Origin of the sequence: Streptomyces lincolnensis, assembly GCF_021173675.1 — a bacterium.
Classification (GTDB): domain Bacteria; phylum Actinomycetota; class Actinomycetes; order Streptomycetales; family Streptomycetaceae; genus Streptomyces; species Streptomyces lincolnensis_B.
In genome coordinates this window covers 171812-282833 of record NZ_JAIHON010000011.1, presented here as the reverse complement: position 1 = coordinate 282833, position 111022 = coordinate 171812, and the positions used below count along the sequence as shown (strand labels likewise).

The following is a 111022-nucleotide window of genomic DNA, read 5'->3' as shown; positions in this document are numbered from 1 at the left end:
CCTCCAGATGCCGCATCGAGCGCGCCGCGACCTTGATGACGAAACAGTCGTCGCCGGTGACGTGATGGGCCTCCAGGATCTCGGGCGTGACCGCGACCAGGTCGTGGAACGGCTTGTAGTTGCCGTTCGGGTAGCGCAGGCGCACGAACGCCAGGATCGTCAGCCCCAGCGCCTCCGGGTCCAGCACCGCCGCGTAGCCCTGGATGACGCCCGCCTCCTCCAGCCGGCGCACCCGTTCGGTGACCGCGCTCGCGGACATGGACACGGCCCGGGCCAGCTCGGCGAAACTGGCCCGGCCCTCTCGCTGGAGGACGTCGAGGATGCGCCAGTCGGTGGCGTCCGGGGAATACGCGGTCATGTACGAGGAATAGCAGGGAAATCCCCGGCCGATCAAGGCGAACGCCGGGGATCGACGGTTCCCCGTGGGGATCACTCACCGTAGCTTTATGGCCATGACCACTGCTTTCACCGTGAACCCCGTTCTGGGCACCTCGCCCGCCGCCCCGGCCGAGGCCGCCGCCTACTTCCGCGCGAGCCTCGCCTTCCACGCCGACGTCTCCGATGTGGCCGCCGCGCTCGCGGCCGACGGCGACCCCGGTTTCGTCGTCCTCGACTCCCGCTCCACCGCCTCCTGGGACCAGGGGCACATCCCGGGTGCGATCCATCTGCCGACCGCCCTCATCCCCGAGCAGGCCGAGCGACTGCTCGACAGGTCCGTGCCGGTCGTCACGTACTGCTGGGGCCCCGGCTGCAACGGCGCCACCCGCGCGGCCCTCGCCCTGGCCGAACTGGGCTACCAGGTCAAGGAGATGCTCGGCGGGTTCGAGTACTGGGCGCGCGAGGGCTTCGCGTTCGAGACCTGGGAGGGCGGGGAACGCCGCGCCGCCGATCCGTTGACCGCGCCCGCGGACGCCGAGGACTGCGGTTGCTGAGACCGGCCCCGGGAAGGCTTTGCAAGCGTGTAGGTTCTGCCGCATGGTGCGATACGCGGAACCGGGCACGGTGGAGTGGGTGGAGTCGGGCGGCGGTCCGCTCATAGCCGTACCGGAGACGGTCCTGCCGTTCTGGGCGGGGGCCGACGGGGACGAGACCGCCTCCGACTACGACCGGGCCTGCGAGGTCGACGGAGGCGTCGGCCTCCTCCCGGTCGGGGACTCCGCGGCCCTCGTCCTCGGCGACGAACCCGCCTCCACCTCCTACCTGCCCGACCACCACACTTTCGTCCGGTGGGGCGCCGCGGACTCCGAGGACGAGCTGCTGGCCGGCGTGGAGCAGGCCCTCGCCACCGCGGTCTGGGAGGCCGAGGTGCACTGGACGGTCCCCGGCCCCGTCGTGCTCTTCGACGCCGCCTGGCCGGGCAACGACTGCGTACGCACCGACCACTTGAAGGTCGCCCTCGACCCCGGCCGCTACGCGGTGCGCGCCGCCCAGGTGCAGCCGGGGCCCGAGACGTGGGTGGGGCTCGTACAACTGCGACGGCTGTGACCCGGTCGGCGGGGGACGCCCGACGCCGCGCGGACGGGTAGCCGAAGGCGAACTCCGAGCCGGGCGAAGGAAAGCTCCGGGCGACGGCAGACGCCGCGCCGGCGGGTAGCCGACGGCAGACGCGGGGCACTCCGGGCGGGCGAAGGGAACCTTCGGGGACGGCGGACTGCACGTGGGCGGGCGCCTGCGGATGGCGTGCGGGCGGGCAGTCGAGGGTGGACACCGGGCAGCCGAGGGATGCACTGGGGACGACAGAGTCCGCGCGGACGGGTAGCCGAAGGCGAACTCCGGGCTGGGGAAGGAAAGCTCCGGGGACGGCGGACTGCACGTGGGCGGGCGCCTGCGGATGGCGTGCGGGCGGGCAGTCGAGGGTGGACACCGGGCAGCCGAGGGATGCACTGGGGACGACAGAGTCCGCGCGGACGGGTAGCCGAAGGCGAACTCCGGGCTGGGGAAGGAAAGCTCCGGGGACGGCGGACTGCACGTGGGCGGGCGCCTGCGGATGGCGTGCGGGCGGGCAGCCGAAGGCGGAGACCGGGCAGCCGAGGGAATGCACTGGGGACGACAGACTCCGCGCGGGCCCGCGACGACAGACGGCACGCGGGCGGGTGAGTCCAGGCCGACTCCTCGTGCGCGGGCGCGGCGGGTCCGGAAAAGCGGGTGCGTCACCGTCCGGTCGGCGCCCATCATGATCGGCATGCCCCGACTTCCCCACCCCACCCCCGACGAACTGCGCCGCGACCCGCTGCCCCTGCGCGGCCGTACCGCCCTGGTCACCGGGGCCAGCAGGCGCGGCGGCATCGGCCATGCCGTGGCCCGGCGTCTGGCCGCCTACGGAGCGAGCGTCTATCTGCACCACCATGTGCCGCACGACGCCGACCAGCCCTGGGGCGCCGACCGCCCCGAGGACGTCGTCGCCTCCGTGCGCGAGGCGCTCGGCGACCCGGCCGCCGAGGTGCTCGCCGGGCCCGGTGACCTGTCCGACCCGGCCGCGCCCGCCGACCTGATCGCCACCGCCGCCTCGGCGCTCGGCGGACGGCTCGACATCCTCGTCGCCAACCACGCCCAGAGCGGCCACGACGGCTCCCTCGACGAGATCGACGCGGCGATGCTCGACACCCACTGGGCCGTCGACACCCGCTCGGTGATCCTGCTGGTCCAGGCGTACGCCAGACTGCGCGCCGCGCTGCCGCCGGGCACCCCGGGCGGACGCGTGATGATGATGACCTCCGGCCAGGACATCGCGGGCGGCATGCCGGGGGAGCTCGCCTATGCCCTCCAGAAGGGCGCCCTCGCCTCCGTCACCCGCTCCCTGGCGACCGCCCTGGCCGAGCACGCCGTCACGGTGAACACCGTCAACCCCGGCCCGGTGGACACGGACTACATGACCGGCGACGACTACGACACCATCGCCGCGATGTTCCCCGCCGGCCGCTGGGGCATGCCCGACGACCCGGCCCGCCTCCTCGCCTGGCTGGCGACGGACGAGGCGGCCTGGATCACCGGGCAGGTCATCGACTCGGAGGGCGGTTTCCGGCGCTAGCCCGCCCTACAACTGCGCCAACTCGTCCACCAGATCGTCCAGCCCCAGCGACCCCTGCGACAGGGCCGCCATGTGCCAGGCCTTCGGGTCGAAGGCGTCGCCGTGCCGGGCGCGGGCCTTCGCGCGGCCCAGCAGCCAGGCCCGTTCGCCGAGCTTGTAGCCGATGGCCTGGCCAGGCATGGACAGATAGCGGGTCAGCTCGCTCTCCACGAAGTCCGCGGGCCGGCTGCTGTGCGAGCCGAAGAACTCCTGCGCCAGCGCGGGCGTCCAGCGCTCGCCGGGGTGGAAGGGCGAGTCGTCGGGGATGCCCAGCTCCAGGTGCATGCCGATGTCGATGATGACGCGCACCGCACGCATCATCTGCGCGTCCAGGTAGCCGAGCCGGCGCTCCGGATCCGTCAGGAAGCCCAGCTCGTCCATCAGCCGCTCCGCGTAAAGGGCCCAGCCCTCGGCGTTGGCGCTCACCATGCCGATGCTCGCCTGGTAGCGGGAGAGGTTCCCGGCCACGTGCTTCCACTGCGCCAGCTGGAGGTGGTGGCCGGGCACACCCTCGTGGTACCAGGTCGACACCAGGTCGTAGACCGGGAAGCGGGTTCCGCCCATGGTCGGCAGCCAGGTGCGGCCCGGGCGGGAGAAGTCGTCGGACGGCGGGGTGTAGTAGGGGGCCGCCGCGCCGCCCGGAGGGGCGATGCACGACTCCACCCGGCGCACCCGCTCGGCCAGGTCGAAGTGGGTGCCGTCCAGGGCGTCCATCGCCTCGTCCATCAGGCCCTGGAGCCAGTCGCGGACCTCGTCGACCCCCTCGATGTGCGTGCCGTGCTCGTCCAGGTGCGCCAGCGCCACCCACGGCGTGGCCGCGCCCGGCAGGATCTTCTCGGCCTCCGCCCGCATCTCGCCGAGCAGGCGGTGGTACTCCGACCAGCCGTACGCGTACGCCTCGTCCAGGTCGAGGTCCGTGCCGTTGAAGTAGCGCACCCAGCGCGCGTACCGTTCCCGGCCGGCCACGTCCGGGGCGCCCTCGATCGCCGGCGCGTACACATCGCGCATCCAGTCGCGCAGGCGGGCGACGGACTCGGTGGCCGAGCGGGCCGCCGCGTCGAGCTCGGAGCGCAGGGACTCGGGTCCGGCGGCCGCGTAGACCTCGAACCAGCCGCGTCCCGCACCGGCGTCCGCCCAGTCGCCGAGCTGCTCGACGAACGTGGCGGTGGCGCGTGGACCGCCGTACAGCTTCCGTTCCAGGCCGAGCGCCAGGCACTCGCGGTAGCCCTCCAGCGCGGCCGGAACCGCGCGCAGCCGCTCGGCGATCGCCGTCCAGTCCTCCTCCGTCTGCGCCGGCGTGACCGTGAACACCTGGCGCACCGAGTGCGCGACGGAGCTGAGGTTGCTGACGGCACGCAGGCTCTCGTCCGCCTCCTGCACGGCGAGCTGGGCGGTGAGCCGCTCCCGCAGCAGCCGGGCGCAGCGGCGCTCGATGTCACTGTCGGCGCCGGGCCGCCGCTCGGCCTCGTCGAGCTTCGCGAGCGTCGACCGCTGAAGGTTCATCAGCGCCTCCTCACCCGCCGGCGAGGTGTCGGGCAGCCTGCTCGAACTCTCCTTCACACCGAGGAACGTCCCGGTGATCGGGTCCAGGGCGACGAGTTCCTCGACATAGGCGTCGGCGACTTCGCGGGGCAGCGGGCTCTTGATCTCAGACATGCGGCCATCCTCGTACGAGGGAGGCCGCCGCGTCAGCCTGGTTTACCGGGTGTTGTGTCATGCCGGCCACTGGGGCGCCCCAAAGGGGCGCGGGGCTGTGTCGATGTGCGGCTCCGCCGCGTGGGCGCGACCAGCCACAACGGCCCCGCAGCCGCCATACAGCCCGCAACCCCTACGGCGCGTCGACCCGCCCCAGTTCTCCCGCACCCGAAAGCCGCTCCTCAACCCCCAGTCGTGCGGTGATGACGAGCGTCCCCTCCTCGACCTGATAGTCGAGCGGCAACCCCAGCCCTCGCATCGCCGCGACCATCCCCGTGTTGGAGGACTGCGTCACCGCGTACACGCTCACGCACCCGGCCTCGACGGCCATCCCCACCAGCCGTTCCAGCAGCTCACGCCCGATCCCGCGCCGCTGCCACGCGTCCTCGACGAGCAGCGCCACCTCCGTCTCGTCACCGTCCCACAGCAGATGACCGAGACCGACGACGCGCCCCGAGGCGGTCCGCACGGCGAGCGTGCGGCCGAAGCGCGGGCTGAGCAGGTGGTTGAGATAGCGATCGGCGTCACCGACCGGCCCGTGGTATCGCAGGCTCAGCGTCCGCGGCGAGCAGCGCTCGTGCATCGCCTTCGCGGCCGCCAGATCGCCCGTGTCGGCCCGGCTCACGGTGATGTCGCTGCCCTCCGGCAGCGTCAGCACGTCCTGGCCGCGCGGGACCCGCGGCCCGAGCCGCGCGTCCAGCTCCACCAGGGCACGCGCCCGCGCGAACTCGGTCGGGGTGAACGGCAGATGGGGCCGCTCCACGGTGATCACTCCGCCTTCCGGCGCGCGCAGGCGCATCACGGTGTCCTCCAGAACGCCTTCCACCGGCACGGTCGCCGGACCACGGCCGCGGCCCGCCATCGGAGCCGCGGGCAGCGACCGTATGGTGCACCGGCCGAGCAACTGCCGCAGCGCCAGAGGGAGTTCCGCCGCGTCCAGGGCGGTGCGGGTGGCCAGACCCAGGACCCGGGTGGGCGCGTCCACCAGATCGTGGGCGTCCCCCCGCTCGATCCAGGTGTCGGTGCCGCCGGCCAGGGCGACGGCACCGGTGATCTCGTCGGCCGGGGCCTCGGCGGGGGCCCGCAGCAGGAACTCGTCCACGGTGCCCTCGGCCAGCGGATGCGTCTGGAGGCTGAGGATGTCGACGCGGTGCCCGGCGAGGGCCGCGCACAGGGCGGCCAGCGATCCCGGCTCGTCCTTCACCGTGGTCCGCATCCGCCACAGCGTGCTCTCCCCGGGCCCGGCCTGCGGCTCCGTCGGCAGTGGCCGGGCGCCGGTATCGCCCGTCGGCGGGGCGTGACCGTGGCGGCGTGTCCACCAACTGTGGAACGCCGCCACGCAGCGGGAGGGCAGGTGCGTCACACGCGTCACGGCAGTCATGTCTCGAGTCATGCAGTCACTGTGAAGGAAGGGTGTTGCGTGATCACGAACGCATTGTGACCGACCGGTAAAGTGTGCGGTTGCGCCCCTTTTGTTGCTTTTTCTACGATCTCCGGATCGATCTCGGAATCGATCTCGGTGCCGCTGCCGGCGCCGGTGTCACTGACCCACCCGGCCCGGCTGGAGCACCTGCGTGAACAGCACGGTGCCGTCCTGCTCGCGCAGCCGTACCGTCAGTTCCCCGCTGTCGCCGTCGATGTCGACCTCGCCGAAGAACTGGTAGCCCTCGGCCGGTGAGACGTTCGCCACGGTCGGCGCCTTGACGAAGACCCGGTCCGGGCCGAAGGTGCCGTCCAGTGTGTTGGCCGGGAAGGCGCCCGCGTTGAGCGGCCCCGAGACGAACTCCCAGAACGGCGCGAAGTCCTTGAAGGCGGCCCGCGAGGGGTCGTAGTGCTGGGCCGAGGTGTAGTGCACGTCGGCCGTCAGCCACACCGTGCCGGTGATCCGGCGGTGCTTGACGAATCGCAGCAGCTCGGCGATCTGCAGCTCACGGCCGAGCGGCGCCCCGGGGTCGCCCTGCGCCACCGCCTCGATGTTCGGCTTGCCGTCGCCGGTGTCCGGTACGACCAGGCCGAGCGGCATGTCGGAGGCGATCACTTTCCACACCGCGCGGGAGCGGGACAGCTCGCGCTTGAGCCACTCCAGCTGCTCGCGGCCCAGGATGCCGACCGGGTCGGTGCTCTGGTCGTCCGGGGAGTTGGCGTTGCGGTAGGTGCGCATGTCCAGGACGAACACGTCCAGGAGCGGGCCGTGGTGCTGCACCCGGTAGACCCGGCCGTCCGGGCGGCGCAGCGTGGAGATCGGGAAGTACTCCGAGAACGCCTGCCGGGCGCGGGCGGCCAGCACGTCGACGCGCTTCTCGGTGTACCGGGTGTCGCCGAGGATCTCGCCCGGGTACCAGTTGTTGGTGACCTCGTGGTCGTCCCACTGGATGATGTTCGGGACCCGGGCGTTGAAGGCGCGCAGATTCTCGTCCAGCAGGTTGTAGCGGAAGTTGCCGCGGAACTCCGCGAGCGTCTCGGCGACCTTGGCCTTCTCCTCGGTGGTGATGTTCCGCCAGGTCCGCCCGTCCGGCAGCGTCACGGATCCTGTGAGCGGGCCGTCGGCGTAGATGTTGTCGCCGCTGCACAGGAAGAAGTCCGGGTCGAGCTTGGCCATCGCGTCGTAGATCCGGTAGCCGCCGAGCTCCGGGTTGATGCCCCAGCCCTGTCCGGCCAGATCGCCCGACCAGACGAACCGCACACCGTCGCGCCGCTTGTTCGAGACCGTGCGGAAGGTGCCGGTGACGGGTTCGCCGGTGCGGCGCGGGTCGTCCGGGTCGGCGAGCAGCACGCGGTAGTGGATCTGCTCGCCCGACGGCAGTCCGCAGACCTGGGTGGTGCCGGTGAAGTCCGTGCCGGCGCCGAGCAGCGGGCCGTGCCATCTGCGCGGATTGCGGAACGACTCGGTGGCCGACGTCTCGACGATCATCCGGGCCGGGCGGTCGGACCGCACCCACACCAGGCCCGAGTTCGTGGTCACGTCTCCCGTCTGGACACCCCAGCCCGCCTCGGGACGCCCGGACCGGGCGAAGGCCGGCGCCGCGCCGGCCGCGGTGGCCGCGGTGGGCAGGGTGAGGGCCGCCGAGGCGGCCAGGGAGCCGCGCAGAACGCTGCGGCGACCGGGGAGCGGACGGTGGGACATGGATGCGCCTCCAGGGACGGGATCCGGCCAGTGTGCAGTGCCACACCTACTGGTACGGCGCAGCGCACACGCAAACCACAAGTGAACAACTGACCGCGACGGCGGGGGAACCCGTGTGCGAATCCCCGGGGTGTGGGGAGTGCGGGCGCCCCGATCAGCCCGTGACCGCCTCGGCCATCATCCGTACGCCTTCCCGGATCCGGCCGGGTGACAGGTGGGCGTAACCGAGCACCAGGCGTACGTCCCCCTTGTCGTCCTGGGCGTCCTTGTGGTCGTGGGCGGGCGGCCGGGCGGTCTCGCCACCGGCGCCCGGGTGTCGGCAGTCCGCGAGCGGGCGTACGGCGACCCCGGCCGCGGCCACGTCCGTGAGGAACCGCTCCTCGGGGCCGTAGCGCTCCGGCAGCGTGGCGATGACGTGCAGGCCGGCGGCGATCCCGGAGACCTCCGCGCCGGGGAAGTGGTCCTCCAGGGCGCCGACGAGCGCGTCCCGCCGTTCCCGGTAGGCGCGTTGGCAGCGGCGCAGCTGGCGGTCGTAGTCGCCGCGTTCCACGAACCGGGCGAACAGCGCCTGGTCGAGGGCCGGGTGACCGAGATCGAGGGTCCGCTTGCGGGCCGCCACCTCCTCGACCAGCGACTCCGGTACGAGCAGCCAGCCCAGCCGGAGCCCGGGGGCGAGGGACTTGCTGACCGAGCCGGTGTAGGCCACGTGCTCCGGGTCGAGCCCCTGGAGCGCGCCCACGGGAGCGCGGTCGTAACGGAAGTCCCCGTCGTAGTCGTCCTCCAGGACCAGGCCGTCCACGGAGCGTGCCCAGTCGAGGAGTTCGGCGCGGCGTCGCGCGGAGTAGGCGACGCCGGTGGGGTACTGGTGGGCCGGGGTCGTCACGACGGCCCGCACGCCCGAGCTCCGTAGCGGACCGACGGCGAGTCCCTCGTCGTCCAGGGGCAGCGGCACCGTGGTGACACCGGCCGCGGCGTAGAGCTCGGAGTGCTGCGGGCTGCCCGGGTCCTCGACGCCGACGGACCGCACCCCGCGCGCGTGCAGCACGAAACCGAGCAGCGCGGTCGCCTGGGTCACCCCGGAGACGACCACGATCCGCTCCGGGTCCGCGACCACGCCCCGGCGCCGCGCCAGCAGTTCGGCCAGCGCGGTGCGCAGCCGGGGCAGCCCCCGCGGATCCGGATAACCGAGCTCCTGGTGGGGCAGGTCCGCCAGCACCTCCCGCTGCGCCGCGGCCCACGCGGCCCGCGGGAACAGCGACAGGTCGGGCGTGCCCGGCACGAAGCTCGCCCGGGTGCCGGGAGTCCGCGGCGCGAGGTCACGCGCGCGGGGCCGCGCCGCCCGTACGGCCTCGCTCACCCAGGTCCCCGCCCCGCGACCGCTGCGCAGGTACCCCTCCGCCGTCAACTGCTCGTACGCCTCCGTCACCAGGCCCCGCGACACCCCGAGATCCGCCGCCAGATCCCGGCTCGACGGCATCCGCGTGCCCACCGCCAACCGCCCCGACCGCACCGCCTCCCGCAGAGCCGCCTGCAACGACCGCCCCCGCGCCCGCGCCGGCGCCGACACGGCCGGAAGCAGCAACTCCCAGGCGGCGACGGCGGGATCGGCGGGCGGGAGGTGGGGGTGGTCCGGGGGTGAGGGGGCCATGGGAGGGGACATTAGCGGGGGCTGTGGCGGGGGGCCGCGGAATTCGGGGGGGGGCGACGGGCCGGGGTGGTCGCGGTGGTGGGGGCGGCGGGTGCGGGTCAGCGGGGCCGGGGTTTGTCGCGCGCGGCGGGGCCGGAAGTCGTCGCCCCCGCGGAACCGGTGATGCGCCGTCCGCGACGGGCTCGGGCGTCGCAGGTCGCGTCGCGTCGCGGGGCTGGCGGGAGCCGTGTGCGACCGGGCCGACGGTTGTTGGGTTGGCGGGCTGGGCGCTTGGCTGCCGGGTGGTAGTGATGTGCCGTGCGCGGCGGAGCCGGGGCTGCCGGGCTTGCGGGGCTGGCGGGAGCCGTGTGCGGCCGGCGTAGGGGCTGTTCCCTGTGTCGGCGGGAGTTGCCGTGCGTGGCTGGGCCGAGGGCTGTTTGGTTGGCGGGCCGAGGGCGTGCCGCGCCGGGTGGTGGGGCGATGTGCGGTGTGGGGCGGGTTCAGGGTCTCTCAGCTCGTGTCCCGGGGTCCGACGGTAGTCGTGTGCGCCGGGGCGGCGGCTGTGCCCTGTGCTGGCGGGAGTTGCCGTGCGTGGTCGGGTCGAGGGCTGTTTGGTTGGCGGGCCGAGGGCGTGCCGTGCCGCGAGACGGGGTGGTCCGCCGTGTGGGGCGGGTTCAGGGCCGCTCAGCTGGGGCGGGAGCCGTGTGCGTCGGGGCAACGGCTGCGCCCGTGCCGCCGGGGGTTGCCATGTGCGGTCGGGTCGAGGGTTGTTGGGTTGGCGGGCGGGGCGCTCGCCGTGCCGCGCGGCCGGGGCTGCCCGGCTTGCGGGACTGGCGGGAGCCGTGCGCGGCCGCGTCGGTCGCTGCCGTACCCCGTACCCCGTACCCCGTGGCGCCGGGCGGCTGCCCAACCGCAGCCGGGCCAGAGGGTGTTGGCCCCGCAGAGCCGGGGCTTGCCGCGCCGGCCAGGACCCCGTGATGTGTCGTGTGCGGCGACCACAGGGGCCCGGCTCGTGGGACCCCTGGCTGCCCTGCCGGCAGAGTCAGCGGCTGCCGTCGAGGAGGACTCGGGCCACGAGGGCGGGGTCGTCGTTCATCGGGACGTGGCCGCAGCCGGGGAGGCGGACCAGGCGGGCCCGGGGGATGACGTGCTTGGCGCGGATGCCCTGGCGTTTGACCAGGAGCATGTCGCGGGTGCCCCAGGCCACGGTGACGGGGATCTCGGGGATGTCGTCGGTGAACTGGACGGAGGTGCCGGCCCGGAGGGTGTCGGTGAAGCCGGTGGCGTGGGCGAGGGCGAGGGTCTCGGCGACGACCGCCTCGGGCGAACGGCGACCGGGACGGGCGTAGATGGTGCTCGTCAGGGCCGCGCGCCCGGCCGCCGAGCGCGACAACCGCTCGACCAGGGGCAGAGGCATGCGTTCGGCGACGCGCCGCATCGCCAGGAGTACCCCGAAGGCGTAGCGGCGTTCGGACGGGGACCAGAACCCGGCCGGGGACAGGGCGGTGACGGACCGTACGAGCTTCTCGCGGCCGAGGTCCAGGGCGAGCAGGCCGCCGAGCGAGTTGCCCGCCACGTGCGGCCGGTCGAGGTCGAGGGCCTCGCAGAGGGCGCCGAACACCGATGTGGTCGTGGCCAGGTCGTAGTCGAGGCCGGAGGGCAGAGCGGGGGAGACGCCGAAGCCGGGCAGGTCCACGGCGATCACGTCCCGCTCGGCGGCGAGGATGTCCACCACCGGGTCCCAGGCCTGCCGGTGGTGTCCGATGCCGTGCAGCAGGAGCAGCGGTTCGCCACTGCCCTTGCGGGTGTAGGCGACGGTGACCGACTGGGCGCCGCGCGCGGAGGGCACGGTGACGGTGACGGTGGCGGACATGAGGGAACTCCTCGACGGGGCCTGGCAGACGGACACGGTGTAGACAGCTTGTCAGCAATTACTACCGACGGGTAGCCCCCGTGCCACCCTGGAACTGTGGCGCCCGACCCGTGAGTCCACCCGACCCGCGTCCACCCGACCCGCGTCCGCCCGACCCGTGCGTCCGGCCGCCCCCAGGGGGCCCAGGTGGTCAGGAAACCGCCTCGCCGTAATCGCCTGGACACGACGGCGTACGTCGGTTGGGATGGGGCCGTGACCGCCGACACCGTGACCGACGTCTTCCAAGAACACCGACCCGTCCTCCTGGGCGTCGCCTACCGCATGCTCGGGCGGGTCGCCGACGCCGAGGACGTGGTCCAGGAGGCCTGGCTGCGCTGGTCGGCCGCCGACCGGAGCGAGGTGCGCGAATCGCGCGCCTACCTGGTGCGTGTCACCACCCGCCTCGCCATCGACCGGCTGCGCCAGGTCAAGGCGCGCGGCGAGACGTACGTCGGCCCCTGGCTGCCCGAGCCGTACGTCACCGACTTCGGGGACGCCGTGCCCGACACCGCCGAGCGGGCGGTCCTCGCCGACACCGTCTCCCTCGCCGTCCTCGTCGTCCTGGAATCCCTGTCGCCCCTGGAGCGCGCGGTGTTCGTCCTCAGGGAGGCCTTCGGCTACCCCTACGCCGACATCGCCGCGATGCTGGACCGCGCCGAGCCGGCCGTGCGCCAGCTCGCCGGACGGGCGCGCCGGCACGTGGAGGAACGCCGGCCGCGCTACGAGGTCGACCCCGCCCAGCGCCGCGACCTCACCGAACGCTTCCTGGCCGCCGCCGGGGACGGCGACCTGGAGGGACTGATGTCCCTGCTGGCCCCGGACGTCCGGCTGGTCGGCGACAGCGGCGGCAAGTCCAAGGCGCCGGTGCGGGTCCTGGAGACCGCCGACAAGGTGGGCCGCTTCGTCCTCGGCGTCGCCCACAAGGGTGCTGTCCCGGACCTGTCCTTCCGCTTCCTGGAACTCAACGGCGGGCCCGCCCTGCTGATCCTCTCGGGGGACAAGCCCGACTCCGTCCTCCAGCTCGATGTCGCCGACGGGCTCATCCACTCCGTCTACATCGTCCGCAACCCCGACAAGCTGGGATCCCTGCCCGTCTGACCCGCTCCGCCGCCGCACGGACAGCCGCTTCGCGAACGCTCCGTGAACGCTGCGCGTATCCAAATTCGTGAACGTTCACGGGGAACGAGGATTGGTATTGACCAAGGGTGGGGGCCGCCCTATGGTCACAGAGAAGTGAAACAACCTTTAATAAACAAGGGCGCTAAAACGCCGCCGGACCACGGCGATTGCGGAGGACAGGGTGGGGACCACGCAGCTGGAATCGGTGCCGGAACCGAAGTACTGGCATCTCAAGACCGTGCTCAGTGAAGCACTGGACTCCGAGTTCTCCGTGGGGGAGATCCTGCCCAACGAGCGCGACCTCGCCGCCCGCTTCGGCGTCGCCCGCGCCACGCTCCGGCAGGCACTGGAACAGCTCGAACTGGAAGGCAGGCTCCAGCGCCGCCGCGGAGTCGGTACGACCGTCGCCCCGCCTCGCGTGGGCGTGGCCGTCGGCACGGAACAGCACGACTGGCCCGGCGCCGCCGGTGACACGTGGCAGCCCGTCGACGCCACGCTGGAGGTGCCGCCCGCCGCGGTGGCCGCCGCCCTGGAGACCGGCGCCGAGCAGCCCGTGCACATCCTGCGGCGCTCCCGCACGAGCCACGGCCAGCCGGTCGCCGCCGAACTGCTCTACGTCGCCGCGGACTCGGTGCCCGATCTCTCCGCCATAGACGCGCCGTCCGGTGCGGCACGCGCGCGTGCCGTACTGCGCGAGCTGCGGCGCCTGGAGCTGGAGCGCCGGGAGAACGCCGTCGAACTCGGCTCCGCCCGCGCCGACGACGCCAAGGAGCTCGACCGCCTGCCGGGCGCCCCCGTCCTCGTCGTCACCACCCGGTACGTCACCGGCGGCCGCGTCGCCGCGATCTCCGTGGCCACGTACCGCGCCGACACCTGCCGGCTGACCTTCGGCGACTCCGGCGGCGTGGAGATCCACCAGGGACCGGAGCGCAGGGCGTCCTGACAGCCGTACTCGCGCTCACGCGAGCAGCGCCCCGGACACGCGTCCGGGGCGCTGCTCGTGCGGAGGGCCCCTCTCGGCGGAGCCGACCGGCCCGACACCCCGTCAGCGGCGGGCCGTCACCGTGCCCTCGACGGCGAACAGCTGCTCCTCGACGTGGTCCAGGGCCAGCCGGAGGGCGCCGGTGGCCACGGCGGCCTCGCCCAGCAGGGACAGCGTGACGTTCGGCGGGCGCAGGCAGTAGCGGGCCAACTCGCGGCGCAGCGGCTCCAGTACGCCGTCCAGGCCGACCGCCCAGCCGCCCACGACCACCAGCTCCGGGTCGAGGGCCAGCACCAGGGCCGCCACGTCGTGCACCAGCCGCTGGAGGAAGCGGTCGACGGCCGCGCGGGCCCGCTGGTCGCCCTCACGGGCCTGGGCGAAGACCTCGGCGACGGCCTGCTCGTCGAGCGGGTGCAGTGGCTCGTCCGTGGTGGACAGCAGCGTCTCCGGGGTCGCCTCGCGGCCCAGCAGGTGCAGCGCCCCGATCTCGCCGGCCGCCCCGCCGTATCCCCGGTGCAGCCGCCCGCCGATCAGGGAACCGGCGCCCGGGCTCAGCCCCGCCAGCACGAACACCACGTCGTCGGACTCGGTGGCGGCACCCTTCCAGTGCTCGGCGACCGCCGCGGCGTTGGCGTCGTTCTCGACCAGGACCGGGCACTTGAAGGAGCGGCCCAGCCGTTCGCCGAGCCGCAGCCCCGTCCACTCCGGCAGCGCCGCGCACAGCCGTACGGTGCCGTCCGCCTCGACGATCCCCGGCGAGGCGACCCCCACGGCCCGCAAGGAGTCCCGCGCGACCCCGGCCCGGCGCAGCAGTTCCGCCACCGCGGTGCGCAGCCGCTCCAGCCGTTCGTCCGCCGACGCGGACTCGGCCACGTCCTTGGCGACCGCGCCGAGCACCCGCCCGTCCAGGTCGGACAGCAGCGCGGCGACCCGGTGCGAGCCGATGTCCAGACCCAGCAGATGCCCGGCCTCGGCCCGGAACCGGAACCGCCGCGCGGGCCGACCCTGCCGTCGTACGACACTCTCGTCGGCCGCCTTCTCGACGACGTACCCCGCCTCGATGAGGCCCTCGACCACGCCCTCGACGGTGGGCCGGGACAGACCGGTCACCCGGGTGATCTCGGTCAGCGTCGCGTTGTCCGTGGCGCGCAGCGCGTGCAGCACCACCGCGGAGTTGATCCTTCGCAGCAGCGAGGGATCCCCGCCGGTCAGCCGCCCCACCGTCCGTCCTCCCAGCTCGTGCGCGTGTTGGGCGGATCGTACTCGGCGCGGCGACCCCCGGCGAGTGCGGAGACTCCACCCGGCGAGGCCGCCGCGCGCTCAGCCGGGCGCCACGAACCCCGACTCGTACGCCGTGATCACCGCCTGGGTCCGGTCCCGCGCCCCCAGCTTCGTCAGCACCGCGCTGACGTGCGACTTGACCGTCTCGGCGCCGACGACGAGCTGGGCGGCGATCTCGGCGTTCGACAGCCCGCGGGTCATCAGCCGCAGCACCTCGGCCTCGCGCTCGGTCAGGCGGGCCCGCTCCAGCAGGGCGCGGGCCGCGCGGTTGCCGCCGTTCTCGCCGTGCTCGGCCGCCAGCTGCCGTACCGAGGCGGGGAACAGCAGCGACTCGCCCTCGGCGACCAACCGCACCGCGTGCACGATCTCGGCGGGCCGGGCCCGCTTCAGCAGGAACCCGTCGGCACCGGCGCGCAGCGCCTCGTAGACGTACTCGTCGTTCTCGAACGTCGTCACCACGAGGATCTTCGGCGGATCGGCGACCGTGCGCAGCACCGCGCGCGTGGCCTCGATGCCGTCGAGGAGGGGCATCCGTACGTCCATCGCCACTACGTCGGGCCGCAGCCGCCGCACCAGTGGGATCACCGCCGCCCCGTCGGCCGCCTCCCCGACGACCTCGATGTCGGGCTGCGCCTCCAGCACGGCCCGCAGACCGGTGCGGACCAGGGGCTCGTCGTCTACGAGGAGAACGGTGACCGGCATCCGGCCAGCGTAGATCAGCGCAACGGCAGCTCGACATGGACCTGCCAGTCACCGTCGTCGGGGCCGGTGCGCGCCCGTCCCCCGAGCAGGGCCGCCCGCTCGCGTATCCCGCGCAGACCGCTGCCCCGCCCGGGGCCGGGTATCGCGGCGGTGAGCGGATTGCGCACCTCCAGGTCGAGGGCGCCGTCGGTGACCGCGACGCGGACCCGGACCGGGACGGCCCCCGCGTGCCGCAGCACGTTCGTCAGCGACTCCTGGAGGATCCGGTATCCCTCGCGGGAGACCGGGCCGGGCACGGTGTCGAGCGGCCCCGCCATCTCGACGTCCACCTTCGCGCCGGAGACCCGGGCGGACTCCAGCAGCCGGTCGGCGTCGGCCAGCGTGGGCCGGCCGCTCACCGGCCGCTCGGACTCCCGCAGCACGCCCAGCACCCGTTCCAGGTCCTCCAGCGCGGTCCGGCCGGTCTCCTCGATGGCCTCCAGCGCCCGGTCGGTGAACGCCGGGTCCCCGGCCGCCCGCGCCGCGCCCGCCTGCACCACCGCGACGGTCAGCGCGTGGCCGATCGAGTCGTGCAGTTCACGCGCGATACGGGTGCGTTCAAGAAGCTGCTCGGTGCGTTCCTCAAGGGCCGCCAACCGCTCGGCCGGGGAGGGACCGAGGAGGCGGTGGGCGAGCGCGGTGCTCAACGCGCCCATCCCGACCACCAGTCCGTAGAACGCGAGGAGCGGCAACGGCATCAGGAGGCCATACGCCCAGTGCGGCGAGGCGTCCCGCAGGACCGGAACGTCGTCGGAGGCCGGGCCGGAGACGAGCTGCGCCAGCGCGACGGCCAGGTACGGCAGCCAGATGGTGGCGAAGGCCGTGATCCCGCTCAGCAGCATGCGGGCCTCCAGCCACAGCACGGTCCGCAGCCGGTCCCGCCAGGTCGCCGACGGCGCCACCGAGAACCCCGGCTCCTGCTCGGCCGGTGTCAGCAGCAGCCGCGCCTGCACCCCCTCGCCCCGCCGCACGGAGGCGATCATTCCGACCGGAACCAGCAGCAGCGCGGGCACCCACGGCATCGACGGCTGGACCCACAGCCACACGCTGACGACCAGCATCGGCACCCACAGGTGCAGAAAGCGCGTGTACGTCGTCCCCCGCAGCAGCGGGCGCAGGAAGCGGGCCATTGCGACATCGTGACACCCGCCACTGACAGTCGGCCTCCCCCGAGCGGGGGAGACGATCTCCACCTCCGGGGGAGGCCACGGCACCGCCCCGGCCGCCAGGCTGCTGCCATGACCAGCATCGAAGTCCGAGCACTGACCAAGGAGTACGGCTCCCACCGTGCCGTGGACGACCTCACCTTCCGCGTCCTCCCCGGCCGGGTCACCGGTTTCCTCGGCCCCAACGGCGCCGGGAAGTCGACCACGATGCGCCTCGTCCTGGGCCTGGACCGGCCCACCTCGGGCACCGCCACGATCGGCGGGAGCGCCTACGCGGCCCTGGACGAACCCCTGCGCCACGTCGGCGCGTTGCTCGACGCGCAGGCCGCGCACGGTTCCCGTACCGCCCGGGACCACCTGCGCGCCCTGGCCGCGAGCAACCGGATCCCGGTCCGCCGGGTCGACGAGGTGCTGGAGGAGTCCGGCCTGACGTCGGTCGCGAGCCGCCGGGTGCGGACGTACTCACTGGGCATGCGCCAGCGCCTGGGCATCGCCGCGGCCCTGCTGGGCGATCCGGCCGTGGTCCTGCTGGACGAGCCCTCCAACGGCCTCGACCCCGAAGGCATCGTCTGGATCCGCGCGGTGCTGCGCCGGCTCGCGAAGGAGGGCCGCACGGTCCTGGTCTCCAGCCACCTGATGAACGAGACCGCGTCCTTCGCCGACCACCTCGTGGTCCTGGGCCGCGGCCGGCTGCTCGCCGACACCCCGCTGCGGGAGTTCATCCACGCGCGCGTGCGGCCCGGGGTGCGGATCCGGACGACGGACCCGGCGGCGCTCCACCGCGCCCTCTCGGAGCACGGTCACGAGGCGGTCGCCCACGAGGACGGTCACTGGACCGTGCCGGACGCGCGCGTGGAGGACATCGGGCGCCTCGCCTCCGCCGCCGGCGTGCCGATCCTCGAACTCGCCGCCGAGGAAGCGACCTTGGAGCAGGCCTACTTCGATCTCACGGCGACCGAGACCGAGTTCGCCGCCCACCACCAGGAGGCCTGACCATGGCGTTCGTTCCCGTACTGCACTCCGAGCTGATCAAGATCCGCACCCTGCGGTCACTGGTCACGACACTGGGCGCGATGGTGGTCGTGACGGCGGCCTTCTCCGCCCTGGCATCGCTCGACGCGGGCGAGGAGGGGTTCGACCCGCTGTTCGCCGCGTTCTTCGGCTTCAACTTCGGCCAGTTGGCGGCGATCGCGTTCGGCACGGTGGCCGTCTCCTCCGAGCTGCGGGACGGCTCCCTGCGGGGCGCGCTGACCGCCGTACCGGACCGGGGGCGGTGGTTCGCGGCCAAGGCGGTGGCGATCGCCGGGCCGTGCCTGGCCGCCGGGCTGCTCACGGGCGTGGTGAGCCTCTTCGTGGGCAGAGCGGTCCTGGGAGCCGACGCGCGGACGCTGAGCTGGACCGAGGGGGCGCGCGGGGTGGTCGGCTGCGGTGTCTACTTCACGCTCATGGCGCTGCTCGCGGCCGGGATCACCGCGCTGCTGCGCAGCGGTGTCGCCACCCTGAGCATCCTGATCCCGTTCCTGCTCATCGTCTCCTTCGTGGTGGGCGACCTGTCGAGCGGCGTCGCCGACCTCCTCCCGGACCGGGCGGGCCAGATCGTCTTCCACGAGACGTGGGACGGCTTCCTCGGGCCCTGGACCGGGCTCGCGGTGACCGCGCTCTGGGCGGCGGCCGCGCTGGGCGCGGGGGCGTGGCGGGTCCGCGGCAGGGACGCCTGACCCGCCTGACCTCGACGGGTGCCTGACGGCCCGCCAATTGTCAGTGGCGGCCGCTTTACTGGATCACATGGACAGCGTGAAGCATCTCGCCAGGATCGACTCGCTGTGCTCCGGAGACCTCGCCGCGGAGCACGGCGGGCCGGACGTGGTGCTGGCGGGACCCGGCTACTGCGTCGTGAGATTAGCGACGAGCCACGAGACCCGGACCGGCGACAGGGCGTACCGCGCGGAGGCGGTGCAGGACCTCCACGCGCTCAAGGAGCACTTCACCCTTCTCCTGGACGACCGTTGGGGCCGACAACAGGTGCCGTGGGGGATGGGCACGCTCGTGGTGCGCGTCGAGCGCGGCGAGGTCATACCCGAGCCGTGGGCGTCGATGACCGCCCTGGTGGACGAGCTGAGCCTCTGGCAGCCGCACGACACCGACCGCTGGGTGGCCCTCGGCGTGGCCGACCGGGACCCGGGCGACGAGATCCACCTCCTCGCCCTGGTCACCGAGACGGACCCGCCCTGAGACAGGGGCCGTGTCACGGACTGCCGGGCCGGTGCGAGCCCCGGACTACGACGCCTCCGCCGCCACCCGCAGCCGCGCGAACTCCTCCGCCATGGTCTGCGCCGTCCAGTGCGCGTTGAGCCCGCTCGGATTGGGCAGCACCCACACCCGCGTCTCCCCGATCATCCGCTCCTGCGGCCCCACCCGGGCCTTGCGGTCGTCGAAGGCGGCCCGGTACGCCGTCACCCCGACCACGGCCAGCCACCGCGGACGCAGCCGCGCCACCTTCAGGGCGAGCAGCCGTCCGCCCTCCCGGTACTCCTCCGCGCTCAGTTCGTCGGCCCGCGCGGTCGCCCGCGCCACGACGTTGGTGATGCCGAGCCCGTAGGACGGCAACTCCCCCTGCTCCGCCGGTTTCAGCAGCCGTGGCGTGAACCCGGACAGGTGCAGTACCGGCCAGAAGCGGTTGCCGGGGCGGGCGAAGTGATGGCCCGTCGCGGCCGTCATCAGACCGGGGTTGATGCCGCAGAACAGCACACGGAGACCGTCCGCGACGACGTCCGGCACCAGACGGTCGCGGGCGGCCTCCAACTCCTCGGGGGTGAAGCGGGTCAGAGGATCGCTCCGGGGGTGTAGCCCGCGGCCTCGGGATGCTGTTTCACGATCTCCTCGATCCGGCCGACGACCACGCCCACCTGGTCGGCGGCGGCGCCCGTGAAGGACAGCTTGTCGGCCATCAGCGCGTCCAGCTGGGCACGGTCGAGCGGGAGGCGCTCGTCGGCGGCCAGCTTGTCGAGCAGTTCGTTGCGCTCGGCACCCTGCTCGCGCATCGCCAGCGCGGAGGCGACCGCGTTCTCCTTGATCGCCTCGTGGGCGACCTCACGGCCGACACCCGCCCGCACCGCGCCCATGAGGACCTTGGTGGTGGCCAGGAACGGCAGGTAGCGGTCCAGCTCCCGGGCGACGACGGCGGGGAAGGCGCCGAACTCGTCGAGCACGGTCAGGAAGGTCTCCAGCAGACCGTCCAGCGCGAAGAACGCGTCCGGCAGCGCGACCCGGCGCACCACCGAGCAGGACACGTCGCCCTCGTTCCACTGGTCACCGGCCAGCTCGCCCGTCATGGACGCGTACCCGCGCAGGATGACCATCAGGCCGTTCACGCGCTCGCACGACCGCGTGTTCATCTTGTGCGGCATCGCGGAGGAGCCGACCTGGCCGGGCTTGAAGCCCTCGGTGACCAGCTCGTGGCCCGCCATCAGCCGGATCGTCTTCGCCAGCGACGAGGGCGCCGCGGCCAGCTGCACCAACGCGGTGACGACCTCGTAGTCCAGGGAGCGCGGGTAGACCTGGCCGACGCTCGTGAAGGCCTGCGAGAAGCCCAGGTGCCGGGCGATGCGCTGCTCCAGGTCCGCCAGCTTCGCAGCGTCCCCGCCGAGCAGGTCCAGCATGTCCTGGGCCGTGCCGACCGGGCCCTTGATGCCGCGCAGCGGGTAGCGGCCGAGGAGTTCCTCGACCCGGCCGTGGGCCACCAGCAGCTCGTCGGCCGCCGTGGCGAACCGCTTGCCCAGGGTGGTCGCCTGCGCCGCCACGTTGTGCGAGCGGCCGGCCATGACCAGCTCGCCGTACTCCCCGGCCAGCTTGCCCAGACGCGCCAGCACGGCCACCGTACGGTCGCGCATCAGCTGCAGCGAGAGCCGGATCTGCAGCTGCTCGACGTTCTCGGTGAGGTCCCGGGAGGTCATGCCCTTGTGCACGTGCTCGTGCCCGGCGAGGTCGTTGAACTCCTCGATCCGCGCCTTCACGTCGTGCCGCGTGACCTTCTCGCGCTCGGCGATGGAGGCCAGGTCGACGGTGTCGAGGACACGCTCGTAGTCGGCGATCGCCGCGTCCGGCACCTCGATCCCGAGGTCCTTCTGGGCTCGCAGCACGGCGAGCCAGAGCCGGCGCTCCAGCTTCACCTTCTGCTCGGGCGACCAGAGCGTGGCGAGCTCGGCGGAGGCGTAGCGTCCGGCGAGGACGTTGGGGATGCGGGGCTTGGCGGGAGCGGAAGTCACGTGGACGGAGTTTACCTGTCGGCCGGAGAGGTGCCGCTTACGGTCGCCGGCATCGACCGGCGCAGGTCAGAGCTGGCATGGCCGCCGTCTCACATCGCGGATGCGCCGCCGCTCTGTCGGGTCGCTCCGTTGCGGAACAGTGCGCTTTGGATGTGAGTGTCTTGTGGTGTGCCGGACGGCCACCGTGTCCCCGGCGACCGATCGTGGTGCGATGGGGGTGTCACGGTGATCCCGTGAGCGGGACACCACGGAAAGCGATGACGGGGGATTCATATGCGCAACAGGAGCACGGTGGGTGCGGTGCTGGCCACCGCCGCGATCGCCGCCACCGCGTTGGGCACGGCCGCGCCGTCCGCCGGCGCGGCCGCCGGGTGCTGGCAGAGCGGTGGCCGCTGGTGGTGCAACAACGTGTCGGGGGCGCCCGTCTACGGAACGATGGGAGCGAGCACTCAGTACCCCGACCCGAGCAGGATCGTCGGCTACATGTACTCCAATCCCAGTTGGTTCTTCTGCAAGATGGACGGTCAGAACTGGGTGGGCGGGCCGCACCCGACCCGCTGGGAGTTCACGGTCGCGGACAACGGCGAGTACGGCTGGATGAAGGACACGGCGATCTCCAGCGAGACGAACCCCCTGCCCAACTGCTGAGCAGCGCGCCGGGCGCGGCGGTGGCCGCACAGTGTGCCGGGCACGACGGCCACCGGCGCTCCGGCCCCCTCCTGCGCCCACCCGGGCAACGAAGCGCTACTCGCCCGCAGACCCCTCGTACGGCAGCAGCTCGGGACGCTTCGGCCAGGTCCAGGGCGAGGTCGGCCAGCACCTCGACGGCCTCGCGTCTATGTCTCACGCGTCGCACGAACCCACGGGGGCGGAGAGCTCCATCGGGGGACGGCACGTCATAGGACCGATCGAGCGCCCGTTACTGAAGATCGGCGGCGCTCTCATGGGCCGCGATCGGCCGAAGGCCACGTCCGATATCGGCGCTCGCCCGAAACTCCCCTGCCGTGCTGGCAGAGGGGCCTCGACTGCACCCCACGAACACAGAGTCCCCGGCAGTAAAAGCTGCTTAGAGGGACGGCTCCGACGCTCTGTCGATGCGGACGCCGGCTCGGCGTCTGGGCTCGGGCACGGCGACGCTGTATCGGCACTTCGACAACCGGGCGCCCCTGGTCGCTCATGTAGTGGACCGCATGTTCGGCGTCGTGGAGCTGACAGGCGATGAGGGCCCGGCATCGGAACGCGGCGCGCCCGATGGTCGAGCAGATTCCGTTGGGGCCGAACGCCATGGCGCTGCGGGAGCGCTGTGTCGCGGTGTTGCTCGACAGTGGTTTGCCGCCGTGGGTCGCCGCGTACGCGTACGCGACTCTGTCCCGCTACGTCCTCGGGTCGTCCTGCCCGCCGTACAGGCCACCGGGCACGGCGGCGCAGGACGACCCGACGACACCCAGACGCCTCCGACGCCGTCCTCGACCTGTTGCACTTCGGCTGGGCAGGCAGCACGGACGTCGGAGAGCCGCACTACGGACTGGACGTGCCGGCCGAGCACCGGGCACACGGATACCCATAATGGCTACACTGTTGCCGATAAGGCGATCGTGTCAAGTGCAGGTCCGTGGAAGCCGCGGCTCCGCGGCCTGCGATTCGGGCACGCGCTGCGGGGAAGAAGACTCGCCCGGCAGTCTGAACCGACTGTGCCGGGTATGTCGCCGTTCTCCGGCCGGGCGGTCACCGATTCCGATGGCCCTCAGCTGCCCCGGGAGTGAGGGGATGAGGTCGCGGGTCCGCCCGACGGCTTCGTTCTGCGCAGTTGCGCCCGCGGGGCGGGCCGTTGTCCGTGCAGGGCCGACGATTCGTGCCCGCCGCGGCTTGCCTGACGCTCTTGATGCTGCATCAGACGTCTACGTCCCTTGCGGAGAGCCCGGTCCGCAGTGCCTCGATCACGTCGCCACGGACCTCGGTGTCGCAGGGGTCAGTCGGCCGCTGGCGGTGTCTTCGGTGCGCGCAGTAGGGCGCCGATCGCTGCGGCGAGCACGACGACGCTCACGGCGATCAGGGAGGCGGACAAGCCGTCCATGAAGGCGCTCTTGACGCCCTCGGCGAGGCCGGCCCCCCGGGCGCCGAGCTGGTCGGCGACGTGGAGGCCGGCGGCCGCCGAGTGGCGTACGGACTCGGCCGCGTCGGCGGGGAGCCGGTCGACCGTGCCGGGCAGGGAGGAGCGGTAATGGCTTCCGTAGATCGAGCCCATGAGGGCGATGCCGATCGCCGAACCGACCTCGCGGGTGGTGTCGTTCATGGCGGAGGCGACGCCCTGCTGCCCCCGGCCGAGGGAGCCGGTGATGGCCGCCGTGCCGACGGCGCCGCTCAGGCCGATGCCGACGCCCGCCAGGACCAGGCCGCCGAGGAAGGGCAGGTACCCGGAGTCGACCCCGAGGAAGGAGATGGCGTACAGACCGACGGCGAGCAGGAGCAGGCCGACGGCCATGACCGCCTTCATGCCGACCCGGTGGACCAGGCGCGGGGTGACCAGCGATGTCGGCAGCACCGCCAGCGCGACCGGGACAAGGGCGACGGCGGCCTTCAACGGGCTGTAGCCCAGGATGAGTTGCAGGTACTGCAGGCCGACGAAGAAGAACCCGAAGACGGCCATGAACTGCACCAGGACGGTGATGGCGCCGGCCCGGAAGCCCCGGATGCCGAACAGGGCGGGGTCGAGCAGCGGGTGCTCGCTGCGCAGGCCGAGGTAGGCGTAGGCGGCGAAGGAGACGGCCGTGACGACGAAGGCGCCGATCACCATGGGCTCCGTCCAGCCCTGCTCGTTGCCCTCGATGATCGCGAAGACCAGGGTACCGATGGCCACGGCGGTGGTGATCGCTCCGGCCACGTCCGGGCGGTGCGGGTGGGCGTCCTTGGTGTTGGGGGCCAGCAGGGCGGCGGCGAGCGCGGCGACCAGGGCGACGGCGGCACTGGCGATGAAGATCGAGCGCCAGGAGAACTGTTCCAGCAGGGCGCCGGCGGCGAGCATGCCGATGATCGCCCCGGCGGCCGCGAAGCCCGACCAGGTGGCCACGCCCTTGGCGCGCTGCTCGATCGGGAAGGCCGCGGTGATCGTCGACAGCGTTCCCGGCATGATCATCGCGGCGCCCAGGCCCATGACGGCACGCCAGGCGATCAGTGTGCTCGTGGAGTCCGCGAACGAGGCGGCCAGGGACGCGGCGCCGAAGACGACGGTGCCGACGATGAGCACGTTGCGACGGCCGAGGCGATCACCGATCGCGCCGAGCGGCAGCACCAAGGCGGCCAGGGCGACGGTGTAGGCGTCGGCGATCCAGGTCAGAGCCCCGTTGGAGGCCGACAGATCGACGGCCAGGTCGGGCAGGGCCAGGTTGAGGGCGGACACGGACGCGACGACCAGGACGAGTGACAGGCACATCGCGAACAGGACACCGCGGGTTCCGGCACGGCCGGTGGCGACGGGTTCCGCGGTGTCCTGAAGGGGGGTGGGGGTCATGGGGGCCTCGGTGAGTTCTGGGTTGGCAGACGAGCCGACCAGGGGAATGTTGATGAGGTTATCAAGTCTGACCTGATCATGCACCAGCTGGGCCGGGCCGAGGGTGTGTGCGGCCTGCGGACGCTGGACCCGGTCGTCGAGGATGCGCAGCGCCTGATCGTTTGCACCATCCTCGGCTGTCGGTTGCCGACCAGCCGTGGTCCGGCGTGTCCTCCGTGGGCCAGGGCCTGTAGGTCGACCCGCAGACCCCTCAGTTCACCGCGCCCGGTTGGCGCTACCTCGACCGTTCCACGGGGCGCATCGGCGGCAGTGCCTCCAACGGCAGCTACGTGACGTTGCCGACATCACGCCGCCCGGGGGCGCCTGCTCCCTCACCGTCAACCCGGGTACGTCTCTACACGACAGGGCAAGGGCACCGCAGTCGGCCCGTCCTCAACGTCATCACCAACGACAAGGCGGACGCCGCCGGCGTCGCGCGGACACTGATCGCGGATCCGCGTGTGCGTGCCGTCCACTTCACCGGTTCGACCGGCATCGGGCGGGTCATCGGCGCCCTTGCCGCCGAGCACCGCAAGCCGGCCGTGCAGGAGGCGCACTTCGACGGCACGCACCGGCACCTGCGCGAGCCCGGGGGGATGGCGATGAAGTCCCTCGTGGTGACGCAGGACGCCGAACTGCGTCGCTTCCAGTACCGCTTCGTCGTGGTCACGCCCCAGCCCATCGACTTCCACCTGGGCATCATCGACGTGCTTCCCGACGGGGACGGTTCACGCGCGGTCTGCAGCCAGGAGATCCTTCCCGAGGCCCTGGCACCCATCGTCGAGGGAGCCGTGGGTGAGGGGATCGCGGGCATCGCCCGCTGCTTCGCCGCGCACCCTGACCCGGCGCGTCAGAGTGGCCGGGGGGCGGGTTCGGGAAGGGGGCGGCGGGCGACCTCGTGGGCGTCGGCCGGGGGGACGCCCAACATGCGCAGGACCATCTCGGCCAGGTTCACGGCGGCTTCGTCACCGTCCACGTCGGGGCGGGCGAATCGCATATCCACCAGGGACAAAAGAGTTCCGCCCAGTGCGGTCAGGGCGACCGCCGGGTCGACGGGTGTGAAGCGGCCGGAGGCCATGCCGGCCTGGAGGTCTCGCAGTGCCCGACGGGTCAGGCCGTTGTCCGAGTGGATGTGGCCGAGGCCGCGGCGGCGCAGGATCTGCATCAGTTCGGGGTGGGAGTCGGCCATGAGGGCGCTGAGCCGGAAGCCCGCCGCGACGAGTTCCGCCGGGTCGTCGATCCCGGTGAGACGCTCGTCGAAGTTCTGGCCGAACTCCTCCATGGCGTCCAGCACCGCTGCCTCGAACAGCTCTGTCTTGGACTCGAAGTGATTGTAGAAGGAGCCGAAACCGACGTCCGCGCGCTCCGCGATCGCCTGGATGCTCGCGCTGGTGTCCCCTGTCTCGGCGAGTATCTGCCTCGCGGCGCGGATGAGCGCGCGACGGGTCTCGGCGCGGCGCCGCTCGAACCGGTTGCTGGGTGGGGCTGACGTAGGCATGCACAGAGTTTACCCGCGGAGGCGATGGCTACAGCATCTCTGATGGATTCATCACTTCTCCTGGCGAACCCCTTGACGATAATCGAGTCAGGATTGATGATTCCATCATTATGGTGATGTTGCCAGGAGGTTACCGTGTCTGAAAATCACCTTCACGGACCCGATGTCAAGACTGCCCACCAGGACCTGCACAGCGAGCAGGGTGCCCTGCGTGGCGAGCATCCGGGCCGCTCCCGGAATCCCGTGATCAAGGTGGCGGACCTGGCCTGGCTGGAGTTCGAGAAGCCGGACCTGGAGCGGGCCGAGATCTTCGCCCGTGACTTCGGCTTTCAGATCGCCGCGCGCACGGAGCGGGAGCTGTGGCTGCGGGGCACCTTCGCGGGCTCGCCGTGCATGGTGATCCGGCGTGGCCGTACGTCCCGTTTCATCGGCCCGGCGTTCCGCGCGGCAGAGCGGGCCGACGTGGACCGACTGGCACGGGCGACCGGGGCGGCCGTACGGGAGGCGGACGTCCCCGGCGGCGGCAGGGTGGTCGACCTGCTCGACCCTTCGGGTTTCCCGGTGCGGGTGGTGCACTGCGCCGACCAGCTGCCCGCGCTGCCGGAACAGCAGCCGCTGCTCCTCAACTTCGGCACGGCTCACCGTCGTACGAACGCCACGCAGCGCCCGCCGCGCGAGCCGTCCGGGATCCAGCGGCTGGGACATGTGGTGCTGGAGACGAGGGTGTTCGCCCGGGCCCTGGAGTGGTACCTGGACACCCTCGGGATGATCGTGTCCGACTTTCTCTTCCTGGACGGGCAGCGCGGGCGCGGCCCGGTCATGGCATTCATCCGCTGCGACCTGGGCAGCGTGCCGGCCGACCACCACACCCTGGCGATGCACCTGGGGCCAGGGGCGGGGTATGTCCACTCCGCCTACCAGGTGACCGACCTGGACGCCATCGCCGCGGGCGGTGAGTATCTCAAGGAGCGGGGCTACCAGCGCAGTTGGGGCATCGGCCGGCATGTCGAGGGCAGTCAGCTCTTCGACTACTGGCGCGACCCCGACCGCTTCATGCTGGAGCACTTCGCCGACGGCGACCTGTTCTCCTGTGAGGTCGAGCCCGGCTGGGCCCCCCTGTCGACCAGCGGCCTGTCCCAGTGGGGGCCACCCGCCACCCGCGACTTCCTCGGCGCGAGCCCTTCCCCGCAGCGGGTCCGCGACGTGATCGAGGCCCTGCGCGGTGACAACGAAATGGACCCGGCGCGCCTGTTGGGCCTGCTCAAGGCCGCCAAGTCCTGACCCCCCGACCCCTCACGAAGGCACTGTCATGAGCACCAATGTCCTGCGCACCGCCGACGGCTGGTGGGTGGTCCGCGGCGAGCGGGCCGTCCCCGTGGACACCCAGGCCGTCACGACCGCCGAGCTGATCTCGGATCGCGACGCCGTACGGGAGGCAGCACTGTCGGCCGACGTGGGCACGCCCGTCGCGGACCTGGTCGTCCTCTCGCCGGTCACCACTCCTTGCCGGGTGGTCGCCCAGATGGTCAACTACCGCAGTCATGCCCGCGATTCGGGCTTCCCCGAAGACGTCCCGCCGGCTTTCTTCCGCAAGGCGTCCGGCTCGGTCAGCGGGCCCGCCGACACCGTCGTCCGGCCCTCCCACGTCCGGTTCCTCGACTACGAGATCGAGCTCGGCCTGGTCATGGGCGCGCCCCTGCCCGTCGGCACGGTGGTCGAGGAGCGGGACCTGCCCGCGTACATCGCCGGGCTCGTGATCACCAACGACGTCAGCGCCCGGGAGGTGCAGCTGACCAAGACGCAGTTCTACGAGAGCAAGTCGTACCCGACCTTCACACCGACCGGGCCGTACCTGGCGCTGCTGGAGCCGGAGGACTTCACCCGTCTTCTGGGCCTGCGGCTGAAGTTGAGCGTCAACGGCGAGCTGCGCCAGGACCGCACCCTGGCCGACATGATCGTCCGCCCGGCCCGGGCCCTGACCCTCCTGGCGCGCTTCCAGACGCTGGATCCCGGCGACCTGCTGCTCACCGGGACGCCCGGTGGTACGGCACTCAAGGCCCCGCCGAAGCCGGTCGAGAAGATCGGCGCGCTGCTGCCGCCCGCCGTGAAATGGAAGGCGTTCTTCAAGAGCCAGGCGAAGAACCCGCACTACCTCAGCCCGGGCGACGTGATCACAGCGACGATCGCGACCCCGGACGGCCGGATCGACCTCGGCGAGCAGCGCACCCCCGTCACGGACGCGAATGGGACCCGAAGCACATGATCTTCGAAAGTTACGGGACAGACGTACCCGTGGTGATTATCGGCGCCGGGCCGGTGGGCGTGACCGCCGCCCTCCTCCTGGCCCGGCGCGGAGTCCGCAGCGTCGTCCTCGAGCGGCACAGGGGCATTTACCCGCTCCCGCGTGCCGCCGCCATTGACGACGAGGTGCGCAGGATCCTCCAGGCCGCGGGCGTGGGGGAGGAGTTCGCCGCGATGGTCCGCCCGGCGAACGGGCTGCGGCTGCTGGACGCCCGGCACCGGGTGATGGCCGAGTTCCGGCGGACCGAGCACGGCCCGCACGGCTACCCGCAGACCAGCATGTTCGACCAGCCCGAGCTGGAGAGGGTGCTGCGCGACGCCCTGGCCCGGTACCCGGAATGCGAACTGCGGGGCGGAGCGGAGGTCACCGGTGTCGGCCCGGACACCGAGGGCCCCGTGCGCGTCACCTACCGCGACGACGACGGTGACCACGAGCTGTGGGCCGAGGCGGTGCTCGGCTGCGACGGCGCGAACAGCCTCACCCGCGAGGCGATCGGCGCCGTATGGGAGGACCTGCGCTTCGAGGAACGCTGGACCGTCATCGACGTCCGCACGACGGCCGACGTGCGCTCCTGGGAGGGGGTCGACCAGGTCTGCGACCCGGACCGGCCGGCGACCTTCGCGCGCATCGGAGAGGACCGTTACCGCTGGGAGTTCCGGTTGTGCGAGGGGGCGGAGCAGCCGGTCCGCGAATTGATCGCTCCGTGGCTGCCGCCTTCGCACGAGGGGGACTTCGAGATCATCCGCGAGGCGCGGTACACCTTCCGGGCCCGCATCGCCGACCGGTGGCGCAGCGGCCGGGTCTTCCTGCTCGGCGATGCCGCCCACCTCACCCCGCCGTTCATCGGGCAGGGGATGTGCGCGGGCCTGCGGGACGCCTACAACCTCACCTGGAAGCTCGCCCGAGTGCTCCAACAGGGCGGGTCCGAGCGGCTGTTGGACACCTACGAGAGTGAACGCAAGCCGCACGCCCGGCACGTGATCCGGCTCGCCGTCGCCATCGGCTGGGCCATGACCGGCGGCCAGGACAGTGCCGCCACGATCCGCCGCAGGGCCCTGGCCGCGGCCTGCCGCATACCCGGCCTGACCGAACTGGCCGGCCGCGACCTCAGCCCGCCCCTGACCACGGGACCCCTCGTACGCCGCCGCCTCCGCAAGGGCCTTGCGGGAATGCTCTGCCCCCAACCATGGATCACCGCCGACGGACGGCGCACCCGCCTCGACGAGGTGCTCGGCGACTCCTTCACCATCCTGACCACCACCGATCCCTCGCCCGCGCTGAACGCCCTCGCCCACGCACTCGGCATCCGGGCGATCCCCGTCACCGGCCTCGACGACGACGGCACACTCGCCGCCTGGCTGCGCGCCGCCCGCGCGGATGCCGTCCTGCTGCGCCCCGACCGCGTCGTCCTGGACGTCGTCCCCGCCGGGGGCCGCGACTTCACCAGCACCGCTACCTGGGCGTCCCTTCTGCACAGCACCCGCAGTCCCCACCCGCCGCGACGAACCGTCGACGACAGCCTGCTGAGGAGCGTCACCCGATGAGTGTGCCCGAGCCTTTCATGACGCCGGATCCGCAGGCCGTCGCGGACAGCAACCTCATGGACTTCGCCCGCCACGCCGGGATGGCCGACTCCGACTATGCCGCCTTGTACCACTGGTCGGTCACCGACCTGGAGGGCTTCTGGGGGGCGGTGTGGGAGTACTTCGACATCGACGCGGACACGCCGTACGAGCAGGTGCTGGCGGAGGAGCGGATGCCCGGCGCCCGCTGGTTCCCCGGTGCCACCCTCAACTACGCCCACCATGCCCTGCGCAACCTTGCCGACGACGCCGTGGCAGTCATCGCCCTCGACGAGATCGGATCCTGCTACGAGGTGACCGCGGGTCGCCTGCGTGCCCAGGTGGCCTCCGTCGCCGCGACCCTGCGCGACCTCGGCGTCGGCCAGGGCGACCGGGTCGTCGGCTACCTGCCCAACACCCCGCACGCGATCGTCGCGTTCCTGGCCGCCGCGAGCCTGGGCGCGGTGTGGTCGGTGTGCGGGCAGGACTACGCCCCCAAGGCCGCCGCCGACCGCTTCGCCCAGCTCGAACCCACCGTCCTGATCGCCGCCGACGGCTACCTCTTCAACGGCACCACCCACGACCGCCGCGACGCCACCCTGGAACTCGCCCACGCCCTGCCGACGTTGAAGGCGACGCTGCTGGTGGGACATGTGGGCCTGCCGTGGCCGTCGCGGGCGTACCCGTCGCTGGTCGTCCCGTGGGAGGACGCGGCCACCCGCACCGAGGAACTCATCTGCGCCCCCGTGCCGTTCGACCACCCCCTGTGGGTGGTGTTCTCCTCGGGCACCACGGGCCTGCCCAAGGGCATCGTGCACGGCCACGGCGGCGTCCTGTTGGAGCATCTGAAGACCCTCGGCCTGCACTCCGACCTCGGCCCCGGCGAACGGCTCCTGTGGTACACCACCACCCACTGGATGATGTGGAACCTCGTCGCCTCCACCCTCCTGACCGGTGCCACGACCTGCACGTACGACGGCAGCCCGGCGCCCCTCGCCGAGCCCGACATCCTGTGGGAGCTGGCGGCGCGCCACCGGGTGACCGTCTTCGGCACCAGCCCCCAGTACCTGCTGGGCATGGCCAAGTTCGGCATCGACCCGTCCGTGCACGACCTGTCGTCGATCCGGGTGGTCGGCTGCACCGGCTCCACCCTTCCGGCCTCCGCCTACCCCTGGGTCCGCGACCACGTGGGGGAGCGAGTGCTGCTTGCCTCGATCAGTGGCGGCACGGACGTCGTCTCCGGCTTCGCGGGCAGTGCCCCCAACACCCCGGTCTGGGCGGGCGAGTTGTCCGCACCCCACCTCGGCGTGGCACTGGCCGCCTACGACGCCGAGGGCTTCCCGGTCGTGGACCGGGTCGGCGAGCTGGTCGTCACCCGCCCCATGCCGTCGATGCCGCTGTACTTCTGGAACGACCCCGACGGCAGGCGCTACCGCGAGGCGTACTTCTCCGTCTACCCCGGCGTCTGGCGGCACGGCGACTGGATCACCGTCACCGGCCACGGCTCGGTGATCGTGCACGGCCGCTCCGACTCGACGTTGAACCGCAACGGCGTACGGCTTGGCAGTGCCGACATCCACGACGTCGTCGAACGTCTCCCCGAGATCGCGGAAGCCCTGGTCATCGGAGCGGAGGAACCCGACGGCGGCTACTGGATGCCCTTGTTCGTGGTCCTTGCCGCCGGAGCCGAGCTGGACGACACGCTGCGTGACCGCATCCGTGAGGCGATCCGCAGCGATGCCTCACCCCGGCACGTCCCCGACGACATCCTCGAAGTGCCCGGGATCCCGCACACCCGCACCGGCAAGAAACTCGAAGTCCCCGTCAAACGTCTCCTCCAGGGCACCCCGGCCGGGCAGGTCGTCGATCCGGCCACCGTGGATACCCCAGACCTCATCGACTACTACGCCCGCCTGGGCGCCGAACGCAGGGGCCGACCGGCATGAGAACCGCACATATCGCTCTCGCCGTCGCACTGGCCCTGGTCTTCCTCCCCCTGGGACTGGCGAAGATCGCCACCGTGCCGTTCATGCGCCAGGCGGCCGCGCATCTCGACATGTCGCTCGGGCTCTACCGCATCATCGGCACCCTGGAAGTGGCGGCGGCCGCCGGACTGCTGCTCGGCCTGGCCGCGGCCCCGCTCGGGGTGGCCGCCGCTGTCGGGCTGGCCGTGCTCATGGGGGCCGCCACGGTGGTCCACCTGCGCCATGGCGACCCGCCCGTGCGCGCCCTGCCCGCCGCGGTACTGGCCCTGCTGGCGGTGGCGTACGCCGTCACCGGCTGACGGCCCGAGTGTGCGCCGGCGCCTGCGCACCACGGTGCGCACCCTCGCCGACATTGACCTGCCTCCGGAGGAGTTGCTGACGCACCTGGACGACGTCGTCATCCGGCTGTCCGTCGAGGCGTCGGGCCTCGACTTCGCCGTTTAGCCGGCGCCGGCTGGGTGGACTCGATCAAGAGGGAATCGGCAGTTCTGATGGTTTCATCGTTTTCTTGTCCGTAACTCTTGACGCGGCATTCCATCAAGCTTGAGTATTTCGTCATTACGGCGTTGCTGCGCTGACGGAACCAGGGCCGCCTGCCCCACGCGCGCGCTCCGTCCCCCCGCTCTCTCGCGGCTCCTTCAGGAGGGCCCTTCATGCCCATGCTTACGGAGATCCCCGTCTACCGTCCCGATCTGTACGCGGCGTCGGCCATCCGCGACACGTATCCGCACTACGCCGCACTGCGTGCGCTGGGCCCCGTGGTCTGGCTGAGCAAGCACAAGGTGTACGCCCTGCCGCGCTACGCCGAGTGCAAGCAAGTGCTGCTGGACGACGACACCTTCGTCTCCTCGGGCGGTGTCGCCCTCAACCCCGTCGCCAACCGTGCGGGCCAGGGGACCACGCTGTGCAGTGACGGCGAGGAGCACGCCCGCCGCCGTTCCCTCCTCGCACACCGCCTGACCCCCAAGGCGCTGCGCACGATGAAGGACACGGTCGAACAGCAGGCGGCCGCCGTGGTCGAGGCAGCCGTCGCCCGGCGGACGGTCGACGCGGTGGAGGTCGCCACGGCGCTGCCGATGGCAGTCGTCCCCGACCTGGTCGGCTGGCCCCAGCGGGGCCGCGAGCATCTGCTGCGCTGGGCCGGTGCCACCTTCGACGCCATGGGCCCCATCAACCGCCAGGCGGTGCGCACACTACCCGCGTCCCTCGGCATGCTGCGCTACGCGCGCGGCGTGGTCCGTGACCGGTCCGTGCTGGACGGCAGCATGGGCCACGACCTGCTGCGCGCCGCCGACGAGGGCCGGATCATGCCCGCCGAGTGCGCCACCATGATGATCGACTACCTGGCACCCTCCCTGGACACCACCATCAGCGCCATTTCCAGCGCGCTGTACCTGTTCGCCCTCCACCCCGAGCAGTGGCGCCTGCTGAAGGCGGACCCGGACCTCGTCCCGAAAGCGGTCAACGAGGTCGTCCGCCACGAATCCCCGATCCGCGCCTTCTCCCGCACCGCCGCCCGCGACACGGATCTGGCGGGCATCGCCCTCCCCAAGGGCTCCCGGGTACTGGTCCTGTACGGCTCCGCCAACCGCGACCCGCTGGAGTGGGACGACCCGGACACCTTCGACATCCGCCGCGACGCCGCCCGCCAACTCGGTTTCGGGCAGGGCACGCACGGCTGCGCCGGCCAGGGACTGGCCCGCATGGAGACCTCCGCGATCCTGCGCGCCCTGGTCGAACGCGTCGACCGCATCGAGGTCGCCGGCCCACCCGAGTGGGCCCTGAACAACGTCATCCACCGCCTCGACCGCCTGCCGCTCGAACTCATCCCGGCCTGAACCCCGCCGCTCGCCCTTTTGAGGACTGCTGAGGACCGCACCATGAAGATCTCCGTCGACCATCCACGCTGCGAAGGTCATGGCCTGTGCGCCGACCAGGCTCCCGATGTCTTCAGCCTGGACGACGACGCCGAACTCACCTACCACTTCGAGGGCACCGAAGTCCCCGACGAGCATCAGCTCGCCGCTCGCGCCGCTGTCAACGCCTGCCCGGTCGCCGCCCTGCGAGTCCTGCCGTGACCGCACCGCGCTCGGTGCTCATCGTCGGCGAGTCACTCGCCGGCACCGCCGCCGCCCGCCACCTGCGCGCCCTCGGCCACACCGGACCGGTCGTGCTCATCGGCGCCGAGGACGACGGCGCATACTCCCGCCCGCCCCTGTCCAAAGCCGTTCTCAAAGACCAGGCCGCCGACCACACCCTCGGTCTGGCCCTCGACGGACTCGACACCGACGTCATCCGCTCGGCCGCGGTCACCGCCGACACCCGGCGTCGCACCGTCACCACCGCCGACGGCCGCCAGGTCGGCTACGACGCGCTGATCGTCGCCACTGGAGCGGACGCCCGTCGGCTCGCCGCCCCAGGCCAGCGGGGCGAACTCGTCCTGCGGACGCTGGACGACGCCCGGCTGCTCCGCGATCGCCTGGCGCACGCGGGCTCGGCGATCGTGATCGGCGCCGGCTTCCTCGGCATGGAGGTGGCCAGCGCCTGCGCCGCCCGCGGCATCCCGGTCACCGTCGTGGACACCGACCGGCCGCTGGAACGCATCCTCGGCGACCACCTGTCCGCCGCGATCACCACACGCGCTGCGGCGTACGGCATCCGCTTCCTGCAGGCCACCGGCTTCGCCACCCTGACCGGCGACCCCGTGAGCGGCGTGGCGCTCCCCGACGGCACCGAGCTCACCGCGGACCTGGTGGTCACCTGCGCCGGAGAAGTACCCAGCACCGGCTGGCTGGCAGGGACCGGCCTCGCCGACCGTCTCGGCGTCGGCATCGACCATGCCTGCGCCACCACCGTGCCCGGAGTGTTCGCCGCCGGCGACGTCACCTACCTCCGCGGCGACGGCACACGGCCCGACCGGCGTGCCCCCTTCTGGTCCAACGCCCTCGCCCAGGGCAGGACCGCGGCGGCTTCCGCCCTCGGTCTCCCAGCACCGGGGCCGCCGCAGGACGACTACTTCTGGACCGAGATCGCCGGCCTCACCGTCAAAATCGTCGGCCGCCTGCCGCTCAGCGGCGAACCGACCACGGCACAGGGCAGCGTCGCAGACGGACGCGCGCTGCTGACCTGGAGCCATGCCGACGGAACGTCGACGGCAGTCGCCTATGGACTACGCAAACCGGTCACCGCGCTCCGCGCCTTGGCCGCCACGCCTTGGCCACCGTCCACTGATGGCGGCACATGAGTGTCGCAACGCAAGGAGGCCGCGGGGCACGGGCATGGCCGGAGTGCCCTTGCGCGGCGACGTCCTCGCGGGCGTGCTCCAGCCCGGGGCCGTACTCGTGGATCCGGCCCCTGACGTTGATCACGCGGGTGGGCGGGAGCACCTAGTCCGTCGGCCTCTCAGGAGGTATCCGACCCTCGTACGGCAGTAGCTCCGGCCGCTTCGGCGGCAGGCCGTCGCCCGAGGAGCGGCCGGTGAGGCGGCGGGCGATCCACGGCAGGAGGTGCTGCCGGGCGAAGCGGGCGTCCGCGATGCGGCGGGCCGCCCATCCCGGCGGCGGGGTGAGGGGCAGCGGGGTGCGCCACTCGGTGTCCTCGGGCTCGTAGCCGAGCCCCTGCCAGACCGCCTCCGCGACCCGGCGGTGTCCCTCGGCCGACAGGTGCAGCCGGTCCACGTCCCACAGGCGCGGGTCGCTCAGCGAGGGCGCCCCGTAGAGGTCAACCACCAGCGCGCCGTGCTTCTGGGCGAGCTCCTCGACACACTCGAACAGCTCCTCCATGCGTGGCCGGAAGCGCTCCAGGACCGGGCCCTGACGGCCGGGGCTGCGCATCAGCACCAGCTGTTCGCAGGACGGGGCGAGCCGCTCGACGGCCTCGGTGAGCAGGGCGCGCACCCGGCCCATGTCGCACTTGGGCCGCAGGGTGTCGTTCAGCCCGCCCACCAGGGTGATCACGTCGGGCCGCATGGCCGCGGCCACGTCGACCTGCTCGGCGACGATCTGCCCGATCAGCTTGCCGCGCACCGCGAGGTTGGCGTAACGGAAGCCGGGGGAGTGGGCCGCCATCCGGCCGGCGAGCAGGTCGGCCCAGCCCCGGTAGGTGCCGTCGGGCAGCAGGTCCGACATGCCCTCGGTGAAGGAGTCGCCGACCGCGACCAGGCTGGTGTATGTGGGATTCGTCTGCATGGCGACAGAAATGGTATCCCGAGGCGCATACCCGGCGGTCGGTCGGCCCGCTCAGCCTCCCGGCGCTCTCCCCGACTCCCCCCGTTCCCTCACGCCGGCTGACCGAACAGCTCCCGCAGCACGTCCTCCATGGTCACCAGCCCGGTGAGCCGCCCGTCCCCGCCCTCCACGGCCGCCAGATGCGTACGGCTGCGGCGCATGGCCGTGAGGACGTCGTCCAGCGGGGTGGTCTCCCGGATCCGGGCGATGGCCCGCATGTCCTCCCGCCGGAACGGTCGGTCCCGCGGGGCCTGGTCGAGGGCGTCCTTGACGTGCAGGTAGCCGATGATGTGCCGCTCCTCGTCCACCACCGGGAAACGGGAGTAGCCGGACTCGGCGGACATCTCCTCCAGCCGGTCGGGCGTGACGCCCAGGAACGCGTAGGCGACGCGGTCCAGCGGCAGTACGACGTCCCGCACCGGCCGGCGGCCCAGCTCCAGCGCGTCGTGCAGCCGCTCCCGCGCGCGGTCGTCGATCAGGCCGGCCTCGCCGGAGTCCCGCACGATCCGGGCCAGCTCGGCGTCCGAGAAGGTGGCCGTGACCTCGTTCCTGGTCTCCACCCGCAACAGCTTCAGCACGGCGTTCGCAAAGGCGTTGATCGTGAAGATCACCGGGCGCAGCGCGCGGGACAGCGCCACCAGCGGCGGTCCCAGCAGCAGTGCGCTGCGCACCGGCTCGGCGAGCGCGATGTTCTTCGGCACCATCTCGCCGAGCAGCATGTGCAGATACGTCGCCAGGGTCAGCGCGATGACGAAGGACACCGCGTGCCCCGCGCCCTCCGGCACGCCCATCGCGTGGAACACCGGCTCCAGCAGGTGTTCGATCGCCGGCTCGGCGACCACGCCCAGCACCAGCGTGCACAGCGTGATGCCGAGCTGCGCGGCGGCCATCAGCGCGGACACGTGCTGGAGTCCCCACAGCACGCTCCTGGCCCGCCGGTCGCCCTCCTCGGCGTACGGCTCGATCTGGCTGCGGCGCACCGAGATCAGCGCGAACTCGGCGCCCACGAAGAAGGCGTTGACGACGAGGGTCGCCAGACCGATCAGCAGTTGGATCGCGGTCATGCGTCCTCCCCGTCCGTCTCCCCGCCCGGCGGCGGCGCGTGCAGCAGCAGGCGGGCGGCTCTGCGGCCCGAGGCGTCCACCACGTCCAGTCGCCAGCCGGTGACGTCGACGCGGTCGCCGACGGCCGGGATCCGGCCGAGCTCGTTCGCCACCAGACCGGCCAGCGTCTCGTACGGCCCTTCGGGCGCCCGCAGGCCGACGCGCGCGAGCTGGTCGATGCGGGCCGATCCGTCGGCCGAGTACAGGGTGCGGCCCTCGTCGTCGGTGCCGGCCGGGGCCAGGTCGGGCGTCTCGTGCGGGTCGTGCTCGTCCCGCACCTCGCCGACGACCTCCTCGACGATGTCCTCCAGGGTGGCCACGCCCGCCGTACCGCCGTACTCGTCGATGACGACGGCCATGGTGCGCTTGCCCGACAGCCGGTCCAGGAGCCGGTCGACGGTGAGCGACTCCGGGACCAGGAGCGGCTCGCGCACGATCTCGGAGACCGGCACGCGGGGCCGGCGCCCCGCCGGGATGGTCAGGACGTCCTTGATGTGCGCGATCCCGACGACCGAGTCGAGGTTGCCGCGGTAGACCGGGAAGCGGGACAGCCCGGTCGCCCGGGTCGCGTTCGCGACGTCCTCGCAGGTCGCCTGGGCGTCCAGGGCGATGACCTGGACACGCGGTGTCATGACGTTCTCGGCGCTGAGGTCGGCGAGGTTCAGCGTGCGGACGAACAACTCGGCGGTGTCCGCCTCCAGGGCGCCCTCCCGGGCGGAGTGCCGGGCCAGTGCGGCCAGCTCCTGAGGCCCCCGGGCGGAGGCCAGCTCCTCGGCGGGCTCCAGTCCGAAACGCCGTACGACCCGGTTGGCGGTGTTGTTCAGATGGGTGATGAAGGGGCGGAAGGCGGCGCTGAACCAGCGCTGCGCGTTGCCCACCCGCTTGGCCACCGCCAGCGGCGAGGAGATCGCCCAGTTCTTGGGCACCAGCTCGCCGACGACCATCAGGAACACCGTCGACAGCGCGGTGCCGAGCACCAGCGCGAGCGAGGACGCCGCCGAGTCCGAGACACCGGCCGACCGCAGCGGACCCGCGATCAGCGCGGCGATCGACGGCTCGGACAGCATGCCGACCACCAGGTTCGTCACCGTGATGCCGAGCTGGGCGCCGGAGAGCTGGAACGTCAGATTCCGTACGGCCTTCAGGGCACCGGACGCGCCCCGCTCGCCGCGTTCCACGGCCCGTTCCAGCTCGCTGCGCTCGACCGTGGTCAGCGAGAACTCCGCGGCCACGAAGGCACCGCAGGCGAGCGACAGCAGCACCGCCACCAGCAGGAGGAGCAGTTCGGTCATCGGGTCACCTCCGTCCCATGATCGGACAGAGTGGGGAGGGCCGCGCGATCTCGCGTACCACTGGGAGGCTCGCCCATGGGCGGACGCTCACACCTTTCCTTCGAGGTCCGGTCTTTCACGGACCGAATGGTCCCCCAAGGGTAAGAGGACGGGCGAGGGGCGTCAGGCGGTGGAGGGAGTCAGGCGGTGAGGGGTTTCACCCAGCGGCGCCAGCGCTCCTCCGGCGCGTATCCGGCGGCCCGCCACGCGTGGTGCGCGTTCTCGTTGGCCGTCAGCACCATCGCGTCCCCGCGGCGCCCGCCCAGCCGTACGAAGCGCTCCTCGGCCGCGGTGAGCAGGGCGCCGCCGATGCCCCGGCGCCGCCGGTCCGGGTGCACCGCGAGCCGGTACAGATGGCAGCGCCAGCCGTCGAAGCCCGCTATCACCGTGCCGACCAGTTCCCCGTCGAGTTCGGCCAGGATGAGCGCCTCGGGGTCGCGGGTCACCAGGCGTTCCACGCCCTCCCGGTCGTCGCTGATGCTCGTTCCCTCCGCGGCCTCGCGCCAGAACCGGAGCACGGTGTCGATGTCGGGGTGGTCGGCGGGGCGGATGCGCAGATCGTTCATGGCGTGAGTCAAGCAGGGCACCGGCCCCTCCGACCACCGGTTTCGCACCCCGACCTCGCCTCACGGGAGAGGAGCTGACATGGCCGGGGTCGACGGACTACGGCGTAGGGCGTTCACGGGCAAAGCGGCGGTCCGCCCGGCCGTGGTCACGCCGGTGCCCCCTTGCCGGACGGGGCCTTCGGTGCCGGTTCCGGTGACGCCGACGGGAGCAGTACGGGCATCACGGCCCTGGCGTGCAGGGTGTCCAGGGTCTTGATCTGCCGGTCCGCCCTCTGGAGCAGCTGTTCGAGCCGGTCGGCGTCCAGCCGGGAGTCCTGGGCCGACGCGGAGAGCAGGGCGTGCCAGAGGGACGCCTTGCCCTGGACGCCCAGCCGCAGGGCCTCGAGCTCGATCAACAGGGTGAGGCCGGAGCGCCGCAGCAGTCGGCCGTTGGGCTTGACCCGCCCGGCCTTCTCGCCCAGCCACGCCCCGTACACCTTGTACCGCCGCACCGGAATGTCCAGGTCTCCGAGCAGCCGCAGCAGGGCCCGCCGGTCCTGCGCGATCTCCGCCGCCAGGTTCTCCAGAGCGTCGCCGTACGTCGATCCGCGGTGCTCGCGCACCATACGGCGGGCCAGCTCGGTGCCCGCCGTCGCCCCGGCCAGATGATCGTTGAGGTAGATGCCCAGCCTCTTCTGCCGGGTCGGATCGTCGTGGGAGCCCCGTGCCGTCGCGCTCATGATGTCCTCCGGCCTCCGGAATGCTTTGGCCACCGAGTGCCCGCGCTCGCCGGGTCAACCACCTCCCCTGGGCGGGGACGTTCGTGCCGACGCCGACGCCGACGCCGACGCCGACGCCGACGCCGACGCTTCCGTCACTCGTGTGCGATGGCCGCCAGCACGTTCATACGGGAGGCGCGCAGCGCGGGCAGCAGGGCCGCCACGACACCCACCACCGCCGAGCCGACCACCACCGCGACGATCGTGCCCCAGGGGATCGCCAGCGCCTTCATGCCCTGGAGCGCCAGCACCTGCTGGGTGCACACGCCCCACACCAGGCCCAGCGCGAGGCCCAGCACCGCGCCGAACACCGCGATCACCACCGACTCCAGCCGGATCATCCGGCGCAACTGACGCCGGGCCAGCCCGATGGCCCGCAGCAGGCCGATCTCCCGGGTGCGCTCGACGACCGACAGCGCGAGGGTGTTGACCACGCCGAGCACCGCGATGACGATCGCCAGCCCGAGCAGCGCGTACACGAGGTAGAGCAGCACCGCGATCTGGTCGTGGACCAGTTCCTTGTAGTCGGCCAGGTCGCGCACCTGCACCTGCGGATAGGGGTCGAGCGTCTTCTCCAGGTTCGTGCGCAGATCGTCGGCGCTCGTCCCGGAGGCGGCGTTCACGTACAGCGCGGAGTCCTGCCCGCCCGGCGCGAACCGGTCCAGCGTGGCCAGGCCGAAGTACAGGCCGCCCTGGGTCCCGAAGCCCTCGGCCTGGTCCTGGTCGGTGAGTGCGCCCACCGTCAGCTCGGTGGTGCGGCCGCCCTGGAACTCCACGGGGATCGCGCTGCCGACCCGTACGCCGTGGTCGCGTGCGAAGTCCCGGTCCATGGCCATCCGGCCGGCCGCGAGCGCCGCAGGGGTGTCGCCCTCGGCGTAGGTGATGCGGGCGACGTCGTCGAGCCGCGGGTCGTAGGCCGCCGCGGTCGTCTCCACCCGGTCGCCGTCCGGCAGTCGTACGGCGACGGGGGTGAACCGCGACCGTACGACGAGCCCGGCGCCCGGGGTGTCCCGGACCGCGTCGGTGACCTCCTGCGGGAAGGGCAGGAAGTTGGTGTTCTGGATGACGTAGTCGGCGCCCAGGGTCTTGTCGATCTGCTGGTCGAAGGAGTCGGTCATGGAGGCGCTCGCCACCGACATCCCGCCGACCAGGGCGAGGCCCACCATCAGCGCGGCGGCGGTGGCGCCGGTGCGGCGGGGGTTGCGCAGGGCGTTGCGCTGGCTCATCCGGCCGATCGATCCGAACAGCGCCGGGAAGGCGCCGCCGAGGACCCGGATCACCGGCCGCACCAGCAGCGGCCCGGCGATCACGGTGGCCAGCAGGGTGAGCACGATCCCGAGGCCCAGCAGCGAGGCCGCCGAGCCGGTCTCCGAGGCGGTGACGCAGCCCAGGAGCGCTGCCGCGCCGAGCGCCCCGACGGTGCCGCCCACGATCGCACGTGTCCTGAGCGGCCGTCCGACGCCGGCGATCTCGGCATCGGCGAGGGCCGCCATCGGCGAGACGCCGGCCGCCCGGCGCGCCGGCAGATAGGCGGCGACGAAGGTGACGCCGACCCCGACGACGTACGCGGCCACGGGAGTGGCCCAGCCGATCACCATCTCGCTCGACTTGATGTTCATGCCGAGCGTGTTCATGAGCGCGATCAGTCCGGCCGCCAGGCCGATCCCGGTGGCCAGGCCCACGGTCGAACCGACCAGCCCCAGCAGGGTCGCCTCGGTGAGCACCGAGCGGCGGACCTGGCGCCGGTCGGCGCCCAGCGCGCGCAGCAGGCCCAGCTCGCGGGTGCGTTGGGCGATCAGCATCGAGAAGGTGTTGACGATCAGGAAGACGCCGACCAGCACGGCGATTCCGGCGAAGCCGAGCATCACGTACTTGATGATGTCGAGGAAGCCGCCGAGCTGGTCGAGGTCGGACTCGGCCTGCTCGTCGGCGGTCCGGTAGTCGTAGCGGTCCGCGCCGAGCGTGGTGGCCACCCGTTGCTTGAGCCGGTCGTCGCTCACGCCCTCGGCGGCGTCCACGGAGATGCCGGTGGCGGCCGCCGGGTCGCCGAGGAGCTTCTCCCGCGCGCTCTCGGGGTCGAGGAAGACCAGTGCGGCACCGGGGTTGGTGGTGGTGAACGTGGCGATGCCGACGATCTCGACCTTGAACGACCCCGGGGCCGCGATCACGGTGAGCGTGTCGCCGATCTCCACGTCCTTGCCGTCGGCGGTCTCCGCGTCGAGCATCGCCTCGGAGGGGCCGCGCGGTGCGCGGCCGGAGGTGAGCTCCAGGGGAGTGCGCTCGGTCGGGTTCCAGTCGCTGCCGATGGTCGGGGCGCCGGTGGTCGGGCCCACCGACTCGTTGTCCTCGTCGACGACCGTGATGTTCTCGACGCCGACGTCCGCACGGGCGGCGGCGACCCCGTCGACCCGGGCCAGCTGCTGGGCGAGCGCGGCCGGGACGGTGGGGGTCATGCCGGACGGGATGGCCTCGTCGAGGTTCTCCTTCGGGCTGACCGTGACGTCCGGCGCGGTCGAGGCGAAGAGCCGGTCGAAGGTGCGGCTCAGGGTGTCCGAGAAGATCAGACTGCCCGCGACGAAGGCCACGGACAGCACCACGGCCAGGGCGGACAGCACCAGGCGTCCCTTGTGCGCGAGAAAGCTCCTCAGCGTCGCCTTCAGCACGGCTCAGTCCTTGTCGAGTGAGGGGCCGTCGCCTTCGGTGGGGATCGCGCCGGGCGGGGGACCCTGGGCGTCGAAGGGGGCCTTGGTGACGTCGAAGCGCTTCATGCGCTCGAGGACCGCCTCCGCCGTCGGGCGTTCCATCTCGTCGACGATCCGCCCGTCCCCGAGGAAGAGGACCAGGTCGGAGTGGGCGGCGGCGCCCGGGTCGTGGGTCACCATGACGACGGTCTGTCCGAGCTGGTCGACGGCCTCCCGCAGGAACCCGAGTACTTCGAGGCCCGCGCGCGAGTCGAGGTTGCCGGTCGGCTCGTCCGCGAAGATCAGCTCCGGCCGGGAGGCCAGCGCCCGCGCGCACGCCACCCGCTGCTGCTGTCCGCCGGAGAGCTGCGAGGGCCGGTGCTTGAGCCGGTCGCGCAGCCCGAGGGTGTCGATGACCTGGTCCAGCCACTTCTCGTCGGGCTTCTTGCCCGCGATGTCCATGGGCAGCGTGATGTTCTCGGCCGCGTTGAGCGTCGGGATGAGGTTGAACGACTGGAACATGAACCCGATCCGGTCCCGCCGCAGCCGGGTCAGCTCGCGCTCCTTCAGCCCCGTGATCTCGGTGTCGCCGAGCCACACCTGACCGGCGGAGACGGTGTCGAGTCCGGCCAGGCAGTGCATCATCGTGGACTTGCCGGAGCCGGACGGGCCCATGATCGCGGTGAACCGGCCGCGCGCGATGTCCACGTCCACGGAGTCCAGGGCCAGCACCGTCGTCTCGCCCGTTCCGTACGCCTTGGTCAGCCCGCGGGCGCGGGCGGCGATCCCGTCGGCCGACGCCTGGCCCGGCACGTACTGAGCAGCAGGGGTGGACAAGACTGCCTCCTGGGCTTCGGTGCACCGGGACTCTCCTGTCCCGCCGAGGGTAGTGTGATCCACCCCACACCCGGTATCCCCCGTGGGGCCGAGACCGTCTCCGCCCCAGGTGGGGCCCCCGATACCGATGTAAGGGGCACCTGTTGCCGGGATGCGGACCCTCTTGCGGGTGCTAGCACATCGGCGCTAGCTTCGACGTATGGCGAAGACTCAGTTGAACGTGCGGGTGGACGAGGGCACCGCCCGCGCCGCCCGTGAACGTGCCCTCGCCCGCGGCGTGAGCGTCAACCGCTACATAGAGGAACTGGTCATGAAGGACACCGGGGAAGCGGGCCAGGCCTTCGTGGAGGCCGCGGCCGACTTCATGAAGCAGTACGAATCCGTCTTCACGGAGGAGTTCGGCAAGGAAAGCAAGGAACACGAGGCTCGTTGAGCGATCTGCGCATCGATCTCGCCTGGCTCCTGATGCTCGCCGAGCAGAAGACCCCGGGCGATCCCCAGGTCACCGACTGGGGGGCCCTGGTCGCCGCCGTGGCACGGCACCAGGCCGAGATATTCGACATCCCCGTGTACGACAGCCCGCACATGCGTGCCGCGGCGCTGCTGCAACTGCTCATCCATGTCCCGGCGTTGGAGCGCAGCAACGCCCTCTTCGCGTGCGCCGTCGGGTACGCCTACCTCGTCGCGAGCGGGCTCAGGGTCGTCACCTCGCCGGAACTGGTCCGCGACCTCGCCCGGGCCGCCAAGAAGGGCGACGCCTCGGTGCACGACATCGCGCGCGAGCTGAAGAAATGGACGCTGTGAGCGGCGGGACCGGGGCCGGCGGTCAGTGCTCCTCCAAGGGCGGCCGCCAGGCCGTGCCCAGCACGCAGTAGGAGGTGGGCAGCCGGGGACCGTTCTCCGGCATGAACACCTGCCGATAGGGGCCGAGTTCGAAGCCGGCCCCGCGCAGCGCGCCGATCGGGTCCCGGGCCAGATGGCAGCCGCCGCTCAGCGGCGGCCACAGCGTGCGGTCCAGCGCCCGCTGGGTCAGGCGCATCGCACGGCCGCCGCCCCGGCCGTGCTCGAAGAACCGCACCTCGCCGCCGGGCCGCAGCACCCGCCGTATCTCCGCGAGCGCCCGCGGCACGTCGCGCACGCTGCACAGCACCAGGGAGACCACCGCCGCGTCGAAGGCCTCGCTCTTGACCGGCAGGGCCTCCGCCGCGCCCGGCGCCACGTCCACCGGCACCCCGGAGCGCAGGGCGGCCTCCACGGCCAGGTGCCGCAGCCGGCGCTCCGGTTCGATCGCCACGACCTCCGAGACCGTGCCCGGATAGTGCGCGAAGTTCAGGCCGTTGCCCGCGCCGATCTCGATCACCCGCCCGGACAGCCCGGCGAGGAGCCTGTCCCGCATCGCGCCCATGCCCATCCGGGTCTCGGCGCCGACGCTGATCCGGGCGTAGTAGCGGGCGAACAGCGGGTGGTGGACGAGGTCCCGGGACACCCCGGCGCGGCCGGGGGACCGTAGCGGCATGGCAACCTCCCTGACAGGACGTTCCTCACCACGATTCTCCCCCGGACGGGCCCGTCGCACCCCCGCGGTCCGTCATCCGACGAAGCGGTCCGTCATCCGACGAAGTCGCGCACCTGCTCGTAGACGCCGTGATCGTTGTTCATGTCGGTGTGCGACACGCACCCGACCTCGACGTTGGTCGCGCCGCTCAGGATCGCCGTGGTGTCCGGGGTGAGCGCGTCGTCGCAGTTGGACCAGTAACTGGCGTACGACACACTGCCCGGCGTCTCGTCGCCGGAGTTCAGCGAGGTGAGGAAGGAACTGCCGGTCTGCATCTCCGCGCAGGAGGTGTACAGCCACGCGCACCACCCGGCGGCGGTCGTGCCGTGGTTCACGCCGGCGGTGGAGACGAAGTCGTCGACGTAGGCCGTGCCGCCGAGGTTCTTCAGGTAGTAGCGGGAGCTGAGCGCGCCCATCGAGTGCACGACCAGGTCGACCTTGGAGGCGCCGGTGGCGGCGAGCACCCGCTTGACCTCGGTGGCCAGTTGCTGGGCGGTGGTCACGTTCGACTGGGACCAGCTGTACGACCAGGCGTCCAGCTCCGAGGCGGTATAGCCGTCGGCCTTGAAGTAGGAGACCCAGTCGTCCCAGCTGCTGGACGAACTGCTGAGACCGTGGACGAAGACGACGGGGTTGTGGGTCGCGGCGTGAGCGGGCGTCGCGGACAGCGGGAGCGACAGAAGGAGCGATGCCGACACGGCCGAGGCGGCCGCGGCGATGCGACGCTTGAAGCGCTGCATGATGCCTCCTGATACGGGTGGGGTTCTCAGGAGTGTCGGCCGGGGTCTACGCGCGCCGCATCGGTGAAATCGCCGGTCTTTACGTGTCAATTAACTCGCCAGTAACGTCATGTGTGTGGTGACTCCGGTGAACCCCCCGCCTCTCGACCGCACTCCACCTCCCCCACGCCCCCTCTCCTCGCTGCCCGCGGGCGTCCGGGTGCGAGTGCTGCGTGCCGTCCACGGCGATCCGCGCGCCGCCGCCGACCTCGTACCGCTGCTGACCGAACGGCAGGCGGCCGGCCACGACGCGCTGCCCACCGAACCCGCCGAACTGGCCCCGGCGTTGCTGCGGACCCACCGCGCCGAGATCCAGGCCCTGCCGGACGACACCCGGCTGCTGCTGCTCCTCGCGGCGGCCGACCAGTACCCGGTCCCGACGCACGCCTTCCTGCGTGCCGTCACCGCCGTCCGCCTCGACACCCGCCCCCTGGAAGCCGCGGAGGCGGCCGGTATCGCCCAGGCCACGACGGGCGGGGTGGTCTTCCGGGACGCGTGGACGACGGTCGCCGCCTACGAGACCGGCTCCCCGGCCGACCGGCGCGAGGTCCACCGGCTGCTGGCCCGGGTGCTGCGCGGTGACGGCGAGACACCCGGCCGTTCCTGGCACCGGGGCGCGGGCGCCCTCGGCCCGAGCGCCCGGCTCACGGCCGAACTCCGCTCCGCCGCCGAACAGGCCCGCGACGCGGGCCGCCTGCAACTGGCCCGAGCCCTCACCGAACGCGCCGCCGCCCTGTGCCCCGACCCCCGCGAGCAGTCCCGCCTCCTGGCCCGCGCCGCCGTCCACGCCTGGCAGTCCGGCGACAGCGACCGCGCCCGCCGCCTGGCCGCCGCCGCTCCCGAAGACGCCCTGACCGGCGTCCTCGCCCTCCGCACGGGCAACGCCTCGGAGGCCTTCGACGCGCTGCTGGCGGCGGTGGTGGCGCAGCCGCCGGGGGACCCGGAACACATCGCTGACGGGCGGCACGTGTCACCACCATCGCCTGCCAGCGGCCCGGACGAGTCCCGCCCCGCCGCTCACGTCCCGAGGGCGACACGGGAGCGTGCCCCTGGACGTGCTGCGCCGGGAGCGTCCCGCCGGCGCTCCGCGTCGACCCCGGGCACCGATGTCCCGACGCCGGCCCAGGCGGCCCAAGTCCCGGTACGGCTCCCGGTCGTTGGTTCGTCCGCATCAGGTCCGGGGGTGAGCCGTGCCGAATCGGCCCAGGCGGTGAGCCTTGCCGGGTCGGTCCGGGCGGCGGAGCTTCCCCACGCCCACGCGTCGGCGCTGACCGACCACCCCCGGGTCTCGCCCGACGCACCCGGCCGCTCCGCGTCGCCCCGGGACACCCGCCGCCCGGCGTCGGCCCACGCCCCCGGTCTCCCCGCCTCGACCGACGCCACCCGTCCCTCCACGTCGTCGTCCCGGGCCACTCATCTCCTCACCCGGGCCACCGAAGCCGCCATCTACACCGGTGACCTGCGTCGGTGCCGTGAGGCCGAGCAGGTGGCCGAGGCGCTCGGAGTCGTGCCGCCCGGCACGCTCGGTGGGCTGGCGGCGGCCGTCGAGGGGCGGTACGAGGACGCGCGGGATCTGTTGATGGCGGCGGCGGGGCGTTGCGGTCCCGGCGGGGACCCCACCCTGCTGCTGCACGCCGGAATCGCCGCGTTGCTGCTCGGCGACCACACCCTCGCCGCCACCGCGACCCTCCGCGCGGCCGCCTCGGCGCGGGCGCGCGGCGCGACGGCGACCGCGGTCCAGGCCACGGAGTTCCGGGCGTACGCCGACTTCTGGACCGGTCGACCCCGGGCCGGCGAGGCCGCCGCGACCGAGGCACTGGCCCAGGCGTACGCCACCGGCCAGGACAACGGCGCCTGCCATCTCCAGGCCGCCCTCGCGATGTTCGCCGCGGTCACCGGTGACGCGGACCTGTGCCGCGAACGCGCCGCCGCCGCCCGGTCGTACGCCCTCGGACGCGGTCTCGGCCTGCCCGCCGCCCTCGCCCAGTGGGCGCTCGCCTTCCTCGACCTCGGCAGCGGCCGCTTCCCGGCCGCCGCGGCCCGGCTGCGCGCCCTCGCCGGGTTCGGGCCCGGCCACGGCCACCGGGCCATCCGCCATCTGGCCACCCCGCACTACGTCGAGGCCGCCGTCCGCACCGGCGACACCCGGGTCGCGCGGGCCGCCCACGGCGACTACCACCGTTGGGCGAGCGTCGTGGACAGCCCCGACGACCTGGCGCTCAGCGCCCGGTGCCGTGCCCTGCTCGCGCCCGGCGCGGAAGCCGTCGAGCACTACCGCACCGCACTCGACCTGCACGCGCGCGGCACCCGCGACTTCGAACGCGCCCGTACCGAGCTGCTGTTCGGGGCCGCGCTGCGACGCCTGCGCCACCGCACGGAGGCACGCGACCGGCTGCACAGCGCGCTGGCGGCCTTCGAACACTTCGGCGCCCCGCACTGCGCCGACCGGGCACGGGCCGAACTCCGCGCGCTCGGCGCACCCGACACGAGCGCATCCGACACGAGCGCACGCGGCGCGCCCGACCGTCCCGGAACCCGGCTCACCGCCCAGCAGTTGCTGATCGCCCGGATGGCCGCCGAGGGCGCCACCAACCGGGAGATCGCTGGGCGTCTCGCGCTCAGCCCGCGCACCATCGACCATCATCTGCGCGGTGTCTTCACCCGGTTGGGCATCCGCTCCCGGATCGAACTCGTCCGGCTCCTCGCCGAGGAGGACCCGGGACGGGAGCAGGCCTAGGGAGCCTCCCGCGCGCGAAACGCCTCCGCGTCCCACGTCCCGTCGAGGCGGGGCGCCAGCCAACCCGGCGCCCGGGTACGGAAGTCGGCCGGGGCGAGCCGTCCGGCCCCGGCGGGCAGCGCGCCGAGCAGCGGAGCCGCCGACACGTCCGGCAGGTCCGCGAGGTTGCAGCGCGAGGCCAGGTCGGGTGCGTCGGGCCAGTTGCCGATCACGATCCCGGTCAGGTCGAGCCCGCGGGAGCGCAGTTCCCGGGCGGTGAGTTCGGTCGTGTTGAGCGTACCCAGCCCGGCCGACGCCACCACCAGCACCGGCGCCGCCAGCAACCGGGCCGCGTCGGCCAGCGTCCCGCCCGCCGCGTCGAACCGTACGAGCAGTCCGCCGGCGCCCTCCACCAGTACCAGGTCGTGCTCGGTGGCCAGCTTGGCGGCGGCCTCGGCGACCTCGCGCGGACGCACCGGCTCCCGCCCGGCCCGCCGCGCCGCCGTGGCCGGCGCCAACGGCTCCGGATACCGGGCGACCTCGGCCGCCGTCACGGCGCCCGCGAGCCGCGCCACCTCCGCGGCGTCCCCGGGCTCGTCCGGTCGTACGCCGGTCTGCGCGGCCTTGAGGACGGCCACCGACCGTCCGGCCGCGAGCGCGGCGGCGGCCAGGGCGGCGGTCGCCACCGTCTTGCCGACCTCCGTGCCCGTGCCCGTGATCACGAGGACCGTCATGTCATCCCTCCCGCGCCGCCGCGCACACCGCGCGCGCGATCCGTGCCAGGTCCGCGTCGCCCGTGACGTACGGCGGCATCGTGTAGATCAGGTCGCGGAACGGCCGGAGCCACACGCCCTCGCGGACGGCCGCCGCCGTGGCGGCCTCCATGTCCACGGGATGATCGAGCTGGACCACCCCGATGGCGCCGAGGACCCGCACGTCCGTGACGCCCGGGAGGTCGGAGGCAGCCGCCAGCCCCTCCCGCAGCCCCGTCTCGATCCGCTTGACCTCGGCGGGCCAGTCCTGGCCCAGCAGCAGGTCGATCGACGCGCAGGCGACGGCCGCCGCCAGCGGATTGCCCATGAAGGTCGGCCCGTGCGCGAGGACGGGTACCTCGCCCCGGGAGATGCCGTCGGCCACCCGAGGCGTGCACAGCGTCGCCGCCATCGTCAGGTAACCGCCGGTCAGCGCCTTGCCCACGCACATCACGTCCGGGGTCACCGCCGCGTGCTCCGCCGCGAACAGCGCGCCCGTGCGCCCGAACCCGGTGGCGATCTCGTCGAACACCAGCAGCACGTCGTGCGCGTCGCAGGCCTCGCGCAGCACCCGCAGATACGCGGGGGAGTGGAATCGCATCCCGCCCGCGCCCTGCACCACCGGCTCGACGATCACCGCGGCGAGTTCGTCGGCATGGCGTTCGATCAGTGCGCGCAGCCGATCGGCGTACGACTCCTCGTACCGGGTCGGCGGCGGGTCCGCGAACACCTGGCGCGGCAGCACCCCGGACCACAGCTCGTGCATGCCGCCCTCGGGGTCGCACACCGACATCGGCTGCCAGGTGTCGCCGTGATAGCCGCCCCGCCAGGTCAGCAGCCGCCGCTTCGACGGGCGGCCGAGCGAGCGCCAGTACTGGAGGCACATCTTGACCGCGACCTCGACCGACACCGAACCGGAGTCGGCGAGGAAGACGTGCTCCAGGCCGTCCGGCGACATGTCGACAAGGAGCTTCGCGAGCCGTACGGCGGGCTCGTGCGTGAGGCCGCCGAACATCACGTGGCTCATCCGCCCGAGCTGCTCGCGCGCGGCCTCGTTGAGCACCGGGTGGTTGTAGCCGTGGATCGCCGACCACCAGGACGACATGCCGTCGACCAGTTCGCCGGAGCCGTCCGCCAGCCGCAGCCGCACCCCGCTCGCCGACTCCACGACGAGCGGTTCCCGGCGGCCGGGCATCGGGCCGTAGGGGTGCCAGACGTGCTGCCGGTCCAGCTCGAGGAGCTCGGGGACGTTCAGGTCAGGCATTGGGCGCGAGGTCCGTTCCGGCGCCACGGCGGCGGACGGCGACGAGGTCGGTGCGGGGCTCGCCGACCGGGGGCGTCGAGGCGGCGGGCGTCGAGGCGGCGGGCGCGGAGCCGCAGACACCGGCGCCCTCGTGCGAGCCGCAGCCCGCACCCTCGTGCGAGCCGCAGGCGGTCTCGGCGGTCGAGCCGCAGCCGCCCCCGCCCGCGTTCGCCCGGTGCTCGGGCAGGGTCACCTGGCCGGTGCCCTCCACCTCGAACCCGGCGTCCGCGATCATCTCCAGGTCGGCCTTGCCGGCCTGGCCCTCGGTGGTGAGGTAGTCGCCGAGGAAGATCGAGTTGGCCAGGTGCAGCGCGAGGGGCTGCATGGTGCGCAGATGGACCTCCCGGCCGCCCGCGATCCGCACCTCGACGTCCGGGCAGACGAACCGCACCATGGCCAGGATCCGCAGGCAGCGCTGCGGGGTGAGGTTCCACTCCTTGGCCAGCGGGGTGCCCTCGACCGGGATCAGGAAGTTGACCGGAACCGAGTCCGGGTCCAGCTCGCGCAGCGCGTAGACGACGTCGACCAGGTCCTCGTCCGACTCGCCCATGCCCGCGATCAGCCCGGAACAGGCGGACAGACCGGCCGCGTGCGCCTTGGTCACGGTGTCCACGCGATCGGCGTAGGTGTGCGTGGTGGTGATCTCGCCGTAGGTGCCCTCGGACGTGTTCAGGTTGTGGTTGTAGGCGTCCGCGCCCGCCTCGCGCAGCCGCTCGGCCTGGCCGTCGGAGAGCAGCCCGAGACAGGCGCACACCTCGACGCCCTCGTTCTGTTCCTTGATCGCCTTGATGGTGCCCGCGACCCGGTCCACGTCCCGGTCGGTCGGACCGCGCCCGGAGGCCACCAGGCAGACCCGCTTGGCACCTCCCGCCAAACCGGCCGCCGCCGCCTTCGAGGCGTCGTCGGGCTTGAGCCAGGTGTACTTCAGGATGCCGGTGGTGGAGCCGAGCCGCTGCGAACAGTAGGAGCAGTCCTCCGGGCACAGGCCCGACTTGAGGTTGACGAGGTAGTTGAGCTTCACCCGCCGGCCGAACCAGTGCCGGCGCACCTTGCCGGCCGCGGCCACCACATCGAGCAGGTCGTCGTCGGAAGTGGCGAGGACGGCCAGCGCCTCCTCGCGGCTCGGCAGCTCGCGCCGAAGCCCCTTGTCCACCAGCGTGTTCAGCAGGTCCATGAGAGCCGATCCTGTCCTAAGGAGCCGCCTCGGGCCAAGGAGAGTTCGTACAAGACAGGCGCTTCGACGTGTGGGTATTGCCACACAGTGGGTGCCTGGTCGTGCGACTAGTGTCTGTGCGCTGCCTACAAAAGCCACCCGTACGAGCCCTGGAGGAGCGATGGCGTTCGGCTGGATCGACGAGGAGGCGGAATCACGCCGTCGGGCCGGACTCGTGCGGACGCTGCGCCCGCGCCCCGCCCACGCGCCGCTGCTCGATCTCGCGAGCAACGACTACCTGGGGCTGTCCCGTCATCCCGAGGTCACCGAGGGCGCGGCGCGGGCCGCCCGCACCTGGGGCGCCGGGGCGACCGGATCCCGGCTCGTCACCGGCACCACCGAACTCCACACCGAGCTGGAACGCGAGCTGGCCGACTTCTGCGGCTTCGAGGCGGCGCTCGTCCTGTCGTCGGGCTACGCAGCGAACCTGGCCGCGGTGACCGCGCTGGCGCCGCACGGCTCACTGGTCGTCTCCGACGCGGGCAACCACGCCTCGCTGATCGACGGCTGCCGGCTGGCCCGGGGCGAGACACAGGTCGTCGCGCACGCCGACCCGGACGCCGTGGCCAAGGCGCTGCGGACCCACGACGGGCCCGCCGTCCTGGTGTCCGACACGGTCTTCTCGGTCGACGGCGACGCGGCCCCGCTCGCCGCCCACGCCGAGGCCTGCCGGGAGCGCGGCGCGGGTCTGGTGCTGGACGACGCGCACGGTCTCGGCGTCCTCGGCGACGGCGGCCGCGGCACCCCGCACGCGGCGGGACTCGCGGGCGCCGACGACGTGGTCGTCACGGTCACGCTGTCCAAGTCGCTCGGCAGCCAGGGCGGTGCCGTCCTGGGCCCCGCCCGGGTGATCGACCACCTGGTCAACGTGGCCCGGACGTTCATCTTCGACACCGGTCTGGCTCCGGCGGCGGCGGGCTCGGCCCTGGCGGCCCTGCGGCTGCTGCGCCGCGAGCCGGAGCGGGCGGCGCGGGCGCGCACGGTGGCGGGCGAACTCCACGCACGCCTGACCGCCGCGGGTCACGAGGCGGTACGTCCGGACGCCGCGGTGGTCTCCGTGCGCGCGCCGTCCCCGGAGGGGGCCGTGCGATGGGCGGCCGAGTGCCGTGCGGCCGGGCTGGCCGTGGGCTGCTTCCGTCCTCCTTCCGTTCCCGACGGCATCTCACGGCTGAGGCTGACCGCCCGCGCGGACCTCTCCGAGGGACAGATCGAACACGCGGTCCGGGTGATCGGCGAGACGCGACCATGAGTCGGCGTGACACGGCCGTGCGCCGCCACCCTGCTGGACCGGGTGAGCGAGTGAGTAGGCGGGTCAGGACCGGAACGCGGCAGTGAATCCCGCCCAGCTCCCGGGGGAGAAGAGCAGCGCGGGTCCGGCCGGATCCTTGGAGTCGCGCACGGCGAGCAGACCGGCCCAGGGGCCGCCGCTCGGTCGTGCCGTCTCGACGCAGTTGTTGGCTCCCGTGCTGTAGCTGCTGCGCAGCCACCGCACGGCGTGCAGATCGTTGCTGGAAGGTACGTGCCGAGGCAGAGCTGACATGGTGCCTCCTTACACGCCGTCACCCAATCCGGCGATGTAATCCAACGAGTCCTCGGGCGAAAGGGCGTGGATCTGAAGGGCGTTGAAGGCCTCCGAGTAGGCCCTGAGGTCTTCTTTCCGTTCGAGGTAGAGGCTACTCGTCAAGTGGTCGAGAACAACCACATCCAGATCAGATGTGCTCGAAAATGAGAAGATAACGAAAGGCCCGGTAATGCCGACGTGCGCTCCCGCGGAGAACGGCAGCACCTGGAGCCGCACTTGGGGCAGCCGCGCCGCCTCGACCAACCGCTCCAGCTGACGCGCCATCACCTCGGGACCGCCGACCTCGCGTCTGAGCACGGCCTCGTCCAGCACCGCGCTGAGCTCCAGCGGGGGATGCCCTCGGAGCACGTCCTGCCTGGCCAGCCGTACTTCGACCAGGGCGTGCAGGCGCTCGTCGTCCAGCCCGCCCACCGCCGCCTTGGTCACCGCCCGGGCGTACTCGGGTGTCTGGAGCAGTCCGGGGACCACTGAGGTCTCCAAGGTGCTCATCGCACTCGCCTGGGACTCCAGGCTGATGAAGTCCCGGTAGGTCGGCGGCAGCACACCGCGGTACGCGTGCCACCAGTGGTGGCGTCCGCCACCCTCGTCGGACCCCGCCAACACCAGGAGCAACTCCCGTAGTTGGGAGTCCGTCACACGGTAGGCATCGAGGAGTAACCGCACATCGGCCGGTTTCACACCGCTCGCGCCGGTCTCGATCCGGCTCACCTTCGACTGGTGCCAGCCCACCAGGCGGGCGGCCTCGCCGCTGGTGAGCCCCGCACCGGCGCGCAGGGCGCGCAGTTCGGCGCCCAGCTTCCGGCGGCGCACCGCGGGACCGTGCTGCATGGGCTACTCCTTACTCCAACCGGGGCGCCCAAATACGGTCTGAGGTCGTAGAGTTCACCGCTTCGAGCGACAGATATATGCATATCTTGGTGGATCGCCACCCGTGACCGCCTTGGTAATGGCAGTCTGGCGACGAAGCACCAGTCCGGGACCGTACTCGAACCATCCGCTCCGTGTCGGACCGCGGTCCCGTGGGAAAGGGACGACGTCGCCATGGCAGACCATCTGGAAGCATCCGTCACTCTGCCGAGCGAGCCCGCCTCGGTCTCCGCGGCCCGCGAGTACGTGGTCACCATCCTGGCGGAGTGGGGACTGCCACCGGGGGCCGAAGTCGCCGACACCATCCGCCTGATCGTCTCCGAGCTCGCCACCAACGCCGTCCAGCACACGTTCGGGCAGTCACCCACCTTCACGGTGGACATCGCGCTCGACCGTGACGAGCAGCTGCGCATCGGCGTCACCGACAGCCATCCCCGCTTCCCCAAGCGGCTGCCCGCCGCCGTCCAGCAGGACAACGGCCGGGGCATGGTGATCATCCGCTGGCTGACCGCCGAGTGCGGCGGCAAGCTGAGAGTCAGGCCCACCCGGGAGGGCGGCAAGACCGTCGCCATCGAACTGCCGTGGACCGTGCCGGCGCAGCCGGTGACGGCGGCGGGACAGCAGGAACCGTGACCCGGCCGGGGTGACGGCCGTACGCGGTCGTCCGCCGGGCGGGCGTCAGCGGCCGGGAGAGGAGGTCACCGGCGGCGCGTGGACAGTTCCCGGTGCGGCGGTCCTGTCCGGACCGCCGAGGGCGGCCTGATCGTCGTGCGGTGCTGCAGGGGCTCGGCGCGGTCGGCGCGCCGCACCAGCCGAGGGAGCAGCCACCACAGGCCGAGACAGACGCACAGGGTCGCCGCGCCCGCCGCGATACCACCGGACCGGCCGATCGTCACGTCGACCACGAGCAGCACCGACCCGGTGAACGCCAGGACCAGGACCGCCATGCCGACCGAGGCGAGCCGTGAGGAGACCTGCACGATGCGGGGCTTGGCGCCCTGCTGGAAGAGGAAGCGGTGCAGGGCGGCGGGCGCGGTGAAGAGGGCCGCCGCGAGCACCGAGAGCAGCAGTGTGGTCACGTAGGTGACGCGCTGGACCGTGTCCAGGTCCGGGAAACGCTGGGTGAAGGCCAGCGACAGCAGGAACGCGAAGAGGATCTGCACCCCGGTCTGGGTGACGCGCAGTTCCTGGAGCAGTTCGCCGAAGTTGCGGTCGGCACGCTCCAGCGGAGTCTCGTTGCGTGCGGTGCAGGGACGGTGGTCGGCCATACGTGAACGAGTAACCATCCGAGCCCGTGTCACGCGTCAGGGGGTTCCCGGAGAGAGCGGCGGCGGATCAGAGCGCCGCCGCCCCCTCGGGAGGGCACTACTTGACCCGGCCGTACCAGACGCTCTTGGTCCAGATCTTCTGCAGCCTGACGACGTCCCCGGTCTTCGGGGAGTGCCAGAGCTTCCCCTTTCCGGCGTAGATGCCGACGTGGTACACGTTCGAGCCCGAGTGGAAGAACACCAGGTCTCCGGCCTTGCGGCTCTTGGCGGAGATGTGGCGCGTCTTGTTGTACTGCTGGGCGGCCGTGCGCGGCAGCTTCTTGCCCGCCTTCTTGAACGAGTACAGCGTCAGCCCGGAGCAGTCGAACCTGTTCGGCCCGACGGCGCCGTACTTGTAGGGGGATCCCTTCTTGGAAGCCGCGACCTGAAGTGCCTTCGTCGCCGGCGTGGCGGCCGCGGCGTCGGATGCGACACCGGGGACCACGACCGAGCCGCCCACAGCGGCGATGGCGAACGCCGAGGCCGTACCGGCCCGGGCCATGAGCGACGGGACACGATTGAGCGCAGTCATGCGCAACCCTTCGTCAGCCGCCTGTGAAGGATGACCTGTCGGATTCGGGCTGGCGAAGTTGCCCGGCCGCTGACGCGGCTTCACCCCAAGGGCTGCTCGACCCGGTCATGGCGTGACCGTTCCGGCGACCCGTCGTGCCTGGGTCCTCCACTCCTGCCGATCCACTTCTGTCGACCGGTCATCCGGGCGGCGGCAGGACTCGGCGTCCACCCGGATCGCCCCGCCGCTGCGGCGGGGGCTTGTCGTCAGACAGGGATCTTGGCTCACCGATGTCCGAAAATCCCAACGGAACCGGTGGTTTGTGTTGTTACTCACCACTCACCCGTTCGGGTGGACACCCCCTTGTTCGAAGAGGTGTCGAGGCCCTTGAGGACGTCCGGACCAGCACAGGAACGTCACACTCCGTCCCCGTCCTACGCGCGTTGCGCAAGCTTTTCGGGCCGGAAGAAGGAACCGCGTCTACTCCGAACGGGGGTACGCCGTTTGGTTCGTTTCAACCCCGGCCCGGACGCCCCGGCGCGGAGGCCGGACGTCCGGACCGGCTGGGGGTGCGTCAACTGTCGGAGCGCGGCGGAACGATGACGCGAGCCGTGCGGCGCTCCCCGTCCAGGACACGCAGCGCACGCGCCAGCGTGTCGGCGTGCAGCTCGGTCTCGCCCCGGCGGTGCATCAGTTCCAGGGCGTCGCGCAGCGCGGTCGCCTTGCCCACCAGCGCCTGGGCCGCGCGCAGTCCGCGGTAGGTGTCGCCGTGCCGGCCCGGGTTGATCCGCCCGAGCAGGTCGACCACGTCGAGGTAACGGTCGATCAGTTCGCCCTCGGCGCGGGTGAGGGCGGGCAGCGGTGGCAGATCGGGCAGCATCGACGGCTCACCTCGCGCCGGGCGCGGCGGAGGAGGCCTTGCGGCTCGGGATGATCCGGTCCGCGAGCCCGTACTCCAGCGCGCCCGGGGCGTCCAGGATCTTGTCCCGCTCGATGTCCGCGGTCACCTGCTCCCGGGTGCGACCGGTGTGCTGGACGAGCATCTCCTCCAGGCGGGTCCGCACCCGCGTCAACTCCTCGGCCTGGATCGCCAGATCGCTGGCCTGCCCCTGCACCGGGTCGGCCAGCGCGGGCTGGTGGATCACCACGCGGGCACCCGGCAGCAGATTCCGCTTGCCCGGGGCCCCCGCCGCCAGCAACACCGCGGCCGACGAGCCAGCCTGCCCGAGGCAGGTCGTCTCCACGTCGCACCGGACGTACTGCATCGTGTCGTAGATCGCCGACATCGCACTGAACGAGCCGCCGGGGGAGTTGATGTACAGCGCGATGTCCCGGTCGGGGTCCTGGTACTCGAGGTACATGAACTGGGCCATCACGTCGTTCGCCGAGACGTCGTCGATCGGCGTCCCGAGGAAGACGATCCGCTCCTCCAGCAGCTTCGAGTACGGATCCATCGACTTGGTCCCGTAGCTGGTGCGCTCGGTGAACTCGGGCAGGACGTAGCGGGCGGACGGTCGGGTCATGGGAACCCCTCCTTCGGCGTCTGTAAAAAATGTACAGGATGTACGTGACGTTAGAATGGGGGTATGGCCTACGAGATTCCGGTGACGCAAGCCAGGGCTGAACTCGCCGACCTGATCAACCGAGTGGTGTACGGCGGTGAGCGCGTCGTCGTGACGCGGCATGGAAAGCCCCTGGTGGCGCTGGTCTCCGCAGCCGATCTCGAACGGCTGGAGGAGCTTGCGGAACCCGCGGAGGAGCAGGTGATCAGCGCCGTCTCCACCGTCCGTGAGGCCGCGTCCGCTCCTCGCGAACAGCAGCGGTTCGGTATCGCGGCCCATCACCGCGGGCACGGGGCCTCCTAGAGCGCCCCGTGCGGCGCCCCTGACAGACGACAGGACCGTGCGCCCCCGTCCGCTACAGCGGGGGCGCACGGTCGGACCGGGGTGGTCGGCCGGCAGCAGTCAGCCGACGGTGGTCAGCTCCCGCCGGGACGCGGGCTCGGCGTCGCTCTTCGGGCGCTTGGCGAGCACCCCGCCGAGCAGTACGGCGCCCAGGCCGAGCGCCGCCCACCAGGTGAGCGTGAGAGCGGGCCCGGTCGCCGCGGCTCCGTCGAAGAACGACACCGAGCGCAGCAGCGTCGTCCCCGCGCCCGGCGGCAGCCACTGGCCGATGGCGCCGGCCGGCTCGGGCAGCATCTGCGGGGCGCTGGGTGCTCCGGAGAACGGGTTGCCGATCAGCATCACGGTGGCCGCCGCGATGCCGACCCCCGCGGTGCCGATCAGGGCGGCGAGCCCCGCGACCGCCGCACCGATGGCCAGCGTCGTCAGGCCGAACGTGCCGGCCTCGGCCCACCAGTCGCCCGTGAGGACCCCGAGCCAGCTGTGCGCGATGGCGGCGGTGGTCACGCCGACCAGGGCGGAGGCGCCGAGCAGCGCGATCGCGGCGCGCGGTCCGCGCAGCCCGAGCAGGGTCACCACCGCGCCCGCCGCGATGCCGGCGATGGCCAACGGCAGCAGGCTCGCGTTGAGCGCGGCACCCCGTGGGTCCCCCTCGGGCGCGGCCACGACGTCGACCGTCCTGACCTCGGTGCCCTCGGCGGCCGCCTGTTCCGCCACCGCCTGCTGGAGCAACTGCGCGACCACGGGGCTCGCGGCCGACGCGGTGAGCAGTTCGGGGCCCTGGGCGGTGACCACGACCGCGCCGTATACGGTCCGGTCCTCGATGGCCTCCCGGGCGGCCGCCTCGTCGGCGTAGCGGTGGACCTCGAACGCGCCCTCGCGCTGTTCGAGTTGCCGCTCCAGCTGTGTCACGGCCTGCGCGGGTCCGGCCACCCCCAGGGGCAGGTCGCGGGGCGCGGTGCGGGCGGCCGGCCAGGCGGAGGCCCACAGGGCGAGGGCGGCGAGCAGCGGGGCGAGCACCATCACGACGGCGAGGCGGCGCCCGTGGGGGAGTCGGCGTGGCTCGGGCTGTGTAGCGGATGCGGTGGACATGGGACTCCTCGGGGCTGTGGCGGACCTGGATCCAGGTCCGCGAGTCAAAAAGAAGGATCGTTCGTTTTAGGTGCGCCCTCACCGTCCCGCCGTCCGCGCGTCTTGTCAAGAAGGAATGTTCGTTTTAGTTTGTGGACCATGGCACGCGTATCCCAGGCACACCTCGACGCCCGCCGTCGGCAGATCCTCGACGCCGCCGCGCTCTGCTTCGCCCGCAACGGCTTCCACGCCACGTCGATGCAGGACGTCCTGAAGGAGGCCGATCTGTCGGCCGGGGCGGTGTACCGCTACTTCAGCGGCAAGGAGGAGCTGATCGCCGCGATCATCTCGGAGGTGCTCGGCGAGGTGAGCGGTGCCTTCGAGGAGGCGGCCCGGCAGAGCCCGCCACCGCGGCCCGACAGCCTCGTGGCCGCCGTCCTGAGCCGGGCCCTCGCCCTGCGGGCCAACCTCGTCGTCGACGGCGTCCCCGCCTTCCCGCGTCTGGTCGTGCAGGTGTGGTCGGAGATCCCGCGCAACCCCGAGCTGGCGGCCGTGCTGGGGGAGGGGTACGGCGCCGTCCGCGCGGCCTGGGGACGGATCGTGGCGGCCTACCAGGAGTCCGGGGTGATGCGCCCCGACATCGAGCCGGACCACGTGGCCCGCACGATGATCGCCGCCGTCGTCGGCTTCATCGCCCAGCAGGCCCTGTTCGGTCCCGCGCCGGTGGACGTCCTGCGGGACGGGCTGCGGGCGCTGATGAGCATGTCGCCCGGGGAGGTCGGCACGGGGGCGGTGGACGGCGCGGTTAACTTGGTTGAAACGCCATCCAACTAGCCTGCCCCTCCACGCCACCAGGGACTTTGCCCCGGGGCTGCGGAAACCGGACCCCGCACGGTCCGGAGCGAGGACTGTGAGGTGGGACGTGCAACTGACCCCGCACGAGCAAGAGAGGCTGCTCATCCACGTGGCGGCCGACGTGGCGGAGAAGCGCCGGGCCCGCGGGCTCAGGCTGAATCATCCCGAGGCGGTCGCCCTCATCACATCGCACATCCTCGAAGGCGCCCGTGACGGCCGGACCGTCGCGGAGCTGATGGCCTCCGGGCGCAAGCTGCTCACCAGGGACGACGTCATGGAGGGCATCCCCGAGATGATCCACGACGTCCAGGTCGAGGCGACCTTCCCGGACGGCACCAAGCTCGTCACCGTCCACGACCCGATCGTCTGAGAGGGGCCCCGATGATCCCCGGAGAGTTCCTCTTCGCCGACGACCCGATCGTGTACAACGAGGGCCTCGACGTCACCGCGCTGACCGTCCTCAACGCCGCCGACCGGCCCGTCCAGGTCGGCTCCCACTACCACTTCGCCGAGGCCAACCCCGGTCTGGACTTCGACCGTGCCGCCGCGCGCGGCAAGCGGCTCAACATCGCCGCCGGCACCGCCGTGCGCTTCGAGCCCGGGATCCCCGTCGACGTCGAACTCGTCCCGCTCGCCGGTGCCCGTGTGGTGCCCGGCCTGCGCGGGGAGACCGGAGGTGCCCTCGATGCCTGAGATCTCGCGTGCCGCGTACGCCGACCTGTTCGGCCCGACGACCGGCGACCGCATCCGGCTCGCCGACACCGATCTGCTCGTCGAGATCGAGGAGGATCGTTCCGGCGGCCCCGGTCTCGCCGGCGAGGAGGCCGTCTTCGGCGGCGGCAAGGTCATCCGCGAGTCCATGGGCCAGTCCCGTGCCACGCGCGCGGACGGCACCCCGGACACCGTGATCACCGGCGCGGTGATCATCGACCACTGGGGGATCGTCAAGGCCGACGTCGGCATCCGCGACGGCCGGATCACCGGCATCGGCAAGGCGGGCAACCCCGACACGATGAACGGGGTGCACCCGGACCTCGTCATCGGCCCCGAGACCGAGGTGATCGCGGGCAACGGGCGGATCCTCACCGCCGGCGCCGTCGACGCCCACGTCCACTTCATCTGCCCGCAGATCGCCGACGAGGCGCTGTCCGCCGGGGTCACCACCCTGGTCGGCGGCGGCACCGGACCCGCCGAGGGCTCCAAGGCGACCACGGTGACGCCCGGCCCCTGGCACCTGGCCCGGATGATGGAGGCGATGGAGCAGTACCCGCTCAACATCGGCTTCCTCGGCAAGGGCAACACCGTCTCGCACGAGGCGATGCTGTCGCAGATCCGCGGCGGCGCGCTCGGCCTGAAGCTGCACGAGGACTGGGGCTCGACCCCGGCCGTCATCGACGCCTCGCTGACCGTCGCCGACCGCACCGGCATCCAGGTCGCCATCCACACGGACACCCTGAACGAGGCGGGTTTCGTCGGCGACACGCTCGCGGCGATCGCCGGACGCGGCATCCACGCGTACCACACCGAGGGCGCGGGCGGCGGGCACGCGCCGGACATCATGACCGTGGTCTCCGAGCCGCACGTGCTGCCCAGCTCCACCAACCCGACGCGGCCCTACACCGTCAACACCGCCGAGGAACACCTCGACATGCTGATGGTGTGCCACCACCTGAACCCGGCGGTCCCGGAGGACCTCGCCTTCGCCGAGTCCCGGATCCGGCCCTCCACGATCGGCGCGGAGGACATCCTCCACGACCTGGGCGCGATCTCGATCATCTCCTCCGACGCCCAGGCCATGGGACGCGTGGGCGAGGTCGTGCTGCGCACCTGGCAGACCGCCCACGTCATGAAGCGGCGGCGCGGGGCACTGCCCGGCGACGGCCGCGCGGACAACCGCCGGGTGCGCCGGTACATCGCCAAGTACACGATCAACCCCGCCGTCGCCCAGGGCCTCGCCCACGAGATCGGCTCCGTCGAGTCCGGCAAGCTCGCCGACCTGGTGCTGTGGGAGCCCGCCTTCTTCGGCGTCAAGCCGCACCTGGTGATCAAGGGCGGGCAGATTGCCTACGCGCAGATGGGCGACGCCAACGCCTCCATCCCGACGCCGCAGCCGATCCTGCCGCGGCCGATGTACGGGGCGATCGGGCGGGCGCCCGCCGCCAACTCGTTCAACTTCGTGGCACCGCTCGCCATCGAGGACGGGCTGCCGGAGCGGCTCCAGCTCGGGAAGAGGTTCGTGGCGATCGAGTCGACCCGCGCGGTCACCAAGGCCGACATGCGCGAGAACGACGCGCGGCCCCGGGTCCAGGTCGACCCCGACAGCTTCGCCGTGCACATCGACGGGGAGCTCGTCGAGGCCACACCGGCCGCCGAACTGCCCATGGCCCAGCGGTACTTCCTCTTCTGATGGCGCGGTAGCCGATGTCACGAGCAGCACTTCTCGTCCTGGCCGACGGCCGCTTCCCCGCCGGAGGGCACGCGCACTCCGGCGGGGCCGAGGCCGCCGTCAAAGCCGGCCGGGTCACCGGCGCCGCGAGCCTGGAGGACTTCTGCCGGGGGCGGTTGCACACGGCGGGGCGGGTCGCCGCCGCGCTGGCCGCGGCGGCCGTACTCGGCGTGGATCCCGTGGAGTTGGACGCCGCCGCCGACGCGCGGACGCCGTCCCCCGCGCTGCGGACCGCCGCGCGCAAGCTCGGCCGGCAGCTGACGCGGGCCGCGCGGGCCACCTGGCCCTCGGACGAACTGGACGCCCTGGCACGGGAGTTCCCCAAGGGGGCGCATCAGCCGGTGGTGCTGGGGCTCACGGCCCGGGCGGCCGGGCTGGGGGCCGTGGACGCGGCCTACTGCGCGGCGTACGAGAGTGTGAGCGGGCCCGCGTCGGCGACGGTGCGGTTGCTCTCCCTCGACCCGTTCGAGGCGACCGGGGTGCTGGCGCGGCTGGCGCCGGAGCTGGATCGTGTCGCGGATCGGGCGGTGGAGGACGCGCGGTGTGTTGTCGACGAGGGGGCCGACGCGTTGCCCGCGGCGTCCGCGCCGCTGTTGGAGATCGGGGCGGAGGTGCATGCCGGCTGGGGCGTGCGGTTGTTCGCGTCCTAGTTTTTCTCGCCCCCGCCGCCCCTACCCGTCCCATCCCCAGGGCTGCCGCCCTCAGGGGGCTCCGCCCCCTGGACCCCCGTATCGGCCCTGAAGGGGCCTCGTCCTCAAACGCCGGACGGGCTGAAAACGCCAGACATGGAGGAGCCGTTATGCATCTCGACCACTCCCACGACGGGCCCGCCGCCGTCAGTGCCGACGCCCGCCGTGCCGACGGCTCGCGCAGGGCGCTGCGGATCGGGCTCGGGGGGCCCGTCGGGTCCGGGAAGACCGCGACCGTCGCCGCGCTGTGCCGGGCGCTGCGGGAGGAGTTGTCGTTGGCGGTCGTCACCAATGACATCTACACGCGGGAGGACGCCGAGTTCCTGCTGAGGGAGGCCGTGCTGCCGCCCGAGCGGATCACGGCCGTGGAGACGGGGGCCTGCCCGCACACGGCGATCCGGGACGACATCTCGGCGAACCTCGAAGCGGTGGAGGACCTGGAGGACGAGGTCGGGCCGCTGGACCTGATCCTCGTCGAGTCCGGTGGGGACAACCTGACCGCGACCTTCTCCAAGGGGCTGGTGGACGCGCAGATCTTCGTGATCGACGTGGCCGGCGGGGACGACATCCCGCGCAAGGGCGGCCCCGGGGTGACCACCGCCGACCTGCTCGTCGTCAACAAGACCGACCTCGCCCCGTACGTCGGCTCGGACCTCGGGCGGATGGCGGCCGACGCCAAGGCGCAGCGGGCCGAACTGCCCGTCGTCTTCCAGTCGCTCAGGAGCGAGCCCGGCGTGAGCGACGTGGCCGCGTGGGTGCGGACACGGCTCGCCGCGTGGACGGCGTGACGGAGGCCGTGGCCGTGGCGGGAGTACGGGCCACCGCGCGGATCCTCGCCCGCGACGACGGCAGGGGCGGCACGTCGCTGCCCGTCCTGGAGGGCGACGGACCGCTGGCCCTGCGCCGGACCCGGGGCAGCGGCGACGAGGCGCGGGTCATGCTGGTCGGCGCGATGAGCGGGCCGCTCGGCGGCGACCACTTCACCGTGCAGGCCGCCGTCGAGGCAGGGGCCCGCCTGCGTGTCGGCTCCGCCGCCGCCACCATCGCGCTGCCGGGACAGGCCAAGGGCGAGTCCCGCTACGACGTCCGCCTCACCGTCGCCGACGGCGGCGAACTGCACTGGCTGCCCGAGCAGTTGATCTCCGCGCGCGGCAGTGACCTGTACGCCACGACACGCGTCGATCTCGGTGCGACCTCCCGGCTCGTGCTGCGCGAGGAACAGGTGCTCGGGCGCGCGGGTGAGGATCCCGGGCGGCTCACCAGCCGGCTCGTCCTGCGGGTCGGCGGCCGGACCGTGCTCGACCAGGAACTGGCCTGCGGACCCGGGGCGCCGGGCGGCTGGGACGGCCCGGCGGTCCTCGCCGGCCACCGTGCCGTGGGCCAGCTCGTCGTCGTACGACCGGAGTTCGCGGCCGAGCCGGTCGCCGCCCGGGTGCTGGGAGAGGGTGCCGCGGTGGTCCCGCTGGCCGGCCCGGCGGCCCTCGTCACCGCCGTGGCGGCGGACGGGCTGCGGCTGCGCCGGGTGCTGGACGAGGCGCTCGGCCGGCTCCGCTAGGTCCGCCGAGCGGACGAGGGGTTCCGTTTATCGGATTGGCAAAGAAGGCCGACCACCCCTGGTCACAGGAACAGCACAGCCGGGAGGATCCCCGTACCAATCGAAACGATGTACGGGGAGGGGCCCTCTTGAGGGAGACAAGACCGAAGTGGCGGACGACGGCACTCGGTTCGGCCGGAGCACTCATCACGGCCACACTGATAGCCGGCGCCGTGGCAGCACCCACGGCGAGCGCCACCGGGGAGTCCCGAGGCGGCCAGGACCGTGAGGCGCGTGGTGTCGCGCTCGCCGCCGCCAAGGCCGCCAAGACCGGGATCGACTGGCAGGACTGCCCGGCCGACTGGGGCCTGGAGAAGCCGATCCAGTGCGGCTACGTCACCGTGCCGCTCGACTACGCCAAGCCCCACGGCAAGCAGATCAAGCTGGCCGTGGACCGCATCGGCAGCACCGGCACCAAGGAGGAGCGCCAGGGCGCGCTCATCTACAACCCCGGCGGACCGGGCGGCTCCGGTCTGCGCTTCCCGCGCCGCGTCACGACCAAGGCGCCGCTGTGGGTCAACACCTCCAAGGCGTACGACTTCGTGGGCTTCGACCCGCGCGGTGTCGGCAAGTCGGCGCCCATCTCCTGCATCGACCCGCAGGAGTTCGTCAAGGCGCCCAAGATGGACCCGGTGCCGGACTCCGAGGCCGACAAGCGCGCCCAGCGCAAGCTCGCCCGTGAGTACGCCGAGGGCTGCTACGAGCGCAGCGGCGAGATGCTGCCGCACATGACCACCCCGAACACCGCGCGCGACCTCGACGTCATCCGCGCCGCGCTCGGCGAGAAGAAGCTCAACTTCCTGGGCGTCTCCTACGGCACCTACCTCGGCGCGGTCTACGGCACGCTGTTCCCGGGCCACGTCCGCCGCATGATCGTCGACAGCGTCGTCAACCCGTCGCGGGAGAAGATCTGGTACGAGGCCAACCTCGACCAGGACGTCGCCTTCGAGACCCGCTGGCAGGACTGGCAGGACTGGGTCGCCAAGAACGACGCGACCTACCACCTCGGCGACACCCGCGCCGAAGTGCAGGCGAAGTGGCTGGAGCTGCGGGCCACCGCGAAGAAGAACCCCATCGGCGGGGTCGTCGGCCCGGCCGAACTGATCGGCTTCTTCCAGGGCGCTCCGTACTACGACTCCTCGTGGGCGCCCGTCGCCTCCGTGTTCAGCAAGTACTTCGCGGGCGACACCCAGGCCCTGGTCGACGCGGCCGCTCCCGACCTGTCGGACACCGCGGGCAACGCGTCCTCGGAGAACGGCAACGCCGTCTACACGGCCGTCGAGTGCACCGACGCCAAGTGGCCCACCAGCTGGCGCAAGTGGGACCGGGACAACACCAGGCTGCACCAGAGCCACCCGTTCCTGACCTGGGCCAACGCCTGGATGAACCTGCCCTGTGCCACCTGGCCGGTCAAGCAGCAGACCCCGGTCGACGTCAGGACCGGCAAGGGTCTTCCGGGCGTCCTCATCGTGCAGTCCGAGCGCGACGCCGCCACCCCGTACGGCGGCGCCGTCGAACTCCACAAGCGCTTCAAGGGCTCCCGTCTGATCACCGAGAAGAACGCGGGCTCCCACGGCGTGACCAACCTGGTCAACCCGTGCATCAACGAGCGGGTGGACACCTACCTGCTCACCGGCAAGCTGGACGGCCGCGACGTGACCTGCGCGCCGCACGCCACGCCGAAGCCGTGACGCGGTAGCACGCACGACGGAGAAGGGGGCGGCCCGTCGGCCGCCCCCTTCTCCGCATGGCACCACATGACGCCGAGTGGTGCCACATGGCGCTATGCCGCGCCAGATGGTGCCGTGCGGTGCCATCTGGCGTCAGGTGATGCCCTGCGGGCTTGCGTGTGGCGCCATAGTGATGCCATCATGGCGTCATGGATCTCACCCCGTATGTCGACACCCTCCGCCGTGAACTCGCGGTGGCCGCCGAAGCCGGTGGCGACGAAGCCCGGGAGCTGGCCGAGAGGCTCACCGCGCCGCTGGAGTCGGCGACCCGGCTGATCATGCTCAACGTGCTCTCCGCCGCGATGGACGAGGTCACCCGCGACCTCGCCCCCGGCTCGGTCGACGTACGGCTGCGCGGGCTCGACCCCGAGTTCGTGGTGGCGCTGCCGCCCACCGACGCGGGCGCCCCCGCGGAACCGGCCGCACCCGTCGAGCCGTTCAGGACACCGGCCCCGGCCGACGGCGACGAGGGCGGCACCGCCCGCGTCAACCTGCGGCTGCCGGCGCACCTCAAGGCCCGTGCCGAGGAGGCCGCGACCCGCGAGGGCCTGTCGGTCAACGCGTGGCTGGTGCGCGCCGTGTCCGCCGCGGTCGACGGCGGTGCGCAGCCGCGCCCGGCGGAGCGGACCCACACCGTCGGACAGAGCTTCACGGGCTGGGTGCGCTGACCGCGTCCCGCCCCCCATCGGACAACGCCCGCATCACGTCCCACCTGCGGGGACGCCCCAAGGACCCATGAGGACGGTACAGCCATGCCTGTTTTCGACACTCCCGAACCGATTTCGGTCAACGCCCATGTGGGCGCCGGTTCCATCCGGTTCACCGCGGCCGACCGCCTCGACACGGTCGTCGAGGTGCTGCCCCGCGACCCGAAGCGGGACAAGGACGTGCGGGCCGCCGAGCAGACCGAGGTCACCTACGCGAGCGGCGTCCTGACCGTGAGGACCAAGGAGCGGCGCATGATCGGGCCCTCCGGCCTCGCCGACGTGACGGTCGAACTGCCCACGGGCTCACACGTGGAGATGACCGGCGCCTGGGCCCAGGTGCTCAGCGAGGGCCGGCTCGGCGAGGTCCGGTTGAAGACCTCGACGGGTGATGTCCGCCTCGACGTGACCGGGCCGCTCCAGCTCACCGTCACCCACGGCTCGATCGTGGTCGACCGGGTCGAGGGCAGGGCCGAGATCACCACCAGCTCCGGCAACATGCGCATCGGCCTCGTCGACGGCCCGGCGGTCCTGAAGAACTCGCACGGCACCACGACGGTCGGCGCCGTGACCGGCGACCTGCGGGTGAGGGGCACCAACGGCGCCGTCGACATCGCGCGCGCCACGGCGTCGGTCACCGGCACCGCCACCAACGGCTCCCTGCGCGTCGGTGAAGTCTCCAGCGGTGACGTCCAGTTGGAGACCTCCAACGGGTCCATCGAGATCGGCATCCGCGAGGGCACCGCCGCCTGGCTCGACGTCAGCTCCAACCGGGGGCAGGTACGCAACGCGCTCGCCGCGTCCGAGGCCCCGGAGCACACCGAGGACACCGTCAAGGTCCGCGCCCGGGCCAACTGGGGCAACATCGACGTCCTCCGCGCGAAGTCCTGAACGCCGCGTCCCGACCGGCCCGTTCTCCAGCCCCGTCCCACTTCAGCCTTCGACACCTCAGCCTTCGATCGGAGGGCCCCATGCCTTCTTCTGTCATGCCCATGTTCATCCAGCGCGACGATCACCCGTCACCGGCTGCCATCTCCGCCGTCGGGTTGCGCAAGTCCTACGGCGACAAGACCGTCCTCGACGGCATCGACCTGGCCGTCCCGGAAGGCACGGTCTTCTCCCTGCTCGGCCCCAACGGGGCCGGCAAGACCACCGCCGTGAAGATCCTGTCCACGCTCATCACCGCCGACGGGGGACAGGCCCAGGTCGCCGGCCACGACCTGGCCGCCGACGCGCAGGCGGTGCGCGCCGCGATCGGTGTCACCGGGCAGTTCTCCGCCGTGGACGGGCTGATCACCGGCGAGGAGAACATGCTCCTGATGGCCGACCTGCATCATCTGTCCCGGCGGGCCGGGCGGCGCGTGGCGGCCGAGCTGCTGGAACGCTTCGACCTGACCGAGGCCGCGAGGAAGCCCGCCTCCACCTACTCCGGCGGTATGAAGCGGCGGCTGGACATCGCCATGACGCTGGTGGGTGATCCGCGGATCATCTTCCTCGACGAGCCGACCACCGGTCTGGACCCGCGTTCCCGGCACACCATGTGGGGGATCATCCGGGAGCTGGTCACCGGCGGGGTCTCGGTCTTCCTCACCACGCAGTATCTGGAGGAGGCCGACGAACTCGCCGACCGGATCGCCGTGCTGAACGACGGGAAGATCGCCGCCGAGGGCACGGCCGAGGAGCTCAAGCGGCTGATCCCGGGCGGGCATGTGCGGCTGCGGTTCACCGACCCGGCCGCCTACCGGGCCGCCGCCTCCGCCCTGGCGGCGGCCTCCCGGGACGACGAGGCCCTCGCCCTGCAGATCCCCAGCGACGGCAGCCAGCGCGAACTGCGCGCCCTCCTGGACTGGCTGGACGCCGCCGGCGTCGAGGCGGACGAACTGACCGTGCACACCCCCGACCTCGACGACGTCTTCTTCGCCCTGACCGGCCACACCGACCACGCCCCCGGCCAGACCCTCAGCGACACCGACCACACTCCCGGCCAGACCCCCGACCAGCCCAAGGAGACCATCCGATGAGCTCCCTCGCCCTCGCGGCCCGCGACTCCGCCACAATGCTGCGCCGCAACCTCCTGCACGCCCGCCGCTACCCCTCCCTCACCCTGAACCTGCTGCTCACACCGGTCATCCTGCTCCTGCTCTTCGTCTACATCTTCGGCGACGTGATGAGCGCCGGCCTCGGCAGCGGCGGCGCCGACCGGTCCGAGTACCTCACCTATCTCGTCCCGGGCCTCCTGATGCTGACCATCGGCGGCACCACGATCGGCAGCGCGGTCTCCGTCGCCATGGATATGACCGAGGGCATCATCGCCCGCTTCCGCACGATGGCCATCCACCGCGGATCGGTGCTCATCGGGCACGTCGTCGGCAGTGTGATCCAGTGCGTGATGAGCGTGGCGCTCGTCGGAGCCGTCGCCGTGGCCATCGGCTTCCGTTCCACCGACGCCACCGTCCTGGAGTGGCTCCTGGCCTTCGGGCTGCTGGCGCTCGTCTCCCTGGCGCTCACCTGGATCGCCGTCGGGATGGGCCTGGTCAGTCCCAACGCCGAGGCGGCCGGCAACAACGCGATGCCGCTGATGATCCTGCCGTTCCTGTCCAGCGCCTTCGTACCGGTCGACGCGATGCCGGGCTGGTTCCGGCCGATCGCCGAGTACCAGCCCTTCACCCCCGCCATCGAGACCCTGCGCGGCCTGCTGCTCGGCACCGGGATCGGCCACAACGGCTGGCTCGCCGTCGCCTGGTGCCTCGGCCTCGCGGTCCTCGGCTACTTCTGGTCGACGTCGAAGTTCAGCGCCGACCCGAGGTAGGGGGCGCGTCGAGGAACGCGTCCTCCGCCGCGTAGTCGAAGAGGTCGCCGTACACCTCGAACATCTTCGGGTACGCCTCGCGCCAGTCCCCTCCGCGCAGCCGGCCCTCGATCCACGCGACGGTCTCCGGCAGGCTCTCGGCGTACCGGGCCACGGGGCGGTAGCCCAGCTCCCGTTCGGCGGCCGACATGTCGCAGACCACCGGAACGGGCACCGACCAGGGGGTGTGGCCCACCGTCGGCGAGGGCGGCGGCCCGTCCACGATCACGCTCTCGGTCTCCACGCCCATGGCGGTGTCGATCGCGGCGGCGATCTCCGCCACCGTCGGGGCGTCCGGGTCGACGGCGTTGAGGGCCCGCGAGCCGGGACGGGCGGCGGCCAGCCGGACCAGCTCGGCGAGGTTGTGGACGTTCGCCGGGTGGAAGCGGCTCCCCCCGCCGTAGGGGAGGACACGTCGGGGGCGGCGGTCCAGGTTGCGCTTGACGAAGTACAGCTCGCGAGGGGTCTGGCAGTGCGGTCCGTGGATCGCCCCGGCCCGCAGGAGCGTGGTGGGCAACCGGTCGCCCGCGGCGAGGAGTTCGCGCTCCAGGCCCGCCTTGCGGGTGCTGTACGAGGTCTCGGCGGGCGTGACGGTCCGCTGGGCCTCCGTGATCGGGAGCGGGTACTCGGGGAAACCGCCCGGCTCGTCCTGGGTGTCGAAGTTCCGGCCCTTGTCGTCCTCGTAGACCGAGACGCTGGAGACCACCACGGCGGAGCCGACCCGGTCGGACAGCGCGAGCAGCTGCCGGGCGTGTTCCGGCCCGTAGGCGACCAGGTCCACCAGGACGTCGCAGCCGTCGCCGACCGCTTCCGTCAGGGCCGTGTCGTCCGCCCGGTCGGCCCGCGCGACCCGCACCCCCTCGGGCCAGCCGTCGTCCCGCCCACCGCCCCGCGAGACGGCCGTCACCTCCCAGCCGTCGCCGGCCAGGGCGCCCACGGCCGCCCGCCCGATCTGTCCCGTCGCTCCGATCACCACAGCGCGTCGTGTCATGACGCGACCGTACGACGGCCAACTCCCGTTCGGCCACGGGGTTCTGCCGTCGGCAGAGTTCAGCTCAGCGGCAGCCGCGGGAACCGGCGTTCCTTCTCCCTGCGCGCGGCGGCCTCCTCGGCCTTGACGACGGCCGCGTACTGGTCGACGTACTCCTGCTCGGACAGCTTGAGGATGGCGTACATGATCTCGTCGGTGATGGCGCGCAGGATGGCCTTCTCGTTCTCCATGCCGGCGTAGCGGGAGAAGTCCAGCGGCTTGCCGAAGCGGATCACCACGGGGTGGATGTTCGGGATGACCTTCCCCGGCGGCTGGGCCTCGAAGGTGCCGATCATCGCGCACGGGATCACCGGGACCTGGGCCCGCAGCGCCATCACCGCCACCCCGACCTTGCCCTTGTAGAGCCGCCCGTCGTGCGAGCGTGTCCCCTCGGGATAGATGCCCAGCAGCTCGTCCTTGCTCAGCACCCCGAGGCCCTCGCGGATCGCCGCCTGGCCCGCCTCCTTCCCGGAGCGGTCCACCGGGATCTGTCCCGCGCTGCGGAAGAAGAACGCCGTCAGCCGGCCCCTGATCCCGGGGCCGGTGAAGTACTCGGCCTTCGCCAGGAAGGTGATGCGGCGCTTGAGGACCGCGGGCATCAGGAAGTGGTCGGAGAAGGAGAGATGGTTGCCCGCGACGATGGCCGGCCCCGACTGCGGTATGTGTTCGAGGCCTTCGATCCGAGGCCGGAAGACCAGTCTCAGCAACGGCCCCAAAAGCACGTACTTGAGAAGGTAGTAGAACAAGAGGGGCGCTCCTCACTCGGGCGGATCGGCTCGACCGCCGCGTTCCAGCAGGTCAACCGGCACGTCGTGGGGCTGTCAGTGTAGGGCCAGGCAGGAGCGGCCGGAACAGGGCCGCGGGCGGCGCGCCCGGGATCTGGCCGGTTCGCGATCGTGACCGTCACAGGCTCGGCTCCCGGGCCGTCCGTGATGCGCCGCGCAGCAGCTCTGCCACGGCCCGGGCGATGGGCTGGCCGGTCGCCGACTGGTAGTAGGTGAAGGCGGGGCTCGGGTTGGCCTCCAGGCAGTACGCCGTGCCGTCGGGCGTGATCCGCAGGTCGATGCCCGTGAGGGGGAGGCCCAGCGTCCTGGCGAGGCGATGGCAGCGCCGCACCAGTTCGGCGGGCAGATCGACACCGCAGAACACGGGGGTCTCCGACGGCGCGGCCGGGTAGCGATAGTCGACGGCCGTCGTGTGCACGGCGGTGGCGAAGTGCCGGTCACCCACGATGTGCACGCGGACGTTCACACCACGGACGTACTGCTGGAACTGGGTCGGGCACCAGCGGATGCGGTCGATGCGGCGCATCGCCTCTTCGTCGAGCGGGCGGACCACGGAGCGTCGGCTGCTCACGGACTTGTACACCACGGTGCCGTACCGCGCGCGGAAGGCCGCGACGTCCTCGGGCCGGTCGGTGACCAGCGTCTCGGGCACGGGGAAGCCCGTCTCCCGGATCACCTGCAACTGGAAGGTCTTGGAGAGGTTGGTCGCCGAAGCCGACGGGCGGTTGAGCACGTGGGCCGGTGTGACCTCCAGCCAGGGCGCGAGTTCACGGTGCAGCAGGTGGGCCGCGGGGCAGGACGGCCCCGCCGCGTCCCGCACGTGTACGCCCGTGATCCCGGCCAGAGGCCGGCGCACTCCGCCGAGGACCAGGTCGGAGTCGGTGACCGCGGACTCCGTGCAGGCCCGCCGGTCCAGCAGCAGATACGGATCGCCGCATCGGTCCAGTTCCGTTCGTACGGCGGCGAGCGGGCCGTCCGTCGCCTCGCCGATCAGCAGGATCACGCGTGCCGTCCCAACGCGCGGTCCAGGGCCGCGACGGCGCGGAGGCCACCGTGTCTGAGGTCCGGACACTCCGTCGCGGCGACGAATGCCGGGCCGGGGTGGGACAGGGTGATGCCGAGCACGGGCGTGCCAGCCGAGGCGGCCAGGCGCAGACATGCTTCCGCCCCCGCGGGCGTCGTCGCCCGGTCCGGGGAGCACCCGACGACGCGGTCGCCGATGACGAGCACCTCGAACGTATCGCCCGCTTCTCGCGCGGCGGAGGGCCGCCCGAGGCCGGTGGCGGTGGCCAGCGCCCGCCATTCCCGGGGATCGCGTCCGGAGCCGCCCAGGCCGCGGGGGTCCGGCGGATTGAGCACGGGACCCGGCAGGCCGCGCAGCCAGCCGAGGCAGAAGGCGGTCCACTCGGCGTGGACGTAACGCCGGTCACCGGGCGCGCTCCGGGCCAGCGCGGGCAGATCCGGCACTCCGCGCAGACGGTTGAGGGTGCCCCGGATCCCGCCGCTGCGGAACCGGTCGCCGGAGCCGACCGTGAAGGAGACCTCGACGCCGTCGACCCCGATGCGGTGGGCCCAGTCGTGAGCGGTGGACAGCTCACGAGAGGTCAGCACGCGTACCTGTCGTGAGCCCGGTTCGGCGAGCCGGTCGGCGGCCCACAGGGCGGCCGCGTCGTCCGGTTCACAGAGCACCAGGAAGGTCATCGCGGGCGTGCTCAGCCGTCGTCACGCCGGTCGCGTGCCTCGATGAAATGCTGCAGATCTCCCACAGCCGTCTCCAGCCGGCTCAACCGGTCCTCGGCCGAGGCGTCGAGCGTGTCCCGGTCCTTCTCCTTCATGATCTTGTCCCGGAGCTTCTCGTCGTCCTTCTCGTCGTCCTTCTCCTGCTCCTTCTCCTTGACCTTCGGGGCGAATATCTCGACGCCGAGGGCGTGCAGCACGCTCGCGATCGGGTTGGCGTAGCCGTAGGAACCCTCCGCGGTGAACCGGGTGCCCCTTCCGGCCGCGAAGAGGAGGCCCACCACCCGACGGTTGGTCCGGTCCAGGACGACGGAGCCGGAGTCCCCGGGCAGTGCGAAGGACCGGTTGCGCTCAGGCACCCGCCAGATGCCTATCTGCCGGCGGAAGACGCGCTGCGCACCCGCGTTGTCGAGGGTCAGTGTCGCGTCGACGGCGTCGATCGTGCCGTACGTCAGCCATGACGTCCGGCCGCGCTTGACGACCGGATGGCCGAGCAGCGCCGCCATCGTGGGCTGGTGGTGCAGGGGGCCGAAGTCCTGAATGGCGTTGATCGCCGGGCGCGCGGTGTTGAGGCGGAGCACGGCGCAGTCCACGAACTCGTTGATCGCGGACTTGGTGACCTGGCCGACGACGTCCTTCTGGCAGCTGCCGCCGTCCTCGCCGGGTCCCGGCTGCGCCACGAACAGACCTTGCGGACCGGAGACCCCGCCCACCAGGACATGCCAGTTGCTGAGCATGCCGAGGGTGCCCGTGGCCACGTCACGGACCACCGCGCCGAGCGTGCCGAGTCCCTGTACTCCGCCGCAGGTGCCCCCGCTGATACCGCCGACCAGCGGGTCGTAGCGTGTGGTGTCCGCCAGGAACCGGGGAGCCCCGCGTTCGATCACGTCGGTCACGACTCCGTCGATCTCGCCGGGCACCCGCTGCTCGGGCGGCACGTCGTGCTTCTCCTCCACCAGTACCCGCAGGGAGACGGTGTCCGTACGGCGGCCACGCCGTTCCTTGTAGCCGATGTCGACGCCCATGACGCCGGGCCGGTCCAGGAACTCGTCCTCGACCCGCTGCTTCACGCTTCTGATGTCGTCCAGCATCGATCCCCCCGAAGGCCGTGGAAGCGCACCGTACTGCCGCCACCGGCGACCCGGGGAGAGAAGGGAGTGAATCCGCTTATTGCGATATTCCGATGGAATTTCCGGAATGAGTTACCCCGTCACCAGAAGTCCCGCAGTCGGCCTCGTGTCACAGCCGTACGACGATCAGCGCCGTGTCGTCCGTCGCGCCGCCCGGGGGCAGCAGCTCCAGGAGGACCGCGTCGGCGAGGGTGTCGGGGTCGTCGTCGCGGTGTCGGGTGAGGGCGTCGGCGAGGCGGGCCAGTCCCGTGTCGATGTCCTCGCGGCGCCGTTCGATCAGGCCGTCGGTGTACAGCACGAGGGTGTCGCCGTCGGCGAACGTGGTCTCGGCCTCGGGTCTGGGCTCCGGGTCGGGGCGGGCGTCCAGCGGGGGATCGGTGGCGCGGTCGAGGAACTCCACGCGGCCGTCGGGGCGGACCAGCGCGGGCGGGGGGTGACCGGCGCTGCTGTAGGTGATGGTGCGGCGGTCGAAGTCGACGAAGGTGGTGACCGCGGTGGCGGACTCGGCGCCGTCGACCACATGGGCGTAGCGCCCGAGCACGTCGAGCGCCTCGGCGGGTCCGTCGGCGACCCGGGAGGTGGCGGTGAGCGCGCTGCGCAGCTGGCCCATGACGCCGGCGGCGGCCAGTCCGTGGCCGACCACGTCCCCCACGGACACTCCGATCCGGTTGCCGCCCACCAGGTCGACCAGGTCGTACCAGTCGCCGCACACGTTCAGCGCGCCGACCGCGGGCCGGTAGCGCACGGCGGCCCGATGGTGGCCCACCTGGCGGTTGGCGGGCAGCATGGCCTCCTGGAGGGCCAGGGCCACCTCGCGCTCGCGGGCGTGCGCCTGGCGCAGCCGGTCGTTGAGTTCCTGGAGTTCACGGGCGCGGGTGTACAGCTCGGCCTCCAGCACGCGGGCCCGGCTGCCGGCCCGTCCGCCGCCCCGGTGGCCGCGGGCCCGGATCAGCTCGGTGACCTCCTCGACCCGGTGCACCAGCAGCACCACCTCGCCGTCCTGGCCGAACACCGGCGCGTTGCACGGGCTCCAGTACCGCTCGTGCCACTGCCCGGGCCGCTCCGGGTCCTCGACGTCGTAGCGCTGGAGGGCCATCGCGTCGCGCTCGCCGGTGTCCAGCACCCGGTGCAGCGAGGCCTTGAGGTTGCGCATGCCCGTGGCCGTGCTGTCGTTGGGGTTGTCCGGGAAGACCTCGAACAGATGGTGTCCGACGAGCTGCTCGCGCTTGCGGCCGGACTGCCGGACGAACTCCTCGTTGACGTCCGCGAACACCAGGTCGGGCCCCAGCAGGGCCACCATGCCGGGCAGGGCCTGGAAGACCGCCGCGTAGTCGATCACCGAATCGTTCATGGCACTCTCACCACCGGACTCACCCCAGTTTCCCACGATATGCGTGCGACCAGTGGGTCAGGACGGAGTGTCCGTGAGGGACTGCTCCGCCCAGATGATCTTCCCTTCGGGGACGTAGCGGGTGCCCCACCGCTGGCTGAACTGGGACACGAGCAGCAGTCCGCGTCCGCCCTCGTCCGTGGTGCGGGGGTGCCGCAGGTGCGGGGCGGTGGCGCTGCCGTCGAAGACCTCGCAGGTCAGGGCGCGCTCCTTGACCAGTCGCAGGCGGACCGGACCGGTGGCGTGCCGGATGGCGTTGGTGACGAGCTCGCTGACGACCAGTTCCGTGGTGAACGCCAGGTCCTCCAGGCCCCACTCGGTCAGCACCCGGGAGGCCGCCTTGCGGGCGTCGGCGACCGCGGCGGGGTCGGCAGGCAGGTCCCACTCGGTGACCTGGCCGGCGCCCAGGACCTTGGTGCGGGCCATCAGCAGGGCCACGTCGTCGTGCGGGCGGGCCGGGATCAGTGCGTCGACCACGACCTGGCAGCGCTGGTCGAGCGAGGGCTCGGACCGCTCCAGGGCCAGCCGCAGCCGGTCCCGGTCCGCGTCCACGGCCCAGTCCTGTCCGTGGGCCAGGAGCCCGTCGGTGTGGAGGACGAGGGTGCTCCCCTCCGGCAGGGCCAGCTCGACCGACTCGAAGGGCGGGCCGCCGGTGCCCAGCGGCGAGCCCTGCGGCAGGTCGACGAAGGTCACGGTCCCGTCGGGCAGCACCACCGTGGGCGCGGGATGCCCCGCGGCGGCCATCGCGCACTGCCCGTCGACCGGGTCGTAGACGACGTACACGCATCCGGACCCCACCGCCTGGGTGCTGTCGGCCCCCGCGGTGCCGGGCATGACGCCCTCCTCGCGGGCCGACCGCGCGACCAGGTCGTCCAGGTGGGCGAGCACCTCCTGGGGCGGCAGATCCAGCGCGGCCAGCGTCCGTACGGCGGTGCGCAGGCCGCCCATGGCCGCCGCGGCGGCGATGCCGTGACCGGGCACCTCGCCCACCACCAGGGCGACCCGGGCACCGGACAGCTGGACCAGGTCGTACCAGTCGCCGCCCAGGCCGGTCAGCTCGTCGGCCGGCCGGTAGCAGGCGGCCACCTCCACGGCGTCCTGCTCGGGCAGCCGGTGGGGGAGCAGGCTGCGCTGGAGCACCAGCGCGGCGTCGCGCTCACGGGTGTAGCGGCGGGCGTTGTCCACACAGACGGCGGCCCGCGACATCAGGTCCTCGGCCAGGCTCAGGTCGTCCTCGTCGAAGGGCTCCTGGCGGCGGCGCCGGAAGAAGGTGGTGATGCCCAGGGTGACGCCCCGCGCCCGGATCGGCACGATCATCACGCTGTGCAGCCCCAGCTCCAGGAAGGTGGCCCGGCGCCCGTCGGCGACGTCGGTGGCCCACTCCTCGGCGAGCGGGTCGAGCCGCTCCTCGCGCCAGGAGGCACCGGTGGTGAGACAGCGGATCGGGGGCGAGCCGGGGCGGTAGGCGGCCACGTCCCCGATGTCGACGACGGCCTCCGGGACGCCCGCGTTCACCGACTGGTGGCCCGCCCGGCGCAGCGGCACCGGTTCCGTGCCGTCCGGCGGACCGGGCGCGGGCTCGGCGCCGCGCAGCACCGACTCCAGCAGGTCCACGCAGACGAAGTCGGCGAGCCCCGGCACGGACACGTCGGCCAGCTCCTGCGCGGTGCGGGTGATGTCCAGGGTGCGGCCGATGTGCTCGCCGGCCCGGTCGAGCAGGGCCAGCCGCTGCCGGGCGCGGTGCCGCTCGGTGACGTCGACGACCGTGTAGTACACGCCCATCGGATGGCCCAGGTCGTCGTCGAGGCGGGTGAACGACAGCATGTGCGCGGTCTCCCGGTGCGGCGCCGAACGCAGCCGGCCCACGTGCTCGTACCCGATCACCGGCTCCCCGGTCCGCAGCACCTGCCGCATCCGGGCCTCGATGTCCTCGGAGTCCAGCCCCGGCTGGATGTCCGCCAGACGCCGGCCGAGCCGCTGGTGGGCCGGTCCGCCGCCGAACTGTTCCAGGGCCGCGTTCGACCACACGAACCGCAGGTCGGTGTCCACGATGGCGATGCCCACGGGCGAGCGGGCGGCCAGCTGCTCCAGCATCGAGCGGCTCATGTCCCAGCCCGGCGCCTGCTTCATGTCCGACAGCAGCACCAGCCATCGAGCGGGGCCCCGGGACTCGGTCGCCGAGGCGATCCGCACCATGACCCTGACCGGCCGGCCGTCCTTGCCGCGGGCGGTCAGCAGGCCCGCCCAGCCGTCGTCCCGGCCGCACCGCTCGGCCAGTTCGGGCAGCCGCCGCGCGTCCTCCTCGGAGAGCAGCCCGGCCACACGGGTGCCCACCACCTCGGCGGCCGCGTATCCCAGCAGCCGCTGGGCGTCCCCGGTCCAGCTCGTCACGACGCCCCGCGCGTCGAGCAGCAGCGGCGCGGCATCGGCCACGTCGAACCGCTGCCGGGCCACGTACCGCTCCTCCTGTGTGCCCACGGCCGACCTCTCTGTCGCTGAGAGTGGTCTACCCTCCCTGACTCAATCTTCACCCTCCCCGGCCTGGCCGCGCGCCGACCGCCGCTGTCCGTGTGGTCGGCGATCACACCCGGCTGACCAGGAGAAACGCGCGATGTCCGGCTCCCGGCGCACCCGGAACCGGACATCGCGCCACCTTACTGGCCCACGGCCGGAATCAGACCCCCCGTGCCAGCACCTTCTCCAGCGTCCCGAGCGCCCCCACGAGTTCCTCCTCGGTGATCGTCAGCGGCGGCGCCAGCCGGATCGTGGAGCCGTGGGTGTCCTTGACCAGGACGCCCTCACTCATCAGGCGCGCGCTGATCTCGCGGCCGGTGCCGAGCGCGGGGTCGACGTCGACGCCCGCCCACAGTCCCCGGGAGCGGAAGCCGACCACGCCCTTGCCGACCAGGCCGGTGAGCCCGTCGCGCAGGACCGCGCCCAGCTCGGCGGCGCGGCGCTGGAACTCGCCCGACTCCAGCAGCTCCACCACCGCCGTGCCGACCGCCGCGGCCAGCGGGTTGCCGCCGAACGTCGAACCGTGCTCGCCCGGCCGCAGCACCTCCAGCACGTCCCGGCGGGCGACCACCGCGGACACCGGGACGATGCCGCCGCCCAGCGCCTTGCCCAGCAGCAGGACGTCCGGGACGACCCCCTCGTGCTCCACGGCGAGCGTGCGGCCCGTGCGGCCCAGCCCCGACTGGATCTCGTCGGCGACGAACAGACAGCCCGCCCGGCGGGTCAGCTCGCGCACCCCGGTCAGATAGCCCTCGTCCGGGATGATCACCCCCGCCTCGCCCTGGATCGGCTCGATCAGCACCGCCGCGGTGGTCTCGTCGACCGCCGCCTCCAGTGCCGCCAGGTCGTTGTACGGCACGATCCGGAAGCCCGGCGTGAACGGGCCGAAGCCGGCCCTGGCCGTCTCGTCCGTGGAGAACGACACGATCGTCGTCGTACGGCCGTGGAAGTTCTCCGCCGCGACCACGATCGTCGCCCGGTCGGCGGGAACGCCCTTGACCTCGTACGCCCACTTGCGGGCCACCTTGATGCCGCTCTCGACCGCCTCGGCGCCGGTGTTCATCGGCAGCACCATGTCCAGGCCGGTCAGCTCCGCGAGCCGCTCGGCGAACCCGGCGAGCCGGTCGTTGTGGAAGGCCCGCGAGGTGAGCGTGAGGCGGTCCAGCTGGCGGTGCGCCGCCTCGATCAGCGCCGGATGCCGGTGGCCGAAGTTCAGCGCCGAGTAACCGGCCAGCATGTCGAGATAGCGGCGCCCCTCCACGTCCTCGACCCAGGTGCCCTCGGCACGGGCCACGACCACGGGCAGCGGATGGTAGTTGTGCGCGAGGACCGGCTCCTCGGCGCGGATGAGATCGGCGGAGGAACGCGTGCGGACGGGCTCGTCGATGTGCGCGGTCATGAGCGGATCTCCTGGGTGCAGCACTTGATGCCACCGCCGGCCTTGTGGAGCTCGGAGAGGTCGACGGGGACGGGGACATAGCCGTGCTCGCCGAGGCGCGCGGCCAGCGCCTCGGCCTGGGGTGCGATGAAGACGTGCCGGCCGTCGGACAGCGAGTTCAGGCCGAAGGCCATCGCGTCGTCGTGGGTCGCGAGGACCGCGTCGGGGTACAGCCGGGCGAGTACCTCACGGCTGCCCGGCGTGAACGCCTCCGGGTAGTACACGATGTTGTTGCCGCCGACGGAGTCGTCGAGCACGAACAGCGCGGTGTCCAGGTGGTAGAAGCGCGGGTCGACCAGCGTCAGGCTGATCACCGGATGGCCGAAGAACTCCTGCACCTCGCGGTGCGCCTCCCGGCTCGTCCGGAACCCGGTGCCGGCCAGCACGTACCGGCCCGTCCAGACGAGGTCGCCCTCGCCCTCGCAGACCGACCCGGGGCGGTGGACGTCGTAGCCGGCGGACTTGAACCAGGTGTCGTAGTGCGTGGACTCCGGGCGGCGCTCGGGGGCGTGGAAGAGGGAGCCGAAGACCCGGCCGTCGACGACGACCGCGGAGTTCGCGGCGAAGACCATGTCCGGCAGCCCGGGGACCGGATCCACGGCGTCCACGGTGTGGCCGTGGGCATGGTAGGTGCTGATCAGTTTCTGCCACTGCTCCCGGGCCAGGTCGACGTCGACCTGGGTGTCGGGACGCATCCAGGGGTTGATCGCGTACTGCACGGCGAAGTGTCTGGGTTCGCAGACGAGGAATCGCCGTCGGCGCGGCACACGGGAATCGGTCACAGAGGGGTTCCTCCGCTTCCTGTGGTGTCGACTGAGGGTTGACACCACGGTAGAAACTGACCGAGAGGCCCGACAAGGAACAAGGATTGCGTGTCCGCGCAGGAACGCTGCGTGTTCGGCCCGCTCAGCGCAGTTCTGTTGCGTCGACGGGCGCGGGCTGGCTGGCGCCCGCCTCGGGGCTTTCCGGGAGGAGGTGGGACAGCACCATCACGCTGATCGTCTTCCGGATGAACGGCTCCACCCGGATCCGCTCCAGCACCTCCTCGAAGTGCTCCACGTCCCGCGCCCGCACGTGCAGCAGCGCGTCCGCGCCACCGGTCACCGTCATCGCCGCGGTGATCTCCGGATGGTTGCGGACGACCTCCGCGAGCCGCCGCGGCGGGGCCGCGCCCTCGCAGTACACCTCGACGTACGCCTCCGTGCGCCAGCCCAGCGCCGAGGGCTTCACCGTCGCCGTGAACCCGGTGATCACGCCGGTGTCCCGCAGCCGGTCCACCCGTCGCTTGACCGCCGTCGAGGACAGCCCCACCACCGCGCCGATCTCCGCGAAGCTGGTCCGGGCGTTCGCCATCAGCGCGGTGAGGATCTTCCGGTCGAGCTCGTCGAACGGCGTGGGCCTGCTGTTCATGCCGGCACTGTATCCAGCGCGGGCGCCCGCACCCCGGCACGTGTGCATGCGTACGAATTACTCCTACACTCCGGGTTCATGCTGCGCGCCCTGGCTGTCGACGACGAACGCCCCTCGCTGGAGGAGCTGCTCTACCTCCTGCACGCCGATCCCCGCGTCGGCAGCGCGGAGGGTGCCGGCGACGCCACCGAGGCGCTGCGCCGCATCAACCGCGCGCTGGAGTCGGGGCCGGACGGGCCGGAGGCGATCGACGTCGTCTTCCTCGACATCAACATGCCCGGCCTCGACGGCCTCGACCTCGCCCGGCTGCTCACCGGGTTCGCCCAGCCGCCGCTCGTCGTGTTCGTCACCGCCCACGAGGACTTCGCCGTCCAGGCCTTCGACCTCAAGGCCGTCGACTACGTCCTGAAACCGGTACGCAAGGAGCGCCTCGCCGAGGCCGTCCGGCGGGCCGCCGAACGCCTCGACAGCGCACCGCGCATCCCCGTGCACGAACCCGACCCCGACCACATACCCGTCGAGCTCGGCGGCGTGACCCGGTTCGTCTCCGTGGACGACATCACCCACGTCGAGGCCCAGGGCGACTACGCCCGGCTGCACACCGACCGGGGCAGCCATCTCGTCCGGATCCCGCTGTCCACCCTGGAGGAGCGCTGGCGCTCCCGGGGCTTCGTCCGCATCCACCGCCGCCACCTGGTCTCCCTGCGCCACGTCGGCGAGCTCCGCCTGGACGCGGGTACGGTGAGCGTCCTGGTCGGCTCCGAGGAGCTCCAGGTCAGCCGCCGCCACGCCCGCGAGCTGCGGGACCTGCTGATGAGGAGGTCGTGACGGTGCCCCAGAACCCCACCGAACGCCGGGTCGTCGTCACCGGCCCGCCCCGCCGCACCCGCCCGATCTCCGGCTACTACCGGCCCCGCACCGAGATCGACGAGCAGACCACCCTCGGCCACACCTACGTCCGCTCCCTGATGCGCACCCAACTGCGCGCCGCCCTCGCCGTGTTCGCCTTCCTCGCCCTGCTCATCGGCCCGCTGCCGCTGCTCTTCGCGGCGATGCCCGAGTCCCGCCGCCTCGAATGGGCCGTCCTCGGCTTCGGCCTCTACGCCCCCATGGTCCTGCTCGCCCGCTGGTTCGTGCGCCGCGCCGAACGCAACGAGCGGGACTTCGTGCGCCTGGTCGAAGACCGATGACGGCACACACAGGAACAGGCACATGAACTCCGGCTACGCCGTCCCCGCCGTCGCCCTCGTCGTCGTCGCCACCGTCCTCGTCGGCGCCTTCGGCCTGCGCATCTCCCGCACCACCTCGGACTTCTACGTCGCCTCCCGCACCGTCGGCCCCCGCCTCAACGCCGCCGCCATCAGCGGCGAGTACCTCTCCGCCGCCTCCTTCCTCGGCATCGCGGGACTGGTCCTCGTGCAGGGCCCGGACATGCTCTGGTACCCGGTCGGCTACACCGCCGGCTACCTGGTCCTGCTGCTGTTCGTCGCCGCCCCGCTGCGCCGCTCCGGCGCCTACACGCTGCCCGACTTCGCCGAGGCCCGGCTCGCCTCCCAGGCGGTGCGACGGCTCGCGGGCGCCTTCGTCGTCGGTGTCGGCTGGCTCTACCTGCTGCCCCAGCTCCAGGGCGCCGGACTGACGCTGACCGTGCTGACCGGGGCGCCCGGCTGGCTCGGCGGGGTGATCGTGGCGGCCGTCGTGGTCGCCACCGTCGCCGCCGGGGGCATGCGCAGCATCACCTTCGTCCAGGCCTTCCAGTACTGGCTCAAGCTCACCGCCCTGCTGGTCCCCGCCCTCTTCCTGATCCTCGCCTGGCAGGGCGACGGAGCCCCCCGGCACGCCTTCGAGGAACCGGCCGCCTTCCGCGAGCAGCGCGAGGTCCGCGTCGACACGAGCCTGGACCTCAAGCTCGACGCACCGCTCACGGTCACGGTGAACGGCACGATCGACGGCCGCCCGCACGACGAGGACCGGCTGCGCCTGCCCGCCGGCACGCACCGCATCGAGCAGGGCACCCGGCTGACCTTCGACAAGGGGGCCGCCGTCCCGGTCGCCGACCGCGGCACCAACGGCGGCATGTCGACCTCCCTGGCCACCAGCCGCGAGGAACGGCCCCTGTACGCCACCTACGGCCTGATCCTCGCCACCTTCCTCGGCACCATGGGCCTGCCCCACGTCGTCGTCCGCTTCTACACCAGTCCCCACGGCGTCGCCGCCCGCCGCACCACGGTGGCCGTCCTCGGCCTGATCGGCGCCTTCTACCTGCTGCCACCCGTGTACGGCGCCCTCGGCCGGATCTACGCCCCCGAACTCACCCTCACCGGGGACGCGGACGCCGCCGTCCTGCTGCTGCCCGAGCGGGTGATCGGCGGCCTCGGCGGCGACCTGCTCGGCGCGCTGGTGGCGGGCGGGGCCTTCGCCGCCTTCCTCTCCACGGCCTCGGGGCTGACCATGGCCGTCGCGGGCGTGCTCACCCAGGACGTGCTGCCCTCGCGCGGGGTACGGCACTTCCGGCTCGGCACGGTGCTCGCCATGGTGGTGCCGCTCGCGGCGAGCATGCTGGTGGGCGGGCTCCCGGTCGCCGACGCGGTGGGACTGGCCTTCGCCGTGTCGGCCTCGTCGTTCTGCCCGCTGCTCGTGCTCGGCATCTGGTGGCGCCGGCTGACCCCGCCCGGAGCCGCCGCGGGCATGCTGGTGGGCGGCGGCTCCGCCTTCCTCGCCGTGGCCGCGACCATGGCCGGTTTCCCCGGCACGGGCTCGCTGCACGCCCTGCTCGCCTGGCCCGCGCTCTGGTCGGTGCCGCTGGGCTTCCTCACCATGATGCTGGTGTCCCTGGCGACGGCGGGGCGCGTACCGGCGGGGACGGCGGCCATCCTGGCCCGCTTCCATCTGCCGGAGGAACTCCGGGCGGAGGTGAAGGCATGAGCGGATTCATCGCCGGCCTGTGCGTGGCGATCCTCCCCCTGCTCGCCGCCGGGTTCTGGCTCGGCCGGCGTACCGCCCGCCCCCAGCACCTCGGCGGCCTCGGCACGCCCGTCGAGCACGCCACCTTCGAGACCCTGCACACCGCCTCCCTCGCCGCGCCCCCGCTGCGGGCGGGCCTGACCGAGGAGACCGCCCGCAAGTCGGCCCGCCGACTGCGCACCCTGCTCGGCACGGACGCCCTGTGCCTGACCGACCAGAAGGACGTCCTCGTCTGGGACGGCGTCGGCGACCACCACCGCACCGAGATCATGGAACGCCTCGCCGCCCCGCTGGAGACCGGCCGGGGCGAGGCCTTCCGGCTGACGTGCGACACCCCCGACTGCCCGGTGCGCTGGGCGGTCGTCGCCCCGCTCACCGTCGACGACCGCGTCCACGGCGCCCTGGTGGCCTGCGCGCCCCGCGAGTCCGCCGTCCTGGTCCGCGCGGCCGGAGAGGTGGCCCGCTGGGTCTCCGTCCAGCTCGAACTCGCCGACCTCGACCAGTCCCGCACCCGGCTGATCGAGGCCGAGATCAGGGCCCTGCGCGCCCAGATCTCCCCGCACTTCATCTTCAACTCGCTCGCGGTGATCGCCTCGTTCGTCCGCACCGACCCCGAGCGCGCCCGCGAACTGCTCCTGGAGTTCGCCGACTTCACCCGCTACTCGTTCCGCAGGCACGGCGACTTCACCACCCTCGCCGACGAACTCCACGCCATCGACCACTACCTGGCGCTCGTCCGGGCACGCTTCGGCGACCGCCTCTCGGTCACCCTCCAGATCGCCCCCGAGGTGCTGCCGGTCGCCCTGCCCTTCCTCTGCCTCCAGCCGCTCGTCGAGAACGCCGTCAAGCACGGCCTGGAGGGCAAGGCCGTCTCCGCCGGAGGCAAGAGCCACATCAGCATCACCGCCCAGGACGCCGGCGCCGAGGCCCTGGTCGTCATCGAGGACGACGGCGTCGGCATGGACCCCGCCCTGCTGCGCCGCATCCTCGCCGGCGAGATCAGCCCGTCGGGCGGCATCGGCCTCTCCAACGTCGACGACCGGCTCCGCCAGGTCTACGGCGACGACTACGGCCTCGTCATCGAGACGGCTGTGGGAGCCGGTATGAAGGTCACCGCCCGGCTGCCCAAGTACCAGCCGGGCGTGCACTCGGCGGGACGGCTCACCCGGGAGTGAGCCGCAGGTCCCGGGAGCGGACCTCAGGTACTGCGGGTGGCCACCATTCCCAGGGTGATCAGACCCAGCACGACCCAGCCGAACCACAGCCAGCCGTTGCTGCCGAGTGCCACCGTGTAGGCCGTCACCGCGACGAGTCCGCCGACGGTGAGCACCCCCATCGTCCTGGTCGAGCTGTCCGTGGATCCGGGCATCGCAACACCCTCCTCATGGTTTGTCCCCCTCCATGGTGCCCCCGTTCTGCTTCCGAACGGTGCACACGACGAAATGTGTGCCGTTCTTCCAGTGCCCCTGGCTCGTCCAGGAGCCCGCGGTGTACACCGACGGGTCGAATCCGAAGTCGCCCGGCGGCACCTCCCGCCCGCACGCCAGGTCGGACTGCGTACGCGCCCGGCCGAACGGCACGTCGGCGCCCAGCCGGGTGAACCCGAGCACCACCTCGTCGTGCGGCCCGTCGCAGGAGACCAGCCGGGCGATCCGGTTCGACGGCACCTCCAGACAGTCCCGCCGCTGCATGGTCGCGGTGTCCGCGAAGGCCGAACCGAGCTCACGGTGCCGGCCGAGCGGCCCGTACACCGGCCCGTGGGTGCCCAGCACCAGACAGGCGGTGCGCCGCCCGGCGGTCCGGAACCCGTCCGCGGTCGGCACCACGGCCAGCGCGCGCACATCGGCCAGCCTGTCCCGCAGCTCCCGCGTCCGCTCCTCGCACCGGGCCGGCCCCAGCCGCCGCGCCTCGTCCGCGGACGCGGCCTCCACGAGCGCCATCACCTGCCCGTCCGGTACCGCCCGGCCGCCACAGCTGGGGTCCACGGACAGCCGGGGCACACCCTGGAAGCGGGCGCCCGCCCAGTCCGCGAGGACGCAGTCGCCCTCCCGCAGCGCCTTGGCCAGCCCGACGTTTTCGCCGTACGGCGGCCCGCTCCCGCCGCCCTCGCCGCCTCCTTCGTCCCGCTGGGCCACGGCGTACCAGACCCCGCCCAGCGCCAGCAGCATCCCGAGCCCTCCGGCGAGGACGGCACGCAGGACGCGCGAGCGCTCACGACGCCGCCGACCGCGTGGCACGGGGTGCGGCACCACGGGCGGCCCGAAGCCGTACGGCTCCGCGCTCGGCCCGACGCGGTGCGCCGCCCCGGGAGGGTGTGAACCGCCCGGCGAGAGCCGTTCCGGAGGCGGGGACGGGAGCGGGGGGACGGCGCCCCAGGGCGGCTGCGAACCCAGGTCGGTCTGGGTACGGGCGTAGGCGTCCGCCTCCGCCTGAGGGGTGACGATCCGGGACAGCGCGGCCTCCGCCTCGGCCGCGGTGGGCCGATGCTCCGGAGCCTTCGCCAGCAGGGACCGCAGCACGGGCTCCAGCGCCCCGGCGCGCACGGCCGGCCGGGGCTCCTCCATGACCACGGCGGTGATCTCGGCGAGATGGGACTCCCGCTCGAACGGGCCCACGCCCTCCACCGCGTGGTAGAGCGTGCAGCCCAGCGAGAACAGGTCGGCGGCCGGTGTGGGCGTCCCGCCCGTGGCCCGCTCGGGCGCCAGATACCCGGCGGTGCCCACGAGCACCGAGGCCAGCGTGTACCGCGTCTCGCCGGCGTCCGGCTGCACGGAGATGCCGTAGTCGGTCAGCAGGACGCGTCCGTACGGCGCCCCGCCGCGGTCCGGGGCGAGCAGGATGTTGGCCGGTTTCACGTCCCGGTGCAGCACGCCCCGCTCGTGTCCGGCGGTCAGCGCGTCCAGCACGGCCAGCCCGATCCGGGCGCACTCGGCGGGGGCGAGCGGCCCCCGGGTGCGGACCAGGTCGCGCAGGTCGACGGCGCCCGCCACGTACTCCATGACGATCCACGGCAGCCCGTCGTGCTCCAGCACGTCGTGGACGGTCACCACGTGCGGATGGCCGCGCAGCCCGGCCGCGTGCCGGGCCTCGGCGCGGGCCCGCGCGACCCGCGCCTCCCGCTCGGGGCCCGCCTCGGCCGGGTCGCTGAACACGATCTCCTTGAGGGCGACCTCGCAGGCCAGTCGCTGGTCGTGGGCGAGCCAGACATGGCCCATGCCGCCGCTGCCCAGCCGGTTCAGCAGCACGTAACGGCCGGCGATGACCCGGCCCACTCCCGACGTCGGGGTTCCTGAAGGCATCCGGTCGACTCCCGGGTTCTGCGGCCGCGCTACGCGAGCGCGCCGACGGTCGGCTCGTCGCTCCCCGGCGCGCTGGTGACCGGGGTGTCGGACGGGGGCACAGCGGTCGTCTCCGGGGGCGGTGCCGCCGTCGTCTCCGGTGGCGGCGCGGAGGTGGTCTCCGGGGGTGGCGCGGAGGTGGTCTCCGGAGGCGGCGCGGCGGACGTGGAGGGCGGCGGGGCCGGGGGATCGGAGGAGGGAGGCGGTTCCGGGCCCGCGCCGGACGAGGAACCGGGCGGTGGATTCGGACTCGGCGGCGGATCGGAGCTCGGCGGCGGGCTCGACGTCGGCGGTCGGTCGGACTCGGGCGGTTCGGAGCCCGCCGAGCCGGAGCCCGTACCGGACGAGGGCGGAGGCGCGGGCGTCGACGGCCCGGGATCGCCGCTCGACGGCGGGGGCGGTGGTGTCGTGGTCGGCCCGGAGGACCCGGGCGCCGGGGGAGTGGGCGGCCCGACGGAGGTCTCCCCGGTCGGGCTGCCGGCCACGCTCAGCATCACGTACTGCCCGAACCGCAGCTCGGTGCCCGCCGGCGGGTCGGACGCCGTGACCCGGGCCCCGTTCGGCGGCAGCCCCTGCCCGGCGTAGTCGGCCGCCAGGCCCGTGTCGGCCAGCTCACGGCTCGCCTGCGCGAACGTCGTCCCGGCGAGGTCCGGCACCGCGCGCCGCTCCCGGGTGTCGAACGTGCCGTCGGCCTCACCCGTCGTACCCACCGGCCGGTTGATGCCACGTTCCGGTTCCTCGACGTCGACCAGGGCGAGCCGTGCCAGCGGCCGGGTGGCCGGCCGCACCGCCACCACCTCGTCCCGCTCGTACCCCTGCCACTTCTTGTTGCCGTCCTCGAACTCGACGGCGATCTTCGTCGTGTCGCCCTCGAAAGGCCGCAGCGGATTTCCGCACGAACACTTCACGGCGGGAAGGCCCTGCCGATCCACGAGAATCGCGATTCCCGACTGGAGCAGCGAGTTGTACGGGACGGCCTTTCCCTTTTTGTAGTCGTGGTTCTTGACGAGAGTGTCGTGACGCAGCAGAACAGGTGTGAGGAGTTCCAGATAGCCCGGAATCCGGTCCGTGGTGATGTCCAGGGCACGGGCCCACGCCTGTGCCTTCGATTCGTTCACGGGGTCGGTGAGGAAGTCCTCCAGCTTGTCGACGTCACAGATCGTCGGCTGCTTCGAACCCCCGTACAGGCCCGGTGTGTCGCCCTGCTGGAGCCCGCCGGGCGCGGCCCGCGGCCGGACCTGGGCGTCCCGGCCCAGTCCGCTGCGTTCGTCGAAGAACGGCGCCAGCGACGGGACGCCCGCGGCGACCGCCTTCACGGCGAACAATTGTGCGTCTCTGCTGCATCCGCTCAGGACAAGAACGAAAACCAGCAGACACGCAATCCTTTTCGCGAGCCTCTGCATAAATGCGCGAAGTGTCATCACCGCTCCCCCTGGCGGTTCCCCCATCGCGCTTCATGCTACTGAAGAAAGAAGCCCTCAACGCCCGCGTGCGTTCAATGAGGCCAAATAGGCGTTGTATGCCTCGAGTTCCTTGTCGCCGTCCCGGTCGGCCGCCCGGTCCTGGCGCTTGGCCTGCCGCTGCTCGGAGCCGTACCACTGGAACAGCAGCGCGATCAGCACCAGCACGGACGGGATCTCACTGAACGCCCACGCGATGCCGCCGGCCGCGTTCTGGTCCGACAGCGCGTCGATACCGAGGGATGCGGGCGGATTCTTGAACGTCTCGACCATCGGCTCGGACGCCATCATCAGCGCGATACCGAAGAACGCGTGGAACGGCATGCCCGCGAACAGCTCCAGCATCCGCATCAGATAGCCCGGCCGGTGCGGCCCCGGGTCGACCCCGATGATCGGCCAGAAGAAGACGATGCCCACGGCGAGGAAGTGCACCATCATCGCGACGTGCCCGGTCTTCGACCCCATCAGGAAGTCGAACAGCGGCGTGAAGTACAGCGCGTACAGGCTCGCGATGAACAGCGGGATGGTGAACGCCGGATGCGTGACGATCCGCATGTACCGGCTGTGCAGCAGGGCCAGGAGCAGTTCACGCGGCCCCTTCCGGCCCCGCGCGGCCACCGGCAGCGCCCGCAGCGCCAGCGTGATCGGCGCGCCCAGCAGGATCAGGATCGGCGACAGCATGCTGATCACCATGTGCTGCACCATGTGCACGCTGAACATGACCATCCCGTAGTCGTTCAGCTTCGTGCACATCATCAGCCCGATGGACAGCACACCCGCCACGAACGACACGGTCCGCCCCGCCGACCAGGAATCCCCCCGCCGCCGCAGCCGCACGACCCCCCACCCGTACAGCGCGAGCGCCAGCACACAGGCGACCAGAAAGAACGGGTCGGCCGACCAACCGAGCCCCCGCCCCAGCGTGAACGGCGGCAGATCCATGGTCATGCCGTGCCCGCTGTGCTCCATTACGCCGGCTCCTGATTCGTGGGGGTTGTGCGAGTCTGTCCGCACACAGACTAAGACCGCCCCCGGCCGCGTCTTCGACCGGGGGCGACCGGACCCACTTCAGGGGCGCGGGGAACTGCGCGACCAGCCCCCACCGGCCCGCAGACCGCGAACTACAGAACGCACTCAGCCTCGTCGTACCGATCCTCCGGCACCGTCTTCAACGTCTCCACCGCCTCCGCGAGGGACACCATCACGATGTCCGTCCCCCGCAGCGCGGTCATGTGACCGAACTCCCCCCGGTGCACGGCCTCCACCGCGTGCCACCCGAACCGCGTGGCGAGCACCCGGTCGTACGCGGTCGGCGTACCGCCCCGCTGCACATGCCCGAGTATCACCGGCCGCGCCTCCTTGCCGAGCCGCGCCTCCAGCTCCAGGGACAGCTGCCGCGCGATCCCGGCGAACCGCTCGTGCCCGTAGATGTCCTTGGCGCCCTCGTCGAACGCCATGGTCCCGGGCTTCGGCTTGGCCCCCTCCGCCGCGACGACGATCGCGAACCGCTTGCCCGCCTCGAACCGCTCGCCGACCTTGCGGGTCAACTCGTCGATGTCGAAGGGCCGTTCCGGCACCACGATGGCGTGCGCGCCGGCCGCCATGCCCGAGTGCAGCGCTATCCACCCGGTGTGGCGCCCCATGACCTCGACGACCAGCACCCGCTGGTGGGACTCGGCGGTGGTCTTCAGCCGGTCCAGCGCCTCCGTCGCGACCCCGACGGCCGTGTCGAAGCCGAAGGTGACGTCGGTGACCGCGATGTCGTTGTCGATGGTCTTCGGCACACCCACGACGGGCAGACCGGCGTCCGACATCAGCCGGGCCGCCTTGAGGGTGCCCTCGCCGCCGATCGGGATGATCGCGTCGAGTCCGAGCTCCTCGACATGGCCCCGGGCCCGCTCCACGCCGTCCCGCAGATGGGAGGGCTGGACACGGGAGGAGCCGAGGATCGTGCCGCCGCGGGCCAGGATGCCGCCCACCGCGTCGAGGTCCAGCTTGAGGTAGTCGCACTCCAGGAGGCCCTTCCAGCCGTCCCGGAAACCGATGACCTCGTCGCCGTGGTCGGCGACGGCACGGTGTACGACGGACCGGATGACCGCGTTCAGGCCGGGGCAGTCGCCGCCGGACGTGAGGACACCAATGCGCATAGCCCGATTTACCTTCTCGACGTGGGCCGGGTCCGGACCACGCTGTCCGGCTCGAACCCCGCCACCCTAGCGGCAGGAGGGGGCGGGGCCGTAGCACGCGTCCGCCTGCTGGACGGGCCCGCTCACCTGTGTGTACGGGCCGTCAGACGGGCTGCTTACATCGAGTGGGACACCCGGTGTACATCACCTCACGCAGGCTGCTCCGCCGCCGCGATGCGCTCGTTGCGGAGCGCCTCGTACCAGCGGTCGTCGGTCGGCGGCAGCGCGTTGACGTCGAGCGCCAGCTTCAGCAGCAGGTCGGCGATGAGCGGGTTCCGCGCGAGCACGGGTCCGTGCATGTACGTACCGAAGACCGTGTCGTTGTACGCGCCCTCGGTGCCGTCGCCCGTGCCGTTGCCGTTGCCGAAGCGGACCTTGGCGAGCGGGCGGGCGGTGGGGCCGAGGTGGGTGATGCCCTGGTGGTTCTCGAAGCCGGTCAGCGGGGGCAGGCCGAGCCGCGGGTCGATGTCGCCCAGGACGTCACCGACGCACCGGTCGCCCTCACCGCGCACCGAGACCACGTCGAGCAGGCCGAGGCCCGGCTCGCGCTGGCCGAGGTCGTTGATGAACTCGTGGCCGAGGATCTGGTAGCCGGCGCAGACCGAGAAGACGATCGCGCCGTTCTCCACGGCCCGGTGCAGACCGCCGTCACGGCGCAGCCGCTCGGCCGCGAGCCGCTGCGGCCGGTCCTCGCCGCCGCCGATCAGGTAGATGTCGCCGGAGGTCGGGATCGGCTGGTCGCTGCGCACGTCGAGCCGGGCCACGTCCAGGCCGCGCTGCCGGGCGCGGCGCTCCACGACCAGGACGTTGCCCTGGTCGCCGTAGGTGCTGAGCAGGTCGGGGTAGATCCAGACGACCCGCAGGCTGTTGTCGCTCACAAAAGTCCCCTGAGTGTGTCAGTTGCCGACGCGGCGGCGCAGGTCCTGGAAGGCGGTGTAGTTGGCGATGACCTCGATGCGGCCGGGCGGGCACATCTGCACGGCCTGGTCGATGTTCTCGCACACCTGGAAGTGCTGGTTGGCGACCTCCAGGCGCACCGCGAGGTCCAGCTTGCGGTCGCCGATGACGCAGATCGGGTGGCCGGTCAGCCGCGTGTAGTCGACGTCCCACAGCCAGGAGGTGTCGGTGCCGTCGGCGCCGCGCGCGTTGACCGAGAGGATCACCGGGGTCGGCGGCGGGTCGATCAGGCTGAACGTTTCGAGCCAGCCGGCCGGGTTCTTCGCGAGCAGGAGTCTGAGGTCGCGCTCCATGAACTGCACGACGTCGTAGCGTCCGGCGACGGCCTGCACCTGGTACATGCGTTCCAGGGCGACCTGCGGCGGTACGCCGAAGACGGCGGCGACGGCGGCCGAGGACGCGGCGTTGGCCTTGTTGGCCCGGCCGGGCAGCTGGAGGTGGATGGGCCAGGCGGATCCGTGCGGGTCCAGGACGTGGTCCCCGGACAGCGCCCAGCTCGGCGTCGGCCGCCGGAACCCGCACTCACCGCAGAACCAGTCGTCGCCGGGCCGCTGCATCACGCCACCGCAGGACGGGCAGGACCAGGCGTCGTCCTTCCACATCTGACCCGCGGCGACCCAGATCACATTGGGGGAGGAGGAGGCGGCCCACACGACCAGCGGGTCGTCGGCGTTGGCCACGATGACGGCCTTGGAACCGGCCAGCCCCTCGCGCCAGTTCTCGGCGAGCATGCGGGTCTCGGCGGCCCGGTCGAGCTGGTCGCGGGAGAGGTTGAGCAGTGCGATGCACTTCGGGTCGGTGTCCCGGGCCACTCCGGCGAGGTACTTCTCGTCCACCTCGATGACGCCGAAGCGTGCGTCGGAGCTGCCCGCGAGCGCCGAGGTGATGCCGGCCGGCATGTTGGCGCCGAGGGCGTTGGAGACGACCGGGCCGGCGGCCCTGAGCGCCTCGGCGATCAGCCGGGTGGTGGTGGTCTTGCCGTTGGTCGCCGACACCAGGGTCACGTCCAGGTTCTGGGCGAGCCTGGCGAGCAGGTCGGGGTCGAGCTTGAGTGCCACCCGGCCACCGATCACCGAACCGCTGCCGCGCCCCGCGGCGCGCGATGCCGCCGCGACCGCCTTGCCGGCGGTAACGGCGATCTTGGCCCGCGGCGTGAGCGGGTCCGAGTTGCCTGCCATCAGTTCTCGATCCTCCTTGCGTACGCGCCGCGCCTCAAGCCATTCGGCAACGTGGTGTGGACCTCAGCCTATCGAGATCCATTCGCACTCCCGAACCGCGGCGCCCGCACGACCTTCGCGTGACAGTCAGGACCGTACCCTTGCGGCCATGCGACAAGGTCCCATCCCGGGCGCCCGCGGGCGCGTCCGACCCCTCGCCCTGCTCGGCGACGACGTTCTCCACACCCCCTGCGAGGACGTCACCGACTTCGGCCCCGAACTGGCCGCTCTCGTGGAGGACTTGTTCGCCACGATGTACGCCGCCGAGGGCGTCGGCCTCGCCGCGAACCAGATCGGCCGGTCGCTGCGGGTCTTCGTCTACGACTGCCCCGACGACGAGGAACAGCGCCATCTCGGCCATCTCGTCAACCCGCGTCTGATCGAGGCCGACGGTCTCGTCCTGCGCGGCCCGGAGGGCTGCCTGTCCCTGCCGGGCCTGGAAGCGGGCACGGAACGTCACGACCACGCGGTGGTGGAGGGCTTCACGATGACGGGGGAGCCGGTGACGGTCCACGGCACGGGCTTCTTCGCGCGATGCCTGCAACACGAGTGCGACCACTTGGAAGGCCGCGTCTACGCGGACCACCTGAAGGGCTGGCGCCACCGAAGACTGATGCGCCGGGCGGCCCGAGCCTCCTGGCACCGGTGAGCGTGCCGGCCCAGGGGTACGACCGTCAGAACCCCGGACCGCCCACCTTGTCCCCGGCCGCCGCCAGGCGCCCCCACAACAGGTCCGCGAGACTGCGCACCAACTCGTCCCGGGGACACGGCCGTTCCCCCAGCCACCAGTCACCCGCCGCGTGCATCATCCCGACGATGCCGTGCCCCCACACCCGGGCCAGCTGCTGGCTTCCGGGGCCGAGATCCAGCCGTTCCTCGATGACCTGGGCCAGCTCCTCGCCCATCCTGCGCAGCAGCGGCCAGCTGTGCTTGCCGACGTCGAACCCCTGGTCCCCGACCTGCCCCGCCTCCGCGGGATGCATCAGGAACCGGTACACCTGGGGCCGCGCCTCGATCGCCGCGAGGTAGGTGTCCAACGTCGCCTCGACGCGCTCCCGGCGCTCGGCGGGGGCGTCCAGCGCGGCCCGCAGCGAATCCAGCAGGGCGTCGGTGTGCCGCTTGGCCAAGGCCGCGTAAAGTCCACCCTTGTCGCCGAAGTGGCGGTAAAGGATCGGCTTCGTGATCCCGGCCTCCGCCGCGATCGCGTTCATCGAGGCCTGCGGGCCGTCGCGCAGCACCACTCTGTCCGCGGCCTCCAGCAGCTCACGCCGACGGCGGTCGGCGGACCGCTGCTGATCGGTCCGCTGTGTGGTGTCCATGAAATCTCCCCCACCGGTGCTGAATCAGGTAACGCCTGCGCAAACTAACACTTCGGATGGCCCTTGCATCGAACGGGCTGCCGACCGGTCGGTAGGAGTTGACTTTTCCTACCGACCAGTAACAGACTCGGTGTTACCGTTAGTAACACCGTCGGTAACCCGCACGTGCGTCGCCTCTGGAGGGGACATGGCCGAGTTCACCATGGAGCTCAACGACGAACAGAAGGAGGTCAGGGACTGGCTGCACGGTTTCGCCGCCGATGTGATCCGCCCCGCGGCCGCCGAATGGGACGAGCGTGAGGAGACTCCCTGGCCGGTCATCCAGGAGGCGGCGAAGGTCGGCATCTACTCCCTGGACTTCTACGCCCAGCAGTATTTCGACCCGACCGGTCTCGGCATACCCATGGCCATGGAGGAACTCTTCTGGGGTGACGCGGGCATCGCCCTCTCCATCGTCGGCACCGGCCTCGCCGCCGTCGGCGTCCTCGCCAACGGCACCGAGGAACAGGTCGGCACCTGGATCCCCCAGATGTACGGCGATGTCAACGATGTCAAGGTCGCGGCCTTCTGCTCCTCCGAGCCGGACGCCGGCTCCGACGTCGCCTCCATGCGCACCCGCGCGGTGTACGACGAGGCCAAGGACGAGTGGATCCTCAACGGCACGAAGACCTGGGCGACCAACGGCGGCATCGCCAACGTCCATGTCGTCGTCGCCGTGGTCGACCCGGAGCTGGGCTCCAAGGGCCACGCCTCCTTCATCGTCCCGCCGAACACGCCGGGGCTGTCCCAGGGGCAGAAGTTCAAGAAGCACGGCATCCGCGCCTCGCACACCGCCGAGGTCGTCCTGGAGGACGTACGGGTCCCCGGCTCCTGCCTCCTCGGCGGCAAGGAGAAGCTGGACGAGCGGCTGGCACGGGCCCGCGAACGCGCGAAGGCCGCCGGCGGTGAGCGGGTGAAGAACGCGGCGATGGCCACGTTCGAGGCGAGTCGCCCTGCGGTAGGAGCCATGGCGGTCGGCACGGCTCGGGCTGCTTATGAAGTCGCCCTCGACTACGCCAAGACTCGGGAGCAGTTCGGGCGGCCGATCATCGACAACCAGGGTGTGGCTTTCCAGCTCGCCGACATGCGGACGTCCATCGACGCGGCCCGGCTGCTGGTGTGGCGTGCCTCCTGGATGGCGATCAGCGGCAAGCAGTTCACGGCCGCCGAGGGGTCGATGTCCAAGCTGTTCGCGAGCGAGACGGCGAAGAAGGTCACCGCGCAGGCCGTGCAGATTCTGGGTGGTAACGGCTACACGCGGGAGTATCCGGTGGAGCGGATGCATCGGGATGCGGCGATCTACACGATCTTCGAGGGGACGAGTGAGATCCAGCGGCTGGTGATTGCGCGGACGCTCTCGGGGATGTCCATTCGGTAGTTGTGCGGCTGCGGGTTGTGAGGGCTGGTCGTGCAGTTCCCCGCGCCCCTAGGTGGGGCATCGCAACGGTGTCAGTTGCTCGATGTCGTATCTCGACCGGAGTTGCTCGATCGCCGCGTGATCCGGTGGGCCCCCGCCGTCCAGGATCTCCAGGAGCTCCTCGAAGTACCGCTCGTGGTCCGGGGGCGGGCTCGCCTGGAAGAACATCTTCGCCGGGGTGTCCGTCGGGTTGGCGAAGGCGTGCGGACACCCGGGGGGTACGACGATGACTGTGCCCGGGGTCGCCCGGACGACCCGATTGCCGGAACCGGACTCCCAGCGCTGCCAGTTGTCCGGGGTCCGTACCCTCGGCTCGAAGGCGAGGACGTCCAGCTCGCCGTCGAGGACGTAGAAGAGCTCCTCGCTGCGGGTGTGGACGTGGGCGCCCACGTCGAAGCCCGGGGGCACGATGACCTCGAAGGTGGAGGCCATCCGGGAGTGGGAACCGGTCACCTTGAAGGTGACGTGCTGGGCCGGTGTCTGGACGACCCGGCCGTGACCCGGTGGGACCAGGAGTCCTTCGGCGGCCGTCACCAGGTCACCGGGAGCGCCTCGGGGCCGCGGATCAAGGCGCCCTTCTTGAAGGGGACTTCGCCGGGCGGTACGGCCAACCTCAGACCCGGCACGCGGTCCAGCAGCGCGTCGACGAGGAGTTGGGATTCCAGGCGGGCCAGCATGCCGCCCGGACAGTAGTGCGGGCCGAAGCCGAAGGACACGTGGGGGTTGGGGCTGCGGGAGAGGTCGATGGTCTCCGGGTCCGGGAAGACCTCCGGGTCGCGGTTGGCGGCCAGGTAGGACACGTACACCGCGTCGCCCGCCCGGATGCGGTGGCCCCGGATCTCCACGTCCTCCAGGGCGATCCGGGAGAGGCCGACCGCGTTGCGGTGCGGGATGTAGCGCAGCAGCTCGTCGATGGCCTTCGGGCGGATCTCCGGCTCGGCGCGCAGCCGTTCGGCGAGGTCGGGGCAGGTCAGCAGGAGGTAGAACATCTGGCCGCTGTTGTTGGTGACCGCCTCACCGCCGATCTGGAGGAGCACCGCGAGCCCCACGGCCTCCTCCAGCGTGATCTCCTCCCGGCCCACGGCGGCACCGAGCAGCGAGGTGACGTCCCCGGCCGTGCTGCCCTCGCGGAGCCCGATGAGGTCCGCGAAGTAGGCGCCCATCTCGTTCTTGGCCTTCTCGCTGACCTGGGCGCCGTGCGAGGAGGACAGGATCAGCTGGGTCCAGGTGTGCATACCGTGCCGGTCGGCGGCCGGGACGCCCATCAGCTCGCAGATCACGGCGATGGGGAAGGGGGTGAGGACCGTGGCGACGAGGTCGGTGGGCGGGCCGTCCTGGAGCATCTCGTCGACGAGGTCGTCCAGCAGGCGGCGGGACCTCTCGCGCACCCGCTCCACCCCGCGTGCCGTGAACGCGGCGGCGACCGAGCGGCGCAGCCGGGTGTGGTCGGGCGGGTCCAGGAAGCCGACCGCGCCCCGGGCCGGGATGAAGTGCGGGGCGAGCCGGGTGACCTGCCGGTCCATCACGGCCTCGCGGCCGAACCGGGGATCGTTGGTCACCATGCGCACGTCGTCGTGGCGGGTGACCAGCCAGGCCCAGCCCTCGCCGTTGGGCAGCCTGATCCGGGTGACCGGGCCCTCCCGCATCAGCTCGGTGAGGACCGGGTCGAAGTCCACGCCGGTCAGATCGAGCGCGGGCCAGTCCCGGACCGGTGGGAGGGTCTCGGTGAGCGTCTCTTCCGTCATGCCGTACTCACAGCCGTCCTGTCGCCCCGTACAACCGTCCTGCCGTCACGCACGGCCGTCCTGGTGTCCGCCCGCTGCCAGCGGCCGAGGGACATCTCCGCGGTGATGCCGGGGCCGAACCCGGCGAGCAGTCCGCGCGCCCGGTCGTGGGCGCCGCCCTCGTCGAAAAGCCGGCGCAGCGCGTCCAGGACGACGGCGCTGGCGATGTTGCCGTACTCGGTGAGCGTGGCCCGGCTGAACCGGAAGGCGTGCGGGTCGACCTGGAGGAACGTGCTGAGGTCGTCGAGGATGCGGGGACCGCCGGCGTGGACGATGTAGAAGTCCAGGTCGGCCGCGTCCCAGCCGTGCAGCCCCGCGAGGTCCCGCAGTGCCGGGGCGAGTGGCTCCATGGTGGCCGGCACCCGCTTGTCCAGCAGGAAGTGGAAGCCGGTGGCCCGGACGTCGTACATGATCCACTCCTCGGTCTTGGGGATCAGGTACGAGCCGTTGCGTTCGAGCGCGATGCCCTCGCCGCCCTGGCCCCGCACCACCGCGGCGGCGATCCCGTCGCCGAACAGGCCGTTGGAGAGCAGCGATCCGATGCCGAGGTCGGTGGGCTGGTAGCACAGCGAGCAGAACTCGCAGGCCACGATGAGGGCGTTGGCCTCCGGGTAGGCCGAGCAGAAGTCGTGCGCCCGGTTGATGGCGGCACCGCCGGCCGCACAGCCCAGCTGGGCTATGGGTATCTGCCGGGTGGTGGCCTCGAAGCCCATCTCGTTGATCAGCCAGGCGGTCAGCGAGGGCATCATGAAGCCCGTGCACGACACGTAGATGATCACGTCGATGTCGCGGGTGAGCAGCTCCGCGTCGTCCAGCGCCCGCTGCACCACCGACGGCACCCGCGCCTTCGCCTCGGCCACGTAGATCTTGTTGCGCTCCTCGAACCCGGGGTGCTTCAGCGTCTCCTCGATGGGCTGCACGATGTGCCGGGTGCGCACCCCCGTGTTCTCGATCAGCCGGAGGGCCAGCGGCAGTTGGGGGTGGTCCGCGTGACGGGAGCGCGCCAGCTCCAGCGTCTCCTCCATCGTGATCACATACTCCGGAACGGACACCGAGGGTCTGCACAAAGTCGCCATGAACCGTGCCTGCTTTCGCCTCAGAGAGTGGTCCAGTCCACCTTCACCCGAGGGACAGACGACTTCGCGCGGGACTACTCCAAACGCGGGATGACTGCAGGCGCCCCTCCAGGGGCGCGGGGAACTGCGCGACCAGCCACAACGAACCAGCACCCGGCGACGAACAGACCCCCTACGGCGCACCCCCGCTACTGTGCGCAATACACGCCACATCAATCCGATCGGCAAGCTTCGCCAGCTCGATCGTCAGCGCGGCAACCGTGTCCTCGTCCAGCCCCTCTTCCCCGGCCTCGACAAGATGCAGCCACCGCCCACCCACGGTCCGCAAAAGCTTGCTCACATCGGCGGCAGCCACTTGCAAGGTCCCGCGGTCATCGACGATCAGAGGCAGAGTCACTTCGCGGTTCACACCCGGGATCGTAGCTGCGCAAGCGTCACGCTCCGTGCCAAACCGTCGTGATGTTGCAGAACTCGCGGATTCCGTGCCCGGACAGCTCACGCCCGTATCCGGACCGCTTGACCCCGCCGAACGGGAACGCCGGGTGGGAGGCGGTCATCCCGTTGACGTACACACCGCCGGCCTCCAGATCCCGTACGAACCGGTCGATCTCGGCCTCGTCCCGCGTCCAGACGTTGGAACTCAGCCCGAACGGCGAGTCGTTGGCGATGAGCACGGCCTCGTCCAGGTCGGCCGCGCGGTACAGCGTGGCGACCGGGCCGAAGGCCTCCTCGCGGTGGATGCGCATCTCGCGGGTGATGCCGGTGAGGACGGTCGGCCGGTAGTACCAGCCCTCGCGGTCGGGCCGTTCGCCGCCGCACAGTGCGCGGGCGCCGGCGCGGGTGGCGTCGTCGACGAGTTCCTCCAGGTCCGCCCGGCCCTGCTCGCTGGCCAGCGGGCCGATCTCGGTGTCCTCCTGCAGCGGGTCGCCGACCTTCAGCGTCTGCATGCCGCGCACGAAGCGTTCGGCGAAGGCGTCGTACACGTCCGTGTGGACGATGAACCGCTTGGCGGCGATGCAGGACTGGCCGTTGTTCTGCACCCGGGCGGTCACCGCGATCTCGGCGGCGCGGTCGATGTCGGCGGACGGCATCACGACGAAGGGGTCGCTGCCGCCCAGTTCCAGCACCGTCTTCTTGATCATCTCGGAGGCGGTGGAGGCGACGGCCCGGCCGGCGGGCTCGCTGCCGGTGAGCGTGGCCGCCTTGACGCGGTCGTCGCGGAGGATGTCGTCGACCGCGCCGGAGCCGATCAGCAGGGTCTGGAAGGTGCCCTCGGAGAAGCCCGCGCGGTGGAACAGGTCCTCCAGGTAGAGGGCGGTCTGCGGGACGTTCGAGGCGTGCTTGAGCAGGCCCACGTTGCCCGCCATCAGGGCGGGGGCGGCGAAGCGGACCACCTGCCACAGCGGGAAGTTCCACGGCATCACCGCGAGCACCGGTCCCAGCGGCCGGTAGCGGACCAGGGCGCGGGAGGCGCCGGAGTCCTTCACGTCGTCGGCGGAGGGCTCCTCGTCGGCGAGCAGCTCGGCGGCGTGGTCGGCGTACCAGCGCATCGCCTTGGCGCACTTCGCGGCCTCGGCGCGGGCCTGCTTGACCGGCTTGCCCATCTCGGTGGTCATGACCCGGGCGATGTCCCGCTGGTCCTCGTCGAGCAGCTCGGCGGCCCGGCGCAGCAGCCGGGCGCGCTCGTCGAAGGTCGTCGTGCGATAGGTGCGGAAGGTGGCCTCCGCCAGCTGGAGCCGGCGCTCGATCTCCTCCGCGCCCATGGCCTCGTACGTCTTGAGCGTCTCGCCGTTCGCCGGGTTCACCGTCGCGATGGGCATGACCGACCTCCTGAAGAGCGGACTGTGTTTCGACCTTCCCGCGCCGCGCCGGTCACCGCAACGCGTACGCGGATGCTCAGCCCGAGTGCTCCGCCAGTCGATCGAGAAACGCCGCCTGAGCCTTCACGATCACGGCCCGCGCCCGGTCCAGGCCGAACCACTCGACGCGGTCCAGCTCGGGAAAGTCCTGGAACTCGCCGGACTTCGGGGGCCACTCCATGCGGAAGGTGCCCGGGACGACGGTGGCCGGATCGAGGTCCGCCTCCACCGCCCACGCCGTGACGATCTTGCCGTTGGTCTGCCGGACCTCACCGAGCGGCAGCGCCTCTCCGTCCGGCGGCGGCAGGCCCAGCTCCTCCTGGAACTCGCGGCGGGCCGCGTCCCACGCGGGCTCCTCGGGGTCGTACTCGCCCTTCGGGACGGTCCACGCCCCGGCGTCACGGCGGGCGAAGAAGGGGCCGCCCATATGGCCGAGCAACACCTCCAGGCCGCGGTCGGTGTGGCGGAACAGCAGCAGGCCCGCGCTGCGCTTCACGGCCGTACCTCCGGATGGGCGGCGAGCAGGGTCTCGACCGTGTCCGCGTCCTGCGGCCGCTTGTCCTCCCGGTAGCGGACGACACGGGCGAAGCGCAGGGTGACGCCGGCCGGGTAGCGGGTGGACTTCTGCAGACCGTCGTAGGCGATCTCCACGACGAGCTCCGGGCGTACGGTCACCACGTGGCCGGCGGTGTCCACGGCCAGCTCCTGGAGCCGTTCGGTCTGCCAGGTGAGCATGGCGTCCGTCATGCCCTTGAAGGTCTTGCCGAGCATGGCGAAGCCGCCGTCGGCGGTGCGGGCGCCGAGGTGGAGGTTGGAGAGCTTGCCGGTGCGGCGGCCGTGGCCCCACTCGGCGGCCAGGACCACCAGGTCGAGGGTGTGCACGGGCTTGACCTTCAGCCAGGACGCGCCGCGCCGGCCCGCGCTGTAGGGGGCGTCGAGGGACTTGGCCACGACCCCTTCGTGGCCGCGCTTGAGGGTCTCGGCGAGGAACTCCTCCGCCGCGGAGACGTCCTCGGGGCCCGCCACCACCGTGCGGCGCACCCGCATCGGCTCGGGCACCAGCCGGGCCAGCTCCGCGTGCCGTTCGCCGAACGGCAGGTCGAGCAGGTCGCGGCCGTCGACGGACAGCGCGTCGAAGAAGACGGGGGAGACCGGGACCGTCTCGGCCGCCGTGGTCACGTCCACGCGGGAGCCGACCCGGCCGGCGATCTCCTGGAAGGAACGCGGGCGGCCGTCCTCGTCGAAGGCGATGACCTCCCCGTCCAGGATGAACCGCTCGCCCCTCAACTCCAGGGCGGCGGAGGTCAGTTCGGGCAGCCGGTCGGTGATGTCGTCGAGGGTGCGGGTGTACAGCCGTACGACCTCGCCGTCGCGGTGGATCTGGACGCGGATGCCGTCCAGCTTCTCCTCGACCGCGCAGGCGCCGAGCTTGTCGACCGCCTCGGCGACCGAGGAGGCACTGTGGGCGAGCATCGGCAGCACCGGCCGGCCCACGGTCAGCCGGAAGCGGTCGAGCGCCGGGGGACCGTCCGCGAGCAGGGCCTCGGCCACCGTCTGGAGCGAGCCCGCGAGCATCACCGCCCGCCGTACGTCCGCCGACGGCGCCTCGGTCGCCTGGGCGAGCCCTTCGATCGCGACCGCGTCCAGCGCGCCCTGCCGCACCTCGCCGCTGATCAGGCCGAGCAGGAAGCGCTGCTCGTCCTCCGTCGCCGCGGCCATCAGCTCCCCGACCAGCCGGGCCCGTTCGGCCTGCGAACCGGCGCCCGAGACCTTGCCCAGCGCGCCGAGCAGGGCGTCCACCTCGCGCACGGTCAGCGTCGGCTCGGCGGCCGGGGCGACCGGACGGCTCAGCACCTTCCAGCCGACGCCCAGCCGCCCCTGGGGCAGCCGTCCGGCGAGATACGGGATGACGATCGGCACGTCCGCCGGCTCGGCGTCCCGGAACAGCTCGGCGAGGAGCGCGATCTTCCGGGAGCGCGCCGAGGTGGCGGCCACCTCCTGGGACACACGGGCCAGCCGGGTCAGCAGCATGCAGCCATGGTGCACCGGAGGCGGGCGCTCTACACCCTGACGGCCGCGTCGAGGTCCTTCATCAGCAACTCGCCGTTGATCGTGGCACCGGCCCGGTACCCGCCGGCCGCCGCGTTCACGACCTGCTCCGCGAACCCCCGCGCGTTCCCCGCGGACCACACCCCCGGCACCGTCGTCAGGCCCGTCTCGTCGACCACGGGGTAGGCGCCGAACGGCGTCTCGACCAGCTCGGCGCCCAGGCGCCGCAGCAGATCGGTCTGGGGCACCGCCCGGGGCGCCACGAAGAGCACCTCGCGCTCGTGCGCGGTGCCGTTGCCGAGCCGTACGCCGGTGAGCCGGTCGTCGTCGGCCAGGACCTCCGCGACCTCGCCGGGCACCACCTTCACACCGGCCGCGGCGAGCCTGCGCAGATCGTCGTCCGACAGCTCCTCCTCGGCGACGGTGTGCAGGAAGAGGGTCACGTCCTTGGACCACTGGGACACGATCAGCGCCTGGTGGACGCTGAGCGGGCTGGTGGCGAGCACGCCGAAGGCCCGGTCGCGCACCTCCCAGCCGTGGCAGTACGGGCAGTGCAGCACATCGCGGCCGAAGCGCTCGGCGAGTCCGGGGACCTCGGGCAGCTCGTCCTTCAGGCCGGTCGCGATCACCAGGCGCCGGGCCCGTACGGTGCGTCCGCCCGCCAGCTCCACGGCGAAGCCCTCCGTCACGTCCACCACCCGGTCGCGCACGAGCTCGACGCCGTAGCGGGCGATCTCCTCGCGGCCCACCGCCAGGAAGTCGGCCGGGGACATGCCGTCCCGGGACAGATAGCCCTGCATGTGCGCGGCGGGCGCGTTGCGCGGTTCGCCCGCGTCGACGACCAGCGTCCGGCGCCGGGCCCGGCCCAGGACCAGCGCGGCGGACAGTCCGGCCGCGCCGCCCCCGACGACGACCACCTCGTACGAGTCGCTGTCGCTGTCGCTGATGTGGATGTTGTTCTGGGTCATGGGTGACCACCTCCACTGCGACAGTCGCTCTCCCAATGCCGCATTGACAAATGTGTTTGCCGAAACTGCAATGGAGTCATGAGTGACGACGACGGTATGGACGAGGTCCTCGCGGAGGTCGGCCCCCGGCTGCGGCGGATCCGCAAGGAGCGGGGGGCGACGCTGGCCGGTCTGTCCGAGGCGACCGGCATCTCGGTGAGCACGCTCTCCCGGCTGGAGTCCGGGCTGCGCAAGCCCAGCCTGGAGCTGCTGCTGCCGATCGCGCGGGCGCACGAGGTGGCGCTGGACGAGCTGGTGGCCGCGCCCGCGGTGCGCGATCCCCGGGTGCGGGCCGAGCCGATCAGGCGGCACGGGCGCACGTACTGGCCGCTGACCCGGCAGCCGGGCGGCCTCCAGGCCTTCAAGGTGCTGGTGCCGCAGGAACAGGCCGAGCCGGAGCCGCGGACCCATGAGGGCTACGAGTGGCTGTACGTGATGGCGGGGCGGCTGCGGATGGTCCTCGGTGACCACGACATCGTGCTGACCGCCGGGGAGGCGGTGGAGTTCGACACCCGGGTGCCGCACTGGTTCGGGTCGACGGGGGAGGGGCCGGTGGAGTTCCTGAGTCTGTTCGGGCCGCAGGGGGAGCGGATGCACGTGCGGGCGCGGCCGAAGCGCAGGGGTGGCGAAGACGACTGACGCCGACGGTTCCCTCATGGCAAGCGACCGCTTAGTATGCGGTGACGCCGGTTCATACCCCGGTCATGGCTCCGGTACGACGACGCAGTCCCGTGGAGGCACCGCATGCAGGCATGGCAAGTGCACGAGAACGGCGAGCCGGGCGAGGTGATGCGCCTGGAGGACGTGGCGCGGCCCACGCCCGGTGACGGCCAGGTCCTGCTGAAGGTGCGTGCCGCCAACATCAACTTCCCGGACGTGCTCATGGTCCGCGGCCACTACCAGGTCAGGCCCCCGCTGCCGTTCACCCCCGGTGTGGAGATCTGCGGCGAGACCGAGGACGGTCGGAGGGTCATCGCCAACCCCGCACTGCCCCACGGCGGCTTCGCCGAGTACGCCGTCGCGGACAGCGCCGCCCTGCTGCCCGCGCCCGACTCGCTGGACGACGCCGAGGCGGCCGCCCTGCACATCGGCTACCAGACCGGCTGGTTCGGCCTGCACCGCCGGGCCGGTCTGGAGGCCGGCGAGACGCTGCTCGTCCACGCTGCCGCAGGAGGGGTCGGCAGCGCGGCCGTGCAGCTCGGCAAGGCGGCCGGCGCGCGGGTGATCGGTGTCGTCGGCGGCGCCGACAAGGCCGCCGTCGCCCGGGAGCTGGGCTGCGACCTGGTGATCGACCGGCGTAGCGAGGACGTCGTCGCCGCGGTCAAGGAGGCCACCGGGGGCCGGGGCGCCGACGTGATCTACGACCCCGTGGGCGGCGAGGCCTACACCCAGTCCGCCAAGGTCGTCGCCTTCGAGGGCCGGATCGTCGTCGTCGGCTTCGCGAGCGGGACGATCCCCAGCCCCGCGCTCAACCACGCCCTGGTGAAGAACTACGCGGTCCTCGGACTGCACTGGGGCCTGTACAACACCAAGAACCCCAAGCTGGTCCGGCACTGCCACGAGCAGCTCACCGAACTCGCCGCCCGGGGCGCGATCAAGCCGCTGGTCAGCGAGCGGGTGCCGCTGGCCGAGGCCGCCGCCGCGGTCCAGCGGGTCGGCGACGGGGTCACCACCGGCCGGATCGCCGTCCTGCCGACGGAAGGAGCCGGGGCATGACCGACGCAGCCGAACTCAAGCGCCGCACCGCCGAGTTGCTGGCCGCACACCCGCCCGCGACCACCGACAGGCTCGACTTCCTCAGGGCCCGCTTCGACGCCGGGCTCGCCTGGGTGCACTACCCCGAGGGCCTCGGCGGACTGGGCGCGCCGCGCTCCCTCCAGGTCGTCGTGGACACCGAGCTGGAGGCGGCCGGCGCCCCCGACAACGACCCGCGGCGCATCGGCATCGGCCTGGGCATGGCCGCGCCGACGATCCTGAAGTACGGCACGGAGGAGCAGAAGCAGCGCTATCTGCGACCGCTGTGGACCGGCGAGGAGGTGTGGTGCCAGCTGTTCAGCGAGCCCGGCGCCGGATCCGACCTCGCCGCGCTCGGCACCCGAGCCGTCCGCGAGGGCGACGGCTGGGTCGTCAACGGGCAGAAGGTGTGGACCTCCAGCGCGCACAACGCCCGCTGGGCCATCCTCATCGCGCGCACCGACCCGGACGTGCCCAAGCACGCGGGCATCACCTACTTCCTCTGCGACATGACCGACCCGGGCGTCGAGGTCCGGCCGCTGCGCCAGATCACCGGCGAGGCCGAGTTCAACGAGGTCTTCCTCACCGACGTCCGCATCCCCGACTCCCACCGCCTCGGCGAGGTCGGCGACGGCTGGCGGGTCGCGCAGACCACCCTGAACAACGAACGCGTCGCCATCGGCGGCATGCGGCTGCCCCGCGAGGGCGGCATGATCGGCCCGGTCGCGAAGACCTGGCGCGAGCGCCCCGACCTGCGCACCCACGACCTGCACCAGCGGCTGCTGAAGCTGTGGGTCGACGCCGAGGTCGCCCGCCTCACCGGCGAACGCCTGCGCCAGCAGCTCGTGGCCGGCCAGCCCGGCCCCGAGGGCGCCGGCATGAAGCTCGCCTTCGCCCGCCTCAACCAGGAGATCAGCGGCCTGGAGGTCGAACTCCGCGGCGAGGAAGGCCTGTTGTACGACGACTGGACCATGCGCCGCCCTGAGCTGGTGGACTTCACCGGCCGCGACGCCGGCTACCGCTATCTGCGCTCCAAGGGCAACAGCATCGAGGGCGGGACCAGCGAGGTCCTGCTGAACATCGTCGCCGAGCGCGTGCTGGGCCTGCCGTCCGAGCCGCGCACCGACAAGGACGTCGCATGGAAGGACCTGGCCCGATGACGAAGGCGCCCGACCTGCTGTACTCGGAGGAGGAAGAGGCCCTGCGCTCCGCCGTACGGGACCTGCTCGCCGACCACTGCGACGCGCCCGGCGTCATCGCCCGCGCCGAGTCCGACGCCCCGCACGACCTCGCGGCCTGGAAGGCCCTCGCCGACGGCATGGGCCTGGCGGGCCTGCTGGTGCCCGAGTCGCGCGGCGGCCAGGGCGCCACGCACCGCGAAGTCGCCGTGGTGATGGAGGAGCTGGGGCGCGCGGTCGCTCCCGTGCCCTATCTGACGAGTGCCGTCATCGCCACCGAGGCGCTGCTGGCCTGCGGCGCCGACGACCTGCTCGCCGAGCTGGCCTCCGGGCGGCGGATCGGAGCGCTCGCCGTCGCGCAGAACGTGGCGGCGGGCCGTGCCTACCAGGTCGTGCGCCATGAAGGCGGCGCCCTGCACGGCGAGTTGACCGCGATCGCGGACGCGGCCGTCGCCGACGTGCTGCTGGTGCCCGCCGACGACGGCGGCCTGTACGCGGTCGACGCCGACTCGGCCACGATCACCGGGCAGGTGTCCCTGGACCTGACCCGGCCGGTGGCGAAGATCGTGCTCGACGGTGCCCCGGGCCGCCTGCTCGGCGACGCCGAACCCGCCGTCCGCCGCGCCCTGCGCTCCGCCGCCGGGCTGCTCGCCTCCGAGCAACTCGGGCTCGCCGAGTGGGCGTTGACGGAGACCGTGCGCTACCTCAAGGAGCGCAAGCAGTTCAACCGGCCCGTCGGCGGCTTCCAGGCGCTCAAGCACCGGCTCGCCCAGCTGTGGCTGGAGGTCGTCAACCTCCGTGCCGCCGCCCGCAACGCCGCCGACGCGCTCGCCACCGGCGTGGACGTCGAGGTCGCGGTCGCCGTCGCCCAGGCCTACGCGGCGTCGGTCGCCGTGCACGCCGCCGAGGAGGCGCTGCAACTGCACGCCGGCATCGGCATGACCTGGGAGCACCCGATCCACCTGTATCTCAAGCGGGCCAAGGCCGACTCGATCGCCTACGGCACGGCGGGCGCCCACCGCGAGGCGCTGGCCGAACTCGTCGACCTGCGCGCCCCCTGACGTTCACCCGGGAAAGCCCGCCCCACCAGGGGCGGGCTTTTTCGTGACCCCCGCCGTCCCCGGCGCCGACGAGGTGAACGGACAGCGGCAGTCCGGCCAACTCCTCTCCCGGCCCTGCACTTCGGGCGCCTTCGGATCGCATACTCACAGCGATCCGAATGTCCTGTCAGGGAGGCAGAGCATGGCACTCACCACCCGCCGCAGAGTCCTCACCACCTTCGGCGCCGCCCTCGCGGGCGCGGTCGCCGTGCCCGTCACGCGTGCGGCGGCCGGGGAACAGCACCGTCACCGCCGCCCGTTGTGGCGCGCGCACGCCCACAACGACTACGAGCACCCGCGCCCCCTCTTCGACGCCCTCGACCACCGCTTCGGCAGCGTCGAGGCCGACATCTACCTCGTCGGCGACCAACTCCTCGTCGCCCACGACCCCGAGGACCTCGACCCGAGCCGCACCCTCGAATCCCTCTACCTCGACCCGCTGGCCGCCCGCGTCCGGGCCCACCACGGGTCCGTGTACCGGGGCGACCGCCGCCCGCTGCAACTGCTGATCGACATCAAGACCGAGGGCTCCTCGACGTACCTCGAACTCGACCGGCATCTCAAGCGCTACAAGCACCTGTTCACCACGTACGCCCACGGCCGCGTCCACCGCGGCCCGGTCACCGCCGTGATCTCCGGCGACCGCGCGGCCCGGGCGCCGATGGAGGCCCAGACCGTCCGCCGGGCCTTCTACGACGGCCGTCTCGCCGACCTGGGCGGCCCGGCGCCCGCCTCCTTCATCCCGCTGATCTCCGACAACTGGACGCTCAACTTCACCTGGACGGGCGTCGGCGCCTTCCCCGACGCCGAGCGGCAGAAGCTGCGCGGCATCGTCCGGACGGCCCACGCGCGCGGCCAGCGGGTCCGGCTGTGGGCGACGCCGGACGTGGCGGGACCCGCCCGGGACGCGGTGTGGAGCGAACTGCTCGCCGCCGACGTCGACCACATCAACACCGACGACCTCGCGGGCCTGGAGGCCTTCCTCGACGCCCACCGGTCGGCGTAGGACACCACACGTTCGGCGGACAGCTCATCCGCACGGACGAACCCTCCGCTACGCCACACTTGCGGCCGAACGTCGTGAAAAGGGCGAAGCGGCGTGGCGGAGGAGTCGACAATGGCCGTTTCCATCTCTGTGGTGCTGCTGCTGGTGATCCTGGCGGTGGTCTTCCTGCGCAGCGGCGGACTGAAGTTCTCCCACGCGATGGTGTGCATGCTGCTCGGCTTCTATCTGGCGAGCACCAGCATCGCGCCCACCATCAGTGGCGGCCTCACGGCCACCGCGGACATCGTCAGCAGCCTCAGACCGTGAGCGTCAGCGGGTCACGAACACCCCGATCCCGTTCGGGACGGGGCGTTCGGCCCCGGCGCTCGGGTTGTTGCGCACGGTGACCCCGCTCGCGCCCGGTGCGCGGGCGACCAGGGCAGAGGAGCCGCCGCCGTCCAGGCTGAAGGCGTCCACGGAGCCCAACTCCCGCATGGTCGACGCCACTTCGGCGATCGTCAGACCGGACCGGTACGCGGGCGAGCCGTCCACCGCGAGCAGCAGCAGACGCCGCCCGCCGTCCGCGACACCCACCGCGGTGCGCACCGCCGAGATCGTGGCGTCCAGACCGGGCAGCGGCCTGCCGCCCCTGAGGACCGGATAGCCGCCGAGCGCGAACCGGTACGGCACCCGGGACGCCGACGCCACCAGCCGGCGCACCACCTTCACCGGCTCGCCCGTGAAGAACTTCCGCAACTGCCGCGCGCCCTCCTCCCGGCCGACCAGGACCGTGGTGCCCGCGGCGATGGGACCCCCGCCGGGGATGTCGGACATCGACACGACCTTGTTGCGGCGGACCGTCACCTCGTAGGTGTCCGTGCTGCACGGCGCCGCCCGGTCCGTGTCCGTGCCGCAGGTGGCCCGCACCCGGGAGGCGGAGCCCCAGTCGGAGGTGAAGGCGCCGATGGAACCCTCCGGCAGTGCGTACTGGTTGAGCCCGCCGAGCGGCAGCCGTCCCACGGGCGTGCGGATCGAACCGTCCAGGGCCAGAGCGTCCAGGCGGGCCCTGCGGTCGACACCGACGCCGATGACGTCCTCGGTGCTCGTGCCCGGCGGCAGCGCGGGGCCGAAGCGCTGGCCGTTCGGCACCGCCCCCTTGAGGACCCGGCCTTGAGCGATGGCCGGGCCCACACTCGCGCCGGTCGCCTCGACGCCCGGGTGCTGCGTCTCACTGATGTTGAAGAAGTCGCCGTTGACCCCGGCCACGGCACCGGCCGCGTCGGCCATGGCGGAGACGGTGGACCGGGAGGCCACCTTCCCCGGGTACAGCAGATCCAGCCGTACGCCCGGCTTGCGCAGGTCGACGCTGATGACGTGGGCGCGGGTGACACCCCTGGCCGCCCGGATGTCGAACCGCTCGTAGGCGACGCCCGGCGCGAGCGTCACCCGGCTCGACACGGCGCCGGCCGGTGCCGCCCCCACCAGGGCCGCACCGGCCAGCGTGCCGAGTACCGCGGCTAACGTCAGTGCCGTTCTGCCTGCTCTGCCCTGTCTTTGACGGTGTGTCACAGATCCCCCCTGATGTCTCGTCGACTGTCCCAGGACTCAGGGGAAGTGCACCAGAGTGTCGTGACCGGCGCGGTGTCTAGGCGCCGACGACCCGCGAACGGGTGAGGAAACGCACCCCCTCGGGTGCCTCCAGGGAGAAACCGCTGCCCCGGCCCTCGACGACGTCGACGATCAGCCGGGTGTGGCTCCACGCCTCGTACTGGCTGCGCGACATCCAGAACGTCACCGGCTCCTCCACCCCCGCGACCTCCAGCTCCGCGAGCAGGACGTCGGAGCCGCCGGTCCGGAACTCGCCGGCCGGGTAGCACATGGGGGCGCTGCCGTCGCAGCAGCCGCCGGACTGGTGGAACATCAGGGGGCCGTGCGTCTCCCGCAGTCGTCTGAGGAGTTCGGCGGCCGCGGGGGTGAGCTCGACGCGGGGGACCTCGTCGACGGGGGCGTACGTGGGTTCTTCGGCCATGGGACGAGTGCAGCAGGAGCGAGGTTGCGAGGGGGTTGCACGGCCGGTGACCGGGGGCGTCCGGTGCCGCGGTCCGTCAGGAACCCGGGACG

Annotated in this window: 108 protein-coding genes, 3 pseudogenes and 1 riboswitch (2 of these 112 cut by a window edge); of the genes and pseudogenes, 50 read left to right on the top strand and 61 right to left on the bottom strand. The window is 72.2% G+C overall.

Annotated features, from left to right (window positions below):
* Positions 1–358, bottom strand: partial view of an Lrp/AsnC family transcriptional regulator gene (locus K4B79_RS32130; protein WP_232030817.1) — the 5' portion only. Its footprint begins 89 nt before the window's first position; the window shows 358 of its 447 coding nt (coding positions 1–358); its start codon is at positions 356–358; the stop codon falls past the left edge of the window.
* Between the two features lie 94 nt (positions 359–452).
* On the opposite strand from K4B79_RS32130, the gene K4B79_RS32125 reads away from it, so the two are divergent.
* The 3 genes from K4B79_RS32125 to K4B79_RS32115 all read left to right on the top strand — a co-directional run bounded on the left by K4B79_RS32125 (position 453) and on the right by K4B79_RS32115 (position 3028).
* Entirely contained in the window at positions 453–932 is a 480-nt protein-coding gene (locus K4B79_RS32125; RefSeq protein WP_374208530.1) for a rhodanese-like domain-containing protein, read from the top strand.
* A gap of 43 nt (positions 933–975) precedes the next feature.
* The gene (locus K4B79_RS32120; protein WP_232030815.1) at positions 976–1485 is read left to right on the top strand and encodes an immunity 21 family protein; all 510 of its coding nucleotides are present in this window, start codon (positions 976–978) and stop codon (positions 1483–1485) included.
* 697 nt (positions 1486–2182) lie between these two features.
* Positions 2183–3028, top strand: a complete 846-nt coding sequence (locus tag K4B79_RS32115; protein WP_232030814.1) for an SDR family oxidoreductase — start codon at positions 2183–2185, stop codon at positions 3026–3028.
* A gap of 6 nt (positions 3029–3034) precedes the next feature.
* On the opposite strand, the gene K4B79_RS32110 is transcribed toward K4B79_RS32115, so the two are convergent.
* The 5 genes from K4B79_RS32110 to K4B79_RS32090 all read right to left on the bottom strand — a co-directional run bounded on the left by K4B79_RS32110 (position 3035) and on the right by K4B79_RS32090 (position 11386).
* Positions 3035–4723 carry a DUF885 domain-containing protein gene (locus tag K4B79_RS32110; protein WP_232030813.1) on the bottom strand — a complete coding sequence of 563 codons (1689 nt, stop codon included), beginning with the start codon at positions 4721–4723 and terminating at the stop codon, positions 3035–3037.
* A 172-nt stretch (positions 4724–4895) separates the two neighbouring features.
* On the bottom strand, positions 4896–6143 hold the full coding sequence (locus K4B79_RS32105; protein ID WP_232030812.1) for a GNAT family N-acetyltransferase: 1248 nt from the start codon (positions 6141–6143) through the stop codon (positions 4896–4898).
* A 159-nt stretch (positions 6144–6302) separates the two neighbouring features.
* Complete coding sequence (locus K4B79_RS32100; protein ID WP_232030811.1) at positions 6303–7886, bottom strand: alkaline phosphatase D family protein; 1584 nt, start codon at positions 7884–7886, stop codon at positions 6303–6305.
* A gap of 154 nt (positions 7887–8040) precedes the next feature.
* A complete protein-coding gene (gene pdxR, locus K4B79_RS32095) occupies positions 8041–9534 on the bottom strand; it encodes a MocR-like pyridoxine biosynthesis transcription factor PdxR (RefSeq protein WP_232030810.1) in 1494 nt (497 codons plus the stop codon).
* Between the two features lie 1021 nt (positions 9535–10555).
* Complete coding sequence (locus K4B79_RS32090; RefSeq protein ID WP_232030809.1) at positions 10556–11386, bottom strand: alpha/beta fold hydrolase; 831 nt, start codon at positions 11384–11386, stop codon at positions 10556–10558.
* A gap of 252 nt (positions 11387–11638) precedes the next feature.
* On the opposite strand from K4B79_RS32090, the gene K4B79_RS32085 reads away from it, so the two are divergent.
* Positions 11639–12523 (top strand): RNA polymerase sigma-70 factor, encoded by an 885-nt coding sequence (locus K4B79_RS32085; protein ID WP_232030808.1) that lies wholly within the window; start codon positions 11639–11641, stop codon positions 12521–12523.
* A gap of 202 nt (positions 12524–12725) precedes the next feature.
* Positions 12726–13487, top strand: a complete 762-nt coding sequence (locus K4B79_RS32080) for a GntR family transcriptional regulator (RefSeq protein ID WP_232030807.1) — start codon at positions 12726–12728, stop codon at positions 13485–13487.
* Between the two features lie 102 nt (positions 13488–13589).
* Here the strand turns inward: K4B79_RS32080 and K4B79_RS32075 are convergent, their stop codons facing one another.
* The 3 genes from K4B79_RS32075 to K4B79_RS32065 all read right to left on the bottom strand — a co-directional run bounded on the left by K4B79_RS32075 (position 13590) and on the right by K4B79_RS32065 (position 16678).
* Positions 13590–14747 carry an ROK family protein gene (locus K4B79_RS32075; protein ID WP_232030806.1) on the bottom strand — a complete coding sequence of 386 codons (1158 nt, stop codon included), beginning with the start codon at positions 14745–14747 and terminating at the stop codon, positions 13590–13592.
* Positions 14748–14846: 99 nt separating this feature from the next.
* Positions 14847–15509: a response regulator transcription factor gene (locus tag K4B79_RS32070; protein WP_232030805.1), complete on the bottom strand. Its 663-nt coding sequence runs from the start codon at positions 15507–15509 to the stop codon at positions 14847–14849.
* A gap of 14 nt (positions 15510–15523) precedes the next feature.
* The gene (locus K4B79_RS32065) at positions 15524–16678 is read right to left on the bottom strand and encodes a sensor histidine kinase (protein WP_232030804.1); all 1155 of its coding nucleotides are present in this window, start codon (positions 16676–16678) and stop codon (positions 15524–15526) included.
* 108 nt (positions 16679–16786) lie between these two features.
* On the opposite strand from K4B79_RS32065, the gene K4B79_RS32060 reads away from it, so the two are divergent.
* The 3 genes from K4B79_RS32060 (at position 16787) to K4B79_RS32050 (ending at position 18946) form a co-directional block, all read left to right on the top strand.
* The gene (locus tag K4B79_RS32060) at positions 16787–17707 is read left to right on the top strand and encodes an ABC transporter ATP-binding protein (RefSeq protein ID WP_232030803.1); all 921 of its coding nucleotides are present in this window, start codon (positions 16787–16789) and stop codon (positions 17705–17707) included.
* Between the two features lie 2 nt (positions 17708–17709).
* On the top strand, positions 17710–18432 hold the full coding sequence (locus K4B79_RS32055) for an ABC transporter permease (protein ID WP_232030802.1): 723 nt from the start codon (positions 17710–17712) through the stop codon (positions 18430–18432).
* Between the two features lie 67 nt (positions 18433–18499).
* Entirely contained in the window at positions 18500–18946 is a 447-nt protein-coding gene (locus tag K4B79_RS32050; RefSeq protein ID WP_232030801.1) for a hypothetical protein, read from the top strand.
* Positions 18947–18991: 45 nt separating this feature from the next.
* Here the strand turns inward: K4B79_RS32050 and mug are convergent, their stop codons facing one another.
* Together mug and purB are read right to left on the bottom strand one after the other, a co-directional pair.
* The gene (mug, locus tag K4B79_RS32045) at positions 18992–19540 is read right to left on the bottom strand and encodes a G/U mismatch-specific DNA glycosylase (protein WP_232030909.1); all 549 of its coding nucleotides are present in this window, start codon (positions 19538–19540) and stop codon (positions 18992–18994) included.
* A complete protein-coding gene (gene purB / locus K4B79_RS32040) occupies positions 19537–20979 on the bottom strand; it encodes an adenylosuccinate lyase (protein WP_232030800.1) in 1443 nt (480 codons plus the stop codon). The genes mug and purB overlap by 4 nt, the downstream gene beginning before the upstream one ends.
* A gap of 273 nt (positions 20980–21252) precedes the next feature.
* Here purB and K4B79_RS32035 point away from each other — a divergent pair, with 273 nt between their 5' ends.
* Positions 21253–21627, top strand: coding sequence for a hypothetical protein (locus tag K4B79_RS32035; RefSeq protein WP_232030799.1), 375 nt, complete (start codon positions 21253–21255; stop codon positions 21625–21627).
* Positions 21628–22067: 440 nt separating this feature from the next.
* A pseudogene (locus K4B79_RS48695) lies at positions 22068–22427 on the top strand (TetR/AcrR family transcriptional regulator C-terminal domain-containing protein); the annotation flags it as partial.
* 521 nt (positions 22428–22948) lie between these two features.
* Here the strand turns inward: K4B79_RS48695 and K4B79_RS32025 are convergent.
* The gene (locus tag K4B79_RS32025; RefSeq protein WP_232030798.1) at positions 22949–24487 is read right to left on the bottom strand and encodes an MFS transporter; all 1539 of its coding nucleotides are present in this window, start codon (positions 24485–24487) and stop codon (positions 22949–22951) included.
* A gap of 428 nt (positions 24488–24915) precedes the next feature.
* Between K4B79_RS32025 and K4B79_RS32020 the strand changes: the two are divergent.
* Positions 24916–25077, top strand: a pseudogene (locus K4B79_RS32020) (aldehyde dehydrogenase family protein); the annotation flags it as partial.
* A 299-nt stretch (positions 25078–25376) separates the two neighbouring features.
* On the opposite strand, the gene K4B79_RS32015 reads toward K4B79_RS32020, so the two are convergent.
* Complete coding sequence (locus K4B79_RS32015) at positions 25377–26024, bottom strand: TetR/AcrR family transcriptional regulator (protein ID WP_232030797.1); 648 nt, start codon at positions 26022–26024, stop codon at positions 25377–25379.
* A gap of 135 nt (positions 26025–26159) precedes the next feature.
* On the opposite strand from K4B79_RS32015, the gene K4B79_RS32010 reads away from it, so the two are divergent.
* The 9 genes and pseudogenes from K4B79_RS32010 (at position 26160) to K4B79_RS31975 (ending at position 35117) form a co-directional block, all read left to right on the top strand.
* A complete protein-coding gene (locus K4B79_RS32010; RefSeq protein WP_232030796.1) occupies positions 26160–27305 on the top strand; it encodes a VOC family protein in 1146 nt (381 codons plus the stop codon).
* 28 nt (positions 27306–27333) lie between these two features.
* On the top strand, positions 27334–28287 hold the full coding sequence (locus K4B79_RS32005) for a fumarylacetoacetate hydrolase family protein (RefSeq protein WP_232030795.1): 954 nt from the start codon (positions 27334–27336) through the stop codon (positions 28285–28287).
* Positions 28284–29870 (top strand): bifunctional 3-(3-hydroxy-phenyl)propionate/3-hydroxycinnamic acid hydroxylase MhpA, encoded by a 1587-nt coding sequence (mhpA, locus tag K4B79_RS32000; protein ID WP_232030794.1) that lies wholly within the window; start codon positions 28284–28286, stop codon positions 29868–29870. Before K4B79_RS32005 ends, mhpA begins: the two co-directional genes overlap by 4 nt.
* On the top strand, positions 29867–31834 hold the full coding sequence (locus tag K4B79_RS31995; protein WP_232030793.1) for an acetoacetate--CoA ligase: 1968 nt from the start codon (positions 29867–29869) through the stop codon (positions 31832–31834). The genes mhpA and K4B79_RS31995 overlap by 4 nt, the downstream gene beginning before the upstream one ends.
* Entirely contained in the window at positions 31831–32172 is a 342-nt protein-coding gene (locus K4B79_RS31990) for a DoxX family protein (protein ID WP_232030792.1), read from the top strand. The genes K4B79_RS31995 and K4B79_RS31990 overlap by 4 nt, the downstream gene beginning before the upstream one ends.
* Before the next feature lie 19 nt (positions 32173–32191).
* A pseudogene (locus K4B79_RS47960) lies at positions 32192–32299 on the top strand (protein phosphatase); the annotation flags it as partial.
* 227 nt (positions 32300–32526) lie between these two features.
* Positions 32527–33711, top strand: coding sequence for a cytochrome P450 (locus K4B79_RS31985; RefSeq protein WP_232030791.1), 1185 nt, complete (start codon positions 32527–32529; stop codon positions 33709–33711).
* A gap of 42 nt (positions 33712–33753) precedes the next feature.
* A complete protein-coding gene (locus K4B79_RS31980; protein WP_232030790.1) occupies positions 33754–33951 on the top strand; it encodes a ferredoxin in 198 nt (65 codons plus the stop codon).
* The gene (locus tag K4B79_RS31975) at positions 33948–35117 is read left to right on the top strand and encodes an NAD(P)/FAD-dependent oxidoreductase (RefSeq protein ID WP_232030789.1); all 1170 of its coding nucleotides are present in this window, start codon (positions 33948–33950) and stop codon (positions 35115–35117) included. Before K4B79_RS31980 ends, K4B79_RS31975 begins: the two co-directional genes overlap by 4 nt.
* Positions 35118–35259: 142 nt before the next feature.
* Here K4B79_RS31975 and K4B79_RS31970 read toward each other — a convergent pair whose 3' ends face one another.
* The 7 genes from K4B79_RS31970 to K4B79_RS31940 all read right to left on the bottom strand — a co-directional run bounded on the left by K4B79_RS31970 (position 35260) and on the right by K4B79_RS31940 (position 43375).
* Positions 35260–36060, bottom strand: a complete 801-nt coding sequence (locus tag K4B79_RS31970) for an SGNH/GDSL hydrolase family protein (protein ID WP_232030788.1) — start codon at positions 36058–36060, stop codon at positions 35260–35262.
* Positions 36061–36149: 89 nt separating this feature from the next.
* Positions 36150–37163: a hemolysin family protein gene (locus K4B79_RS31965; protein WP_232030787.1), complete on the bottom strand. Its 1014-nt coding sequence runs from the start codon at positions 37161–37163 to the stop codon at positions 36150–36152.
* Entirely contained in the window at positions 37160–38494 is a 1335-nt protein-coding gene (locus K4B79_RS31960; RefSeq protein ID WP_232030786.1) for a hemolysin family protein, read from the bottom strand. Before K4B79_RS31960 ends, K4B79_RS31965 begins: the two co-directional genes overlap by 4 nt.
* Positions 38495–38673: 179 nt before the next feature.
* Positions 38674–39099, bottom strand: coding sequence for a GNAT family N-acetyltransferase (locus K4B79_RS31955; RefSeq protein WP_232030785.1), 426 nt, complete (start codon positions 39097–39099; stop codon positions 38674–38676).
* A 146-nt stretch (positions 39100–39245) separates the two neighbouring features.
* Positions 39246–39818, bottom strand: a complete 573-nt coding sequence (locus K4B79_RS31950; protein ID WP_232030784.1) for a hypothetical protein — start codon at positions 39816–39818, stop codon at positions 39246–39248.
* Positions 39819–39952: 134 nt separating this feature from the next.
* Entirely contained in the window at positions 39953–42520 is a 2568-nt protein-coding gene (locus tag K4B79_RS31945) for an ABC transporter permease (protein WP_232030783.1), read from the bottom strand.
* A gap of 3 nt (positions 42521–42523) precedes the next feature.
* Positions 42524–43375 (bottom strand): ABC transporter ATP-binding protein, encoded by an 852-nt coding sequence (locus tag K4B79_RS31940; protein ID WP_232030782.1) that lies wholly within the window; start codon positions 43373–43375, stop codon positions 42524–42526.
* Between the two features lie 199 nt (positions 43376–43574).
* Between K4B79_RS31940 and K4B79_RS31935 the strand changes: the two genes are divergently transcribed.
* Positions 43575–43808: an antitoxin gene (locus K4B79_RS31935; protein ID WP_067428256.1), complete on the top strand. Its 234-nt coding sequence runs from the start codon at positions 43575–43577 to the stop codon at positions 43806–43808.
* Positions 43805–44179: a fic family toxin-antitoxin system, toxin component gene (locus K4B79_RS31930; RefSeq protein WP_232030781.1), complete on the top strand. Its 375-nt coding sequence runs from the start codon at positions 43805–43807 to the stop codon at positions 44177–44179. The genes K4B79_RS31935 and K4B79_RS31930 overlap by 4 nt, the downstream gene beginning before the upstream one ends.
* 22 nt (positions 44180–44201) lie before the next feature.
* Here K4B79_RS31930 and K4B79_RS31925 read toward each other — a convergent pair whose 3' ends face one another.
* Together K4B79_RS31925 and K4B79_RS31920 are read right to left on the bottom strand one after the other, a co-directional pair.
* Positions 44202–44891 carry a class I SAM-dependent methyltransferase gene (locus K4B79_RS31925; protein WP_232030780.1) on the bottom strand — a complete coding sequence of 230 codons (690 nt, stop codon included), beginning with the start codon at positions 44889–44891 and terminating at the stop codon, positions 44202–44204.
* A gap of 92 nt (positions 44892–44983) precedes the next feature.
* A complete protein-coding gene (locus K4B79_RS31920) occupies positions 44984–45670 on the bottom strand; it encodes an esterase/lipase family protein (RefSeq protein ID WP_232030779.1) in 687 nt (228 codons plus the stop codon).
* A gap of 109 nt (positions 45671–45779) precedes the next feature.
* On the opposite strand from K4B79_RS31920, the gene K4B79_RS31915 reads away from it, so the two are divergent.
* Complete coding sequence (locus K4B79_RS31915; RefSeq protein WP_232030778.1) at positions 45780–48446, top strand: helix-turn-helix domain-containing protein; 2667 nt, start codon at positions 45780–45782, stop codon at positions 48444–48446.
* Here the strand turns inward: K4B79_RS31915 and bioD are convergent.
* From bioD to bioB, 3 genes are read right to left on the bottom strand one after another with little or no spacing between them, the layout of a single operon-like run.
* The gene (gene bioD / locus K4B79_RS31910; protein ID WP_232030777.1) at positions 48443–49159 is read right to left on the bottom strand and encodes a dethiobiotin synthase; all 717 of its coding nucleotides are present in this window, start codon (positions 49157–49159) and stop codon (positions 48443–48445) included. The genes K4B79_RS31915 and bioD overlap by 4 nt on opposite strands.
* 1 nt (position 49160) lies before the next feature.
* Positions 49161–50441 carry an adenosylmethionine--8-amino-7-oxononanoate transaminase gene (locus K4B79_RS31905; RefSeq protein WP_232030776.1) on the bottom strand — a complete coding sequence of 427 codons (1281 nt, stop codon included), beginning with the start codon at positions 50439–50441 and terminating at the stop codon, positions 49161–49163.
* Complete coding sequence (gene bioB / locus K4B79_RS31900) at positions 50434–51654, bottom strand: biotin synthase BioB (RefSeq protein WP_232030775.1); 1221 nt, start codon at positions 51652–51654, stop codon at positions 50434–50436. Before bioB ends, K4B79_RS31905 begins: the two co-directional genes overlap by 8 nt.
* 160 nt (positions 51655–51814) lie before the next feature.
* Between bioB and K4B79_RS31895 the strand changes: the two genes are divergently transcribed.
* On the top strand, positions 51815–52942 hold the full coding sequence (locus K4B79_RS31895; protein WP_232030774.1) for an 8-amino-7-oxononanoate synthase: 1128 nt from the start codon (positions 51815–51817) through the stop codon (positions 52940–52942).
* A gap of 63 nt (positions 52943–53005) precedes the next feature.
* On the opposite strand, the gene K4B79_RS31890 is transcribed toward K4B79_RS31895, so the two are convergent.
* Positions 53006–53233, bottom strand: a complete 228-nt coding sequence (locus tag K4B79_RS31890; protein WP_232030773.1) for a DUF397 domain-containing protein — start codon at positions 53231–53233, stop codon at positions 53006–53008.
* Positions 53234–53242: 9 nt separating this feature from the next.
* A complete protein-coding gene (locus tag K4B79_RS31885) occupies positions 53243–54103 on the bottom strand; it encodes a helix-turn-helix domain-containing protein (RefSeq protein WP_232030772.1) in 861 nt (286 codons plus the stop codon).
* A 213-nt stretch (positions 54104–54316) separates the two neighbouring features.
* Here K4B79_RS31885 and K4B79_RS31880 point away from each other — a divergent pair, with 213 nt between their 5' ends.
* Positions 54317–54775, top strand: a complete 459-nt coding sequence (locus K4B79_RS31880; RefSeq protein ID WP_232030771.1) for an ATP-binding protein — start codon at positions 54317–54319, stop codon at positions 54773–54775.
* A 65-nt stretch (positions 54776–54840) separates the two neighbouring features.
* Here the strand turns inward: K4B79_RS31880 and K4B79_RS31875 are convergent, their stop codons facing one another.
* From K4B79_RS31875 to K4B79_RS31860, 4 genes are all read right to left on the bottom strand, one after another.
* A complete protein-coding gene (locus K4B79_RS31875; protein ID WP_232030770.1) occupies positions 54841–55410 on the bottom strand; it encodes a DUF6328 family protein in 570 nt (189 codons plus the stop codon).
* A 97-nt stretch (positions 55411–55507) separates the two neighbouring features.
* Entirely contained in the window at positions 55508–55981 is a 474-nt protein-coding gene (locus K4B79_RS31870) for a C40 family peptidase (protein ID WP_232030769.1), read from the bottom strand.
* A 3-nt stretch (positions 55982–55984) separates the two neighbouring features.
* A riboswitch (cyclic di-AMP (ydaO/yuaA leader) is annotated at positions 55985–56118 on the bottom strand.
* Between the two features lie 416 nt (positions 56119–56534).
* Positions 56535–56840 (bottom strand): hypothetical protein, encoded by a 306-nt coding sequence (locus K4B79_RS31865; protein ID WP_232030768.1) that lies wholly within the window; start codon positions 56838–56840, stop codon positions 56535–56537.
* A gap of 7 nt (positions 56841–56847) precedes the next feature.
* The gene (locus K4B79_RS31860) at positions 56848–57483 is read right to left on the bottom strand and encodes an ATP-dependent Clp protease proteolytic subunit (RefSeq protein ID WP_232030767.1); all 636 of its coding nucleotides are present in this window, start codon (positions 57481–57483) and stop codon (positions 56848–56850) included.
* Positions 57484–57546: 63 nt separating this feature from the next.
* On the opposite strand from K4B79_RS31860, the gene K4B79_RS31855 reads away from it, so the two are divergent.
* On the top strand, positions 57547–57825 hold the full coding sequence (locus K4B79_RS31855) for a type II toxin-antitoxin system Phd/YefM family antitoxin (RefSeq protein ID WP_232030766.1): 279 nt from the start codon (positions 57547–57549) through the stop codon (positions 57823–57825).
* A gap of 99 nt (positions 57826–57924) precedes the next feature.
* On the opposite strand, the gene K4B79_RS31850 is transcribed toward K4B79_RS31855, so the two are convergent.
* Positions 57925–58953, bottom strand: a complete 1029-nt coding sequence (locus K4B79_RS31850; protein WP_232030765.1) for an ABC transporter permease — start codon at positions 58951–58953, stop codon at positions 57925–57927.
* 138 nt (positions 58954–59091) lie between these two features.
* Between K4B79_RS31850 and K4B79_RS31845 the strand changes: the two genes are divergently transcribed.
* The 12 genes from K4B79_RS31845 (at position 59092) to K4B79_RS31790 (ending at position 69759) form a co-directional block, all read left to right on the top strand.
* Positions 59092–59766, top strand: a complete 675-nt coding sequence (locus K4B79_RS31845) for a TetR/AcrR family transcriptional regulator (RefSeq protein ID WP_232030764.1) — start codon at positions 59092–59094, stop codon at positions 59764–59766.
* 88 nt (positions 59767–59854) lie between these two features.
* On the top strand, positions 59855–60157 hold the full coding sequence (locus K4B79_RS31840) for an urease subunit gamma (protein ID WP_037782101.1): 303 nt from the start codon (positions 59855–59857) through the stop codon (positions 60155–60157).
* Between the two features lie 11 nt (positions 60158–60168).
* Complete coding sequence (locus tag K4B79_RS31835; RefSeq protein WP_232030763.1) at positions 60169–60480, top strand: urease subunit beta; 312 nt, start codon at positions 60169–60171, stop codon at positions 60478–60480.
* Positions 60473–62194: an urease subunit alpha gene (locus K4B79_RS31830; RefSeq protein WP_232030762.1), complete on the top strand. Its 1722-nt coding sequence runs from the start codon at positions 60473–60475 to the stop codon at positions 62192–62194. The genes K4B79_RS31835 and K4B79_RS31830 overlap by 8 nt, the downstream gene beginning before the upstream one ends.
* Positions 62195–62208: 14 nt before the next feature.
* Complete coding sequence (locus K4B79_RS31825) at positions 62209–62883, top strand: urease accessory protein UreF (RefSeq protein WP_232030761.1); 675 nt, start codon at positions 62209–62211, stop codon at positions 62881–62883.
* A gap of 149 nt (positions 62884–63032) precedes the next feature.
* Positions 63033–63710 carry an urease accessory protein UreG gene (gene ureG / locus K4B79_RS31820; RefSeq protein WP_232030760.1) on the top strand — a complete coding sequence of 226 codons (678 nt, stop codon included), beginning with the start codon at positions 63033–63035 and terminating at the stop codon, positions 63708–63710.
* Complete coding sequence (locus tag K4B79_RS31815; protein ID WP_232030759.1) at positions 63698–64477, top strand: urease accessory protein UreD; 780 nt, start codon at positions 63698–63700, stop codon at positions 64475–64477. The genes ureG and K4B79_RS31815 overlap by 13 nt, the downstream gene beginning before the upstream one ends.
* Positions 64478–64605: 128 nt before the next feature.
* Positions 64606–66207: an alpha/beta hydrolase gene (locus K4B79_RS31810; protein ID WP_232030758.1), complete on the top strand. Its 1602-nt coding sequence runs from the start codon at positions 64606–64608 to the stop codon at positions 66205–66207.
* A 188-nt stretch (positions 66208–66395) separates the two neighbouring features.
* Entirely contained in the window at positions 66396–66914 is a 519-nt protein-coding gene (locus K4B79_RS31805; protein WP_232030757.1) for a toxin-antitoxin system HicB family antitoxin, read from the top strand.
* Positions 66915–66998: 84 nt separating this feature from the next.
* Positions 66999–67841: a DUF4097 family beta strand repeat-containing protein gene (locus K4B79_RS31800; protein WP_232030756.1), complete on the top strand. Its 843-nt coding sequence runs from the start codon at positions 66999–67001 to the stop codon at positions 67839–67841.
* 80 nt (positions 67842–67921) lie between these two features.
* Complete coding sequence (locus K4B79_RS31795) at positions 67922–68971, top strand: ATP-binding cassette domain-containing protein (protein ID WP_232030755.1); 1050 nt, start codon at positions 67922–67924, stop codon at positions 68969–68971.
* Complete coding sequence (locus K4B79_RS31790) at positions 68968–69759, top strand: ABC transporter permease (protein ID WP_232030754.1); 792 nt, start codon at positions 68968–68970, stop codon at positions 69757–69759. Before K4B79_RS31795 ends, K4B79_RS31790 begins: the two co-directional genes overlap by 4 nt.
* On the opposite strand, the gene K4B79_RS31785 is transcribed toward K4B79_RS31790, so the two are convergent.
* The 10 genes from K4B79_RS31785 to K4B79_RS31740 form a co-directional block, all read right to left on the bottom strand.
* Positions 69740–70774, bottom strand: coding sequence for an NAD-dependent epimerase/dehydratase family protein (locus tag K4B79_RS31785; RefSeq protein ID WP_374208531.1), 1035 nt, complete (start codon positions 70772–70774; stop codon positions 69740–69742). The genes K4B79_RS31790 and K4B79_RS31785 overlap by 20 nt on opposite strands.
* A 74-nt stretch (positions 70775–70848) precedes the next feature.
* Positions 70849–71574, bottom strand: coding sequence for a lysophospholipid acyltransferase family protein (locus K4B79_RS31780; RefSeq protein ID WP_232030752.1), 726 nt, complete (start codon positions 71572–71574; stop codon positions 70849–70851).
* 157 nt (positions 71575–71731) lie between these two features.
* Entirely contained in the window at positions 71732–72616 is an 885-nt protein-coding gene (locus K4B79_RS31775) for an ATP-grasp domain-containing protein (protein WP_232030751.1), read from the bottom strand.
* The gene (locus K4B79_RS31770; RefSeq protein WP_232030750.1) at positions 72613–73314 is read right to left on the bottom strand and encodes a hypothetical protein; all 702 of its coding nucleotides are present in this window, start codon (positions 73312–73314) and stop codon (positions 72613–72615) included. The genes K4B79_RS31775 and K4B79_RS31770 overlap by 4 nt, the downstream gene beginning before the upstream one ends.
* An 11-nt stretch (positions 73315–73325) precedes the next feature.
* Positions 73326–74441 carry a trypsin-like peptidase domain-containing protein gene (locus tag K4B79_RS31765; protein ID WP_232030749.1) on the bottom strand — a complete coding sequence of 372 codons (1116 nt, stop codon included), beginning with the start codon at positions 74439–74441 and terminating at the stop codon, positions 73326–73328.
* 148 nt (positions 74442–74589) lie between these two features.
* Entirely contained in the window at positions 74590–75831 is a 1242-nt protein-coding gene (locus K4B79_RS31760) for a SpoIIE family protein phosphatase (RefSeq protein ID WP_232030748.1), read from the bottom strand.
* A gap of 57 nt (positions 75832–75888) precedes the next feature.
* Positions 75889–78348 carry a SpoIIE family protein phosphatase gene (locus K4B79_RS31755; RefSeq protein WP_232030747.1) on the bottom strand — a complete coding sequence of 820 codons (2460 nt, stop codon included), beginning with the start codon at positions 78346–78348 and terminating at the stop codon, positions 75889–75891.
* Positions 78349–78544: 196 nt separating this feature from the next.
* Positions 78545–79783 (bottom strand): ornithine--oxo-acid transaminase, encoded by a 1239-nt coding sequence (rocD, locus tag K4B79_RS31750; protein WP_232030746.1) that lies wholly within the window; start codon positions 79781–79783, stop codon positions 78545–78547.
* Positions 79780–80604 (bottom strand): dimethylargininase, encoded by an 825-nt coding sequence (gene ddaH, locus K4B79_RS31745; protein WP_232030745.1) that lies wholly within the window; start codon positions 80602–80604, stop codon positions 79780–79782. Before ddaH ends, rocD begins: the two co-directional genes overlap by 4 nt.
* A 124-nt stretch (positions 80605–80728) precedes the next feature.
* Entirely contained in the window at positions 80729–81232 is a 504-nt protein-coding gene (locus tag K4B79_RS31740; RefSeq protein ID WP_232030744.1) for an Lrp/AsnC family transcriptional regulator, read from the bottom strand.
* Between the two features lie 78 nt (positions 81233–81310).
* Here K4B79_RS31740 and K4B79_RS31735 point away from each other — a divergent pair, with 78 nt between their 5' ends.
* From K4B79_RS31735 to K4B79_RS31720, 4 genes are read left to right on the top strand one after another with little or no spacing between them, the layout of a single operon-like run.
* A complete protein-coding gene (locus K4B79_RS31735) occupies positions 81311–82060 on the top strand; it encodes a LytR/AlgR family response regulator transcription factor (protein ID WP_232030743.1) in 750 nt (249 codons plus the stop codon).
* 2 nt (positions 82061–82062) lie between these two features.
* On the top strand, positions 82063–82422 hold the full coding sequence (locus K4B79_RS31730; RefSeq protein ID WP_232030907.1) for a hypothetical protein: 360 nt from the start codon (positions 82063–82065) through the stop codon (positions 82420–82422).
* Positions 82423–82444: 22 nt separating this feature from the next.
* A complete protein-coding gene (locus tag K4B79_RS31725) occupies positions 82445–84157 on the top strand; it encodes a sodium/solute symporter (protein WP_232030742.1) in 1713 nt (570 codons plus the stop codon).
* A complete protein-coding gene (locus tag K4B79_RS31720) occupies positions 84154–85371 on the top strand; it encodes a sensor histidine kinase (protein ID WP_232030741.1) in 1218 nt (405 codons plus the stop codon). Before K4B79_RS31725 ends, K4B79_RS31720 begins: the two co-directional genes overlap by 4 nt.
* Before the next feature lie 23 nt (positions 85372–85394).
* On the opposite strand, the gene K4B79_RS31715 is transcribed toward K4B79_RS31720, so the two are convergent.
* The 7 genes from K4B79_RS31715 to K4B79_RS31685 form a co-directional block, all read right to left on the bottom strand.
* Entirely contained in the window at positions 85395–85565 is a 171-nt protein-coding gene (locus K4B79_RS31715) for a hypothetical protein (RefSeq protein WP_203615133.1), read from the bottom strand.
* Positions 85566–85578: 13 nt separating this feature from the next.
* On the bottom strand, positions 85579–87495 hold the full coding sequence (locus K4B79_RS31710) for a serine/threonine-protein kinase (RefSeq protein ID WP_232030740.1): 1917 nt from the start codon (positions 87493–87495) through the stop codon (positions 85579–85581).
* A gap of 29 nt (positions 87496–87524) precedes the next feature.
* Positions 87525–88850, bottom strand: a complete 1326-nt coding sequence (locus K4B79_RS31705) for a PASTA domain-containing protein (protein ID WP_308280542.1) — start codon at positions 88848–88850, stop codon at positions 87525–87527.
* Positions 88851–89012: 162 nt separating this feature from the next.
* The gene (locus tag K4B79_RS31700; RefSeq protein WP_232030738.1) at positions 89013–89963 is read right to left on the bottom strand and encodes a cytochrome c oxidase assembly protein; all 951 of its coding nucleotides are present in this window, start codon (positions 89961–89963) and stop codon (positions 89013–89015) included.
* A gap of 152 nt (positions 89964–90115) precedes the next feature.
* Positions 90116–91141 (bottom strand): 6-phosphofructokinase, encoded by a 1026-nt coding sequence (locus K4B79_RS31695; RefSeq protein WP_232030737.1) that lies wholly within the window; start codon positions 91139–91141, stop codon positions 90116–90118.
* Between the two features lie 188 nt (positions 91142–91329).
* Complete coding sequence (locus K4B79_RS31690; protein ID WP_232030736.1) at positions 91330–92058, bottom strand: type 1 glutamine amidotransferase; 729 nt, start codon at positions 92056–92058, stop codon at positions 91330–91332.
* An 18-nt stretch (positions 92059–92076) separates the two neighbouring features.
* Positions 92077–93315, bottom strand: coding sequence for a MurT ligase domain-containing protein (locus K4B79_RS31685; RefSeq protein WP_232030735.1), 1239 nt, complete (start codon positions 93313–93315; stop codon positions 92077–92079).
* A gap of 148 nt (positions 93316–93463) precedes the next feature.
* Between K4B79_RS31685 and def the strand changes: the two genes are divergently transcribed.
* Positions 93464–94003 carry a peptide deformylase gene (gene def / locus K4B79_RS31680; protein WP_232030734.1) on the top strand — a complete coding sequence of 180 codons (540 nt, stop codon included), beginning with the start codon at positions 93464–93466 and terminating at the stop codon, positions 94001–94003.
* A gap of 25 nt (positions 94004–94028) precedes the next feature.
* Here def and K4B79_RS31675 read toward each other — a convergent pair whose 3' ends face one another.
* Positions 94029–94673 carry a TetR family transcriptional regulator gene (locus tag K4B79_RS31675; protein ID WP_232030733.1) on the bottom strand — a complete coding sequence of 215 codons (645 nt, stop codon included), beginning with the start codon at positions 94671–94673 and terminating at the stop codon, positions 94029–94031.
* Between the two features lie 187 nt (positions 94674–94860).
* On the opposite strand from K4B79_RS31675, the gene K4B79_RS31670 reads away from it, so the two are divergent.
* The gene (locus tag K4B79_RS31670) at positions 94861–96090 is read left to right on the top strand and encodes an acyl-CoA dehydrogenase family protein (RefSeq protein ID WP_232030732.1); all 1230 of its coding nucleotides are present in this window, start codon (positions 94861–94863) and stop codon (positions 96088–96090) included.
* Between the two features lie 48 nt (positions 96091–96138).
* On the opposite strand, the gene K4B79_RS31665 is transcribed toward K4B79_RS31670, so the two are convergent.
* The 8 genes from K4B79_RS31665 to K4B79_RS31630 form a co-directional block, all read right to left on the bottom strand.
* On the bottom strand, positions 96139–96663 hold the full coding sequence (locus tag K4B79_RS31665) for a cupin domain-containing protein (protein ID WP_232030731.1): 525 nt from the start codon (positions 96661–96663) through the stop codon (positions 96139–96141).
* Entirely contained in the window at positions 96660–97874 is a 1215-nt protein-coding gene (locus K4B79_RS31660; RefSeq protein ID WP_232030730.1) for a cytochrome P450, read from the bottom strand. Before K4B79_RS31660 ends, K4B79_RS31665 begins: the two co-directional genes overlap by 4 nt.
* Positions 97871–98989, bottom strand: coding sequence for a type III polyketide synthase (locus tag K4B79_RS31655; RefSeq protein ID WP_232030729.1), 1119 nt, complete (start codon positions 98987–98989; stop codon positions 97871–97873). Before K4B79_RS31655 ends, K4B79_RS31660 begins: the two co-directional genes overlap by 4 nt.
* 172 nt (positions 98990–99161) lie before the next feature.
* Positions 99162–99398 (bottom strand): DUF6213 family protein, encoded by a 237-nt coding sequence (locus K4B79_RS31650; RefSeq protein WP_067428106.1) that lies wholly within the window; start codon positions 99396–99398, stop codon positions 99162–99164.
* A 25-nt stretch (positions 99399–99423) separates the two neighbouring features.
* A complete protein-coding gene (locus tag K4B79_RS31645) occupies positions 99424–100809 on the bottom strand; it encodes an NADP-dependent succinic semialdehyde dehydrogenase (RefSeq protein ID WP_232030728.1) in 1386 nt (461 codons plus the stop codon).
* Positions 100810–100885: 76 nt separating this feature from the next.
* On the bottom strand, positions 100886–101344 hold the full coding sequence (locus K4B79_RS31640; protein ID WP_232030727.1) for an NUDIX domain-containing protein: 459 nt from the start codon (positions 101342–101344) through the stop codon (positions 100886–100888).
* On the bottom strand, positions 101341–102879 hold the full coding sequence (locus K4B79_RS31635) for an ATP-dependent DNA ligase (protein ID WP_232030726.1): 1539 nt from the start codon (positions 102877–102879) through the stop codon (positions 101341–101343). Before K4B79_RS31635 ends, K4B79_RS31640 begins: the two co-directional genes overlap by 4 nt.
* 29 nt (positions 102880–102908) lie before the next feature.
* Complete coding sequence (locus K4B79_RS31630; RefSeq protein ID WP_232030725.1) at positions 102909–103865, bottom strand: NAD(P)/FAD-dependent oxidoreductase; 957 nt, start codon at positions 103863–103865, stop codon at positions 102909–102911.
* 78 nt (positions 103866–103943) lie between these two features.
* Here K4B79_RS31630 and K4B79_RS31625 point away from each other — a divergent pair, with 78 nt between their 5' ends.
* The 6 genes from K4B79_RS31625 to K4B79_RS31600 all read left to right on the top strand — a co-directional run bounded on the left by K4B79_RS31625 (position 103944) and on the right by K4B79_RS31600 (position 109228).
* Positions 103944–104543, top strand: a complete 600-nt coding sequence (locus tag K4B79_RS31625) for a helix-turn-helix domain-containing protein (RefSeq protein ID WP_232030724.1) — start codon at positions 103944–103946, stop codon at positions 104541–104543.
* A gap of 105 nt (positions 104544–104648) precedes the next feature.
* Positions 104649–105620 (top strand): NADPH:quinone oxidoreductase family protein, encoded by a 972-nt coding sequence (locus tag K4B79_RS31620; protein WP_232030723.1) that lies wholly within the window; start codon positions 104649–104651, stop codon positions 105618–105620.
* On the top strand, positions 105617–106798 hold the full coding sequence (locus tag K4B79_RS31615) for an acyl-CoA dehydrogenase family protein (RefSeq protein ID WP_232030722.1): 1182 nt from the start codon (positions 105617–105619) through the stop codon (positions 106796–106798). The genes K4B79_RS31620 and K4B79_RS31615 overlap by 4 nt, the downstream gene beginning before the upstream one ends.
* A complete protein-coding gene (locus K4B79_RS31610) occupies positions 106795–107877 on the top strand; it encodes an acyl-CoA dehydrogenase family protein (protein WP_232030721.1) in 1083 nt (360 codons plus the stop codon). Before K4B79_RS31615 ends, K4B79_RS31610 begins: the two co-directional genes overlap by 4 nt.
* A 181-nt stretch (positions 107878–108058) precedes the next feature.
* Positions 108059–108922 carry a phosphatidylinositol-specific phospholipase C/glycerophosphodiester phosphodiesterase family protein gene (locus tag K4B79_RS31605; protein ID WP_232030720.1) on the top strand — a complete coding sequence of 288 codons (864 nt, stop codon included), beginning with the start codon at positions 108059–108061 and terminating at the stop codon, positions 108920–108922.
* Positions 108923–109033: 111 nt separating this feature from the next.
* Positions 109034–109228, top strand: a complete 195-nt coding sequence (locus tag K4B79_RS31600; RefSeq protein ID WP_067428087.1) for a hypothetical protein — start codon at positions 109034–109036, stop codon at positions 109226–109228.
* Positions 109229–109231: 3 nt separating this feature from the next.
* On the opposite strand, the gene K4B79_RS31595 is transcribed toward K4B79_RS31600, so the two are convergent.
* From K4B79_RS31595 to K4B79_RS31585, 3 genes are all read right to left on the bottom strand, one after another.
* Positions 109232–110470, bottom strand: a complete 1239-nt coding sequence (locus tag K4B79_RS31595; protein ID WP_232030719.1) for a phosphodiester glycosidase family protein — start codon at positions 110468–110470, stop codon at positions 109232–109234.
* Between the two features lie 76 nt (positions 110471–110546).
* Complete coding sequence (locus K4B79_RS31590; RefSeq protein ID WP_232030718.1) at positions 110547–110930, bottom strand: DUF779 domain-containing protein; 384 nt, start codon at positions 110928–110930, stop codon at positions 110547–110549.
* Positions 110931–111006: 76 nt separating this feature from the next.
* Positions 111007–111022, bottom strand: partial view of a hypothetical protein gene (locus K4B79_RS31585; RefSeq protein WP_232030717.1) — the 3' portion only. The gene runs 248 nt beyond the window's last position; only the last 16 of its 264 coding nucleotides appear in the window; its start codon lies off the right edge, out of view; the stop codon is at positions 111007–111009.

What these genes read in the sequence shown, in the direction of transcription:
- K4B79_RS32125 (WP_374208530.1), top strand. Translation starts at nt 453, where the DNA reads ATGACCACTGCTTTCACCGTGAACCCCGTTCTGGGCACCTCGCCCGCC.
- K4B79_RS31770 (WP_232030750.1), bottom strand. Translation starts at nt 73,314, where the DNA reads ATGACCTTCCTGGTGCTCTGTGAACCGGACGACGCGGCCGCCCTGTGG.
- K4B79_RS32050 (WP_232030801.1), top strand. Translation starts at nt 18,500, where the DNA reads ATGGACAGCGTGAAGCATCTCGCCAGGATCGACTCGCTGTGCTCCGGA.
- K4B79_RS32120 (WP_232030815.1), top strand. Translation starts at nt 976, where the DNA reads ATGGTGCGATACGCGGAACCGGGCACGGTGGAGTGGGTGGAGTCGGGC.
- K4B79_RS31925 (WP_232030780.1), bottom strand. Translation starts at nt 44,891, where the DNA reads ATGCCGCTACGGTCCCCCGGCCGCGCCGGGGTGTCCCGGGACCTCGTC.
- K4B79_RS31765 (WP_232030749.1), bottom strand. Translation starts at nt 74,441, where the DNA reads ATGCTGGACGACATCAGAAGCGTGAAGCAGCGGGTCGAGGACGAGTTC.
- K4B79_RS31620 (WP_232030723.1), top strand. Translation starts at nt 104,649, where the DNA reads ATGCAGGCATGGCAAGTGCACGAGAACGGCGAGCCGGGCGAGGTGATG.
- K4B79_RS32060 (WP_232030803.1), top strand. Translation starts at nt 16,787, where the DNA reads ATGACCAGCATCGAAGTCCGAGCACTGACCAAGGAGTACGGCTCCCAC.
- K4B79_RS31970 (WP_232030788.1), bottom strand. Translation starts at nt 36,060, where the DNA reads ATGCAGACGAATCCCACATACACCAGCCTGGTCGCGGTCGGCGACTCC.
- K4B79_RS31860 (WP_232030767.1), bottom strand. Translation starts at nt 57,483, where the DNA reads ATGACCCGACCGTCCGCCCGCTACGTCCTGCCCGAGTTCACCGAGCGC.
- K4B79_RS31865 (WP_232030768.1), bottom strand. Translation starts at nt 56,840, where the DNA reads ATGCTGCCCGATCTGCCACCGCTGCCCGCCCTCACCCGCGCCGAGGGC.
- K4B79_RS31800 (WP_232030756.1), top strand. Translation starts at nt 66,999, where the DNA reads ATGCCTGTTTTCGACACTCCCGAACCGATTTCGGTCAACGCCCATGTG.
- K4B79_RS31995 (WP_232030793.1), top strand. Translation starts at nt 29,867, where the DNA reads ATGAGTGTGCCCGAGCCTTTCATGACGCCGGATCCGCAGGCCGTCGCG.
- K4B79_RS31845 (WP_232030764.1), top strand. Translation starts at nt 59,092, where the DNA reads ATGGCACGCGTATCCCAGGCACACCTCGACGCCCGCCGTCGGCAGATC.
- K4B79_RS31880 (WP_232030771.1), top strand. Translation starts at nt 54,317, where the DNA reads ATGGCAGACCATCTGGAAGCATCCGTCACTCTGCCGAGCGAGCCCGCC.
- K4B79_RS31635 (WP_232030726.1), bottom strand. Translation starts at nt 102,879, where the DNA reads ATGCTGCTGACCCGGCTGGCCCGTGTGTCCCAGGAGGTGGCCGCCACC.
- K4B79_RS31990 (WP_232030792.1), top strand. Translation starts at nt 31,831, where the DNA reads ATGAGAACCGCACATATCGCTCTCGCCGTCGCACTGGCCCTGGTCTTC.
- K4B79_RS31950 (WP_232030784.1), bottom strand. Translation starts at nt 39,818, where the DNA reads ATGAGCGCGACGGCACGGGGCTCCCACGACGATCCGACCCGGCAGAAG.
- K4B79_RS31600 (WP_067428087.1), top strand. Translation starts at nt 109,034, where the DNA reads ATGGCCGTTTCCATCTCTGTGGTGCTGCTGCTGGTGATCCTGGCGGTG.
- K4B79_RS31670 (WP_232030732.1), top strand. Translation starts at nt 94,861, where the DNA reads ATGGCCGAGTTCACCATGGAGCTCAACGACGAACAGAAGGAGGTCAGG.
- K4B79_RS32035 (WP_232030799.1), top strand. Translation starts at nt 21,253, where the DNA reads ATGCGCAACAGGAGCACGGTGGGTGCGGTGCTGGCCACCGCCGCGATC.
- K4B79_RS31825 (WP_232030761.1), top strand. Translation starts at nt 62,209, where the DNA reads ATGTCACGAGCAGCACTTCTCGTCCTGGCCGACGGCCGCTTCCCCGCC.
- K4B79_RS31855 (WP_232030766.1), top strand. Translation starts at nt 57,547, where the DNA reads ATGGCCTACGAGATTCCGGTGACGCAAGCCAGGGCTGAACTCGCCGAC.
- K4B79_RS31605 (WP_232030720.1), top strand. Translation starts at nt 108,059, where the DNA reads ATGGCACTCACCACCCGCCGCAGAGTCCTCACCACCTTCGGCGCCGCC.
- K4B79_RS31805 (WP_232030757.1), top strand. Translation starts at nt 66,396, where the DNA reads ATGGATCTCACCCCGTATGTCGACACCCTCCGCCGTGAACTCGCGGTG.
- K4B79_RS31740 (WP_232030744.1), bottom strand. Translation starts at nt 81,232, where the DNA reads ATGAACAGCAGGCCCACGCCGTTCGACGAGCTCGACCGGAAGATCCTC.
- K4B79_RS31700 (WP_232030738.1), bottom strand. Translation starts at nt 89,963, where the DNA reads ATGGAGCACAGCGGGCACGGCATGACCATGGATCTGCCGCCGTTCACG.
- K4B79_RS31645 (WP_232030728.1), bottom strand. Translation starts at nt 100,809, where the DNA reads ATGCCCATCGCGACGGTGAACCCGGCGAACGGCGAGACGCTCAAGACG.
- K4B79_RS31965 (WP_232030787.1), bottom strand. Translation starts at nt 37,163, where the DNA reads ATGACCGCGATCCAACTGCTGATCGGTCTGGCGACCCTCGTCGTCAAC.
- K4B79_RS31985 (WP_232030791.1), top strand. Translation starts at nt 32,527, where the DNA reads ATGCCCATGCTTACGGAGATCCCCGTCTACCGTCCCGATCTGTACGCG.
- K4B79_RS32065 (WP_232030804.1), bottom strand. Translation starts at nt 16,678, where the DNA reads ATGGCCCGCTTCCTGCGCCCGCTGCTGCGGGGGACGACGTACACGCGC.
- K4B79_RS32110 (WP_232030813.1), bottom strand. Translation starts at nt 4,723, where the DNA reads ATGTCTGAGATCAAGAGCCCGCTGCCCCGCGAAGTCGCCGACGCCTAT.
- def (WP_232030734.1), top strand. Translation starts at nt 93,464, where the DNA reads ATGCGACAAGGTCCCATCCCGGGCGCCCGCGGGCGCGTCCGACCCCTC.
- K4B79_RS31915 (WP_232030778.1), top strand. Translation starts at nt 45,780, where the DNA reads ATGTGTGTGGTGACTCCGGTGAACCCCCCGCCTCTCGACCGCACTCCA.
- bioD (WP_232030777.1), bottom strand. Translation starts at nt 49,159, where the DNA reads ATGACGGTCCTCGTGATCACGGGCACGGGCACGGAGGTCGGCAAGACG.
- K4B79_RS31790 (WP_232030754.1), top strand. Translation starts at nt 68,968, where the DNA reads ATGAGCTCCCTCGCCCTCGCGGCCCGCGACTCCGCCACAATGCTGCGC.
- K4B79_RS31795 (WP_232030755.1), top strand. Translation starts at nt 67,922, where the DNA reads ATGCCTTCTTCTGTCATGCCCATGTTCATCCAGCGCGACGATCACCCG.
- mhpA (WP_232030794.1), top strand. Translation starts at nt 28,284, where the DNA reads ATGATCTTCGAAAGTTACGGGACAGACGTACCCGTGGTGATTATCGGC.
- K4B79_RS31890 (WP_232030773.1), bottom strand. Translation starts at nt 53,233, where the DNA reads ATGTCAGCTCTGCCTCGGCACGTACCTTCCAGCAACGATCTGCACGCC.
- K4B79_RS31720 (WP_232030741.1), top strand. Translation starts at nt 84,154, where the DNA reads ATGAGCGGATTCATCGCCGGCCTGTGCGTGGCGATCCTCCCCCTGCTC.
- K4B79_RS31835 (WP_232030763.1), top strand. Translation starts at nt 60,169, where the DNA reads ATGATCCCCGGAGAGTTCCTCTTCGCCGACGACCCGATCGTGTACAAC.
- K4B79_RS31685 (WP_232030735.1), bottom strand. Translation starts at nt 93,315, where the DNA reads ATGGCAGGCAACTCGGACCCGCTCACGCCGCGGGCCAAGATCGCCGTT.
- K4B79_RS31710 (WP_232030740.1), bottom strand. Translation starts at nt 87,495, where the DNA reads ATGCCTTCAGGAACCCCGACGTCGGGAGTGGGCCGGGTCATCGCCGGC.
- K4B79_RS32115 (WP_232030814.1), top strand. Translation starts at nt 2,183, where the DNA reads ATGCCCCGACTTCCCCACCCCACCCCCGACGAACTGCGCCGCGACCCG.
- K4B79_RS31725 (WP_232030742.1), top strand. Translation starts at nt 82,445, where the DNA reads ATGAACTCCGGCTACGCCGTCCCCGCCGTCGCCCTCGTCGTCGTCGCC.
- K4B79_RS31760 (WP_232030748.1), bottom strand. Translation starts at nt 75,831, where the DNA reads ATGAACGATTCGGTGATCGACTACGCGGCGGTCTTCCAGGCCCTGCCC.
- K4B79_RS32005 (WP_232030795.1), top strand. Translation starts at nt 27,334, where the DNA reads ATGAGCACCAATGTCCTGCGCACCGCCGACGGCTGGTGGGTGGTCCGC.
- K4B79_RS31715 (WP_203615133.1), bottom strand. Translation starts at nt 85,565, where the DNA reads ATGCCCGGATCCACGGACAGCTCGACCAGGACGATGGGGGTGCTCACC.
- K4B79_RS32055 (WP_232030802.1), top strand. Translation starts at nt 17,710, where the DNA reads ATGGCGTTCGTTCCCGTACTGCACTCCGAGCTGATCAAGATCCGCACC.
- K4B79_RS31960 (WP_232030786.1), bottom strand. Translation starts at nt 38,494, where the DNA reads ATGACCGAACTGCTCCTCCTGCTGGTGGCGGTGCTGCTGTCGCTCGCC.
- K4B79_RS32070 (WP_232030805.1), bottom strand. Translation starts at nt 15,509, where the DNA reads ATGCCGGTCACCGTTCTCCTCGTAGACGACGAGCCCCTGGTCCGCACC.
- K4B79_RS31655 (WP_232030729.1), bottom strand. Translation starts at nt 98,989, where the DNA reads ATGGCGACTTTGTGCAGACCCTCGGTGTCCGTTCCGGAGTATGTGATC.
- K4B79_RS31920 (WP_232030779.1), bottom strand. Translation starts at nt 45,670, where the DNA reads ATGCAGCGCTTCAAGCGTCGCATCGCCGCGGCCGCCTCGGCCGTGTCG.
- K4B79_RS32025 (WP_232030798.1), bottom strand. Translation starts at nt 24,487, where the DNA reads ATGACCCCCACCCCCCTTCAGGACACCGCGGAACCCGTCGCCACCGGC.
- K4B79_RS31625 (WP_232030724.1), top strand. Translation starts at nt 103,944, where the DNA reads ATGAGTGACGACGACGGTATGGACGAGGTCCTCGCGGAGGTCGGCCCC.
- K4B79_RS31895 (WP_232030774.1), top strand. Translation starts at nt 51,815, where the DNA reads ATGGCGTTCGGCTGGATCGACGAGGAGGCGGAATCACGCCGTCGGGCC.
- K4B79_RS31630 (WP_232030725.1), bottom strand. Translation starts at nt 103,865, where the DNA reads ATGACCCAGAACAACATCCACATCAGCGACAGCGACAGCGACTCGTAC.
- K4B79_RS31935 (WP_067428256.1), top strand. Translation starts at nt 43,575, where the DNA reads ATGGCGAAGACTCAGTTGAACGTGCGGGTGGACGAGGGCACCGCCCGC.
- ureG (WP_232030760.1), top strand. Translation starts at nt 63,033, where the DNA reads ATGCATCTCGACCACTCCCACGACGGGCCCGCCGCCGTCAGTGCCGAC.
- K4B79_RS31830 (WP_232030762.1), top strand. Translation starts at nt 60,473, where the DNA reads ATGCCTGAGATCTCGCGTGCCGCGTACGCCGACCTGTTCGGCCCGACG.
- K4B79_RS31850 (WP_232030765.1), bottom strand. Translation starts at nt 58,953, where the DNA reads ATGTCCACCGCATCCGCTACACAGCCCGAGCCACGCCGACTCCCCCAC.
- K4B79_RS32090 (WP_232030809.1), bottom strand. Translation starts at nt 11,386, where the DNA reads ATGTCCGCCACCGTCACCGTCACCGTGCCCTCCGCGCGCGGCGCCCAG.
- K4B79_RS32015 (WP_232030797.1), bottom strand. Translation starts at nt 26,024, where the DNA reads ATGCCTACGTCAGCCCCACCCAGCAACCGGTTCGAGCGGCGCCGCGCC.
- K4B79_RS31610 (WP_232030721.1), top strand. Translation starts at nt 106,795, where the DNA reads ATGACGAAGGCGCCCGACCTGCTGTACTCGGAGGAGGAAGAGGCCCTG.
- K4B79_RS31870 (WP_232030769.1), bottom strand. Translation starts at nt 55,981, where the DNA reads ATGACTGCGCTCAATCGTGTCCCGTCGCTCATGGCCCGGGCCGGTACG.
- rocD (WP_232030746.1), bottom strand. Translation starts at nt 79,783, where the DNA reads ATGACCGCGCACATCGACGAGCCCGTCCGCACGCGTTCCTCCGCCGAT.
- K4B79_RS31695 (WP_232030737.1), bottom strand. Translation starts at nt 91,141, where the DNA reads ATGCGCATTGGTGTCCTCACGTCCGGCGGCGACTGCCCCGGCCTGAAC.
- K4B79_RS31660 (WP_232030730.1), bottom strand. Translation starts at nt 97,874, where the DNA reads ATGACGGAAGAGACGCTCACCGAGACCCTCCCACCGGTCCGGGACTGG.
- pdxR (WP_232030810.1), bottom strand. Translation starts at nt 9,534, where the DNA reads ATGGCCCCCTCACCCCCGGACCACCCCCACCTCCCGCCCGCCGATCCC.
- K4B79_RS31905 (WP_232030776.1), bottom strand. Translation starts at nt 50,441, where the DNA reads ATGCCTGACCTGAACGTCCCCGAGCTCCTCGAGCTGGACCGGCAGCAC.
- K4B79_RS31875 (WP_232030770.1), bottom strand. Translation starts at nt 55,410, where the DNA reads ATGGCCGACCACCGTCCCTGCACCGCACGCAACGAGACTCCGCTGGAG.
- K4B79_RS31735 (WP_232030743.1), top strand. Translation starts at nt 81,311, where the DNA reads ATGCTGCGCGCCCTGGCTGTCGACGACGAACGCCCCTCGCTGGAGGAG.
- K4B79_RS31955 (WP_232030785.1), bottom strand. Translation starts at nt 39,099, where the DNA reads ATGAACGATCTGCGCATCCGCCCCGCCGACCACCCCGACATCGACACC.
- K4B79_RS31590 (WP_232030718.1), bottom strand. Translation starts at nt 110,930, where the DNA reads ATGGCCGAAGAACCCACGTACGCCCCCGTCGACGAGGTCCCCCGCGTC.
- K4B79_RS31885 (WP_232030772.1), bottom strand. Translation starts at nt 54,103, where the DNA reads ATGCAGCACGGTCCCGCGGTGCGCCGCCGGAAGCTGGGCGCCGAACTG.
- K4B79_RS32105 (WP_232030812.1), bottom strand. Translation starts at nt 6,143, where the DNA reads ATGACTGCCGTGACGCGTGTGACGCACCTGCCCTCCCGCTGCGTGGCG.
- bioB (WP_232030775.1), bottom strand. Translation starts at nt 51,654, where the DNA reads ATGGACCTGCTGAACACGCTGGTGGACAAGGGGCTTCGGCGCGAGCTG.
- K4B79_RS31980 (WP_232030790.1), top strand. Translation starts at nt 33,754, where the DNA reads ATGAAGATCTCCGTCGACCATCCACGCTGCGAAGGTCATGGCCTGTGC.
- K4B79_RS31615 (WP_232030722.1), top strand. Translation starts at nt 105,617, where the DNA reads ATGACCGACGCAGCCGAACTCAAGCGCCGCACCGCCGAGTTGCTGGCC.
- K4B79_RS31675 (WP_232030733.1), bottom strand. Translation starts at nt 94,673, where the DNA reads ATGGACACCACACAGCGGACCGATCAGCAGCGGTCCGCCGACCGCCGT.
- K4B79_RS32100 (WP_232030811.1), bottom strand. Translation starts at nt 7,886, where the DNA reads ATGTCCCACCGTCCGCTCCCCGGTCGCCGCAGCGTTCTGCGCGGCTCC.